The sequence below is a fragment of the Kosakonia sp. CCTCC M2018092 genome (genome assembly GCF_003864115.1).
Lineage (GTDB): Bacteria > Pseudomonadota > Gammaproteobacteria > Enterobacterales > Enterobacteriaceae > Kosakonia > Kosakonia cowanii.
On sequence record NZ_CP034225.1, the window covers coordinates 3320616 to 3435958 of the forward strand.

The window sequence follows — 115343 nt, forward strand, 5'->3', positions numbered from 1 at the left end:
CACCATATCCACCAGCCCGGCGCTGAAGCCGAAACCGGCAATCCAGTGCATGCTGGCTGCGATATAGACGGAGATACCGGTCAGAATGGCGTGAATGACATACAGCACTGGCGCCACGAACATGAAGGAGAATTCCAGCGGCTCGGTGATGCCGGTAAAGAAGGCGGCGAAAGCACCGGCCATCATAATACCGAGCACTTTGGCTTTGTTCTCAGGACGCGCGCATTGATAGATCGCCAGCGCCGCACCCGGCAAGCCGAACATCATGATCGGGAAGAAGCCCGCCTGATAACGCCCGGTGATCCCCACCGTCGCTTTACCGGCTTCGATAGACTGCGCGCCGCCGAGGAAGTTAGGGATATCGTTAATACCTGCCACGTCGAACCAGAAGACCGAGTTCAGGGCGTGATGCAGACCGACCGGGATCAGCAGACGGTTGAAGAAGGCGTAAACACCCGCGCCGATGGAGCCGAGTTTCTGAATATGTTCACCGAAGCTAACCAGGCCACTAAAGACCACCGGCCAGATAAACATCATGATAAAGGCCACAGCGATCATCACAAACGAGGTGATGATCGGCACCAGACGGCGGCCGCTAAAGAAGGAGAGCGCTTTCGGCAGTTCGACGGTGCTGAAGCGGTTGTAAAGCTCAGCGGCGATGATCCCGACCAGGATACCAACAAACTGGTTTTGAATTTTGCCGAAGGCCGCGGGAACCTGATCCAGCGGAATTTTTTGAATCATCGACACCGCGGCAGGCGAGCAGAGGGTCGTTAACACCAGGAAGCCGACGAAGCCGGCCAGCGCCGCAGCGCCATCTTTATCTTTCGACATGCCGTAGGCGACACCAATCGCGAACAGCACGCCCATATTCTCGATAATGGCGGAGCCAGATTTGATGAAAAACGCTGCCAGCGCGCTTTGACCGCCCCAACCAACTGGGTCAATCCAGTAGCCGACCCCCATTAAAATCGCTGCCGCGGGCAGCGTGGCGACCGGCACCATCAGCGCGCGGCCAACCTTCTGTAAATAGCCTAAAATACTCACTTTATTCCCCCTATGAGCTCAACGTGAGCCCACTGAAACAGTTGTTTTTTATTGTGCAACGAACCCTGAACTGATGCCTGTTTTTCCACTACCTAACGAAGTGTCTGCAAAATTAATTCGCCTCGCAAATTAAACACGCATTTTCTGTGATTAAAATCACTAACTATCGTTATCACCGATCCTCAATACTGGCAAACAACAAAAACTTATTTTAAGATCAAAAATATCAAAGCGGATCGCTCCCTTCTTATGACGAAACCAGGTTACGCTTAACGCTGAGCCAGAAGGCGCACCGCCAATGCTTTTCATTAAACTTTGAGGTGAACAATGAGACTGATTCCCCTGGCGACAGCTGAACAGGTCGGTAAATGGGCCGCCCGCCATATCGTCAACCGCATTAACGCATTCAACCCCACCGCCGATCGGCCCTTTGTGCTTGGCCTGCCAACCGGCGGCACACCGCTTACAGCCTACAAAGCATTAGTTGAAATGCACAAAGCGGGCCAGGTCAGCTTTAAACACGTCGTCACCTTTAACATGGACGAATATGTTGGCCTGGCGAAGGATCATCCGGAGAGTTACCACAGCTTTATGCACCGTAATTTCTTCGATCACGTTGATATTCCTGCTGAAAACATTAACCTGCTCGATGGAAACGCGCCCGATATTGACGCAGAATGCCGTCGTTACGAAGAAAAAATTCGCGCTTACGGCAAAATTCACCTCTTTATGGGCGGCGTGGGCAACGATGGTCATATCGCTTTTAACGAACCGGCATCGTCGCTGGCATCGCGTACCCGTATTAAAACGTTGACCCACGATACCCGCGTAGCGAACTCGCGCTTCTTCGACGGCGACGTCAATCAGGTGCCTAAATATGCCCTGACAGTTGGCGTCGGCACGCTGCTCGATGCCGAAGAGGTGATGATTCTGGTGCTGGGCAACGTCAAGGCGCAGGCGCTGCAGGCTGCCGTTGAGGGTAACGTCAACCATATGTGGACCATCAGCTGCCTGCAGCTGCATCCGAAAGCGGTTATCGTCTGCGACGAGCCGTCCACGATGGAGCTGAAAGTCAAAACGCTGAAATACTTCAACGAGTTAGAAGCGGAAAATATTAAAGGTCTGTAAGTCTGTATCCGCTTCGCAGGCAACTGCGGAGCGGCACTCATCGTTAACCGGGGGTTGTTATGTATGCTTTAACCCATTGCCGAATCTTCACCGGCCATGAAATTTTGGATGACCATGCGCTCGTTGTAGCAGATGGCCTGATTGAACGCCTTTGCCCACAGGCTGAGCTACCAGCGGATATTGAACAACGATCGCTGAATGGTGCCCTCCTCGCCCCTGGTTTTATTGATGTGCAGCTCAACGGCTGCGGCGGCGTGCAGTTTAACGATACCGCCGAGGCCGTCAGCGTTGAGACGCTGGAGATCATGCAGCGTGCTAACGAGAAGTCCGGCTGCACCAGCTACCTGCCGACGCTGATTACCACCAGCGATGACCTGATGAAGCAGGGCGTGCAGGTGATGCGCGACTACCTCGCAAAATACCCGAACCAGGCGCTGGGACTGCATCTGGAAGGGCCGTGGCTCAATATCATCAAGAAAGGGACCCACAATCCCGACTTCGTGCGTAAACCGGATGCTGCGCTGGTCGATTTCTTATGTCAAAACGCGGATGTGATCACAAAAATCACCTTAGCGCCGGAAGTGGCGGGATGCGACGTGATCCGCAAGCTTGCCGACGCGGGGATTGTGGTTTCCGCTGGTCACTCCAACGCCACGCTGAACGAGGCGAAAGCCGGTTTTCGCGCCGGTATCACCTTCGCTACCCATCTCTATAATGCCATGCCGTACATCACCGGACGCGAGCCGGGCCTGGCGGGCGCAGTGCTTGATGACACAGATGTTTACTGTGGCGTGATTGCCGATGGGTTGCATGTCGACTACGTTAATATTCGCAATGCGAAGCGGCTGAAGGGGGACAAGCTCTGTCTGGTTACCGATGCAACCGCACCCGCAGGTGCACAGATTGATCAGTTCATTTTTGCTGGCAAAACAATATACTACCGGAATGGATTGTGCGTAGATGAAAACGGAACGCTGAGCGGCTCGGCCCTGACGATGATCGAAGGGGTGCGTAACCTGGTCGAGCATGTCGGTATTGCGCTCGATGAAGCGCTGCGTATGGCCACGCTCTACCCGGCTCGCGCCATTGGCGTTGACAAAAAGCTGGGCACTCTCGCCGCAGGCAAGGTGGCGAACCTGACCGCATTTACGCGTGATTATGAAATTATCAAGACCATCGTTAATGGTAACGAGGTCGCCACTGCATAAAGAGACGGTATGACATCAGGCGGACAAGCTCAAATTGGTAACGTTGACCTCGTAAAACAGCTTAACAGTGCGGCGGTTTACCGCCTGATTGACCAACACGGCCCCATCTCACGCATACAGATTGCCGAGCAGAGCCAGCTTGCTCCCGCCAGCGTGACAAAAATCACGCGTCAGCTGATTGAACGCGGGCTGATCAAAGAAGTCGATCAGCAGGCCTCCACCGGGGGCCGCCGCGCTATCTCCATCATTACCGAAACCCGCCATTTCCAGGCTATCGGCGTGCGCCTCGGGCGCACCGACACCACCCTTACGCTCTACGATCTGAGCAGCAAAGTGCTGGCGGAAGAGCACTACCCGCTGCCGGAGCGCACGCAGGAGACGCTGGAGCACGCCCTGCTCAATACCATCAGCCAGTTTATCGATGCCAATCAGCGTAAAATCCGCGAGCTGATCGCCATTTCGGTGATCCTGCCGGGGCTGGTCGATCCAGAAAGCGGCGTGATCCGCTATATGCCGCATATTCAGGTGGAAAACTGGGCGCTGGTTGAGGCGCTGGAAAAACGCTTTAAATTGACCTGCTTCGTCGGTCACGATATCCGTAGCCTGGCGCTGGCCGAGCACTATTTTGGCGCAAGCCAGGATTGTGAAGACTCCATTCTGGTGCGCGTGCACCGCGGCACTGGTGCCGGGATCATCTCCAGCGGTCGTATCTTTATCGGTCGCAACGGTAATGTCGGCGAAATTGGTCACGTGCAGGTGGAACCTCTCGGCGAGCGCTGCCACTGCGGTAACTTTGGTTGCCTGGAGACGATTGCCGCCAATGCCGCTATTGAGCAGCGGGTCCGCCATCTGTTACAGCAGGGTTATCAGAGCCGCCTGAAAGAGGAGGATTGCTCAATCAAAGCCATCTGCAAAGCCGCCAACAAAGGCGATGCGCTGGCCTGCGAAGTGATTGAGTATGTCGGGCGTCACCTCGGCAAAACCATCGCTATCGCCATTAACCTCTTCAACCCACAAAAAGTGGTTATCGCCGGTGAGATCGTTGAAGCGGAAAAAATCCTGCTGCCCGCCATTGAAGCCTGTATCAATACGCAGTCACTGAAGGCGTTTCGCAAAAATCTGCCGGTTGTGCCCTCCACCCTCGATCACCGCTCTGCGATTGGCGCCTTCGCGCTGGTGAAACGGGCGATGCTGAACGGTCTGCTGCTACAGCGGTTGCTGGAAAACTGACAGGGTTTATAGTTAACACTTATTTTTTTATCCGGACACTCCATGACCATTCAGAATGTAATCTGCGATATTGATGGCGTGCTGATGCACGATAATGTTGCCGTTCCCGGCGCTGCCGAATTTGTTACCCGCATCCTTGAGAAAGAGATGCCGCTGGTATTGCTGACTAACTACCCTTCTCAGACCGGTCAGGATCTGGCTAACCGCTTTGCCTCGGCGGGAATCGATGTGCCCGCCAGCGTCTTTTACACCTCGGCGATGGCAACAGCGGACTTCCTCAAGCGCCAGGAGGGGAAAAAAGCCTATGTCGTCGGCGAAGGTGCACTGATTCATGAGCTTTATAAAGCTGGCTTTACCATTACCGACATTAACCCGGATTTTGTCATCGTCGGCGAAACCCGCTCCTATAACTGGGAGATGATGCACCGCGCGGCCTTCTTCGTCGCCAACGGCGCGCGCTTTATCGCGACCAACCCGGACACGCACGGCCGCGGCTTCTACCCTGCCTGCGGCGCGCTCTGCGCGGGTATTGAGAAGATCTCCGGCCGAAAGCCCTTTTACGTTGGCAAACCGAGCCCGTGGATCATTCGCGCCGCGCTGAACACCATGCAGGCGCACTCGGAGCAGACGGTGATTGTTGGCGATAACCTGCGCACCGATATTCTGGCCGGCTTCCAGGCCGGTCTGGAGACCATTCTGGTGCTCTCCGGCGTCTCGCGGCTCGACGATATCGACAGCATGCCGTTCCGGCCATCGTGGATTTACCCTTCGGTCGCCGAAATTGATGTGATCTGAACGTAACCACGCCTTTGGGCGTGGTTTTTTATTTTTGCCGCAACAAAAACCCGCTTCGTTTAATAAACAGCGCTTAATTTTGAATAATCATCAATAAACCAGCGCAATACATACGCAATTTTCAGCATTCCTCAATCACCGTTGCACTTTTTCATTTCCTGCGGCTAAAAGGCTTGCGCCCAGCCCGTCTTTTGCGGCATTTTGGCTATAAGCACACAACATTACAGCAATGCCCTCAAGGTTAACGGAGAAGTCTATGTGTTCAATTTTTGGCGTACTGGATATCAAAACCGACGCAGGCGAATTACGTAAAAAAGCGCTGGAATTATCCCGTCTGATGCGCCACCGCGGCCCGGACTGGTCCGGCGTTTTTGCCAGTGACAAAGCGATTCTCTCCCATGAGCGTCTGTCGATTGTCGACGTCAACGCCGGTGCGCAACCGCTCTATAACCAACAAAAAACACATGCGCTGGCCGTTAACGGTGAAATTTATAACCACCAGGCGCTGCGCGCAGAGTACGGCGACCGCTACGCCTTCCAGACTGGCTCCGACTGCGAAGTGATCCTCGCGCTCTACCAGGAAAAAGGGCCAGCCTTCCTCGACGAATTACAGGGCATGTTTGCCTTCGTACTTTACGACAGTGAACAGGATGCTTACCTGATTGGCCGCGACCATATCGGCATCATCCCGCTCTATATGGGTCATGACGAACACGGCAACCTTTATGTCGCCTCTGAAATGAAGGCGCTGGTGCCGGTTTGCCGCACCATTAAAGAGTTCCCGGCAGGCAGCTATCTGTGGAGCAAAGAGGGCGAAATCCGCTCCTACTATCAGCGCGACTGGTTCTCTTATGACGCCGTAAAAGATAACGTTACCGACAAAGAGGCGCTGCGCCAGGCGCTGGAAGATGCGGTGAAGAGCCACCTGATGTCCGACGTGCCCTACGGCGTGCTGCTCTCCGGCGGGCTGGACTCCTCGGTTATCTCTGCGATCACCAAAAAATTCGCTGCCCGCCGCGTGGAAGACCAGGAGAAATCAGAAGCCTGGTGGCCGCAGCTGCACTCTTTCGCCGTCGGCCTGAAAGGCGCGCCGGATCTGAAAGCGGCGCAGGAAGTGGCGAACCACCTTGGCACCGTGCACCATGAAATTCACTTCACCGTGCAGGAAGGTCTGGATGCGATCCGCGATGTGATCTATCACATTGAAACTTATGACGTGACTACCATTCGCGCCTCGACGCCGATGTATCTGATGTCGCGCAAAATCAAAGCGATGGGCATCAAAATGGTGCTCTCCGGTGAGGGTTCTGACGAAGTCTTCGGCGGCTACCTCTACTTCCATAAAGCGCCGGACGCTAAAGAGCTGCACGAAGAGACGGTGCGTAAACTGCAGGCGTTGCATATGTTTGACTGCGCCCGCGCCAACAAAGCGATGTCCGCCTGGGGCGTGGAAGCGCGCGTACCGTTCCTCGATAAGAACTTCCTCGATGTGGCGATGCGCATTAACCCGCAGGATAAGATGTGCGGCAGCAACGGTAAGATGGAAAAACATATCCTGCGCGAATGTTTTGAATCTTATCTGCCGGCAAGCGTGGCATGGCGTCAGAAAGAGCAGTTCTCCGACGGCGTGGGCTACAGCTGGATCGACACCCTGAAAGAGGTGGCGGCGCAGCAGGTGACGGATCAGCAACTGGCGACCGCCAGCTACCGCTTCCCGTACAACACACCTTCGTCGAAAGAGGCTTATCTGTACCGTGAAATCTTTGAAGAGCTCTTCCCGGTAGCCAGCGCCGCCGAGTGCGTGCCGGGCGGTCCGTCCGTGGCCTGCTCATCGGCTAAAGCGTTCGAATGGGACGAAGCGTTCAAAACCATGAACGATCCATCGGGCCGCGCAATCGGTGTGCACCAGTCAGCCTACTGATGAGCGATGGTTATGCATACAGGCCCTGCGGGGCCTGTTGTTTTTGTGTGGCTGATTTCACGCAGAAAATCGTTTTTTGTTGAATAAAGCAACATGCTGTTCGCAACCTAACCAAACAGTCACATTCCGGCAATTTTCGATGAAAAAGGTGTTGACGCTCTCAGGCTCAATACGCATAATGCGCCCCGCAACGCCGATAAGGTAACGCGAAAAAAAGATGGCTACGTAGCTCAGCTGGTTAGAGCACAGCACTCATAATGCTGGGGTCACAGGTTCGATTCCCGTCGTAGCCACCATCTTTTTTTGCGGGAGTGGCGAAATTGGTAGACGCACCAGATTTAGGTTCTGGCGCCGCAAGGTGTGCGAGTTCAAGTCTCGCCTCCCGCACCATTCCCAAAGAAGCGTTGCACGGATGGGGTATCGCCAAGCGGTAAGGCACCGGTTTTTGATACCGGCATTCCCTGGTTCGAATCCAGGTACCCCAGCCATCTCTTCTTCGACTCCTGCGTTTTAACGCGTTAGTCGTTGGGGTATCGCCAAGCGGTAAGGCACCGGTTTTTGATACCGGCATTCCCTGGTTCGAATCCAGGTACCCCAGCCAGTCGATGACTGGGTAAGCAGTAAAATTTGGCTACGTAGCTCAGCTGGTTAGAGCACAGCACTCATAATGCTGGGGTCACAGGTTCGATTCCCGTCGTAGCCACCATATTCAAGGCGTAATGCTCAGGCATTAAACCGAAAAAGATTTGTTGGGGTATCGCCAAGCGGTAAGGCAGTGGATTCTGATTCCACCATTCCGAGGTTCGAATCCTCGTACCCCAGCCAACTTCAAAGACGCTTGCTTAGGCAAACGCACTTTTGGGGTATCGCCAAGCGGTAAGGCAGTGGATTCTGATTCCACCATTCCGAGGTTCGAATCCTCGTACCCCAGCCAATCAAAACAAAAAAGCTCGCTTCGGCGGGCTTTTTTGTTTTCTGCCTCCTGACAATCAGTAGCTGTTAAACGCCTGAATGGCATGCTAATTTGAGCCATCTTCCTCCCGTCGGGTGCGCACCATGAATTATCAAACTACGGCTCTGTGGTTTTACTCCCCCTATCACCTGCTGCTGGTGTTCGCGGTTATTGCCGCAACATTCCTCGGCCTGACCGCGCCAATCCTCTATTTTCTGGTTATCGGGCTGCTGTTTCCGGTGCTGGTCTCGATGCGCCTGCATATCCTGAGCGAGAACGGCAAGGCGACACTGATGAAAGAGCGCGAGGAGTGGATGGTCTACGTGCAGGGGATCCCGGTGCATGAGAAGCGCGCCTCGCTGAAAAATCCCTGCTTTCCCACGCCTGAACGGCTGCGCCAGTTTTTTATGCGCGGTTTTATCGCCAGAGCGCTGATCCAACTCGCGGCCATCGCTATGCTGATCGACCAGGCTCGCGCCAATCCGCTGGTGAGTTATGAAGGCCTGGCGGCGGGCGCCATGCTGGTTCTGCTGCTGATACCGCTCTATCGCACAGCGCGCGCCATCAGTGACGTGCATGCAGGAAAATGGGCGTTGCAGGAGATTGACGCGACGACGGGCTATCAGGCCTATTTCGTTGACAACAAACAGGTGAAGACGGCACTCGACAGGATGCTCGCGGTGCCGTAACAGTGTGCGCGAGCGACCTGTCGCTCGCGCTTTCTTACAGGCCTAAGGCGTATTTCAGCGCCTGGCGTTTCAACCCTCCGGCGCGCTCTGCCGCCATCAGGCCAATATTGCGTAACACGCGCAGCGGGCCAAGATCGTTACTGAACCCGGCATAAAAGAGATCCATCCCGCTCTGCATAATGAAGTTATCCGCCCTGCGCCGCGTCTGGTAGCGTTGCAGCACCTCACGGCTGGACCAGGCTTCGCCGTGGCTGCGGGCGCGCGACAGCACATCCAGCAGCGCATCAACATCACGATAACCAAGATTGACACCCTGCCCTGCCAGCGGATGAATGGTGTGCGCCGCATCGCCCACCAGCGCCAGCCCCGACTGCACATATTGCAGCGCATGGCGACGCACCAGCGGGAACGACGCCGCAGAGACCGCTTTAACGCGCCCCAGCCGCGGCGGAAAGTTGCGGGCGATCTCCTGCTCCAGCTGCGTCATTGACAGGGTTTGCAACTGGCGGATGCGCGCAGGCTTGTCGTACCAAACCAGCGACGCCCAGCGATCATAAAGCGGTAAAAAGGCGTGCGGCCCGTTCGGCGTAAAGTGCTGCCAGGTCGACTCGCCCGCCTCCTGCTCACACTCGACGCTTATCAGCATGCAGGATTGATCATATTGCCAGGCGTGAATCCCGATCCCGGCCGACTGACGCACCCAGGAGTTGGCACCATCCGCACCAATCAGCAGCTGCGCCGTTAACGTATCGCCATTTTCAAAACGAATGGTTTGCCTCTCATCACTGGCTTCACGCCCGCTCAGCGTCCCGGTGCTCAGCGTCACCTGCGGATGCGCCTGCAACGCTTGCCATAGGGCGTACTGCAGAACGCTGTTTTCCACCATATACCCGAGCAGCGGCAGCTTCAGCTCGCGGGCGTCAAACAGCACATGCGCGTTTTCCCACTCCCACGTCTCCAGCTGTCGGTAGGGGTGGCAACGCATCGCTTCGATGCTCTCCCAGACGCCCAATCCGCGCAGCAGCTCGACCGAGGCGGCGCTGATCGCCGAGATGCGCACATCCGGTGGCGCGCTGGCATCAAAGGGGGCTGGGATCTGTTTATCGATCACCGTAACGGCAAAACCCTGTTGCGCCAGCCCTAATGCCAGCGCCCCGCCGACCATACCGCCGCCAACAATAGCGGCCTCTGTGGAGTGATTTGTCATGGCGAAGTGTCCTTTTAGATGAATGGCCTAAGTCTACCGGATTTTTGCGCTCTTGCCGCCCCGCCAACCGTCATACTGGTCAGGGCGCAACCAAAGCATTACAATACGCGGCCTGCAATCCTGGCTTATACCCGTCATACTCCGGGTATACGAACTTACGCAAGAGCAAGTCGATGACAAAAAAACTCCATATTAAAACCTGGGGCTGTCAGATGAACGAATATGATTCATCAAAGATGGCCGATCTGCTGGATGCCACCCACGGCTATCAACTGACCGAGGTTGCGGAAGAAGCGGATGTGCTGCTGCTCAATACCTGCTCAATCCGCGAAAAAGCCCAGGAGAAAGTTTTCCATCAGCTGGGTCGCTGGAAGCTGCTGAAAGAGAAAAACCCGGAGCTGATTATTGGCGTCGGCGGCTGCGTGGCCTCGCAGGAGGGCGATCACATTCGCCAGCGCGCCCACTATGTCGACATCATTTTCGGGCCGCAAACCCTGCACCGTCTGCCGGAGATGATCAACTCCGTGCGCGGCAATCGCAGCCCGGTCGTCGATATCAGCTTCCCGGAGATTGAAAAATTCGATCGTCTGCCGGAACCGCGCGCCGAAGGCCCGACCGCCTTTGTCTCGATCATGGAAGGGTGCAACAAATATTGCACCTACTGCGTGGTGCCTTACACCCGCGGCGAAGAGGTGAGCCGTCCTTCCGACGACATCCTGTTTGAGATCGCCCAACTGGCGGCGCAGGGCGTGCGTGAAGTGAACCTGCTTGGCCAGAACGTCAACGCCTGGCGCGGTGAAAACTATGATGGCACAACCGGCACCTTTGCCGATCTGCTGCGCCTGGTCGCCGCGATTGACGGCATCGACCGTATCCGCTTTACCACCAGCCACCCGATTGAGTTCACCGACGATATCGTTGATGTCTATCGCGATACGCCGGAGCTGGTGAGCTTCCTGCACCTGCCGGTGCAGAGCGGTTCCGACCGCGTGCTGAACCTGATGGGGCGCACCCACACCGCGCTGGAGTATAAAGCGATCATTCGTAAGCTGCGCGAGGCGCGTCCCGATATTCAGATCAGCTCTGACTTTATCGTCGGCTTCCCGGGCGAAACCACTGATGATTTTGAGAAGACCATGAAGCTGATTGCCGATGTCAATTTCGACATGAGCTATAGCTTTATCTTCTCTGCGCGTCCGGGCACCCCGGCTGCCGATATGGTTGACGACGTGCCGGATGAAGAGAAAAAACAGCGTCTCTATATCCTGCAAGACCGCATTAACCAGCAGGCGATGGCCTGGAGCCGCCGCATGCTGGGCACCACGCAGCGTATTCTGGTGGAAGGTACCTCGCGTAAGAGCATCATGGAGTTGTCCGGTCGTACCGAGAACAACCGCGTGGTGAACTTCGAAGGCACGCCGGAGATGATCGGCAAGTTTGTCGACGTCGAGATTGTGGATGTTTATACCAACTCCCTGCGCGGCGTACTGGTGCGCACCGAAGAGGAGATGGGACTGCGCGTTGCAGAATCCCCGGCCTCGGTCATCGCCCGTACCCGTAAAGAGAATGAGCTTGGCGTAGGCACGTATCAGCCGTAAAACCTCAGGCCTGCCATTTCTGGCAGGCCTTGCTTTTCCCCGCAATCACCCCAACATGCTGTCTGATGCTTGCGACTTCTGGCGTTGACGTAAATACTTGCCAGAGGGTCGCGACGGCGACACATATCAAAGAGGAACAGTTTGAACATAGATACGCGTGAAATCACCCTTGAGCCAGCGGACAACGCACGTCTGCTAAGTCTGTGCGGCCCGTTTGACGACAACATCAAACAACTGGAGCGGCGACTGGGCATCGAAATCAACCGCCGCGATAATCACTTCAAACTCACCGGACGCGAAATTTGCGTCAATGCGGCTGCCGATATTCTGCACACGCTGTATGTCGACACTGCGCCGATGCGCGGTCAGACCCAGGACATCGAGCCGAACCAGATCCATCTCGCGATCAAAGAAGCGCGCGTGCTGGAGCAGAGCGCCGAGAGCGTGCCGGAGTACGGTAAAGCGGTCAACATCAAGACCAAGCGCGGCGTTATCAAGCCACGCACGCCGAACCAGGCGCAGTACATCGCTAACGTGCTCGATCATGACATCACCTTCGGCGTTGGCCCGGCGGGTACGGGTAAAACCTACCTCGCGGTCGCAGCCGCCGTGGATGCGCTTGAGCGCCAGGAAGTACGTCGCATTCTGCTGACCCGCCCGGCGGTGGAAGCGGGTGAAAAGCTCGGCTTCCTGCCCGGCGATCTCAGCCAGAAGGTCGACCCTTACCTGCGCCCGCTCTATGACGCGCTGTTTGAGATGCTTGGCTTCGAGCGCGTTGAGAAGCTGATGGAGCGCAACGTCATTGAGGTTGCCCCCCTCGCCTATATGCGCGGTCGCACCCTGAATGATGCCTTTATCATTCTCGATGAGAGCCAGAACACCACCATCGAACAGATGAAGATGTTCCTGACGCGTATCGGCTTCAACTCAAAAGCGGTGATCACCGGCGACGTCACGCAGATTGACCTGCCGCGCAGCACCAAATCGGGTCTGCGCCATGCTATCGAAGTGCTGGGAAATGTCGATGAGATCAGCTTTAACTTCTTCCACAGCGAAGACGTGGTGCGCCACCCGGTGGTGGCACGCATTGTTATCGCTTATGAAGCCTGGGAAGAAGCGGAGCAGAAACGGAAAGCAGAACTGGCCGCCGAGCGTAAGCGCGAAGCCCAGGATCAGGAGCAGAAATGAGTCAGGTGATCCTCGATTTACAGCTGGCCTGCGAAGATAACACCGGCCTGCCGGATGAAGCGCAGTTTCAGGCGTGGCTGGATGCGGTGATCCCGCAGTTCCAACCGGAAGCGGAAGTGACTATTCGTCTGGTCGACAGCGCAGAGAGCCACGAGCTGAACCTGACCTATCGCGGGAAAGATAAGCCGACCAACGTGCTCTCTTTCCCGTTCGAAGCGCCGCCCGGCATCGAAATGCCGCTGCTGGGCGATCTGATCATCTGCCGCCAGGTGGTTGAGCAGGAAGCGCTCGAACAGGTTAAACCCCTCGAAGCCCACTGGGCGCATATGGTGATCCACGGCAGCTTACACCTGCTGGGGTATGACCATATCGAGGATGAGGAAGCGGAAGAGATGGAAGGGATCGAGACAGAGATAATGCTTGCTCTGGGCTATGAGGATCCGTACATTTCCGAGAAGGAGTAGTCTGTGCGCCAGTTCGCTGGCGCATTGGCACAAAATGCCGTCCGGCGCTGAGTTTACGCGTGACGAGCGACAATTCAACCAACATGAGAACCCACACGACGCCATGAGCGACGATAACTCACACAGTAGCGACAACACCACCAGCAAAAAGGGATTCTTCTCCCTTTTACTCAGCCAGCTCTTTCACGGCGAACCGAAAAACCGTGATGAATTACTGGCTCTGATCCGAGACTCCGGGCAGAACGAGCTTATCGATGAAGATACGCGCGACATGCTCGAAGGGGTGATGGATATTGCGGACCAGCGCGTACGCGACATCATGATCCCCCGTTCACAAATGATCACCCTGAAACGCAACCAGACGCTGGACGAGTGTCTCGATGTCATTATCGAGTCCGCCCACTCGCGTTTCCCGGTCATTAGCGAAGACAAAGATCACATCGAAGGGATTCTGATGGCTAAGGATCTGCTGCCGTTTATGCGCAGCGATGCCGAAGCATTCAGCATGGAAAAAGTGTTACGCCCGGCAGTGGTGGTACCGGAGAGCAAGCGCGTTGACCGCATGCTCAAAGAGTTCCGTTCCCAGCGCTACCACATGGCTATCGTTATTGATGAGTTTGGTGGTGTCTCCGGTCTGGTCACTATCGAAGATATTCTTGAGCTGATCGTCGGCGAAATCGAAGATGAGTATGACGAAGAAGAGGATATCGATTTCCGTCAGCTAAGCCGTCACACCTGGACGGTGCGCGCGCTGGCGCCGATTGAAGACTTTAACGACACCTTCGGTACCCACTTCAGCGATGAAGAGGTCGATACCATTGGCGGTCTGGTGATGCAGGCGTTTGGTCACCTTCCCGCGCGCGGCGAATCTATCGACATTGATGGTTACCAATTCAAAGTCGCTATGGCAGACAGTCGACGTATTATTCAGGTCCATGTCAGAATGCCGGATGATTCTCCGCAACCGAAACTGGATGAGTAATGTAAATGGTATTTGCCGCCTTGTTTGAGCGCCAGCGCGTCCGTATGCTGCTGGCGTTACTGTTCGGAGCCAGCGGAACGCTGGCTTTTTCACCTTATGACCTCTGGCCCGCCGCGCTTCTCTCCCTGATGGGTCTGCAGGGCTTAACCCTTAACCGCCGTCCGTTACAGGCTGCCTGGATTGGCTATGCCTGGGGGCTTGGCCTGTTTGGTAGCGGCGTGCACTGGGTCTATGTCAGCATCGCGCAGTTTGGCGGCATGCCTGGCCCCATCAACGTCTTTATCGTCGTGCTGTTGGCGGCTTATCTGTCGCTCTATACCGGCCTGTTTGCCGGCCTGCTCGCGCGCCTGTGGCCAAAAACCAGCTGGCTGCGCGTAGCGGTTGCCGCGCCGGTCGTGTGGCAGATCACCGAGTTTCTGCGCGGCTGGGTGCTGACCGGCTTCCCGTGGCTGCAGTTTGGCTACAGTCAGATTGATGGCCCGCTAAAAGGCCTGGCACCGGTGCTCGGCGTCGAGTCGATTAACATCCTGCTGATGGTAGTGAGCGGCCTGCTGGTGCTGGCGCTGGCAACCCGTCACTGGCGTCCGCTGGTGGCGGCGGTTGTGCTCTTCGCCCTCCCCTTCCCGCTGCGTTTTATTCAGTGGTATCAGCTGCTGCCGGATCGCACCACCCAGGTGACGATGGTGCAGGGCAATATTCCGCAGTCAATGAAGTGGGACGCGGGTGAGTTGCTCAATACGCTGAAGATTTACGCCGGAGCGACAGAGCAGGTGCTGGGCAAATCGCAGCTGATTATCTGGCCGGAGTCGGCGATTCCGGATCTGGAGATTAACCAGCAGGGTTTTCTCAACCAGATGGATAAAACCTTGCGGGCGAACAATGCCACGCTGATTACCGGTATTGTCGATGCGCGCCTCAATCAGCAGAATCGCTACGACACCTACAACACGGCGATTACGCTGGGAACCGGTAGTCCGTATAGCTATCGCTCAACGGATCGCTACAACAAAAACCACCTCGTGCCGTTTGGCGAGTTTGTGCCGCTGGAGTCGATTCTGCGACCACTCGCGCCCTTCTTCGATTTGCCAATGTCCTCCTTTAGCCGCGGGCCTTATGTGCAGGCACCGCTTTCGGCTCATGGGTTAAAGCTGACAGCGGCGATCTGCTACGAGATTATCCTCGGCGAGCAGGTGCGGGATAATTTCCGCCCGGACACCGACTTCCTGCTGACCATCTCCAACGATGCCTGGTTTGGGAAATCGATTGGGCCATGGCAGCACTTCCAGATGGCGCGTATGCGTTCGCTGGAGCTGGCGCGCCCGCTGCTGCGCAGCACCAATAATGGCATTACCGCCGTGATTGGACCGCAGGGGGAGATCCAGGCGATGCTGCCGCAGTTCACCCGCGAGGTGCTGACGGCGAAAGTAACGCCCACCAGCGGATTGACGCCGTATGCGCGAATGGGTAACTGGCCGGTGTGGATTATCACGGTTCTGCTGGGCTTTGCCGCGCTGGTGATGAGCCTGCGTCAGCGCCGCCGTTAATTTTTCGCCGCTGATTGCCGGATGGCGCTGCGCTTATCCGGCCTACAAAACTTCGTACTTCCCCGTAGGCCGAATAAGGCGCAAGCCGCCATCCGGCAGCGACCTCATACCTTTGCCGGATGGCGCTGTGCTTATCCGGCCTACAAAACTTCGCACTTCCCCGTAGGCCGGATAAGGCGTAAGCCGCCATCCGGCAATTTCTTCTGCATCCACCAAACTGGCATGCTGCTTGCTTATATCTACCCCGTGACGACCAAATCTGCCCGTGCGTAAACGGGTCGCACCGGCGGGGATCGGTCGCAGCACTATTCTGGTGCAATGTGAGATTTTTGCCTCTAAACGGTGCGGCGCGCCTCGCAAAAATAAACAATACCGCAGCAAATTCTTTACATTAAGCCAGACTAAATGTAACAAACACACACGACACTGCACGAATATGTAGCAGCACATAACAACAACACAACGGGTATCACTGTGCTTTACGCACTGACGATAAAGGAGTCTGGATATGCAATTACGTAAACTGGCCGCCGCCATGCTGGTGATGGGACTGTCCGCCGGTCTGGCACACGCCGAAGAGGCGAAGCCTGCCGACGCAGCGGCTCAGCAATCGACGCTGGATAAAATTGCCAAAAACGGCGTTATCGTCGTCGGTCACCGTGAATCTTCCGTACCGTTCTCCTATTACGACAACACACAGAAAGTTGTCGGTTATTCACAAGACTACTCCAACGCTATCGTTGAAGCGGTGAAGAAGAAGCTCAACAAGCCGGATCTGGCCGTTAAGCTGATCCCTGTCACCTCGCAGAACCGCATTCCGCTGCTGCAAAACGGCACCTTCGACTTTGAGTGTGGTTCCACCACCAACAACGTCGAGCGCCAGAAACAGGCGGCCTTCTCTGACACCATTTTCGTGGTCGGCACCCGACTGCTGACCAAAAAAGGCGGCCCGATCAAAGATTTCGCCGACCTGAAAGGCAAAGCCGTGGTTGTGACCTCCGGCACCACCTCCGAGATCCTGCTTAACAAGCTGAACGACGAGAAGAAGATGGATATGCGCATCATCAGTGCGAAAGATCACGGCGACTCCTTCCGTACGCTGGAGAGCGGCCGCGCGGTAGCCTTTATGATGGATGATGCCCTGCTGGCCGGTGAGCGCGCGAAGGCGAAGAAACCGGATAACTGGGAGATTGTCGGCACCCCGCAGTCGAAAGAAGCTTACGGCTGTATGCTGCGCAAAAACGACCCGGAATTTAAAAAGCTGATGGATGAGACCATCGCGCAGTACCAGACCTCCGGCGCGGCGGAAAAATCGTTCACCAAGTGGTTTAAAAACCCGATTCCACCGAAAAACATGAACCTGAACTTCGATCTTTCTGACGACATGAAAGCGCTGTTCAAAGAACCGAATGACAAAGCTCTGAACTAATTAAAACCATTAGGGGCGGGTTTACCTGCCCTCTCGATTGTCGAAGCTGCACGGACAGACTATGCGTTGAGTGGCCGTTCCCCACTCAGCGTGAACATTCGCACTTCACACAATCTTCGAGGGTAGCGCTGCTACCCTTTTTTTTCTGGAGTAGATTTATGTCCATAGACTGGAACTGGGGAATATTCCTGCAACAGGCCCCGTTCGGCAACACCACCTATCTTGGCTGGTTATGGAGCGGTTTTCAGGTCACCATCGCGTTGTCGGTGACGGCCTGGATCATCGCATTCCTGGTCGGCTCTCTGTTTGGCATCCTGCGCACCGTTCCCAACCGCTTCCTCTCCGGGATCGGCACCTTATATGTGGAACTGTTCCGTAACGTGCCGCTAATTGTGCAGTTCTTTACCTGGTATCTCGTGGTGCCGGAGCTGCTACCGGAAGATATCGGCATGTGGTTTAAGGCGGAGCTGGATCCCAATATCCAGTTCTTCCTCTCGTCGATGGTCTGCCTTGGTCTGTTTACTGCCGCTCGCGTCTGCGAGCAGGTGCGCGCCGCGATCCAGTCGCTGCCGCGCGGGCAGAAAAATGCCGGGCTGGCGATGGGCCTGACGCTGCCGCAAACCTACCGCTACGTGCTGCTGCCGAATGCGTACCGCGTGATCGTCCCGCCAATGACCTCGGAAATGATGAACCTGGTGAAAAACTCGGCCATCGCCTCGACCATTGGACTGGTCGATATGGCGGCGCAGGCGGGCAAGCTGCTCGATTACTCCGCCCACGCATGGGAATCTTTTACCGCCATTACCCTCGCTTACGTGGTAATTAACGCCGTGATTATGCTGGTGATGAACCTGGTTGAACGCAAAATCCGCCTGCCGGGCAATATGGGAGGCAAATAACGATGTATGAGTTTGACTGGAGTTCTATCGTCCCTTCCCTGCCTTATCTGTGGGCGGGATTGCTGGTGACACTGAAAATCACCGCCATCGCTATTGTGTTCGGTATCGTTTGGGGCACGCTGCTGGCGGTGATGCGTCTGTCGACCTTCGCGCCGCTGCGCTGGTTCGCCAAAAGCTACGTTAATGTCTTCCGCTCGATTCCGCTGGTGATGGTGCTGCTGTGGTTCTATCTGATCGTGCCAGGTTTCCTGCAAAACGTGCTGGGCCTGTCGCCGAAAACCGATATCCGGCTTATCTCCGCGATGGTCGCCTTCTCAATGTTTGAGGCGGCGTATTACTCGGAGATTATCCGCGCCGGGATCCAGAGTATCTCCCGCGGGCAGTCAAGCGCGGCGCTGGCGCTCGGCATGACGCACTGGCAGTCGATGAAGCTGATTATTCTGCCGCAGGCGTTTCGCGCCATGGTGCCGCTGCTGCTTACCCAGGGCATCGTCTTATTCCAGGACACCTCGTTAGTGTATGTCCTGAGCCTGGCGGATTTCTTCCGCACGGCCTCCACGATTGGCGAGCGTGACGGTACGCAGGTCGAGATGATCCTGTTTGCTGGCGCTGTCTATTTTGTTATCAGTTTGAGTGCTTCGCTGTTGGTCAGCTGGCTGAAGAAAAGGACCGTCTAATGATTTCCCTGAAAAATGTTTCGAAATGGTATGGCCACTTTCAGGTGTTGACCGACTGCTCCACCGAAGTGAAAAAGGGCGAGGTGGTGGTAGTTTGCGGCCCGTCGGGTTCCGGTAAATCGACGCTGATCAAAACCGTCAACGGCCTTGAGCCGGTGCAGAAAGGCGAGATCCTGGTCAACGGCACCAAAGTGAATGACAAGAAGACCAACCTCGCGGAGCTGCGCTCCCACGTCGGGATGGTGTTCCAGCACTTTGAACTCTTCCCGCACCTGTCGATTATCGAAAACCTGACGCTGGCGCAGGTGAAAGTACTGAAACGCGATAAAGCGGCGGCGCGTGACAAAGGGCTGAAGCTGCTGGAGCGCGTTGGTCTGACGGCGCACGCCAATAAGTTCCCGGCGCAGCTTTCAGGTGGTCAGCAGCAGCGCGTGGCGATTGCCCGTGCGCTCTGCATGGATCCGGTGGCAATGCTGTTTGATGAACCGACATCGGCACTCGATCCGGAGATGATCAACGAAGTGCTCGACGTGATGGTCGAACTGGCTAACGAAGGGATGACGATGATGGTGGTAACCCATGAAATGGGCTTCGCCCGTAAAGTGGCGAACCGCGTGATCTTTATGGATGAAGGGAAAATCGTCGAAGACTCAGAGAAGGACGCCTTCTTTAACGATCCGAAATCGGATCGCGCAAAAGACTTCCTCGCCAAGATCCTGCATTAATCCCCTTACGCCTGCCCGCGCGATGTGGGCAGGCGCTTGCTGTTAAGGTGCGAACGGACGGCGCTGGAACTGATCGTGGCCGCATTTCGGGCATAATGGCAGCACATCCGGCGTATAGACCGCGAGATGGAAATGGCACTTCTCGCAGACCAGGTTCCCCAGCCCGACCACTTCCCCACTGTGATAGACGCCGTGGTGGTTGAGATCCTGAAACACCTCGCGCCACTCCAACTGGGTTTTATCGGTAATATCTGCCAGTTCCTGCCAGATGCTCTCTTTGATTACCCGCATAAAGACGCCGTCGGTGACTTCACTCTGGCTTTCGTTATAGCTACGGGCAAACTCTTCCAAATCGCGACGAATGGCGCGCATTAACTCATCCGTCTCGGTTCGCGTTAACTCACCGGTCTGTGTGACCCTCAGGCGAGCCTGTTCAACCAATGCGTCAATATCGCGATCGCCATTACGCAGGCGCTCGGTCAGTGAAGCGACCAGTTCACGGTAAAATTGCGCAACCTTGCTCATCGTTTCGCCTCCGGTTAAGTGATTCATTTTAATGATAGACGTTAATTTCCCCTGCCTATGCCGAGCCGCCTGTTGCGTGATGAAAAAGTGATGTGGCGCAGAGAAGGGCTATTTCGACGGCGCTTTTCGGAAAGGCTGTTTTGAGGCTGGCGTTTGGGCTATGCTATGCCGACTAAAAACCACCTATTAACGCTACATTTGTAGCTGTAGCAAAAACAGGACTACTGGCTGCCATGCAAGAGCAATACCGCCCGGAAGAGATAGAATCCACCGTACAGCGTCACTGGGAAGAAAAGCGCACATTCGAGGTCACCGAAGACGAGAGCAAAGAGAAATACTATTGCCTGTCGATGCTTCCCTATCCTTCTGGCCGACTACACATGGGCCACGTCCGTAACTACACCATTGGCGATGTGATCGCCCGCTACCAGCGCATGCTGGGTAAAAACGTGCTGCAGCCGATTGGCTGGGATGCGTTTGGCCTGCCGGCTGAAGGCGCCGCGGTGAAAAACAAAACCGCCCCTGCGCCGTGGACCTACGACAATATCGCCTACATGAAAAACCAGCTGAAAATGCTGGGCTTCGGTTATGACTGGAGCCGTGAAGTGGCGACCTGCACCCCGGAATATTACCGCTGGGAACAGAAATTCTTCACCGAGCTCTATAAAAAAGGGCTGGTCTACAAAAAAACCTCTGCGGTGAACTGGTGCCCGAATGACCAGACGGTACTCGCCAACGAACAGGTTATCGACGGCTGCTGCTGGCGCTGCGATACCAAAGTTGAGCGTAAAGAGATCCCGCAGTGGTTTATCAAAATCACCGCCTATGCCGACGAGCTGCTGAACGATCTGGATAAACTGGATCACTGGCCGGATACCGTGAAAACGATGCAGCGTAACTGGATCGGCCGTTCTGAAGGGGTGGAGATCACCTTTGATGTGCAGAACAGCGACGAGAAGCTGACCGTTTACACCACCCGCCCGGATACCTTTATGGGCGTGACCTATCTGGCCGTTGCCGCCGGTCACCCGCTGGCGCAGCAGGCTGCCCAGAGCAACCCGGAGCTGGCGAGCTTCATCGACGAATGCCGCAACACCAAAGTCGCGGAAGCCGAAATGGCGACGATGGAGAAAAAAGGCGTCGATACCGGGCTGAAAGCGATTCATCCGCTGACCGGCGAAGCGATTCCGGTCTGGACGGCGAACTTTGTGCTGATGGAGTACGGCACTGGCGCGGTAATGGCCGTTCCGGGTCACGACCAGCGCGATTACGAGTTTGCCAGCAAATATCAGCTGAATATCAAACCGGTCATCCTGAATGCCGACGGCAGCGAGCCGGATCTCAGCGCCCAGGCGCTGACCGAGAAAGGCGTGCTGTTTAACTCCGGCGAGTTCGACGGTCTCGACTTCAACGCCGCTTTTAACGCCATTGCTGACAAGCTGGCAGAGAAAGGCGTTGGCGAGCGTAAAGTGAACTTCCGTCTGCGCGACTGGGGCGTTTCCCGCCAGCGTTACTGGGGCGCGCCAATCCCGATGGTGACCCTGGAAGATGGCACCGTGATGCCGACGCCGGAAGACCAACTGCCGGTGATCCTGCCGGAAGATGTGGTGATGGACGGCATTACCAGCCCAATCAAAGCCGACCCAGAATGGGCGAAAACCACCGTTAACGGCCAGCCTGCGCTGCGCGAAACGGATACCTTCGACACCTTTATGGAGTCCTCCTGGTACTATGCGCGCTACACCTGCCCGCAGTACAACGAAGGGATGCTGGATCCGAACGCGGCGAACTACTGGCTGCCGGTTGATATCTATATCGGCGGTATCGAACACGCCATCATGCACCTGCTCTACTTCCGCTTCTTCCACAAGCTGATGCGTGATGCGGGCATGGTTAACTCTGACGAACCGGCTAAACAGCTGCTGTGCCAAGGCATGGTGCTGGCAGATGCCTTCTACTACCTCGGCGAAAGCGGCGAGCGTAACTGGGTGTCACCGAAAGAAGCTATCGTCGAGCGTGACGAGAAAGGCCGTATCGTGAAAGCGACCGATGCCGCGGGTCATGAGCTGGTCTACACCGGTATGAGCAAGATGTCGAAGTCGAAAAACAACGGCATCGACCCGCAGGAGATGGTAGAGCGTTACGGCGCGGATACCGTGCGTCTGTTTATGATGTTCGCCTCCCCGGCAGATATGACGCTGGAGTGGCAGGAGTCCGGCGTTGAGGGGGCAAACCGCTTCCTGAAACGCGTCTGGAAACTGGTCTACGAACACACCGCCCAGGGTGCCGTTGCGCCGCTGGATCTGGCTGCGCTGAATGACGATCAGCAGGCGCTGCGCCGCGATGTGCATAAAACCATCGCCAAAGTTTCGGATGATATCGGCCGTCGTCAGACCTTCAACACCGCCATCGCGGCGATCATGGAGCTGATGAACAAGCTGGCGAAAGCGCCGCAGGAGAGCGAGCAGGATCGCGCTCTGATGCAGGAAGCGCTGCTGGCCGTGGTGCGTATGCTCAACCCATTCACCCCGCACGCCAGCTTCACGCTGTGGCAGGAGCTGGGCGGCGAAGGCGATATCGATAACGCGCCGTGGCCGGTTGCCGACGAGAAAGCGATGGTTGAGAACACTACGCTGGTCGTCGTGCAGGTTAACGGCAAAGTGCGCGGTAAAATTACCGTCGCTGTCGATGCGACAGAAGAGCAGGTTCGTGAACGCGCAGGCCAGGAGCACCTGGTGGCGAAATATCTTGAGGGCGTTACCGTACGTAAAGTGATTTATGTACCGGGCAAACTGCTCAATCTGGTCGTTGGTTAAGCGCGGGAGGAAGCGTGCGATATCTGGCAACACTGTTCGTAACCCTGGCGGTGCTCGTCACCGCCGGATGCGGCTGGCATCTGCGGAGCACAACCCAGGTGCCGCCGGAAATGAAAACCATGATCTTTAACTCCGGCGATCCCAATGGACCGCTGAGCCGCGCTATCCGTAGCCAGCTGCGCCTCAACGGCGTCACGCTGCTGGATGAGAGCACAACGCGACAGGATGTACCGTCGCTGCGTCTGGGTTCAGTGTTTATGGGGAATGACACCGCCTCCGTCTTCCAGAATGGCCAGACGGCGGAGTACCAGATGGTGCTGACCGTTAACGCATCGGTACTGATCCCGGGTCACGATATCTACCCGATCAGCACCAAAGTGTACCGGTCGTTCTTCGATAACCCGCAAAAGGCGCTGGCAAAAGCGGCCGAGCAGGAGATTATCGTCCAGGAGATGTATAGCAAAGCCGCAGAGCAGCTGATTCGCCAGCTGCCGAGCGTGCGCACGGCGGACGAAAAAAACACGCAAAATGAGATCTCTTCATCTTCACGCGTGAAGTCCGCCCCGGCAACGCCAGGTAGCTGATGCTCAGGCTTTATCCGGAACAACTCCGCGCGCAGCTCAATGAAGGGCTGCGCGCGGCCTATCTGCTGCTCGGTAACGATCCGTTACTGCTGCAAGAGAGCCAGGATGCGGTGCGGCAGTTTGCCGCTACGCAAGGCTTCACTGAACACCACACCTTCTCGCTCGATGCCAGCACCGACTGGGATGCCATCTTCTCCATTTGCCAGGCGCTGAGCCTTTTTGCCAGCCGACAAACCCTGCTGTTACAGCTGCCGGACAACGGCCCGAACGCCGCGATGAACGAACAGCTGGCAAAGCTGGTTGGCCTGCTGCATGAAGATCTGATCCTGATTGTGCGTGGCAATAAGCTTACCAAAGCGCAGGAGAACGCCGCCTGGCTTACCCAGCTTAATACGCACGTAGTGCAGGTCAGTTGCCAGACGCCCGAACAGGCGAACCTGCCGCGCTGGGTTGCCGCACGGGCAAAACAGAACAAGCTGGAGCTGGACGACGCCGCCAATCAACTCCTCTGCTACTGCTACGAAGGCAATTTGCTGGCGCTGGCGCAGGCGCTCGAGCGGCTGGCGCTGCTGTGGCCAGATGGCAAACTCACCCTGCCCCGCGTCGAGCAGGCGGTTAATGATGCCGCGCACTTCACGCCGTTTCACTGGGTCGATGCCCTGCTGGCCGGTAAGAGCAAGCGCGCGTTACATATTCTGACCCAGCTGCGGCTGGAGGCGTGCGAGCCGGTGATCCTGCTACGTACCGTTCAGCGCGAGCTGCTGCTGCTGGTCACGCTGAAACGCCAGATGACGCAGATGCCGCTGCGCGCGCTGTTTGATAAACATCGGGTTTGGCAAAACCGTCGCGGCGCGACCACTGAGGCGCTGAACCGGCTGAGTGCCGATCAGCTTCGCCAGGCGGTGCATCTGCTGAGCCGCATTGAGCTGATCGTCAAGCAGGATTACGGTCAGTCGGTGTGGGCGGAGCTGGAGGGGCTTTCTCTGCTACTCTGTCACAAAGCCCTCGCAGACATCTTTATTGATGGTTGATATGAAACAGTTACACGCGCTGTTTGGCGGCACCTTCGATCCTGTCCATTACGGTCACCTGAAACCGGTGGAAGCGCTGGCAAATCTTATTGGCCTGTCGAAAGTGACGATCATGCCCAATAATGTGCCGCCCCATCGCCCGCAGCCGGAGGCGAACAGCCAGCAGCGCAAAATTATGGTCGAGCTGGCAATCGCTGATAAACCGCTCTTCGCCCTTGATGAGCGCGAGCTGATGCGCGATGAGCCCTCCTACAGCGCGGATACGCTACAGGCGTGGCGACAGGAGCACGGCGAGCAGGTACCGCTGGCCTTTATTATTGGCCAGGACTCGCTGCTCACCTTCCCGAGCTGGCATCGCTACGACACCATTCTTAATAACTGCCACCTGATTGTCTGCCGCCGCCCGGGTTATGCCCTGACGATGAGCGAAGAGGCGCATCAGCGCTGGCTGGACGCGCATCTGACCACCCGCGTGGAGGATCTGCACACTCTGCCCGCCGGCAAAATCTATCTTGCCGAAACGCCGTGGTTTGATATCTCTGCCACGCAGATTCGCCAGCGGCTGGCTCATAATGAGCCGTGCGACGATCTGCTGCCTGCCGCCGTGCTCGATTACATCCATCAGCAGGGCCTCTACCGCTAACCGCGCGATCAACAGGAGAAGTGCATGCGACTCTGGTTAATACGCCACGGCGAAACCGAAGCGAATGTGGCCGGGCTCTACAGCGGACATGCCCCGACGCCCTTAACACCAAAAGGCGTCGCGCAGGCACAAACTCTTCACGACCTGCTCCACGCCGTGCCCTTCGATTATGTGCTTTGTAGCGAACTGGATCGCGCCCGGCAAACCGCAGAGCGCGTGCTGGCATCACGCGATATCGACATTCACGCCACGCCGCTGCTTAATGAGATGTTTTTTGGTGACTGGGAGATGCGCCATCACCGCGATTTAACGCACGAAGATCCCGAGCGCTACGCCGCCTGGTGTACCGACTGGCAGCATGCGGTTCCGACCAATGGCGAAGATTTTCAGGATTTCTCGGCGAGGATCGAGCGCGTGGTGACGCTATTGCAGGATCTGAAGCAGACGCAAAAAAATGTGCTCATCGCCAGCCACCAGGGGGTTATCAGCCTGCTGATTGCTCGTTTGCTGAGTATGCCCGCCGCGTCGCTGTGGCATTTCCATATTGACCAGGGCTGCTGGAGCCGGGTGGATATGCGCGACGATTTTGCCACGCTGCGGGTGCTAAACAGCCGCGCGGTCTGGCATCCTGACGAGAAGTAGCCGCTTTTTTATCCATCTCTTAAGCTGTAGTGATTCGGTGATTGACAGGACCCCGCAGGCTGCTATTCTCCGCGCGCAGAAATTGTTTTACAAAATTGGCGATGCAATCGCGCGGCCAGGATGGGATGATAGCCCACTTTTCATGTCGCGAAGCCTGGACTTTTGTCCCGACATCCGCCGTCTTTCAGGTATAATGTCAGGCTGTTTATGACCAGTACATTTTTTACTCACCCAGGGGGAACACTTGCAGGGTAAAGCACTCCAGGATTTTGTTATCGACAAAATTGACGACCTGAAAGGTCAGGACATCGTCGCCATTGACGTTCAGGGCAAATCGAGCATCACCGATTGCATGATCGTCTGTACCGGCACTTCAAGCCGTCATGTTGCCTCTATTGCGGATCACGTGGTTCAGGAGTCCCGCGCCGCGGGCATGCTGCCGCTGGGCGTAGAGGGTGAAAGCGCCGCCGATTGGGTGGTGGTTGATCTGGGCGACGTGATGGTCCATGTCATGCAGGAAGAGAGCCGTCGTCTGTACGAGCTGGAAAAACTCTGGGGTTGATGCGTGAAGCTGCAACTCGTCGCCGTCGGCACAAAAATGCCGGACTGGGTACAGACAGGTTTTACCGAGTATCTGCGCCGTTTTCCGAAAGATATGCCGTTTGAGCTGGTGGAAATTCCCGCCGGCAAGCGCGGCAAGAATGCGGATATCAAGCGGATCCTCGATAAAGAGGGTGAACTGATGCTGGCCGCCGCCGGCAAAAACCGCATCGTCACCCTTGATATCCCCGGTAAACCCTGGGATACGCCGCAGCTGGCACATGAGCTGGAGCGCTGGAAGCAGGACGGACGCGACGTCAGCCTGCTGATCGGCGGCCCGGAAGGGTTGTCTCCCGCCTGCAAAGCGGCAGCTGAACAAAGTTGGTCGCTCTCTGCGTTGACACTTCCTCACCCGCTGGTGCGTGTGCTGGTTGCCGAAAGCCTGTATCGCGCATGGAGTATCACGACCAACCATCCTTATCACCGTGAGTAACGAGTCTTAGGCGGATTTAGCAGCGGATGAAATTACAGAACTCTTTTCGCGACTATACGGCTGAGTCCGCGCTGTTTGTGCGCCGGGCAGTCGTCGCTTTTACGGGGATATTGCTGCTTTCCGGCGTGCTGATCGCCAACCTTTATAACCTGCAAATCGTCCGCTTTGCGGACTATCAAACCCGCTCCAACGAAAACCGCATCAAACTGGTGCCCATCGCCCCCAGTCGCGGCATTATTTACGATCGCAACGGCACGCCGCTGGCCCTTAACCGCACCATCTACCAGGTGGAGATGATGCCGGAGAAGGTCGATAACGTGCAGCAAACCCTCGACGCGCTGCGCGATGTGGTCGATCTGAACGATGATGATATCGCTAACTTCAAAAAGGAGCGTGCGCGCTCGCACCGCTTTACCTCGATTCCGGTGAAAACCAACCTCACCGAAGTGCAGGTAGCGCGCTTCGCCGTCAACCAGTACCGTTTTCCCGGCGTGGAAGTAAAAGGCTATAAGCGCCGCTACTACCCCTACGGCTCCGCGTTGACACACGTAATCGGCTATGTGTCGAAAATCAACGATAAAGACGTCGAGCGGCTGGATAAAGATGGCAAACTCGCCAACTATGCCGCAACTCACGATATCGGCAAACTCGGCATTGAGCGCTACTACGAAGATGTGCTGCACGGCCAGACCGGTTATGAAGAAGTGGAAGTGAACAACCGGGGCCGCGTGATCCGCCAGCTGAAAGAGGTGCCGCCGCAGGCGGGACACGATATCTATCTGACGCTCGATCTCAAGCTCCAGCAGTATATTGAAACCCTGCTCGCCGGTAGCCGTGCGGCGGTCGTGGTGACCGATCCGCGCACCGGCAGTATTCTGGCGCTGGTCTCAACGCCAAGCTACGATCCGAACCTGTTTGTTGACGGTATCTCCAGCAAGGATTACTCCGGCCTGCTCAATGATCCGAACACGCCGCTGATTAACCGCGCTACGCAGGGCGTCTACCCGCCAGCGTCAACGGTTAAGCCTTATGTTGCAGTCTCCGCGCTCAGCGCCGGAGTGATCACCCGCAATACCAGCCTGTTCGATCCCGGCTGGTGGCAGCTTCCGGGTTCCGAAAAACGGTATCGCGACTGGAAAAAATGGGGGCACGGGCATCTGAATGTCACCAAATCCCTGGAAGAGTCCGCCGATACCTTCTTCTACCAGGTCGCTTACGACATGGGCATCGACCGCCTTTCCGAGTGGATGAGCAAGTTTGGTTACGGTCACTATACCGGCATCGACCTTTCGGAAGAGCGCTCCGGCAACATGCCAACCCGCGAATGGAAACTGAAGCGCTTTAAGAAACCCTGGTATCAGGGCGACACCATCCCGGTCGGCATTGGCCAGGGGTACTGGACCGCTACGCCGATCCAGATGAACAAAGCGATGATGACGCTGATTAACGACGGCATCGTGAAAGTGCCGCACCTGTTAATGAGCACCGTTGAGAACGGCAAAAAAGTGCCGTGGAAGCAGCCCACGCAGCCGCCGGTGGGTGATATTCACTCCGGCTACTGGGAGATTGCCAAAGATGGCATGTATGGCGTGGCGAACCGCCCTAACGGTACCGGTCACAAATACTTTGCCAATGCGCCTTACAAGGCGGCGGCGAAATCGGGTACCGCGCAGGTCTTTGGCCTGAAGGCGAACGAAACCTATAACGCCCACCGTATTGCCGAGCGTCTGCGCGACCATAAATTGATGACCGCTTTCGCCCCGTACGACAACCCGCAGGTCGCCGTCGCCATGATTCTGGAAAACGGCGGCGCAGGTCCGGCCGTGGGTACCATCATGCGGCAGATCCTCGACCACATTATGCTTGGCGACAACAACACCGAATTGCCGGCGGAAAACCCCTCAACGGCCGCGGCAGAGGACCAATAATCATGACGGATAATCCGAACAAAAAATCGTTCTGGGATAAGATCCATCTCGACCCAGCGCTGCTGCTGATCATCCTCGCGCTGCTGTTTTACAGCGCGATCGTTATCTGGAGCGCCAGCGGCCAGGATATCGGCATGACCGAACGTAAAATCGGCCAGATCACCATGGGGCTGGTAGTCATGGTCGTGCTGGCGCAGGTGCCGCCACGCGTCTATGAAGGCTGGGCGCCTTATCTTTATGTCTTCTGCGTGATCCTGCTGATTGCCGTTGACGCCTTTGGCGCTATCTCCAAAGGCGCGCAGCGCTGGCTCGATCTCGGCGTGGTGCGTTTTCAGCCCTCGGAGATTGCCAAAATCGCCGTACCGCTGATGGTGGCGCGCTTTATCAACCGCGATGTCTGCCCGCCGTCGTTGAAAAATACCGGCATCGCGCTGGTGCTGATTTTCGTCCCTACCCTGCTGGTGGCGGCGCAGCCGGATCTCGGCACCTCGATTCTGGTGGTGCTCTCCGGGCTGTTTGTGCTGTTCCTCTCCGGCCTGAGCTGGCGGCTAATCGGCATTGCCGCGCTGCTTGTCGCCGCCTTTATTCCGATAATGTGGTTCTTCCTGATGCATGATTATCAGCGCCAGCGCGTGATGATGCTGCTCGATCCGGAAACCGATCCGCTCGGCGCGGGCTACCATATTATTCAGTCGAAAATCGCTATTGGTTCCGGCGGTCTCAGCGGCAAAGGCTGGCTGCACGGCACCCAGTCGCAGCTGGAGTTTCTGCCGGAGCGCCATACGGACTTTATCTTCGCCGTACTGGCGGAGGAACTTGGCCTGGTGGGGATTTTGATCCTGCTGGCGCTCTACCTGCTGCTGATTATGCGCGGGCTGTGGATCGCCGCGCGGGCGCAAACTACCTTTGGCCGGGTGATGGCTGGCGGCTTGATGCTGATTCTGTTCGTATATGTGTTCGTAAATATTGGTATGGTAAGCGGTATCTTGCCGGTGGTGGGCGTTCCGCTGCCGCTGATCAGTTACGGGGGTTCCGCCCTCATCGTACTCATGGCCGGGTTTGGTATCGTGATGTCGATCCATACCCACAGAAAAATGTTGTCCAAGAACGTTTAAGAGGTGCGCAATGCATAAGCTTTGGCCTGGGATCTGTATAGCAGCAGGGTTACTGGCGGCCTGTACGAGTAATGATAATCAGCAACAGACGATGGTTGCGCCACAGCCTGCGGTCTGTAACGGCCCGGTGGTGGAGATCAGCGGCGCGGAGCCGCGCTATGAAACACCAAACGCCACGGCGAATCAGGATTATGAGCGCGACGGTAAACGCTACACCATCGTGCAGGATCCCTCCCGCTTCAGCCAGGCGGGCTTTGCCGCCATTTATGACGCCGAGCCGGGCAGCAACCTGACTGCCTCCGGCGAAGCGTTCGATCCGATGCAGCTCACCGCCGCGCATCCGACGCTGCCGATCCCGAGCTACGCGCGCATTACCAACCTGGCGAACGGCCGCATGATTGTGGTGCGCATCAATGACCGTGGCCCGTACGGCAATGACCGCGTTATCTCGCTGTCGCGTGCCTCTGCCGATCGTCTGAACACTTCGAATAACACCAAAGTGCGCATCGACCCAATTATCGTTGCGCAGGATGGCTCGCTCTCCGGCCCGGGGATGGCCTGTACCAAAGTGGCGCAGCAGACCTATGCCCTGCCCGCGCGCCCGGATCTGAGCGGGGGCAGCATGAGTGCCGCGCCGCAGCCAAATGCCGCCCAGCCGATGCAGCCGATTGCCTCGCAGCCGAGCGACGCGCAGCCAGTGGAAACGCAGGCTAACGTGCAGCCGATCAGTAACGATACGCTGAAAAGCGATGATCCGACCGGTGCCCCGGTGCGCAGCGGCGGCTTCCTCGGCGCGCAAACGCCGCTCGCCTCTGGCGTGCTGGAGAGCAGCGAGGCCGCGCAGCCCGCAATGAACACCAGCACCCAGCCTGCTGCCGCTACGCCGGTAAACCAGACAGAGCCGGTTACGCAGACGGCTGCGCCTGCCACGCGTAACTCTCCGGTGACGGCGCCTGGTTCGGTGCAGGGCACCGTTCACAGCGCGGCACCTGCCGCCAGTGCGCCTGCCGCAGCAGCAGCCAGCGGAAGCTATGTGGTGCAGGTTGGCGCGGTAAGCGATCAGACCCGCGCGCAGCAGTATCAGCAGCGTCTGGCGCAGCAGTTCTCCGTGCCGGGCCGCGTGACGCAGAATGGCGCGGTGTGGCGAATCCAGTTAGGGCCGTTCAGCAATAAGTCTGAGGCCAGCGCGCTGCAGCAGCGTCTGCAGAGCGAAGCGCAGTTACAATCTTTTGTAACGCGCGCTCAGTAGTCGGGAAAGGTGTCTGATTTTGTCAATTTGTGTAAGTATGATTCACACTCTCACGCGCAAAGTCAGATGCCTGCCGGTATAGCTTTTGCTATAGTAAGGCACTTTTTTTAACTCCATCACGGATGTCGTTGTTCGACCATGAAGACCACTTTTTCCGCTCGTTTCGTGCAGCGCCTGGCGCTCACCACGGCGCTGACCGCAGCTGCCCTCTCCGCTGCGCATGCCGATGACCTGAACATTAAAACCATGATCCCAGGCGTTCCGCAGATCGATGCGGAGTCCTACATCCTGATCGATTACAACTCCGGCAAAGTGCTGGCGGAACAGAACGCCGATGCGCGTCGCGATCCGGCAAGCCTGACCAAAATGATGACCAGCTACGTTATCGGCCAGGCGATGAAAGCGGGCAAGTTCAAAGAGAGCGATGTGGTGACCATCGGTAATGACGCGTGGGCCACCGGCAACCCGGTGTTCCGCGGCTCCTCGCTGATGTTCCTGAAACCTGGCATGCAGGTGCCGGTTTCCCAGCTTATCCGTGGTATTAACCTGCAATCGGGCAATGACGCCTGCGTGGCGATGGCCGACTACGTCGCTGGCAGCCAGGATGCGTTTGTTGGCCTGATGAACAGCTACGTCAACGCGCTGGGCCTGAAAAACAGCCACTTCCAGACCGTGCACGGCCTGGATGCTGAAGGTCAGTACAGCTCCGCCCGTGATATGGCGCTGATTGGCCAGGCGCTGATCCGCGATGTGCCGAACGAATACTCCATCTACAAAGAGAAAGAGTTCACCTTCAACGGCATCCGCCAGACCAACCGTAACGGCCTGCTGTGGGATAACAGCCTGAACGTTGACGGCATTAAAACCGGTCACACCGATCGCGCCGGGTACAACCTGGTGGCCTCGGCAACCGAGGGCCAGATGCGTTTGATCTCCGCCGTGATGGGTGGTCGTACCTTTAAAGGGCGTGAAACCGAGAGTAAGAAACTGCTCACCTGGGGCTTCCGCTTCTTCGAAACCGTCAGCCCGCTGAAAGCGGGGAAAGAGTTCGCCTCTGAGCCAGCCTGGTTCGGTGACAGCGATCGCGCCTCGCTGGGCGTGGATAAAGATGTCTACCTGACCATTCCGCGCGGTCGTATGAAAGACCTGAAAGCGAGCTATGTGCTGAACAGCAGCGAGCTGCACGCGCCGCTGCAGAAAAACCAGGTGGTCGGCAGCATCAACTTCCAGCTGGATGGCAAAACCATCGAACAGCGTCCGCTGGTGGTGCTGCAGGAGATCCCGGAAGGTAACTTCTTCGGCAAAATCATTGATTACATTAAATTGATGTTCCACCACTGGTTTGGCTAAAGATTGCGCACTTGAAAGTGTGATCTTTGCCTCCATATACTGAATATCTCAAAAAACTCCTGCCCCTGTGGCAGGAGTTGTTATTTTTTACGCCGGAGCTGACATGAAAACCAATCTTAAAGAACTGCTTGAATTCCCGACACCTTTTACTTACAAAGTGATGGGTCTGGCGAAGCCTGAGCTGGTTGATCTGGTGGTTGAAGTGGTACAGCGCCATGCGCCAGGTGATTACTCTCCGCAGGTAAAACCGAGCAGCAAAGGCAACTACCACTCGGTCTCAATTACCATCAACGCGACGCATATTGAACAAGTTGAAACGCTGTACGAAGAGCTTGGCAATATCGAAATTGTTCGTATGGTGCTGTAAAAGTTAGTGACGTTACCCGGAGCGATTCGGGTAACGTTTTCGCTGTGATATACTCCCCGCACTCTTTTCTCCGCCGGAGATGCCGTTTTGTCTCAGGACACCATTCTTATCCGCAATCTTGGTTTACAGCCCTACGCGCCTGTTTCTCAGGAGATGCACGACTTCACCGATCGTCGCGATGATGATACGCCCGACGAGATCTGGCTGGTGGAACACCCGCCCGTTTTTACCCAGGGCCAGGCCGGTAAAGCCGAACACGTGCTCGCCGCGGGTGACATTCCGGTTATTCAGAGCGATCGCGGCGGCCAGGTGACCTACCACGGGCCGGGTCAGCAGGTTATGTACGTACTGATTAACCTCAAGCGCCGGAAAATTGGCGTGCGCGAACTGGTTACGCTGCTGGAAAATACGGTAATCAATACCCTGGCACAGCTCGATATTGTGGCGAATGCACGGCCGGATGCGCCGGGGGTCTATGTCGATGGTAAGAAGATCTGCTCGCTCGGTTTACGCATCCGCAAAGGCTGCTCATTCCATGGCCTGGCGCTGAATATTGATATGGACCTCGCGCCGTTTATGCGCATCAACCCGTGCGGTTATGCCGGAATGGAAATGACCCAGGTCAGCAAACTTGTTGAAAACGCCAGTGTGGATAAAATAAGGACAATTCTTATCCAGCACTTTTTAGCGTTACTAAACAATCCGCCTCATCAATATATGAGCGCTTAATGTATGATGTATCACGGCCCGCAATTCGTGCGGGTCGTTATATATTTGCCCTGTTAACGCTTTACAATAGAAGCCATATTCTCTATTTTCAACCTGCCTGCCCTCTCTGGCTAATATGCGTTACCATGCTTCGCCAGACTTCTTACATATGCTTCAGGCCAATTGTTTTCCGACTGCATTGCCCGGCATCGTGATGAAAAAATCTACGTAATGATGAGACGAGACAGGACGTTAACTCAGTTTGCTGATGAACAAAAAAAACAAATTCAACTATCATTCATATTGCGAATGAAAACGGAGCACAAGCGTGGATAATAAGAGCCTGCCGGAAAAGCGAATCACAGTGCGTCCCCAGGATGATAAGCCGCAAGTCTTCCGAACCCTGCGCAATATTGATCTCAATTTATTGACCATTTTTGAGGCGGTATATGTCCATAAAGGGATCGTTAACGCCGCAAAAGTGCTGAACCTGACGCCATCCGCTATTAGCCAGTCAATCCAAAAACTGCGTTCAATATTTCCCGATCCACTTTTCATTCGCAAAGGTCAGGGCGTCACACCGACCGCTTATGCCGCCCATCTGCATGAATATATCAGCCAGGGGCTGGAATCCATTCTCGGCGCGCTCGATTTAACCGGCAGCTACGATAAGCAGCGCACGATAACGGTGGGCACCACGCCCTCTATTGGCGCGCTGGTGATCCCGGTGGTCTTTCAGGCGATTAAAGAGAGCGCTCCGCATCTGATGATGCGTAACATCCCGATAAACGATGCTGAGAGCCAGCTCAGCCAGTTCCAGACCGATCTGATTATCGATACCCATATCGCCAGTTCGCGCACCATCAATCACCATGTGCTCTTCTCCGACCGTCTGATGCTGGTGTGCCGCAAAGATCACCCTTGCCTGAACGAACCGATTAATGAGCTGGCATTGCAGAAATATGAGCACACGCTGTTGATGCTTGAGGGGCAAAACCTGAGCGCGCTGCGCCAGCGGATGCAGGATCTCTTCCCCGAACGCCAGGTCTCGTTTAGCAGTTACAATATGTTCACAATCGCTGCACTGATTGGTAACAGCGATCTGCTTGGGTTGATGCCCTACCGTTTGTATGAACTCTTCAAAAACTGCTGGCCGCTGGTCGAGATCCCCTTCCCGCCGGTCAACAACGAGCGCCTGGATATTTCGCTTTACTACAACAAGTTAAGCCTGCGCGACCCGGTGCTGGAGAGCGTGGTAGATGTGATCAGACGGGCGTTTTAACGCCCGCTGGTACCAGCAAAAGTGATAAATGGCCTACGGGCCTTTAGCACAAAACAACAACTATTTCACAATTTGGCAGTCCGTCAGGCTGCTTTATCCCCGCCAGAGATGGTATACTGCGCCTACGTTAATTCAAAAATAGTTGATAAATACAACTTCTCCTTGAATTGAAATGCCTTCTTCGTCACCCGCAACTGGAACACGCACGCTATGAGTAAACCCATTGTGATGGAACGCGGTGTTAAGTATCGCGACGCCGATAAAATGGCGCTTATCCCGGTAAAAAACGTGGCAACAGAGCGTGAAGCCCTGTTAAGAAAACCGGAATGGATGAAAATCAAACTCCCGGCCGACTCCTCCCGTATCCAGGGTATCAAAGCTGCCATGCGCAAAAACGGGCTGCACTCTGTTTGCGAAGAGGCTTCCTGCCCGAACCTCGCTGAGTGTTTCAACCACGGTACCGCCACGTTTATGATCCTTGGCGCCATCTGTACGCGTCGCTGCCCGTTCTGCGATGTGGCGCATGGCCGTCCTGTTGCGCCGGATGCCAACGAACCGCTGAAGCTCGCGCAGACCATCGCCGATATGGCGCTGCGTTATGTGGTGATCACCTCCGTTGACCGTGACGATCTGCGTGACGGCGGCGCTCAGCACTTTGCTGACTGCATTACCGCGATTCGTGAGAAGAGCCCGACGATCAAAATCGAAACCCTGGTGCCGGATTTCCGCGGCCGTATGGATCGCGCGCTCGATATTCTCACCGCTACGCCGCCGGACGTTTTCAACCACAACCTGGAAAACGTACCGCGTATCTACCGCCAGGTGCGCCCAGGCGCGGATTACAACTGGTCGCTGAAACTGCTGGAGCGTTTTAAAGAGGCGCACCCGGAGATCCCGACGAAATCGGGCCTGATGGTTGGTTTAGGCGAAACCAATGCGGAAATCATTGAAGTGATGCGCGATCTGCGTCGCCATGGCGTGACCATGCTGACGCTGGGCCAGTATCTGCAACCGAGCCGTCACCACCTGCCGGTGCAGCGCTACGTCAGCCCGGATGAGTTTGAAGAGATGAAAGAGGAAGCGCTGGCGATGGGCTTTACCCATGCCGCTTGCGGTCCGTTTGTCCGCTCGTCATACCATGCGGATCTGCAGGCCAAAGGGATGGAAGTGAAGTAACACTTACTTACACTCAAAACAGAAAAACCGGCTGATAGCCGGTTTTTTTTCGCCTGTCGTGGCGCGATTACTCTTTGTGAGAGAGCTTCTCTGCTGTGACAACGTCTGCGTCTTTCTTCGCGGCGTCATCATCATTCATGGCTTTTTTGAAGCCCTTGATCGCTGCACCAAGATCGCCACCCAGTGTACGCAGTTTCTTGGTCCCAAACAGCAGAACCACTAACGCGGCCACGACCAGCAGTTTAGTAATACTAATCTCACCCATAGATACCTTCTTTCATAAAACAGGCTGTAAAAAGCACCGTTGAAAACCTGACACCATTAACGGTCATGCAGTGCGCGCACACAATAGCAATCTGTAACGAGATGAATCAAGCACTGATTAAAAAAACATCACAACAATTGAGGATGCGCAAAACGGCGATTGCGTAAAACGGGAAGTTTTTCCCGCGTTTGCGCCACGCGCTCAGCCGTCACCTCGGCAAAAATTAACTGTGCTTCCTCGGCTGCTGCCGCAAGCGTAACACCTTGCGGATCGACAATCCGGCTTTGACCAATATTCTTGTTGCCGCACTCGCCGGCCGCCACCAGATAACAGGTGGTGTCCAGCGCCCGAGCGGCAAGCAGCGTCGCCCAGTGCATCTCTTTTAGCGGCCCGCGCACCCACGCAGCGGGCAGCACCAGCAGTTCAGCACCCTGCAACGCCAGCGATAACGCCAGCTCCGGGAAACGCAGATCGTAACAGGTCATCAAACCCACCTGCATCCCCTCCACCTCAATCAGTGGCGGCAACGAGTTTCCGGCATCAACCCGCGCAGATTCCTGCATGCTGAACGCATCATAAAGATGCAGCTTGGCATACTGCGCGATGATCTCCCCGCCGCGCAATACCACCAGCGTATTAACCGCCCTGCCCGCCGTGGACGGAACGTGGATGGTCAGTACAGTGGTCATGGTATTACGTCGGCTCTCTTCGCAAAGCAGACTCAGAAACCCCTCATCAAGCCGCTGTGCGGATTTCACCGACATATGCGGGTCATTATCATCCCGCGCCAGTAATGCCTCTGGCAGCACCAGCAGCGAGGCCTGCTGACGCGCGGCCTGCGCCATTAAGGATACACACGTACGAGCGTTAGTTTGCCACACGGGTGTGACAGCAAATTGTCCGGCAGCAACAATCATCACGTTTCTCCTTACAGTATTGCCATAGCCAGTTTCCGGCCACGACGGTAAACTCGGCACATTCACTTATCAGATAGCAGGATAGCTCAGTGTTACAACTCCTTTTAGCGGTATTTATTGGCGGCGGCACGGGTAGCGTGGCGCGCTGGATGTTAAGTATGAAACTTAACCCGGTTCATCAGATCATTCCGCTTGGTACGCTGACGGCGAACTTAATTGGCGCATTTATTATTGGCGCCGGGCTGGCGTGGTTTAACCGTATGACGCATATCGATCCGGTGTGGAAAGTGCTGATAACCACCGGGTTTTGCGGCGGGTTAACGACCTTCTCCACCTTTTCGGCGGAAGTGGTGTTTTTACTGCAGGAGGGGCGTGCAGGCTGGGCGCTGCTGAATGTCGCCGTTAACCTGTTGGGATCGTTTGCCATGACCGCACTGGCGTTCTGGCTCCTCTCAACCGCTAACGCAAACTGAAGGCAATAAAAAACCCGCCTTTCGGCGGGTTTTGGAATTCTTGCTGTACGCGCTGATTAAACAGGCATTACGTTAGCAGCAGATGGGCCTTTGGCACCGTTAGTGATTTCAAACTCAACGCGCTGACCTTCGGCCAGGGTTTTGAAACCATTGCTCTGGATTGCAGAGAAGTGTACGAACACATCTTTGCTGCCATCTTCCGGAGTAATGAAACCGAATCCTTTGGATTCATTAAACCACTTAACGTTACCTTTAATCTTAGACATCAAAATTACCTTTACATGAAAAAACGACACAAATGCTGTGTCGGGTATCAGTACAACAATTGTCGCGAGTTTTGTCCAGTCGTTATTCGCGAAAAAGTGATAAATGTCGCGAACTTTTTTTCCAGCGCCGCATTATTCCGCGTTTTTTGCGTTGTTTACTCTTTGTTCACTATAACCACCGACGCGGCGATCAAAACTGGAACCGCATCCACGCGAAGTAAACGTTACCGTTGTTGTAAGTGCCAGGAATGTAGGTCATCTGGAAGGTCGCCGGTCCATAGCCAATGGAGGCCAGCGGCAGCAGCACCGGAATCGGGATGTACTTCCAGTTATCGCGCGCGGTGACACCCGCGGTATAACCAAGACCCAGATGGAAATTTTCATCCGCCAGTGGGCGCCAGGTCTTTTCCCAGCCGTAGCCGCCAATCGGCTCCCACTTGTTAAAGGAGTCTTTAAACGCCATCAGGTAGAGCCCGTGCCAGTTCCCCTTCTCATCCCAGCGATCCTGGCCAAAGCCTGCGCCCCACGGACGCTCGTTATAGCGATCGGTTTTGTCCTTGTCATAGGCAAAACGTGCATGCCAGGTGATGGCGGGCACATAGAGATCGTAGTTATCCGGCTGCTGCCACGTTTGCTTAACGTTGTCAGCGAAAACGGTGTACCAGGGTTTGTCTGCTGCGTGAAGTGTTGGAATCAGTAAAATCTGTAAACACAAAAAGACAGCGAAATATTTAAATTTTTTATAAACAGCCACAACAAATTTTCCATATAACAAATCAACTTCTATTTTCCGACACCTTACCTTAATAGTTCCTTAACGAAATTAGTGTTGTTCTTAAACCTGCCAGGAAGAGTCCCATTTTATGTCTAGTTACAAAACTTAATAAAGTATCAAGCGCCCCGTTGCCGGGGCGCATATTAAGGTCAGCGCTTTCGATGTAGCAGATAATAGAGCGCCGGAATCACCAGCATTGAGAGCAGCGGTGCGGTAACCATCCCGCCGATCATCGGTGCCGCGATACGGCTCATCACCTCAGCACCGCTGCCACCGCCCCACATGATCGGTAGCAGCCCGGCCATAATAGTCGCCACCGTCATCACTTTTGGGCGCACACGTAATACCGCCCCCTCATGTATTGCGAGAAGTAGTCGTTTATTAGGCTCATCGGATTCAGAGATGCGATATTTCTCAAGCGCATGATTGAGATAGAGCACCATAATAACCCCGAACTCCGCCGCCACACCGGCCAGCGCAATAAATCCTACGGCGCCAGCCACCGATAAGTTATATCCCAGCAGCCAGAGCAACCACACGCCGCCTATTAATGCAAAAGGCAATGTCCCCATTATTAATAAGACATCACTCACTCGTTTGAAGGTAATAAACAGCAGGAGAAAGATAATCATCAGCGTCACCGGCAGGACAATTTTCAACTTCGCCGTCGCGCGTTCGAGATACTCAAACTGCCCGGACCAGCTGAGCGTAACGCCCTGCGGCAGCGCCACCTGCTGCGCCACCCGCTGCTGCATCTCTTCTACCGCTGATTTCAAATCACGGCCGCGCAGATCGACGTAGATCCAGTTCGACAAGCGCGCATTTTCACTCTTCAGCATCGGCGGCCCCTCGGTAATCACCACTTCTGCCAGATCGCCGAGCGCAATCTGGCTGCCGCTGGCGGTGATCACCGGTAGTGCGCGCAGATCGTCGACGTTCGCCCGAAGATCCCGCGGGTAACGCACATTGATAGGAAACCGCTCGCGCCCCTGCAACACTTCGCCAATCTTTTCGCCGCCCACTAAGGTTGCAACCAGCGACTGCAACTCCTGCACCGAGACGCCATAGCGCGCGGCCTGCTGGCGGTTAATATTGATATCGACATAGCGCCCGCCCGCCAGCCGCTCCGCCAGCGCGGAAGTGACGCCCGGCACGGTTTTCACCACCTGCTCAATCTGCTGCGCCACGCGCTCAATATCGGCAATATTATTGCCGTTCACCTTAATCCCTACCGGGCTTTTAATGCCGGTCGCCAGCATGTCGAGGCGGTTGCGGATCGGCGGCACCCAGACATTGGCGATGCCCGGCACGCTGACGGTTTTATCCAGCTCATCGATCAGTTTTTCCGGCGTCATGCCGTGCCGCCACTGCGCGCGCGGCTTAAAGCGGATGGTGGTCTCCAGCATGGTCAACGGCGCAGGATCGGTCGCACTCTCCGCCCTGCCCGCCTTACCAAATACGCTCTCCACCTCCGGCACACTTTTAATCAAACGGTCCGTTTGTTGCAGCAAGCGCCCCGCTTCCCGGGCGGAAATGCCCGGCAGCGTCGAGGGCATATAGAGCAGATCGCCCTCATCCAGCGGCGGCATAAATTCACTGCCGAGGCGGCTGAGCGGCCAGGCGGTCGCCAGCAACAGCAGCAGGGCGATGGCGAGCGTCGCTTTCGGCCACGCCAGCACCCTATCGAGCAGCGGTTCATACAGGCGAATCAGCACGCGGTTAATCGGATTGGCCTTCTCATCAGGGATCTTGCCGCGAATAAACAGCGCCATCAGTACCGGCACCAGTGTGATGCCCAGCCCGGCGGCGACCGCCATCGCCCAGCTTTTAGTAAACGCCAGCGGCGAGAACATCCGCCCCTCCTGCGCCTCCAGCGAAAAGACCGGAATAAACGACAGTGTGATGATAAGCAGGCTGCAAAAGAGCGCCGGGCCGACCTCCACCGCCGCCTGCTCGGAGAAGCGCCAGTAATCACCCCGCTCCGGCAGGCGGCCAGGGTTATCGTGCCGCCACTGCTCCATCACTTTGTGCATATTCTCAATCATCACAATCGCCGCATCGACCATTGCACCGATGGCAATCGCGATGCCGCCAAGCGACATAATATTGGCGTTGATCCCCTGGTAGTGCATGACGATAAACGCGCCGAGAATGCCCAGCGGCAGTGAGACAATCGCCACCAGCGCCGAGCGAAAGTGGAACAGGAACAGCGTGCAGACCAGCGCAACAACGATAAACTCTTCAATCAGCTTATGGGTCAGCGTGCCGACGGCGCTCTCAATCAGCGTTGAGCGGTCGTAAACCGGCACAATCTCCACGCCAGCGGGCAGCGTTTTTTGTATCTCAGCAAGCTTCACTTTGACCGCATGAATGGTCTCCAGCGCATTCTTGCCATAGCGCATCACAATCACGCCGCCCGCCACTTCACCCTCGCCGTTATACTCCGCCACACCCCGGCGCAGCTCCGGCCCGAGGCGCACGGTCGCGATATCGGAAAGCATCACCGGCACACCGTCGCGGCTGGCGATCACCGTCTGGCGAAAATCCTCCGGCTGGCGCAAGTAGCCGCTGGTGCGCAGCATGAACTCTGCTTCGCCCATCTCCAGCAGCGCGCCGCCACTCTCCTGATTCGCCGCCTGCACCGCGCTTACCAGTTGCTGATGGGTGATATTGAGCGCGCGCATCTTTTGCGGGTCCGGCACAATCTGGTACTGGCGCACCATGCCACCGACGCTGGCAACCTCGGCGACATTGGGCACAGTTTTCAGCTCAAATTTAAGCGTCCAGTCCTGCAAGGCGCGCAGATCGGCGAGGTTATGCTTGCCGCTGCGATCCACCAGCGCATACTCATAGATCCAGCCAACGCCGGTGGCATCCGGCCCCAGACCCACCTCCACCCCGGCGGGGAGCGATGCCTGAATCTGGCTCAGGCTCTCCAGCACCCGCGAGCGCGCCCAGTAGAGATCGGTGTCATCGTCAAACAGCACATACACATAGGCGTCGCCAAACATCGAGTATCCACGCACGGTTTTCGCCCCCGGCACCGAGAGCATGGCGGTGGTCAGCGGATAGGTCACCTGATCCTCAATCAGCTGCGGCGCTTTGCCCGCATAGCTGGCGCGAATAATCACCTGCACATCTGAGAGATCGGGCAGCGCATCAAGCGGCGCGCGCTGTAACGACCAGATGCCCCAGCCGGTGAGAACAATCGCCGCCAGCAGAACCAGCAGGCGGTTGCGTAATGAGGCGCGAATTACGGCAGCAATCATTTCATCGCCTCCGGCATCAGATGGGTAATAACCGCGCCCGCTTCATCATCCAGCGTGAAGCTGAACATCACCTTATCGCCCACTTTCACCTGCGGATCGGGATCTATAAGCGCAAAATCCATCGTCATCGCCCCCCAGTTCAGTTCGGGGATCGGTTGATGGCTGAGGGTGATGGTCCCGCTATCAAGCGCCTGCACCACGCCAGTGCTTCGGTATTCCGGCTTTTTTTTGACGACGGGCGATGGCTCTGGCAAAGCACTGCGCAGGCTCGCTTCGGAGTCGATCAGGAACTGACCGGAAGTGACCACCTCATCGCCCTCCTGCAATCCGGAGAGGATCTCCCGCCAGCCCTGCGCCCGCCGTCCGGCCGTAACATTCACCGCGCGGAAATGCCCCTCACCGGTTGCCAGCAGCACGCGGCTGGCACGCCCGCTTTCGATTAATGCCTCTTCCGGGATTGCCAGCACCGCGGGCTGCTGTGCTCCTTCGGACTGGGTGACGGTAAGAAACATGCCGGGTTTCAGCTTCTGCTGCGGGTTCTTCAGCACGATGCGCGCTTGCAGCGTGCGCGTGCCGCTGGCGAGCTGCGGCAACAATTCACTGACGCGACCGTGGAAGCGCTCGCCCGGCCAGCTTTCGCTGGTCGCTGCCACCTCGCTGCCAACCGTCAGCGCCTGCGCCTGGCTTTGCGGATAATCGACCACCAGCCAGACCGGATCGAGGCTCGCCAGCTCAAACAGCGTTTGCGTGGCGGCGACCTGCGCCCCTTCCCGGGTGTCAAGTTTAGTGACATAGCCGTCGCGCGCGGCGCGAACGATCAGCCGGGTCTGCGCTTTGGCACTGCGCTCCACCGCGCGAATCACCTCTTGCGGCATAAACTGCAATGCCAGCCGTTCACGGGCGGCGCGCGTCAGTTCGCTGTCGCCAAGTTGCCGCACGGCCAGATACTCCTGCTGCGCGCTGGTCCACTGCGGGATCCAGAGCTGCGCCAGCGCCTCGCCCTTTTTCACCCACTGCTGCGGCGCGCGGACAAAGAGTTTCTCCACCACGCCCGCCGCCGGTGACGGCACGATCTGCATCGCACGCTCATCGGTAGTCACGGTGGCAAACGCAGAAAACGCACTGCCGAGCGGCCGTCTCTCCACTTTCGCGGTGGTCATGCCAAGGTTTTGCTGCTGTTGGGCGCTGACGCGCACGCCGCCGTCAGCGGGCGCATCATCGGCATATTTCGCCACCAGCGGCATATCCATAAAAGGCGATTTGCCCGGTTTATCGAAGCGCTGATCCGGCACCATCGGGTCGTACCAGTAGAGCACTTTACGCGCCTGTGGCGGCTGGCTGCTTTCAACGGGCACGCTCTGATGGCGACCCGCCAGGTAACCGGTACTGGCAGCCAGGCAGGCGGCAACCGCTACGGCTAACAGAGTTCGTTTCATCACATCACCTCCTGCGGGATAAGCCAGCGGATCGCCGCCCACTGCTGCGCCATCGTTTTTTCGGCCTGATTGAGCGCCAGTTCACCGTCGAGCACGCTGCGGCGCGCCTCAAGCAGCGCCGTGAGATCGGACTGCCCGGCGCGATACTGGGCCGCTAACAGCGCGGCACGACTGCGCAAAAGCGGCAGCACGTCATCCCGCTGGCGCTGCCAGAGGGTTTGCGCGGCGTTGTACTGGGCAATCAGAGTGTGAAGTTCGGCAAGATGCTCACGTTCGGCGAGTGCCAGTTGGTCATTGGCCTGCATGGTGCGGGAGACGTCAGCTGCGTGATCTTTATCCTGGCGGCGGGACTGAAACAGCGGCAGGTCGACGGTAAACATCACCCCGGCCATATCTTCATACCCCTCGGCACGCCGCCCATACCACACCTCCACCTCGACATCGGGGAGTGCGGCAATCGCCGACTCCGCCGAACGGGCTTTGGCGCTGTTGGCAACGCTTGCAGCAGTAAGGATGTCGGGATGCTGGCGAATGGCCTCCTCCAGCGTTTTCTCATCGGCGGGCAGACGCTGATAGCGGGGAAGCTCGCCGCTGATAGCGGTGATCGGCTGCCCGGTCAGTTGCATCAGCCGGGTTTGCGCCAGCTGAACATCCCGCTCGGCCAGGGTGACTTTATCGCGCATCGCGCTCAGGCCGATTTGAAAGGCGAGCATGCTGTCCGGCAGAGCGTTCCCCGCACCGACGCTGGCGCGTTGCGCGCCCTGCTGACGCGTGGTTTCTGCCACTAATTGCCGGGCGGTGTGCAGCGCCCGCTGCGAGAGCGCCAGCTCAAGCCACGCCTGGGCGGTATCGCGCTGGAGCGCCGCGCGCACGACGTGGGATTTGGCCTCGACGCTGCGCGCTTCGGCCAGCAAGGTGTCGGCCTTACGATCGCGTTTTTCCGCGCTGACATACTGCTGCATTACGCCAATGCGCTGCATGGTCATGCCTTCGCGGGTCAAACGGCGGTCGTTATTGCCCTGTACCGGCACATTCTCAATGCCGAATTTGAGTTTGGGATCGGGCAACTGGCGGGCGGAATCGGCCATCGCATCCAGCGCGTGAGCTTCGTTACGGTTGGCAGAAAGCTCAGCAGAGTAGCGCTCTGCGGCGGCGAGGGTTTGCGTCAGCGTTAGCGACTCCGCCTGCGCGGCGGAGCAGATAAGCGCAAGGCAAACCCCGCCGAGCCGCAGGCTCAGCGAGTATCGTTTCATGGTTACTCCCGCTTACGGTAACGGCGTTAAGGCAATAAGGGTGTAACCCCGATCGCTCTGGCTGAAGCTGAAACTGATCTTGTCACCCACCTTCACCTGCGCCAGCGGATGCTCCGGCGCAACCATAAACTGCATGGTCATCGGCGGCCAGTTCAGCGCAGGGATAGCCTGATGGGCGATAGAGATCGCCTGCGGGGTGATTTTTTTGATAGTGCCCTGGCTTTGATAAACCTGAGCGGGCATCGCGTGATGGTGCGCCATGTCGTGCGTTTGCGCGTAAGCGCTGAGATGCGGGAACAGCAGGATGCCTGAGAGCAGGCAGAGTAAATAGCTACGCATAGAAAATCTCCTGTTAAACATTAATGAAATTCAAATCAATGTGTTAACAAGTCTCTATTCGCGAAAACGGCAAAAGCGGATGGTGGCCGGAGGGCCAGCGGCAGGCGGGGTTAATACCCAGCTGCGCGAAGTGATAGCAGAACAAACGGGTTCGGCAATCGCCAGCGTCAGCGTGGCGGGCAGCGCCGCTAGCGAAGGGTAATGGCTCTCTTTTTGCACCTGATCGGGCACGCAGTGCTTCTCGCAGAGCGGCGCTTTCATCACGTAGGCTTTGGGCGCGTCATCACCCATTGCCAGATGGTGCAGATGCTGCTGCGCCATCGCTTCACTCGGTACCGGAAGCGTGCAGCCGTGAGAGGCAATCGCCATCTGGCTCTGAATCAGCAGCCAACCCAATGCGATAAGCAGCATTAATAAATGCCGCTTAATAAAGCGCAATCGGTAGAGCCAGGCTGCGTGCATAACATCGCCGTGGGTGAGTGAAGGTAACGGCGAGTATAAGCAGCCCGCTTTCTATTTTTAAAGGCTTTTTTAGTGAATTTTGCTGTCAAATCAAACTGAAACGAAAAACGCCAAAACAATTAACCAACCGTTATCACGAATAAAACATAACTGCCGAAATTCATTAGCCTGAATTATCGTTTCGCCAGTATTTATTTTTCTGATTTATAACAATTCACGTAATATTGCGCGCAATGCAGCGCTTTGTTGATTTTAATCAGCTATCACGCCGTCGTTATTCGGCACATTGCGGTGCAGTTTTGATTACTTTACTTTTTTTTGTCCAACCTCCGGGACCCAATATGATTTCAACCCTGATTGAGCTGTTGATCGGCGTCGTGGTAATTGTCGGCGTCGCCCGCTACATCATTAAAGGCTACTCCGCCACAGGCGTACTGTTTGTCGGCGGTCTGGCGTTATTGATCGTCAGCGCGCTGATGGGCCACTCAATATTACCCTCCAGCGCCACCAGCACCGGTTATCGCGCTACCGACATTGTCGAATATATAAAAATCCTGCTGATGAGCCGCGGCGGCGATCTCGGCATGATGATCATGATGCTGTGCGGTTTTGCAGCCTACATGACGCACATTGGCGCTAACGATATGGTGGTTAAGCTGGCGTCGCGCCCGCTGCGCTTTATCAACTCGCCCTATATCCTGATGATTGCCGCCTACTTTGTCGCCTGCCTGATGTCACTGGCGGTCTCTTCGGCAACCGGCCTCGGCGTGCTGTTGATGGCGACGCTCTTCCCGGTGATGGTCAATGTCGGCATCAGCCGCGGCGCGGCGGCGGCGATTTGCGCCTCCCCGGCAGCGATTATTCTCTCGCCGACCTCCGGCGATGTGGTGCTGGCAGCGAAAGCCGCAGAGATGCCGCTGGTTGATTTCGCCTTCAAAACTACCCTGCCGATCTCTATCGCCGCGATTATCGCCATGGCTATCGCTCACTTCTTCTGGCAGCGCTACCTTGATAAGAAAGAGAACATCGTCAGCGAAATGCTGGATGTGAAAGAGATCACCACCCGAGCGCCCGCTTTTTACGCCATCCTGCCCTTTACGCCAATCATCGGCGTGCTGATTTTTGACGGCAAATGGGGCCCGGAGCTGCACATCATTACCATCCTCGTGATCTGTATGCTGATTGCCGCAGTGCTGGAATTTTTGCGCGGCTTTAATACGCAGAATGTCTTCAGCGGGCTGGAAGTGGCCTGGCGCGGCATGGCCGATGCCTTTGCCGGTGTCGTGATGCTGCTGGTTGCTGCGGGCGTCTTCGCCCAGGGGCTGAGCACCATCGGCTTTATCCAGAGCCTGATCTCCATTGCTACCTCGTTCGGTTCCGCGAGCATTATTTTGATGCTGGTGCTGGTGATCCTCACCATGCTGGCAGCCATGACGACGGGTTCCGGCAACGCACCGTTTTACGCGTTTGTGGAGATGATCCCAAAACTGGCGCGCGAAGCGGGCATCAACCCGGCTTATCTGTCGATTCCAATGTTGCAGGCCTCCAACCTCGGTCGCACCATTTCTCCGGTCTCCGGCGTGGTGGTTGCCGTTGCCGGGATGGCAAATATTTCGCCTTTTGAAGTGGTAAAACGCACCTCCGTGCCGATTCTGGTTGGCCTGGTGGTGGTGATTGTCGCTACCGAAATCCTCGTGCCTGGCGCAGCGGTTCACTAACCCTGCCGGGTTTCAGAAGTTGAAAAAGCGCCTGCCCGGCGCTTTTTTTATGGTTTAATAACCTATGGCAATTATCTGGACCCATTAATCAGGAACTGAAATGTTTAAAAAGGGACTCTTCATCAGCACAGGCATTGCCGCGCTACTCTTTACTTCTGCCTATGCCGCACCGCTGCAACCGAAGCAGTATGGCGATTTTGATCGCTACGTGCTGGCGCTCTCCTGGCAGACCGGTTTTTGCCAGAGCATGCACGATAACGGGCGCGACGAGCCTGACGAGTGCCGCCTGCAAAAATCCCCCGACGACAAAGCCGATAATTTGACGGTGCACGGTTTATGGCCGGGCCTGCCGAAATCGATCGCCGCGCGCGGCGTCGATAACCGCCGCTGGATGCGCTTTGGCTGCGCCACGCGCCCGATCCCCAATATGCCGGAAGCGAAAACCAGCCAGAAATGCGCGGCGGCAGAGACCGGTTTATCGCTGGAGATGGCAGATAAACTCAACGCCGCCATGCCCGGCTCCGGCGGTAACTCCTGCCTTGAGCGTTATGAATATGCCAAGCACGGCGTCTGTTTCGGCTTCGATCCCGATGACTATTTTGGCGCGATGGTACGTCTGAATCATGAGATCAAAACCAGCCCGCTCGGGGTATTTCTTGCCAATAACTACGGCAAAGCGATCACCCGCGCCGCCTTTGATTCTGCCGTCGCCGAGGCTTACGGTAAGCAGAGCGTAAAAGCGGTGAAACTCACCTGCAACGGCAACCCGGCCTATTTGACCGAGATGCAGGTTGCCATCAAAGCCGAAGCGATTAACGCGCCGCTCTCTGGCCGCTCGCTGCTGCCACAGCCGCACCCCGGCAACTGTGGTGATCACTTTATCCTCGACAGCGCGGGTTACTGATCGCTGCGGAATAATCATAATTGAGGCAAATGTGCGCCTGGTCACTTCACAGCATGGGGCCGGGTTAGTATCATCAGCTTTAGACAAACCCTCGCTGCCCGTCGGCGAGGGTTTTTCTTTGGATCAATCACCTGACACGGAGTAAGAGATGTCCAGACCTGCCATTATCATTAATGAGCGAGACGCTGAGCGCCTTGACCGCTTGCTGGAGCAGCCTGCACATGCCAGCCTTGCGGTCGCGGATGCGCTGAATGAGGAGTTGGATCGCGCGAATATGTGCGCGCCAGAAGCGATGCCGCATGATGTGGTGACGATGAACAGCACGGTAAAATTCCGCGAGCTGAAAAGCGGTGAAATCCGCGTGCGTACGCTGGTCTACCCGGCGCAGATGACAGACAGCGCCACACAGCTGTCGGTACTGGCCCCGGTGGGCGCGGCGCTGTTAGGTTTACGTGTTGGTGATTCCATTCACTGGACGTTGCCGGGGGGAACCACCACCGACCTTGAAGTGCTGGAGCTGCTTTACCAGCCCGAAGCCGCTGGCGATTTCATGCTCTGATCCCCGCCCTGCTTTGTTTTGCAGAGGATGCGCCCGCATCCTCTTTCCGGCGCCCGCCATTGTTCAGATTTGCCACCCATGCAGCAAAATCCCCCCTCTCTTTGTGCTTCAATTCCCGGGACATAACCCACAGGGAGACGCGTTTATGTATCAGACAATCATTATGCCGGTCGATATTTTCGAAATGGAGTTAAGTGATAAAGCCGTTCGTCACGCCGAATTCCTCGCCCAGAGCGAAGGTGTTATTCACCTGCTGCATGTGTTACCCGCTTCCGCCAGCCTGAGCCTGCACCGCTTCGCCGCCGATTTACGCCGCTTTGAGGAGCATCTGCACCAGGAGGCGCAAACCCGCCTCGAGAGTATGCGAAGCCATTTCTCTATCGATCCTTCGCGCATTCATACCCACGTTCGCTTCGGTAGCGTGCGCGATATGGTCAATGAGCTTGGCGAAGAGCTGCATGCGGATATGGTGGTGATCGCCTCGCGCAACCCCTCCATCAGCACCCATTTGCTCGGCTCCAATGCCTCCAGCGTGGTGCGCCACGCGCATATTCCGGTGTTGGTCGTGCGGTAGATTGTGCTTATTGCCGGATGGCGCTGACGCTTATCCGGCCTACAAACGGCGGCGATCACCGTAGGCCGGATAAGCGGCAGCGCCATCCGGCAAAAAAGAGGCACAACCCCGTAGGCCGGATAAGCGCCAGCGCCATCCGGCAAAAAAGAGGCACAACCCCGTAGGCCGGATAAGCGCCAGCGCCATCCGGCAAAAAAGGGGCATCCAACCCCGTAGGCCGGATAAGCGCCAGCGCCATCCGGCAAAAAAGAGGCACAACCCCGCAGGCCGGATAAGTGCCAGCGCCATCCGGCAAAAAAGAGGCACCCAACCCCGTAGGCCGGATAAGCGTTAGCGCCATCCGGCAAAAAAGAGGCACCCAACTCCGTAGGCCGGATAAGCGCCAGCGCCATCCGGCAAAAAAGAGGCACCCAACCCCGTAGGCCGGATAAGCGGCAGCGCCATCCGGCAAGAAGGAGGCACCCAACCCGTAATCCGGCTTCATCCGGGCAAAAAAAAAAGCTGCCTTGCGGCAGCTTTTTATATGCAGGTGACTCTTACTCTCTTATTTTTGCTTACGCTTTGGTGCGGATCAGGTAATCAAACGCGCTCAGCGACGCTTTAGCACCCTCGCCGGTAGCGATAATGATCTGTTTGTACGGCACCGTGGTGCAATCACCCGCCGCAAATACGCCTTTAACGCTGGTTTCGCATTTGGCGTCGATAATGATTTCGCCCATGCGGTTGCGTTCAATCGCGCCTTCCAGCCAGGTGGTGTTCGGCAGCAGACCGATCTGAACGAAGATCCCCGCCAGCGCAACCTGATGCACATCGCCGCTCACGCGGTCGCGGTACTCAAGGCCGGTCACTTTGGTGCCGTCGCCTTTCACTTCGGTGGTCTGCGCATTCAGAACGATATCGACGTTCTTCAGGCTGCGAACTTTATCCTGCAACACCTGATCCGCTTTCATCTCCGGAGCAAACTCCAGCAGCGTCACGTGTTCAACAATCCCGGCCAGATCGATAGCCGCTTCCACGCCGGAGTTACCGCCGCCGATCACCGCCACGCGCTTGCCTTTAAACAGCGGGCCGTCGCAGTGCGGGCAGTAGGTCACACCTTTGGTGCGATACTGAGCTTCGCCCGGCACGTTCATGTTGCGCCATTTCGCACCGGTCGCAATGATGACAGTACGCGCTTTCAGCACCGCGCCAGATGCGGTTTCAATCTGATGCAGGCCGCCTTCAACCGACGCCGGAACCAGCTTGCTGGCGCTCTGGCTGTCGATCACGTCAACATCATAATCCGCAACGTGCGCTTTCAGGGCGCCCGCGAACTGCTGGCCTTCGGTTTTCGGCACGGAGATGTAGTTTTCAATATCAACGGTATCGAGCACCTGGCCGCCGAAGCGTTCGCCCATCAAACCGGTACGAATGCCTTTACGGGCAGAGTAGACGGAGGCCGCTGCGCCCGCCGGGCCGGAGCCGACAATCAGCACATCGTAAGCGTCGCGTTTGTTCAGCTCTTCCGCCGCACGTTTTTCCGCGCCGGTATCAATTTTCGCCACGATCTCTGTCAGCGTCATACGACCCTGACCAAACTCCTGACCGTTAACATAGACCGCCGGAACGCCCATCACGTTGCGATCGGTGATCTCGTTCTGGAAAGTGCCGCCGTCAATCGCCGTGTGCTTGATGCGCGGGTTCAGCACCGACATCAGGTTCAGCGCCTGCACCACGTCCGGGCAGTTGTGGCAGGAGAGCGAGTAGTAAGTCTCGAACTCAAAGTCGCCGTCGATATCGCGGATCTGCTCCAGCAGCGCCTGCGCCTCTTTCGACGGATGACCGCCGGTCCACAGCAGCGCCAGCACCAGCGAAGTAAATTCATGCCCCAGCGGAGAGCCAGCAAAGCGCGGGCCAGTGTGCGAGCCTGGGTTGGTGATCAGGAAAGAGGGCTTACGCACCGCCAGGGTGTTGTCCTCTTTAAAGGTCACTTTGTCAGAGAGCTCGGCGATTTCGCCCAGCAGCTCTTTAATTTCGGTAGATTTCGCGCTGTCATCCAGCGTCGCGATCAACTCAACAGACTTGGTCAGTTTCTCAAGATAAGCCTTGAGCTGGGTTTTCATTGTGGTGTCGAGCATGTCGGTATCCTTCTCTTAAAACATCATCATGCAAGCCGATTTTGCGACTGCACTAATGCAACTTGCATCATGGTGCTGAATAAAACGGGCGCCCAAAAAGCACCCGTATCATAGATAATTTCCTAAGAGTCTTGCGTCAGAGCGATGCCAGCAAAGCTATGGCGCGAAAGACGAAGGAAATTTAGATTTTGCCAACCAGGTCCAGGGAAGGAGCCAGGGTCGCTTCGCCTTCTTTCCACTTAGCCGGGCACACTTCGCCTGGGTGAGAAGCAACATACTGAGCCGCTTTGATTTTACGCAGCAGGTCAGATGCGTCACGGCCGATGCCTTCAGCGGTCACTTCGATAGCCTGGATGATGCCCTGCGGGTCAACGATGAAGGTACCGCGGTCTGCCAGACCTTCGTCTTCACGCATGATTTCGAAGTTACGGGTCAGGGCACCAGTCGGGTCGCCGATCATCGCGTATTTGATTTTCGCGATGGTGTCAGAGCTGCTGTGCCATGCTTTGTGCGTGAAGTGGGTGTCGGTGGAAACAGAGTAAACGTCAACGCCCAGTTTCTGCAGTTCTTCGTAGTGGTCAGCCACGTCGCCCAGTTCAGTCGGGCATACGAAGGTGAAGTCAGCCGGGTAGAAGAAGAAGACGCTCCAGCGGCCTTCGGTATCTTTCTCGGTTACTTCGATGAATTCACCGTTTTTGAACGCCTGGTTTTTGAAAGGTTTGATCTTGGTGTTAATTAAGGACATCTATACTTCCTCCGTGTTTTCGTTGGGGCATAAGTTAACGAACTTTGCTTACGACGGCTAATGCGTTTGCATTATCAAATCAATAAGCGTTAGCTAACAAACGCCAACGAACAACTCTGTGAACAGACATGAGCCAAAAGTAAAAAGGCCACCGGTACGGGTGGCCTCAATATCTGAAATACCCGCGGGTGACTTCAGTGCCAGCACGCTGGCTGTGCGATACGCCTGCCATCTGTCGACGGCAAACAGGGTTGATTACACCACTCCCCTGGGAGTTCGACAATCATTATTCCCTGTCTCTTGCCTATGGCTGTGATAGGTTTAGCCTTTCTTACCTTTACCCACTGAATTGATAAGGATTTTTATGCTCAAGCGCCTGTTAATGCTGACCCTGCTGCCGCTGACCCTGCACGCCGAAGATCTACCCGCGCCGGTTAAAGCCATTGAAAAGCAAGGCATTACCATCATTAAATCCTTTAATGCACCGGGTGGTATGAAAGGCTATCTGGGTAAATATCAGGAGATGGGCGTCACCATCTACGTCACGCCGGACGGCAAACACGCCATCTCGGGCTATATGTATGACGACGCGGGCACCAATCTCAGCGAAAAGCTGTTCAATCAGGAGCTCTATGGCCCGGCCGGGCGCGAACTCTGGCAGCGGATGGAGAAAGCAGACTGGATCCTCGATGGGCAAAAAACCGCACCGCGCGTGGTTTACGTCTTTGCCGACCCCTATTGCCCCTACTGCAAACAGTTCTGGCAGCAGGCGCGCCCGTGGGTGGAGTCCGGCAAGGTGCAGATCCGCACCTTAATGGTCGGCGTGATCAAACCGGAAAGCCCGGCGGCCGCGGCGGCAATCCTCAGCGCGAAAGATCCGGCCAAAAGCTGGCATGAGTATGAGCAGTCGAACGGCAAAATGACGCTGGCGCTGCCGAAAACCATCCCGCCAGCGATTATGCGCTCGCTCAATCTCAATCAGAAAATCATGGACGATCTCGGGGCCAACGCCACACCCGCTATCTACTATATGAATGAAGAGAATGTGCTCCAGCAGGCGGTCGGCCTGCCGGATGCGGAAAAGCTCAAAACGATTATGGGCGAGAAGTAAGCCGCTACAGCGTGCAGAGGCGCTCTGCCGCCGCCAGCAGCGTCGATTCCTGTTTCGCAAAGCAGAGGCGAATCAGCTTATGCGGGAAGGGATCGGCGCAGAACACCGACAGCGGAATAGCCGCCACACCCACCTCTTTGGTCAGCCACTGGCAAAACGCGACATCATCGAGATCGGAGATGGCGCTGTAATCCGCCAGCAAAAAGTAGGTTCCTTCGCAGGGCAAAATCTCCAGCTTGCTCTCTCGCAACGCATTGACCAGCACGTCACGACGCGCGCGGTAAAACGCCGGCAACTCGCGGTAGTGCTGCGGCTCGGCGCGCAGCATATCGGCCAGCGCCAGCTGCGCCGGGGTGTTCACCGAAAAGGTTAAGTACTGGTGCACTTTGCGCAGCTCAGCGCTGATGGCGGTGGGCGCAATGCAGTACCCCACTTTCCAGCCGGTCATATGATAGGTTTTGCCAAACGACGACACGGCAACGGCGCGCTCGCGCAGCTGCGGATGCTTCAGCACGCTGGCATGCCCGTCCTCGGCAAAGCAGATATGCTCGTAGACTTCATCGCTCAGCACATAGATCTCCTGCTCGGCAATCGCCTGCCACAGTGCGGCAAAATCGGCCTCCTGCCACACCGTCGCCGACGGGTTGTGCGGCGTATTAACAATCACCAGCCGGGTGCGATCGCTGAGCAGCGCGGCGAAAGCCTGCCAGTCAACGCGAAAGTGCGGCGGTTGCAGAGCGATGCGCTTCAGCACCCCGCCAGAGAGTTCAACCGCAGGCGCGTAGCTGTCGTAACTCGGATCGAAACAGATCACCTCATCGCCCTCGCGCACCAGGGCGGTGATCGCCGCATAGAGCGCTTCCGTCGCCCCGGCGGTGACGGTAATGTCGCTGTTCACGTCCGGCTGATGGCCATAAAGCGCCGCCGTTTTCTCGGCAATCGCTTCGCGCAATGCCTGCACGCCGGTCATCGGCGCATATTGATTCGCCCCCTGCGCAACGTGATACGCCAGCCGCTCCTGCAAATAGCGCGGGCCGTCAAAATCCGGGAAGCCTTGTGAAAGATTAATCGCCTGATGCTGCTGGGCGAGCGCACTCATTTGCGTGAAGATGGTGGTGCCTAAAGCGGGGAGTTTACTCTCAGGAATCAAAGGTTTATTGCGCATCTTTTCGTGCCTGCTGTCGAGACTCAAGTTGCCGCCACTATAACACGATGCTAGTATTTGGCAATCAAGACGCTTAGACGTCTATATCACAACGATATTCCTGATAAGGAAACGCGATGACCGACAACCTGCAACTCCAGCAACTTGTTTCTGCCTGCCACTGGATCGGCGCCAAAGGGTGGGCACCCGCGACGGGCGGTAATATGTCCCTGCGCCAGAGTGCCGAATGGTGCTGGCTGAGCGAGTCCGGCAAAGATAAAGGCAGCCTGACGCCGGAGGACTTTTTGCAGGTTTCCATCGCCGATAACCATGCGCCATCCGGGCGCAAACCCTCCGCCGAAACCGGTCTGCATACCCTGATTTACCGCCTCTACCCTGACGCTAACGCGGTGCTACATGTGCACACCGTCAACGCCACCGTGCTGTCGCGGGTGGAGAAAAGCGCCGCGCTGCAACTGAGCGGGTATGAGATGCAAAAATCCCTCAGCGGGCAGCAGACGCATCTCGATAGCGTGCCGATTGCGATTTTCGATAACGATCAGGATATCGACGCCCTCGCCGGGCGCATCGCCGCTTATGCCGAATCAAACCCGTTACGTTATGGTTTTCTGCTGCGCGGCCACGGGTTAACCTGCTGGGGGCGCGACGTCGCCGAAGCGCGCCGTCACCTCGAAGGGCTGGAGTTTTTATTTGAATGCGAATTGCAGCGCCGACTGCTGGAGAGATTATGATCCGCGCGATTGTCACCGATATAGAAGGCACCACCAGCGATATCCGCTTTGTGCATAACGTTCTCTTCCCCTACGCCCGCGAGCGGCTGGCGGGTTTTGTCACCGCGCAGCAGTACCAGGAGCCGGTCAGTACCATTCTCGATAATCTGCGGGAAGAGATTGCACAGCCGAACGCCACCAGCGCAGAGCTTATCGAAGTGCTGTTTTCATTTATGGATGAAGACCGTAAATCGACGGCGTTGAAAGCATTGCAGGGCATTATCTGGCGCGATGGCTACGTGAACGGCGATTTTACCGGCCACCTCTACCCGGATGTGCTGCCCGCGCTGGAGAACTGGAAAGCGCAGGGCATTGATCTCTATGTATATTCCTCTGGCTCCGTTACTGCGCAAAAACTGTTATTTGGCTACAGCGACGAAGGTGATATTACTCATCTCTTCAGCGGCTATTTCGACACGCTGGTCGGTGCGAAGCGCGAAGTGCAGTCCTATCGCAATATCGCCGCACAGCTTGCGCTCCCGCCCTCTTCTATTCTCTTCCTCTCCGACATTCATCAGGAGCTGGACGCTGCCGAAGAGGCTGGTTTTCGCACCACGCAACTGATTCGCGATGATGATGACGCAGCCAGCCATCATCACCAGGTTAACTCATTCAGCACCATCAAGCCGGAGCAGATCCCCTCATGAGCGCACTGACGATTTACACCGACACCGATGCCAGCACGCCGGTATGGCACAGCACCGACGCCACAGAGATTCAGCAGAAGTTGAATGCGAAAGCGGTGCGCTTTGAGCGCTGGCAGGCCGACCGCGATTTGGGCGCTAACCCAACACCGGAAACGGTGATCAACGCCTATCAGCACGCTATCGACAAGCTGGTGGAGGAGAAAGGTTATCAGAGCTGGGACGTGATCAGCCTGCGCGCCGACAACCCGCAAAAAGAGGCGCTGCGCAGCAAGTTCCTCAGCGAACATACTCATGGCGAAGATGAAGTGCGTTTCTTCGTTGAAGGCGCCGGGCTCTTCTGCCTGCATATCGGCAACGAGGTCTACCAGGTGCTGTGCGAGAAGAACGATCTCATCTCCGTTCCCGCCGGCACACCGCACTGGTTTGATATGGGTTCGGAACCCAACTTCACGGCGATCAGGATTTTTGATAATCCCGAGGGGTGGATCGCGCAGTTTACCGGTGATGCGATTGCGGATGGGTATCCGAGATTGGCGTAAATCCTTTCTAAAAAATATTAGTCACATATCACTTCTAATATCGCGCTTTCATAAAAATGATAGCGCGCCTCTTGAAAATCTATAATCCTTTATTTTTAGTTATGATTTGACACCACTATTAGACTAATTAGCTAATTTATTTAAGCTAGCTTATGCAGGATTCTTAAGACCCTACTTACATGCACACCTCTCTTTTTCAAAGCCATTAAAAAATAAAATAACTATAAAAATCAATACTTTAATTTGATGATTATTTTTTCTTGATTTACATCACTGGATCTTTCTTATCAAAACATCTATTGTTTTTGAGAATATTCTTAAAAAGGGAAGTCCATGAAAATAATAACTTTATATAATCATAAGGGTGGCGTTTCAAAAACAACGACTACGTTCAACTTATGTAGTTATTTAGCAGGTAAGGGAAAAAGAGTACTGATGGTTGATGCCGACCCTCAGTGTAACCTCACTGAAATATCAATGGCTAGACAAATAAAAGAGCTTGATGAGGAATCTGCGAAGTTAAAGGAAATAAAAGAACTCCCAGGCACAAATATCTTGGAAATATTAAACCAGCGTATTAAAGGGGATTCAGCATTCATAGACCTCGATAAAGTAACTGTGTGCAATATTAATAAAAACCTTGATTTAATTAGAGGATCTGTTGATCTTTCTTCAATAGAGGATGATCTTGCTGAGTCTCATGTACAAAGATTAAGTCAAAGAACTAATCTTATGAGAACATATATTGCTGTAGGTGATTTTTTAGTCCGTATTGCTGATAAACATAAATACGATTATGTTTTTGTTGATGTTGGCCCTAGTTCAGGGGCATTAACTCGTTCTTTCTTTTTAGCTTGTGATGCATTCTTCATTCCAGTAGCTCCTGACAGATTTAATGTTCAAGCAATTTCCACCCTAAGCCATATTATTGATCGTTGGATCAAAGAACATAGACAGGCTGTTCAAACTTACCTAGAGCTTGGGTTGCCTATCAGACATGGGAATCCCGCCTTTTTAGGCTGTATCGTCCAAGCCTTTAAAAAGTTTGCAGGTGTTGCTAAGCCAGGCTATCAAATGTGGATGGATAGGATACCGTTAGAGGTTGAAAAAAAAATAAAATTAGTGATTGATGAAGATAAGTATTTACCAGAGTTCGAACAAAAATCTCACTCTCAGTCAGTCGTTATAAAAATACCTGATTTCAACCAGTTAGCACCTCTCATGCAAGAAGTTGGGAAAGCAGTTTTCAATATTGATAAATCTGACACAGCGTTAATAACTAAGAGCGGCAAACCATGGATGGGTAATAACTGGACAAAAGCAAAAACAAGAATGGAGTTGTATGAAGAATTATTTAAAACTGCCGCAGATTGCATTTCAAAATATGAAGAAAAAGGCGTTTAAATGGAACTTAAAACATACTTCGTAGCATATATAGATATACTAGGTTTTAAAAGTATAGTTGAAAAAGAAAAAAACAGTGGCTTTGAAGGCAATCTCTTGAATAAGCTTCATGCTTGTCATTTAGAGTGCGAAAGAATTTTCAGGTTGTCTGGTATGGATCTTACTCAATTTTCTGATTCAATTGTTATTTCTCTGCCTTATAAGCCTGAAGATTTTGTTCATTTTGCTACCACTGTTTCAGTTTACCAAAAACATCTCATTAAAGAAGGTATACTTTGCAGAGGTGGGATTGCTATAAATAAACACTTCAGTCAGGCCTCATTTCTTTTTAGCCCTGCATTAATAGATGCATTTTATGTGGAAAGCGAGAGGGCAATATACCCAAGGATTGTGATATCAAACGACGTAATTGACTTGCTTTATCCACATGGGACGTATCCTGATATAATTTGCAAAGAGTATGACGGCTTGTTTTTTATCAATTTTCTAAATGGCGAAACCAGTGATTCCTTTAGTCAAACACTTTCTGAACTAGTCAACAACTGCTTAGGCAAGGCTGACCCTTCAATAATTCAAAAAGGTATTTGGCTTGCTAATTACTCAGACTGGGCATTGAGCACGTCTTTCTCCCCGCAACGCTTTGAAATTAGCAATTAAATGAGCCCCTGGGAATAAAGATCATCTGATCTATTCCCAGCTCTCTCACAATTTCATTTATATTTCACTCATATAGCTGATATCAGATTTTATTGAATCCTATCATTTCATTTTTTCCTCTCGCACTAGCAACTCTTTCCTAATAACTCGCTTAATCCAGGCAGAAAGCGTCGCATCGCCATCTTCCTTAAGCGCGCGCTGCATCGCTTCCTCCAGTTCCGGTTCTACACGAAGTGCGATCTGTTTATTGCCCTTTTTTTTAAATGATACGGTTGACATGTGTCAGACACCAATTTAGAGTTACGTAGTCGGCGAGTGTATGACACTTGTCGTACGAAAACAACGAAGCCCACAGGCGCTACCAACACCTGCGGGCCTCTAACCACACCATTACTGGAGGTAATGCTATGGCTGTTGCCAATCGTATCATGCACGGATATCTAAAGCCCAATCCCTTCTCCGCTAACCCTTTTACTTGCCTTTCTCTTCCCCATCACCTTGTTGTACCGGAGGTGCAAAATGCTGCCTGACACAAATATTTTGTCCTCGGAACTCCGCGATCTTTTTCTCAAACTCGATGCGTCGCATTTGAGCGAGGAAGAAGCGATGGAATTGTCATTTTGTTGTGAAGAGAGCATCGCAGGGCTTTGCCATGGACTGCATTTCTTAGGCAAAACCTTTGTCTCTTTTGCTGAGAACGACACATTGCAATTCTCGCCAGAGAGCCTGTGCCAAATCGGACATAGCATCCGTACGGCAGCGAGCTTGCTCCCGGCATTGATGGAGCTTAACCGCTCAGCAGAGCGGCAAATTCTGACTGCCGAATTACAAGCTTAAGCGTTGATACCGATTCCATCTTCCATTTACTTGGGAGGTGGAGTCTTTCTAATCATCGACATGACTTACTTCAATGGATTTAGTTTTAATTAAAAATAGTTTCCTATCGTAATTAAAACCATTTTATATTTATGCTACTGAAATAAAGTTCAGCCTTAGTTAAATATTAAAAAGAAACCGCACCTACGATGTAGGATATATCCAAAAAACACATACAATTACATCGATATATTATATAAAGCAATTTCATTCGATTTATCTTTGACCGCTATCCTTTGTATTTCATCACTATTCCCCCGCAATCCGTGCCCAGATCAAAAAAGGCTTAAAAGGTTCTTCTTTTTATAATGTTCTGGCTGAAGGTTTCACTTTAGTCGCCGATAAAAATAGCATCCGCGTTGGATATGGATTGCACCTGAGGCCGTTATGACTATTTTAAGAAAATTAATTATTGTTTTTGCTATTACCTTTATTGCGATGCTTGTGCTGGGCGGATTAAGCATCAGGGCATTAGATAATGCGCAAACGCGTTTTGACTATGTTGTGTCAAATAGTCTGCCGAGCATCAGTAAGCTGAGCGAAGCGGTGCAGCACCGCGAAGAGGCAAGACGCCAGATCCTGATGTCGCTGCTGGTGACCGATGAAGCGGTGTTTACTAAACATATGGCGCAGGCGAAAGATGAGTTAAATAAAACTCGCCAGATCTTTGATGATTACCAGGCCAATCTGGTCAGCGATCCCATCGACGGCCAACTACTGAAAAAGACGCGTGATATTTTTGATAATTATGTGCAAAAAACCGAGGCTATGTCTGATACCTACCATACTCAGGGCATTGAAGCGGCGCGTCTGATGGTCTCCGACGGCGGTGTTACTGCCAATGCATCCGTGGCATTAAGTGCCGGTTTAAAAGAGATGCTGACGCATAATTACAGTATTGCGAAAGAGTATGCCGAAAATAACCATACGCAATATATCAATACTTTCTGGCTGTTGATTGGCACGATTGTTTTTCTGGTTGCGCTTGTCGCGGTCTTTGCCACGGTTATTCTGCGCTACTTAAGTAAAGGCTTAAAAAGTTTGCAGGAGAGCATGGGATTAATCAGCCACTCCCTCGATTTAACCCATAAAGTGGCGCTGAATAATAACGATGAACTCGGCGCGACGGCGACCAGTTTTAACGCGCTGATGGATAAAATCCGCCACGTGCTAGCCAGCGTAAAAGATGCCAGTAACGAAGTGGATACCGCCGCCAGCGAGATTGCCAAAAGCAATGATGACCTCTCTTCGCGCACTGAGTCGCAGGCGTCGTCGCTGGAGCAGACCGCAGCCAGCATGAATGAGCTATCGGTAACGGTGAAACACAATATGGACAACGCCAAAGAGGCGAATACTTATATTGGCCGCGTGCAGACGATGGTCAACGAAAGCCACCGCGAACTGAGCTCGCTGCAAAAATCGATTGATGATATTTCGGCTTCTTCCGCGAAGATTTCGGAAATTACAGACATCATTGATGGCATTGCGTTCCAGACCAATATCCTGGCGCTGAACGCCGCCGTTGAAGCTGCCCGCGCGGGTGAGCAAGGCAAAGGCTTTGCGGTGGTCGCAGGCGAAGTGCGCTCACTGTCACAACGCTCATCCGTTGCGGCGCGCGATATTCGTGGTCTGATTGATGAAGCGATTAAGAATGTCGGCCAGGGGGTGAATTACGCCGCCAATGTCACCACGCGCATGAACGATGCCCTTGGCGCAGTGGATGAAACTACAGTGCTGATAAACCAGGTGAATAACTCATCTACTGAGCAGAGCTACGGCATTGAACAAGTCAACGTCGCCGTCAGCCAGATGGAAGGCAACCTGCAACAGAACGCCGCGATGGTGGAAGAGATGGCCACCGCCGCCAACTCCCTCAGCCACCAGGCCGGCAAGCTGTTGAACGATGTGAACGCCTTCAGGCTGTAACCGAAATGCCATTGCCGGATGGCGGCTGACGCCTTATCCGGCCTACGCTATTCCCCGCCGGATGATGCCCAGCATCACTCCGGCATATCCGTAGGCCCGATAAGCGCAGCGCCATCGGGCAATGCTCAAGTCTGGCAGTCCTGCCACTTTATCCCCACTAAGGGATATTCCCTTCAATATCCCTTAGTGGGGATAAACGCTTTTTACCCCGCGTGTTGCTGGCGTCGCAGCTGGCTGAGCTTGCGGTATTTCTGCGGCGGCATGCCGACATACTTCTGAAAGGTGCTGTAAAAGCGGCTGCTGGAGCCGAACCCGGCGGTGAGCGCGATATCAAGGATCGTTTTATCGGTATCGCTCAGCAGCGCACGAACGTGGTTGATGCGCATGGCGGTGATGTACTGCTTCATGGTCAGCTGCATCACGCGCTGAAAAATACCCATCGCATAGTTGGGATTGAGCTTCACATGCTCGGCGATAGCGTTAATCGTCAGCACCTGATCGTAATTGACGGCAATAAATTCCAGCATCTGGCTGACGTAAAACTGCGCATGGCGCGAGACGCTGTTTTTATGGGTGCGCGAGGTTTTATTGACGAGGATCGGCTGCCAGCCGGAGAGGCTAAAGCGCTTGAGCATCAGGGCGATCTCCTCAATCGCCAGCTGGCGCAACTGCTCGTTGTCGCTGTTGAGTTCATGCTGCCAGCGCTGCACTTCAAACGCGCTTAGCTGCTGGGCGGCGAGGGATTTAATCACCATGCCGTGGGTGACGTGGTTAATCAGTTCGCGATCCAGCGGCCAGGAGAGAAACAGGTGCATCGGCAGGTTAAAAATCGCCATCTGCGTACAGTCGCCGGGGCGCGTCAGCTGGTGCGGGGTACAGGCCCAGAACAGGGTGATATACCCCTGCTTAATGCGCACCACTTCGTTATTGATCAGGTACTCGACGTCGCCATCAAACGGCACGTTCACTTCCACCTGGCCGTGCCAGTGGCTGGCGGGCATCGCCAGCGGCGCGCGCAGCTCAATCTCCATGCGCTGGTATTCCGAGTAGAGCGACAGCGGGCCGCGGGTGGTTTTCTCATCCCCGCTGCACATGTCTGCTCTGATAAGTTCTTTTGCCATCGCTCCTTCCCGCATCATCACTTTCGCGCTTCACCGCGCCCTCACCTGCTTTAGTTTAGTGAAAGTCGTTGCCATTAACTCTGCTTAAGCGCCCATTTTCTCCCGGAAACTCAGATCGCGCGCGGCGCATTACGCGATCTGAGTTTTCGGGAATCTCCTGCCGGGAAGAAGGCAGATGGCGCAGGCCTGGCGTGCCACGCTCAGAACGTACAATCACATCAGGGAGAAAGGTTCATGTCTGCACCAAAAATCACCTTTATCGGCGCCGGTTCTACGGTGTTTGTTAAAAACATCCTCGGCGACGTGTTCCAGCGCCCGGCACTGAAAAACGCACAGGTAGCGCTGATGGATATTGATGCCACGCGCCTTGAAGAGTCGCATATCGTGGTACGCAAGCTGATGGATTCGGTCGGCGCTTACGGGAACATCAGCTGCCATACGGATCAAAAAACGGCGCTAAAAGGGGCCGACTTTGTGGTCGTCGCGTTCCAGATTGGCGGCTACGAACCCTGCACCGTCACCGATTTTGAAGTGTGTAAACGCCACGGTCTTGAGCAGACCATCGCCGACACCCTCGGCCCCGGCGGCATCATGCGCGCCCTGCGCACCATCCCTCACCTGTGGCAAATTTGTGAGGATATGACCGAGGTCTGCCCGAACGCCACGCTGTTGAACTACGTCAACCCGATGGCGATGAACACCTGGGCGATCTATGCCCGCTACCCGCATATCAGGCAGGTTGGTCTCTGCCACTCGGTGCAGGGCACCGCGGAGGAGCTGGCGCGCGATCTCGATCTCGACCCGGCGTTGTTACGCTACCGCTGCGCCGGGATCAACCATATGGCCTTTTACCTGTCGCTGGAGAAAAAGCAGCCGGACGGTAGCTATGTCAGCCTCTATCCCGAACTGTTACAGGCCTATGAAGACAAACGCGCGCCGAAGCCGAACATGCACGGCAACCCGCGCTGCCAGAACATTGTGCGTTATGAGATGTTCAAAAAGCTGGGCTACTTCGTTACCGAATCTTCTGAGCACTTTGCTGAATATACACCGTGGTTTATCAAGCCGGGGCGCGAGGATTTACTTGAACGCTACCAGGTGCCGCTGGATGAGTACCCGAAGCGCTGCGTGGAACAGCTGGAAACCTGGCAGAAGGAGCTGGCGGAGTACAAAACCGCCGATCGCATTGAGGTGAAAGCCTCGCGGGAGTATGCCAGCACCATTATGAACGCCATCTGGACCGGCGAGCCGAGCGTAATCTATGGCAACGTGCGCAACGATGGCCTGATCGACAACCTGCCGGAAGGGTGCTGCGTCGAAGTGCCGTGCCTGGTCGATGCCAACGGCATTCAGCCGACCAAAGCGGGTAAGTTGCCCGCGCATCTTGCGGCGATGATGCAGACCAACATCAATGTGCAGACGCTGCTTACCGAAGCGGTGCTGACCGAGAATCGGGATTATGTCTATTACGCCGCGCTGATGGATCCGCACACCGCGGCGGTGCTTGGTATCGATGAAATCTATGCGCTGGTGGATGACTTGATCGCAAGCCACGGCGAGTGGCTGCCCGCGTGGCTGCATCGCTAACGCATTCGCCGGGCCGCGCGCCCGGCGGTTTTGCAACCCTTCCGACACTGAAAGAGGCAATCGGTACCCTATGAGTATTTCAATCACAACAAAGCTCAGCTACGGATTTGGTGCATTTGGTAAGGATTTTGCGATCGGCATCGTCTACATGTACTTGATGTATTACTACACCGATATTGTCGGCCTGTCGGTCGGCATGGTCGGCACGCTCTTTCTGGTGGCGCGCATTCTCGACGCGCTGGCCGACCCGATCATGGGCTGGATCGTCGACTGCACCCGCACACGCTGGGGCAAATTCAAGCCGTGGATTTTAGTCGGCACGCTGACCAACTCGCTGGTGCTCTATATGCTCTTCAGCGCCCACCACTTTACCGGCACCACCCAGCTGGTGTGGGTGTGGGCGACCTATCTGCTGTGGGGTTTCACCTACACGATTATGGACGTGCCGTTCTGGTCGCTGGTGCCGACCATCACCCTGGATAAACGCGAGCGCGAACAGCTGGTGCCCTACCCGCGTTTTTTCGCCAGCCTCGCCGGGTTTGTCACCGCGGGGATTGCACTGCCGTTTGTGAACGCCGTCGGCGGAGCGGATCGCGGGTTTGGCTTCCAGATGCTGACGCTGGTGCTGATCGCCTTCTTTATCCTCTCGACCATCGTCACCCTGCGCAACGTGCATGAGGTCTACTCCTCTGATAAACAGGGCGGTGAACAGAGCGCGCCGATGAACCTGAAAGCGATGCTGCAACTGATTATTAAGAACGATCAGCTCGCCTGCCTGCTGGTGATGGCGCTGGCCTACAACACCGCCGCTAACGTCATCGAAGGCTTTGCGATCTACTACTTCACCTACGTGATTGGCGATGTCGACCTCTTCCCCTACTACATGTCTTATGCCGGAGTCGCGAACCTGCTGATCCTGATGCTCTTCCCGAAGCTGGTGAAACTCTTCTCACGCCGCGTACTGTGGGCGGGGGCGTCGGTGCTGCCGATTATCAGCGGCGGCGTGCTGCTGTGGATGGCGCTGCTCGGCCAGACTCACGCATGGGTGATTTTGCTGGCGGGCGTGCTGTTCAGCATCGGCAAGGCCTTCTTCTGGGTGCTCCAGGTAATTATGGTTGCCGACACCGTCGATTACGGCGAATACAAACTCAATGTGCGCTGCGAGAGCATCGCCTACTCGGTGCAGACGCTGGTGGTGAAAGCGGGCGCGGCCTTTGCAGCTTACTTTATCGCCGTGGTGCTCGGGGTGATTGGTTATGTGCCGAACGTGGCGCAGTCCGCCAGCACCTTAATGGGCATGCAGCTGATCATGCTGGCGCTCCCCGCCTGCTTCTTCGTCATCTCGCTGCTGGTCTACTTCCGTTTCTACAAACTCAATGGCGATATGCTGCGTCGCATCCAAATCCATCTGCTGGATAAGTATCGCCATGTCGGCAATGCCAATGCACCGCAAACGCCGCCGGTGGTGGGCGACCGGGTGCAGGCGTAAGTGCGCGTTGTTGCCGGATGGCGGCTAACGCCTTATCCGGCCTACGCACTTAACCGACATACAATACGCCTCCCGTAGGCCCGATAAGCGCAGCGCCATCGGGCAATGCACCGGGCCTTATCCGACCAACGCTCCCGTAGGCGCGATAAGCGCAGCGCCATCGGGCAATGCACCGGGCCTTATCCAACCAACGCTCTCGTAGGCCCGATAAGCGCAGCGCCATCGGGCAATGCATCGGACCTTATCCGACCAACGCTCCCGTAGGCCCGATAAGCGCAGCGCCATCGGGCAATGCACCGGGCCTTAGCCGGTCATCATTTCCCTGCGGGTTGTCACTTTTACGCAACAGGTTGTCAGCTGCGCGGGCGCGCGCATCCGCTGCGGTGTGGAAACTAAAACCACACCCTGTGGAGAGCCGAAAATGTTAACGACACCTGCTGAAAAATATCACCCCTATGCCCCGCTGCCGCTGCGCGATCGCCGCTGGCCGGATAACACGCTGACCCACGCGCCGCGCTGGCTGTCGACGGACTTACGCGACGGCAACCAGGCCCTCGCCGAGCCGATGGATGCAGCGCGTAAACTGAAATTCTGGGAGTTACTGCTGGAGTGCGGCTTTAAGGAGATTGAGGTCGCCTTCCCTTCCGCGTCGCAAACGGATTTTAACTTTGTGCGCCAGCTGATCGAGGAGCAGCGCATCCCTGAAGATGTCACCATTCAGGTGTTAACCCAGGCGCGCGAGGATCTGATTCGCCGCACCTTTGAATCCTTGCAGGGCGCGCGCCGCGCGACGGTGCACCTCTACAACGCCACCGCGCCGGTGTTTCGCGAGCAGGTTTTCCGCCAGAGCAAAGAGGAGATCGTCACGCTGGCGGTCAACGCGGCGCGGCAAATCCGCACACAGTGCGAAGCCGCACCCGAAACGCAGTGGGTGTTCCAGTATTCGCCCGAAACTTTCTGCTTTACCGAAGCGGAGTTCGCGCTGGCGATTTGCGAAGCGGTGGCGGATGTCTGGCAACCGGACGCCACGCGGCCGATGATCATCAACCTGCCGGCCACCGTTGAAGTGAGCATGCCCAATGTCTATGCCGACCAGATTGAGCACTTCTGCCGCCACTTCTCGCGCCGTGAGCAGGTGTGCATCAGCGTGCATACCCATAACGATCGCGGCACCGGCATTGCCAGCGCCGAACTGGCGCTGCTGGCAGGCGCAGAGCGGGTTGAAGGCTGCCTGTTTGGCAACGGCGAGCGCACTGGCAATGCCGATCTGGTGACGCTGGCGCTCAATCTCTACACCCAGGGCATTGCGCCGGGTCTTGAGTTTAGCCAGATGAAAAAGGTGGTGGAGGTGGTCGAGGAGTGTAACCAGTTGCCGGTTGCGCCACGCCACCCGTACGCCGGTGAACTGGTGTTTACCGCCTTTTCCGGCTCGCATCAGGACGCGATTAAAAAAGGGTTTGCCGCGCGGCAAAACAGCCCGGCGGACGTCTGGCAGGTGCCCTATCTGCCGCTCGATCCGGCGGATATCGGCTGTAGCTACGAAGCGGTTATCCGCGTCAACAGCCAGTCGGGCAAGAGCGGCGCGGCCTGGCTGCTGGAGCAGAACCACGGCCTGACGCTGCCGCGTAAGCTTCAGCAGGCGTTCAGCGGGCATGTGCAACAGGCGGCGGACAGCGCGGGCAAAGAGATGTCGCAAATGGCGATCTGGAATCTGTTTCGCCAGACCTACGGCCTGGTGGATCAGCCGCCGCTGGCGTTGATTGAGTATGTCTGCACCAATCAGCCGGGGCAGCGCACCACTCTGCACGCGGAGATCCGCTGGCATAACGAGACGCTGAAGCTGGATGCAACGGGCAACGGTTTTCTCTCGGCGGCATTAACCGCGCTCTGCCGCAGCCTGCACGTTGAGATCAATATTGAGAGCTATCACGAACACACCCTCGGCAAGCACAGCGACAGCCGCTCGGTGGCCTATGTCTGCTGCGCCAACGCGCGGGGCGAGCGCGCATGGGGCGTCAGTATCGACAGCGATATCACCCGCGCCTCACTGCAGGCGGTGCTTAACGCCGCGCAGCCCTTTATCACTGGGTAAAGTAGTCACCGGGCGGCACGCCCATCACCCGGCGAAACATGGCGCTAAAGGCGCTGGGGGTGGCATAGCCGCACTCCAGCGCCACCTGCGTCACCGGCTCGCCGTTCGCCAGCCGCGTCAGGGCGATCAGCAACCGCGCACGGCGCACCCACTCGCTAAACTGCAACCCGGTCTGCTGGTAGAAGTGGCGCGCAAGGGTGCGCCCGCTCATATTCACCTGCCGCGCGGCATGCTCCAGCGTCCACGCCTGCGTCGGTGTTTGCCGTATCGCGTCGCACAGCGGTTTTAAGCGCGCCGAGGTCGGCTCCGGCAGGCAAAACGGCAGCGTATTCATCAGCCGGATCTCATCCAGAATCAGCTCATAGATACGCTCCGCACGGCTGCCGGGCTGGTAACGCTCATCCAGCCGCAGCGCCTCGACCATCAGGGCGCGCAGCAGATCGTTGACGCGCACCACCTGGCACACCACCGGTAAATCGGCCCTCGCCAGCGGCTCGACAAATACCCCGCGCGCCTGCACATCGCCTTCAATAAAGAGCGTGTGCACCACCTGCGCCGGGATCCACACCCCGCGCCCTGGCGGCACGATCCAGATCCCCTGCTCCGTCTCCACGCGGATGACGCCGCTCAGGGTGTGGATCAGCTGGTCGCAGGGGTGCGAATGCCACGGCTCATGCTCCCCGTGCCGATAGTCATGAGCGTAAGGAATCAAAGCGCGGTGGGAGAAATCGAGTACAAATGTCTGTTTCACGGCGTGACCGTCGGCGATTTATCAGGAGGCTTTACCATAATCACCGATGCCCACGCTGTCACCTACTTAACCCGGCAGAGCGGGCAGTTGAGGCAATACTCCACCGGCGTTGAGGCTTTGTAGTAGAAACAGCAGGTGCGGCGAAAACGCACCGCCTCGCCTGCGCCATTGCGCTGCGCCGGGCGGCGAAAACGCTTAAGCGGGTTCCAGCCAAGACCGAACAGCGCCGGGTCGGCCTCAGCAATCAGCCAGGCGAAATCCGCCTGCTGACGCGCGGCCTGCGCTTCGTTCAGCCCCTCCATGCGCCCTTCATAGAGCGAGTAGACGCGAACCGCGCAGTTCTCCCAGAGGATTTGCGCAGGCAGGCCGCTCACCGCTGAAAGCGCGTGCCAGAGCGGAGCGATAAAATCGCGAAACAGCCCGCCAACCACCTTTTCGCGCCACGATTCCCGCTCGCCGGGTGCATAGCCGCTAACGGTAAGCGCTGCGGGGAGTGACGAGGTCCACAAACCGTTGTCATGGGCATACTCCAGGCGGCTGGCGTCGAGGGAGAGATGCAGCCCTTTATCAAACACGCTCATCCCATAGAGCACGTTTCCGGTCAGCAGAAAGGAGAGCCGTTTGGTCAGTAGCGACGCGGCGATGGCGCGATCCGGTGCGCCAATCAGCGGCATAATCGTATCGAGCACGTCAGCACAAATGTCGGCATTAAGCATCTCGCCGCTTATCACGCTGCGCGCATCGGCTTCGTCCAGCGCGCGCAGGCGAAACGCCTTACGCAGGTAGGCGAGTTCGTCAGGGTTCAGCATGGTGTTCACCCGGAAACGGAATGCACATCGGCGTATGGAAAAAGGGATCGTCAATAATGCGACAGCGCAGGTTAAAGACGTGGCTCACCAGCGCTTCAGTCATGATCTGCTGCGGCGCGCCCTCGGCAACAACCCGCCCTTCGCGGATAGCGACCAGGTTATCGGCGTAGCGGCAGGCGAGATTGAGATCGTGCAGCACCATAATGATGGTTTTCCCCTGCCGCCGGTTGAGATCGCGCAGCAGTTCGAGGATCTCCACCTGGTGCGCCAGATCGAGCCAGGTGGTGGGTTCATCGAGCAGCAGCGTGTCAGTAGCCTGCGCTAGTGTCATTGCAATCCACACCCGCTGGCGCTGGCCGCCGGAAAGGGCTTCAACCGGGCGGTGCTGCAACGCCGTGGTCGCGGTTAAGCGCAGCGCTTCATCGACATGATGATCGTCCTCGGTTGACCACTGCCGCAGCCAGTTTTGATAGGGGAAGCGCCCAAGGCTCACCAGTTGGCGCACGGTGATGCCTTCCGGTGCCACCGGGGTTTGCGGCAAAATCGCCAGCTTGCGCGCCACTTTTGCGCTGGCGCTGGCGTGAATATCCATTCCCTCGAGAGTGACCGCACCGGATTGCGGCGTGATTAGGCGCGCCATCGCTTTTAACAGCGTGCTTTTGCCGCAGCCGTTGCTGCCAATCAGCACCGACACCTTGCCCGTCGGCAGGGTTAAATCGAGCCCGTCGATCACCTGCCGCTGCGCGTAGCTGACGCGCAGTTTTTCCGTTATCAGAGACACAATTTCCCCATTGCTTACGAACGCTGCCTTATCAGCAGCCAAAGAAAGAGCGGCGCACCGGCCAGCGCGACAAAGATCCCGGCGGGCAGATCGGCGGGGCGAAACAGCGTGCGCGCCAGCAGATCGGCGGCTACCACCATACTGCCGCCGCTGCACGTCGCGACATACGCCTGGCTGAAGATCCCCTGCGCCACCACGAGGCGGGCAAGATGCGGTGCCACCAGCCCGACAAAGGCCATCGCCCCAACCTGCGCCACCGCGCTGCCAGAGAGCGCGACGCAGGCCAGCAACAGCAGGAGGCGAATGGCATTCACCCGCACGCCCAGCCCGGTTGCCAGCGCATCCTCAAGCTGTAGCGCCTTCAGGTAGCGCAGCAGAACGATTAACAGCGGGATCGCCCACAGGTAGAAGAGAAGCAAGTGCAGCACCTTCGGCCAGCTGGCGGCATAGACGCTGCCGCTCAGCCACACCCATGCGGAAAAGGTGGTGGTCAACGGGCTGAAGACGAGGATCAGTGTCACCACCGCGCCCGCCAGCGCCGAGACGCCAACCCCGGTCAAAATCATGCGCAGTGGCGTTAACCCGCGCCGCGCGCTTAACAGAAAGATCAGCCCGACGGCGCAGGCCGCGCCGCCCATCGCCGCATACGGCATGCCCGCGCTGCCGTAACGCAGGCTAAAAAAGGTGAGCCACAGCAGCGCACCGGCACTGGCACCCGCGGTGACGCCAAGGGTGTCCGGCGAGGCGAGCGGATTGCGCACAAGGGTTTGCAAAATCAACCCGGCAAGCCCCAGCCCGCCGCCCGCCAGCAGCGCCAGCGCCACGCGCGGCAGGCGCAGCTCATGCAAAATAAAATGCTCTGCGCTGTTATCGGCCAGCACCAGTAAGCGAAGGGTGTGCAGCAGCGGGATCGGCACATCGCCGACGCTCAGTGCAATAAGCACAATCAGCGCGGCGATCAGCGTGCAGCCCGCAAGGATCAGCAACTGGCGGCGCGAATAGAGCCGGGCAAACGCGCCGCAGCGAAAGAGTTGGCTATCCGGCATGCTGCCCCCGGCGCTGCGCCAGCAGGATAAAAAAGGGTGCGCCGAGCAGTGCGGTCATCACCCCGACCGGCACCTCTTGCGGCAGGATCACCACCCGCGCGGCAATATCCGCCGCCAGCAGCAGCAACGCCCCCAGCAGCGCGCAGGCGGGAAGCAAAGTGCGCACATCGCTGCCGAAAAGTTGCCGGGCGATGTGCGGCACAATCAGCCCGACAAAGCCGATATTGCCCGCCAGCGCCACCGCGCAGCCCGCCAGCCCGACCACCAGCACGCTCGCCAGCAGCCGCACGCGGGCGATGTTCTGCCCCAGCCCGCGGGCAATCTCTTCACCCGCGTTGAGTACTCCCATCTGCCCGCCGCAGAGCATGGCGACAATCAGCAGCAGCCCGCCCGGCAGCAGCATCGGGTAGAGATGCGCGAGATCGTTGTCCGCAAGGCTCCCTGCCAGCCAGAAGAGCATGGTGTCGAGGCTCTCCTGATCCATCACCAGAATCGCTTGGGTAAACGCGTTGCACAGGGCGGTGATCGCCACGCCTGCCAGCACCAGCCGCAGCGGGTTAAGCTGACCGCTGCTTCTCTGGCTGGCGAACCACACCAGCGACCCGGTGAGGCACGCGCCGGTAAAAGCGAGCAGCAGCGTGACCCACGCCTCGCCAATGCTGAACAGCGCACCCGCCAGCACAATCAGCAGCGCCGCGCCCGCATTGACGCCAAACAGCCCCGGCGAGGCGAGTGGATTACGTGTTAGTGCCTGCATTAACGCCCCCGCCACCGCGAGGAAGGCACCAACGGCCGCCGCCAGCAGCGTGCGCGGTAAGCGCGAGGTGTGAATAATCACATCACGCGCGAGGGTGGCATCCGGCTGCCACAGCGCACGCGCAATCTCGCCCGGCGTGTAAATTTGCGTACCAACCATTACGCTGAGTGCCGCCATCACCAGCAGCAACAGAAAGCAGAGCAGAAAGCGCCCCTTCATGCCCCCTCCCCGCGCAGCGCGGCGTCGACATCATCAAGCATGTGATTCGCGCCAAGGATGCCGCCGGACAAACTCCACGGCACGCTGTCCACCGTCCAGAGCCGCTGCGCCTTCACCGCCCGCAACTGCCGCCAGAGCGGATGCGCGGTCAGCGCCTGATAGTGGCGCATAATCGCCGCGCTCTCGGTACGCAGCAAAATGAAGAAGAGATCGGCATCGAGCAGCGGGATATTCTCGAAGCCGGAGAAGCGCAGCGAGGTGCTGCGTGCTTGTTGCGCGGCGCTGTTCCAGCCAAAACCCAGTTCGCTCATCACCGAGCCGGGAAAGCTGGCGGCGACGTAGCTGCGAATATGATCGGGGCGCACTTCGATAACCGACACCGTCGGCGGTGCGGCAAAGCGCTGTGCAATGTGCCCGCGCAGGGTTGCCACCCGGCGCTGCCACTGGTGCAACAGCGCGCTGGCGCTGTCGGCAAGACCGAGCCTGTCGCCAACCACGCTGAGTGTTTTTTTGAATTCAAAGACATCATCGAGCAGCGCCACCGGGGCGATTTTTGCCATCAGCGGCGCGACATCCTGGTGGCGAAAGCGCGAGGCGAAGATGATATCCGGCTTCAGCAGCACCATCTTTTCCAGCTGCGGCTGCGTCTCCAGCCCGAGCTGCGGCACGTTTGAGAAGCGCGGGCGCAGGTAGCGGTAGACCGGCTTTTCCGCCCAGGACTCCACCATGCCGCAGGGCGTCACGCCGAGGGCGGCCAGGCTGTCCGTTGCTCCCTGAAAGAGTGAGATGGCGCGCGGCAACGCGGGCGGCGCGGCAAACAGGCCGGGGGCAATGCCATAAAGCAGCATCGCTTGCAGGCCGCGCCGTCGGGAAAGTGAGATATTCAGGCTATTCATCCGTTACGTTGCCGCTCCCGCGAGGGGAGCGGCGACCATCAGAAGTTGAGGCTGTAACCGAGTGTGGCCGTGCGGCCCCGCCCGGCGAAGTAGCGATCCGGATCGACCGAGGCGCTTTGCGAGTAGTAGGTGACGTACTGCTTGTTGAGCAGGTTAGAGATGCCAAGGCTCAGCTGGCCGTAAGGCAGCTTGTAGCCCACCGCCGCATCGACAATCGCATAGCCGGAGAAGTCCTTCTCCTCGTCGTCGAATTTTTTACTCAGCGCCCAGTTAGCCTGCAAAAAGGTGCTCAGTTCAGCATTCCAGTTCGCCGACCAGCTGGCGATGATGCGATCCGGGGCGATATTAAGCCCGTCGAGTTTGGCATCAAGGCTGCCGTTATCATCGCTGTCGTAACGGCCGCGCATATGCGACCACGCCAGCGTCAGTTTGTGGTCAGCGTTCGGCGCGTAGCCCGCGCTCACTTCGACGCCATCGATCTCGGTCTTTTCACGTCGCGCGACAAAGGCGTCGTTTTGCAACTCGACGCGGCTGCCCAGTTTGGAGGTCGACTTGTAGTAGCTGGCCTCAAAATCGAACGGTGCCTGCTGGACGCGGAAGCCGACTTCGCTGTTTTTGGTAATGATCGGTTGCAGGCTGTTGTAATCACTCAGCTTCACCCCCGGCGTGTCGATGCCGCGCAGCACGCGGCCGACATCCGGCACGGTAAAGCCTTCGCTGTAGCTGGCAAACAGGCTCAGCGGTGTGACTGGCGTCCAGACAACCCCGGCGTTGTAGAGGGTTTCATCAAACGATGGCGTGCCCCCTTCGACCGTGACGCGATCGTTCGCCCACACCGTCTGGTAGCTGTCGATCTTCAGGCGCGCATATTCGTAGCGAATGCCGCCGCTCAGTTTGACCGACTCCACCGGGGCGTACTCCAGTTGCAGGAAAGGCGAGAGATCGGTGTAGTTGATCTCCGGCACATAGGTGCGCCCGGTGCTCCACAGATCCTGTTTCGAGTTATCAAACAGCGTGTCGAAGCCCACCGTCGCCTTAATGCGATCGTCCCAGATATCATCTTTCGTCAGGGCGATTTTGCTGCCGTACTTATCGGTGTAAGCGCGGCTCTGATCGTAGAGCGTGCCAATTGGCGCAATCAGCGGATCCTGGAAGGAGGAGGAGTTGGTGGCACCGAACAGCGCTTCGTAGCGCTGATAGTAGGCCAGCGCGGTCAGCTTCATGCCAGCGAGATTGTAGTTGTCGTAGGTGGTGCCGACGGTCCAGACATCGTTATGCGGCGCGGTGCCTTCCGGCGTGCCTTTGCGTGAGGTGGTCAACCTGCCCGCGTCGCGATCGCCGGTGACGCTGACATAGTTATCTTTATTTTTCAGCCGGTAGCGGTTAAGGCTTAACTGCACGCGCTGGTCGTTATCGAGCCAGTAACCCACTTTCGCCAGCAGATCCCACGCGCGGGAGTCCATCAAATCGCCCTGGGTGTTATCGACGCCAATGGCGTGATTATTCGCATCTTTGAACAACCCCTGATCCTCATAGCTGAGGGCGAAGAGGTAGTCGAGATACTCCTCGCTGCCATTGATGCTGTAGTTGGTTTTGTAGGCCAGCGTGTCGTGATTAAGTTCAGAGGTCGGCGTGGTGGTTTCGATGCTGAAGTGCTGGTTGGCGGTGCCCGGTTTCGCCCGTTTGGTGATGATGTTGATCACCCCACCGGTCGCGCCCACGCCGTTACTGGTGTTGGCCCCTTTGATCACCTCAATGCGCTCAATCATCGAGGCATCGACGGTGTGCATTTCACGCCCGGTTGGGCGCAGCGGGTTGGATTGCGGAATACCGTCAATCATCACCAGCGGCGTACGCCCGCGCAGCGTCTCGCCGCTGCCGGACATCTTCTGCCGCGACGGCGAAAACGACGGCAGCAGGTTGCTTAAGATCTGCGAAGTATCAGAGGTGAGCTGGCGCTGTTGGGCAATCTCCTTTTCAGTGATCACTTTGATCACCTGCGGGGAGTCATTGCGCGAGCCGTCGGTACGCGTGGCCGTTACAACCACATCTTCTTCACTGCTTGTCGCATCCTGCGCATAAAGCGGCGACGCGATGACCAGAGTAAGCGCGCCATATAAAGGGGAAAATCGCATGCAAACAACCCTCAATGTAATATCTCGCCGCACCGGCGAAGATCATCCGTAACAACATCAAATAAGAACAATAAGAAACAATTTGAGACCGATTATCATTATCAATAACTCAATGTAAAGTGAATATTCCCGTCTCGAAACTTATAACTATGCAGAATGCGTTATGGCGCACAACGCTGCTAACAAACCGCCGTTTCACATTATTTTGTCTACCCTTTATCAGGCACGTTCTGTGGCTTGAGTCGTGGTCACTTCCCGATCCCCCGTTCACTAAGGAAGACCAATGCAAACTACCTCCGGACCATCGCGGGTCGCCATTGCGCTCTATGAACTGTTAAACCCCCTGCCGCTCGGCTTTTTCACCGCCGCGTGGATCTTCGATATTCTCTACCTCAAATCTTTTCAAATCATGTGGACCGACGCGGCAAGCTGGCTTATCGCCATCGGGCTGGTGCTGGCGATTGTGCCGCGGCTAATAAACCTGGTGCAGGTGTGGTTCACCCAACGTCCGCTGGCGACGGCGGCGGTAAAAATCCACTTCTGGCTCTGGCTGGTTGCCATTGTGCTGGCGATTTTCAACGCCTTTGTCCACAGCCGCGACGCCTACGCTGTGGTGCCGCTGGGGGTGATCCTCTCCACCGCCGTGGTGGCGCTGCTGCTGATTGCTAACGTCCAGCTTGCCCTTCGTACCCGCAAAGGAGTGATCGCATGAGAATCCACCGCAAAACACTCCTCGCCTTTACGCTCACCGCCCTGCTGGCCGGCTGCGATCAGGGCGCCAGCCTCGATCCGGCTAAACAAGTGGGGCCAAACCCTGAACTGCCAAAAGCGCAAAACTTCCTGATGCCGCCGATGCAGGTGCCGGAAGGGGTGGCGTGGAAAGAGGGTGAGATGCCAAAAGTGGCGCAGGGGCTGAAGATTGAGAAAGTCGCCGATGGCCTGCAACACCCGCGTCAGGTCTATGTGCTGCCAAATAACGATGTGCTGGTGGCGGAAGCTAACGGCCCGGCGAAGCCGACCACGCGCCCGAAACAGCTGATTATGGGCGTGGTGCAGAAAGCCTCCGGCAAAGGCGGCCCGGGCGGCAATCGTATTACCCTGCTGCGTAATGTCGACGGCAAATGGCAGAAGCACACCTTTATTGAAAACCTGCACTCGCCGTTCGGTATCCAGCTGATTGGCAACACGCTGTGGGTGGCGAATGCCGACAGCCTGGTGAAATTCCCCTATCAGGAGGGGCAAACCACCATCACCGCGCCGGGTGAAGTGGTAACAGAACTGCCGGGCGGGCCGATTAACCATCACTGGACCAAATCTCTGCTCGCCAGCCCCGACGGCAGCAAGCTCTATGTCGGCGTTGGCTCCAACAGCAACATCACCGAGAACGGTATTGGTGCCGAATACCGCCGTGCGGCGGTGCTGGAGGTGGATGCCGCGACCGGGGCGAGCCGCATTTTTGCCAGCGGCCTGCGTAACCCGACAGGGTTGCAGTGGGAGCCAGAGAGCGGCGCGCTGTGGGCGATCGTCAACGAACGTGACGAGATTGGCTCCGATCTGGTGCCGGATTACATGACTTCGGTGCAGGATAAAGGCTTCTACGGCTGGCCTTACAGCTATTTCGGTCAGCATGTGGATGAGCGCGTCCAGCCACCGCGCCCGGATCTGGTTAAGCAGGCGATCAAACCTGACTACGCGCTCAGCTCCCACGTCGCCCCGCTCGGCCTGCTCTTCTACACCGGCGAGAATATGCCGCAATACCGCGGCGGCGCGTTTGTCAGCGAGCATGGCAGCTGGAACCGCAAGCCGCTCAACGGTTATCAGGTGGTGTGGGTGAAGTTTGAAAACGGCAAACCGGTCGGGCAACCGCAGCCGGTGGTGAGCGGTTTTCTTACCGACGATCAGAAGCAGGTGCGTGGCCTTCCTGTTGGCCTGGCGATGGATAAGCAGGGCGGCGTCCTGATTGCCGACGATGCGGGCAACACCATCTGGCGGGTCAGCGCGCGCTAACCTTGTGGCTGCCTGCCGCCTCGCTTATAACATAGCCTCAACATTTTTAAGGAGAGGCGAATGGAGAGCAGGTTGCAGGCAGCGATTGCGCTGCGAAAAGCGGGCGAGCATGAGCAGAGCCGCGCGGCGTTAAAGAGACTTGCCGATGAACCGGCCCTGCGCGCGCAGGCGCTGCTCAATATCGCCTGGTCGTTTGATAACCAGGGCCACGAGCGCGATGCCGAAGGGTATTACCTGGCGGCGATTGAGGCTGGCCTTAGTGATGAAGATGAGTTTGAAGCGCGCTTTGGCCTCGCCTCAACCTGGCGCTGTCTCGGGAAATACCCGCAGGCAAAAGCGCAGTTTGCGGAGATTATCGCCCGCTGGCCGCAGGCAACCGAAGTGCCGCCCTTCTATGCCCTCTGCCTGCATAATCTCGGCGAGCACGACGCCGCGCTTGCCGTACTGCAGGAGTCTATTGTGCGAAATCCCGATACCCGCACGGCACCCTACGCAGAGGTGCTGCGCAACTACGCGCAGAACCCGTATCAGCGCTGGTAACAAGTGCATGCTGGCAGCGTCTGGCTGTAAAAAAGGGCTGTGCGAACAGAAACCTGCCAAATTTGCAGACTTTCCATTTAAGACAGCTATGTGTAGATTACGCGCACTCTTATTTTTTCTGCTTCCGTTGCCTTCGAGGCAAGAGATCGTCTTGTGCTTTATACCTATACTGCTTATATCCTTGAATACTTAGTCTATTTCGGCATTCTCGTCGCAACGGTTACAGCTACATCTTCCCTTATCGGGATTAAGCCGCCCGAGCAAAAATACCTTGCCCTCGACGGCCTGCGCGGTATTTGCGCAGCGCTGGTGGCGATATTTCATCTCTTCTGGCGAAATGGCGGCGCAGCAGACGATTACTGGTCGCTCGACTATATCTCTTTCAGCCAGGTTAAAAGCGCGATTTTCATCACCGGGCAGCTCCCCGTCGGTATTTTCTTTATGCTTTCCGGCTTTCTTTTTTTTAAGAAAGCCCTCGCCCCCACCTTTAATTATCGCGGATTCGCACTGTCACGACTGGCAAGGATCTATCCGCCGGTTATCGCCACGCTGGCGCTTATCTATGCCGCGACGTTTATTATGCATCCAGGCAGCCATACGTCGCCGGACGAGTGGTTTATCTCGTCGCTGCCCTTCCTTTTTGAGCCGCCTGCCGCCGTCATCAATGGCACCACGCTGCAAATCGCTACCTCGGGCATCTTCTGGACGCTGGTGTGGGAGCTTCGCTTGTACCTTGCGATCCCTTTCTTATATCTGCTCATGCGCCACATTAAGCACGCGACGCTCTTTGTCATTTTCTTAATGGCGCTGGTAATGGGCGGAAAGTATCTGCTCGGCAGTGACGAACGGCTGGCGTATGTGATGTATTTTCTGGTGGGCTTTTTGGTTGCCACTATCAAGTCGGATAAACGCCCCTCGGATCTCATTTGTCTGGCGCTGCTTATTGCCGCAATCGCCTTTACCCGTCATGCCTATAATCCGACTACCGCGCTTTACATGCTGGTGGTCTTCTATACCGTGAAATGCGGATGCGACTATTTCGGCCTGCTGACCTCTCTTCCGCTACGAATGCTCGGCACCTGTAGCTTTTCGCTCTATCTGGTGCATGGCATTACGCAAACCGTCGCCAGGCACTATCTCTACAGCGCCGGTCATTATCTCTGGCAGGTTTGCGCATTGGTCGCGGCAGGCGTGATTGCCCCGGTGATGTATAAATGGGTTGAGAGCAAGTGCATGTGGAAATCTGCACCTGCTGCGCAACAGCATCTCTCAAACTAAGCCGTCAATAATCACCTGTTTCATGCCCTGCGAGCAGGGCTCAACCCGCCCACGCACGCCGTACACCTCAGCCAGCGTATGCGGGGTAATCACCTTCCCCGGATCGCCGTCGGCCACCAGTTGGCCCTTTTTCAGGATCAGCACATGGTCGCCGTGGCGCAGCGCGATATTGATATCGTGCACCACCACCACGGTGACGATATTGCGCCGCTGGGTTTCGCGCTTCACCAGATCCATTACGTGGAACTGATAATTAAGATCCAGCGCGCTGAGCGGCTCATCGAGCAGCAGCAAAGCGGGCTGGCGGATCAGCGACTGCGCCAGACCGACCAGCTGTTTCTGCCCGCCGGAGAGCTGATCAAGATAGTGCAGCGCGAGGTGCTCAATGCCCAGCTGACGCAAAAGTGTCATCACCTGCGCCTGCTGCTCTGCGCTGTGCAGGCCGCCGGACGCACGCTGCGCCACGATAATCGACTCCAGCACGTGCAGATGCACGCCCGCCGGCAGCGACTGCGGCAGATAAACCACCTGCTCGGCGCGTCTGGCGAAGGGCTGCGTCAGCAGATCCTCGCCATCGAGCCGCAATTCGCCCTGGGCTTTATTCAACCCGGCCATGGCGCGCAGCAGCGTCGATTTGCCGCTGCCGTTCGGCCCGAGCAGGATCGTCACTTTGCCGCGCGGCAGATGGTCAATCGCCAGATCCTGAATAATCGGCTGTTTGTGGTAACCCGCGCTGAAGCCGCGCAGGGATAAACCGGACTGCGGGCTCATACACTCCCCCGGTGTCGCACAATAATGGTGATAAAGAACGGCACGCCGACCAGCGAGGTGACGATGCCGACCGGGATGATGACGCCATCAATCAGGTTTTTGGAGACAATCGACGCCAGTGACAGCACCAGCGCGCCAATCAGCGCACTGCCTGGAAGATAGAAGCGGTGATCTTCGCCAAACAGCATGCGGGCAATGTGCGGGGCCACAAGGCCGATAAAGCCAATCGGCCCGACAAACGCCACCGACAACGCCGACAAAATACTGATGCGCAGCAGCGTTGTCAGCCGCAGGCGACGCACGTTGATGCCAAAGCTGATGGCGCGATCTTCGCCTAAACGCAGAGAAGTGAGCTTCCACGAACTGAGCATCGACAGCGGCATAATCACCGCCAGCGCCAGCAGCAGAATACCGAGCTTCTCCCACGAGGCGCGGGCAATGCTGCCCATCGTCCAGAAAACCAGCCCCTGCAAGGTGTCCTCATTGGCGATAAATTGCAGCATCGACACCAGCGCGTTAAAGGTAAAAACCAGCGCAATACCAAACAGCACCACGCCGGAGGTCGCCACCTGCGTCCAGCGGGTAATGCCATCCAGCAGCAGCGCCGCCAGCAGCGCGAAGATAAAGGCGTTCGCCGAGATAAACCACTGCGCGGGGATGCCGGGAATGCCGATGCCAAGCACAATCGCCAGCGCCGCGCCAAAGGCCGCCGCAGACGAAACGCCGAGGGTAAACGGGCTGGCGAGCGGGTTATTGAGGATGGTCTGCATCTCAGCCCCTGCCAGACCCAGCGTTAAGCCGACGACAATCGCCATCAGCGCATAGGGCATGCGGATATCCCAGACAATCACCCGTATTCCGGCGTCGACGCTCTGCGGATGCAGCAGCGTTTGCCCCAGCACATCCAGCGACAGGCCGGAGGGGCCGAGGGTAAAGTCGAGCAGCATTGAGGCGATAATCAACCCCACCAGCAGCGCCAGCAGACCAACGCGACGACGCATTATCGCGCGGTAGTTGTCCATCAACGCGCCCGCGTCAAGAGTGGTACTCATTCTGTTTATTTGCCCTGCTGCCAGCTGTAAACAAAGCCGTCATCCGGCAATTTGGTGAAGTTTTTGATGATGTGATGGTAAGTCGCATCCGGGTCGAGATCGGCAAACGCCTGCGGATAGATATCCTTCGCCAGGTACTCCATACCCACGATGTTATACGGGTGGTTATAGAAGTGGTGATAGACGCCGTAAACGTGCTTCTGCGCCACCGCCGGGATCTGGCTGATGCCGGTACGGCTCAGCAGCACCTGCGCCTGCTTGTTCACATCGTCTGCCGAGACATTAAGGCCAAGCGGCAGCACCTGGCTGTTACCGCGTTTGGAGCCGGTCATGATGTAGACATCCGGGCTGACGCTGATGATCTTCTCAAGAGAGATAAAGCCGGTTGCGCCTGGCAGCAGTTCTGAACCGAGGTTGGTTGCGCCCACCGCTTCCACCAGCCCGCCCCAGCCGCTGTGGCCGTGGGTAAAGCAGCAGCTTTCGGCATTCCCCGCCAGCGCTTCGACAAACACTTTCGGTTTTGGCGTAATGGCGGCGGTTTTCTGCGTAATCGCCTGCTGATGCTGGCGATAGTAAGTGGTATAAGCTTCGGCGTTGCTTTCACGGTTAAGGACTTTGCCCAGCAGATCGACGCTCGGCGCGGTATCTTTCGCCGGGTTCACTTCATAATCGACAAACACCACCGGGATCTTCAGCGCCGTCAGCTTGTCGAGCACGCCGCTGTCGGTGAGCGACGGTTTCGCGCGCAGCTGGGCAATCATCAGGTCCGGCTGCTTTGCCAGCACGCTTTCGAGATCGACATTGCCTTTGTCGCTAAAGCCCATATCAAGGATATTGGCGGATTCCGGCCAGCGGGTTTTCAGCATCTTCCAGCTTTCGACATCCTGCTTTTTCGCCAGGTTGTTCCACGCCACCAGGCGTTTAAACGGGTTATCGCGATCCAGCAGCGCGAGGGTCATGATGTCGCGGCCATCCTGCAAAATCACGCGCTGCGGCTCGTGATCCAGCGTTACTTTACGGCCGCTAAAATCGGTCACCGTAAGGGGGTATTGCGTGGCCTGAGCGAGAACGGGCAGCGTGAGAAGCGCGCCGAAAAGCAGCGTAGTGCGGATTTTTCCATGCATAGAAAGAGGAGCCCTGATGGTAATGAGAATATTATGGTTTTGATAATTATTATCATATTTAGCTCAACAAAACCTATACGGTTTCAACAAATCCAGTCGTTTCTTAACATCCTGATTCCCTTTCTCTTTTTCTGACATATTTTCTTACGGGTTTATACGCGGCAATGCTTTACCCTCATGCTTTGCTTTTGCCGGACCCGCTGCCATGAAATACACCCTCTTTCTGCTGATGATGTTTATTGCCACCGCCCGCGCCGACGATGCGGTGAGGCTGAACTGCCCGACACGCGGCGCGTTGACCATCTCCTTTTTTGATTACAGCCTGACGACCATGAAGTGGGGTGACCATTTTCAAATCGCTGCGGGCAAAGAGAAGGCGCATACCAAAGCGGGCGTGCCCTTCTGGAGCACCACTTTTCGCAACGGCGACAGCCTGGCCTTCTTCCCGGATTCGAACCAGTATTATCTCTTTTATGCGGGCGATGAAGACCCGGAGCAGTGCAGCGAAGTGGGCAGCTTTGTTTACCCGGCGATCACCCCACCGCGGTATGAAAAAGGGCAGGATGACGCCGCCACGCAGGTGCAGGCCAACAGAAGAGAGAGTGAAGTGGTTTTGCAGCATCCATTTGCGTGATGCAGCGGTTTGATATTGCCGGATGGCGGCTGCGCCTTATCCGGCCTACGGATGTGAGGCCGCTGAAACCCCATTGCCGGATGGCGGCTGCGCCTTATCCGGCCTACGGGTGAGGATGCACTGAAACGGCGTAGGCCGGATAAGCGTTTACGCGCCATCCGGCAACGTTTTATGCACTACACAAAAAGATCCGCGGCCTTCGTTACCACGCCGCTATCGAGCACCCAACCGCTGATAAGCGCGGCGGGCGTAACATCAAAAGCCGGGTTGTAGACCTGCGCATCTTCCGGCGCCCACTGCACCGCGCCAAAACTTCCCGCCACGCCGGTCACTTCTGTGGCGGCGCGCTGCTCAATCGGGATCGCCTCGCCGTTCGGGCAATGGGGATCGAGGGTGGTTTGCGGCGCGGCGACATAAAACGGCACGTTGTGGAACTTCGCCAGCACCGCCAGCGAATAGGTGCCTATCTTGTTCGCCACATCACCATTCGCCGCGATCCTGTCCGCGCCGACCCACACCGCATCCACCTCCCCTTTCGCCATCAGGCTGGCGGCCATCGAATCGGTAATCAGTTGATACGGCACGCCCAGCTCGCCCAGCTCCCAGGCGGTAAGCCGCCCACCCTGCAACAGCGGGCGCGTCTCGTCCACCCACACATTGCTGATATTGCCCTGTTGATGCGCCAGCGCAATCACGCCGAGCGCCGTGCCGACGCCCGCCGTCGCCAGCCCGCCGGTGTTGCAGTGGGTCAAAATACGGCTGCCGGGTTTAACCAGCGCGGCACCCGCTTGCGCAATGTTGTCGCAGAGCTGTTTATCCTCGTCCACCAGCCGCAGCGCTTCCGTCATCAGAGCGTTAGAGTAAGTCTCCTGCGCCAGCGCCCGCTTCATGCGGTCAAGATTGTTCATCAGATTCACCGCCGTCGGGCGCGCCGCGCGCAGGGTTTCCAGCGCCTGCGCCAGCTGTTCACGGCTCTCACCGCGCGCGGCCAGCAGCGCCAGCAGCAGGCTGGCAGAGAGGCCAATCAGCGGCGCACCGCGCACGCGCAGCGCGTGAATATGGCCGACAAGTTCATCTACCGAATCGGCGGCGAGCCAGCGTTTCTCCTGCGGTAACGCCTGTTGATCGAGAATAAATAAACGATTTTCGGCGATGCGCAGGCTGGTGGTCTGTAATGACGGCATATCGTTAAATCCCTGTTGCGTTAATGTGGCGTATTGTGTCAGGATGCAAAGCGGATGTATAGACGTCTAAATGGCTTAAATCGCAAAAAGAGGATCGAGGCAATGTCGCAATACCATACCTTTTCCGCCCGTGATGCCGTGGCATATGCACAACAATTTGGCGGCCTTCGCGATCCCTCCGAACTCGTTGACGCGCAGGAAGTGGGCGACGGTAACCTCAATCTGGTATTTAAAATTTTTGACCGCAACGGCACAAGCCGCGTCATCGTCAAACAGGCGCTGCCCTATGTGCGCTGCGTCGGTGAGTCCTGGCCGCTGACCCTCGATCGTGCGCGTCTCGAAGCACAAACGCTGGTCGAACACTACCAGCACTGCCCGCAGCACACCGTTAACATCCTCCATTTCAACCCGGAGCTGGCGGTGATGGTGATGGAAGATCTCTCCGATCACCACATCTGGCGCGGCGAACTGATTCGCAATGTCTATTATCCGCAGGCAGCCTCGCAGTTAGGTGAATACCTGGCGCAGACGCTGTTTCACACCAGTGATTTTTACCTCCACCCGCATGTGAAAAAAGCGCAGGTGGCGAAATTCATTAACCCGGCGATGTGCGAGATCACCGAAGATCTCTTCTTCAACGATCCCTACCAGATCCACGAGCGCAATAACTACCCGGCCGAGCTGGAAGCGGATGTCGCCGCCCTGCGCGATGACGCACAGCTGAAAGTCGCAGTCGCATCGCTTAAGCACCGCTTCTTCTCTCACGCTGAAGCCTTGCTGCATGGCGATATTCATAGCGGCTCAATCTTTGTCGCCGACGGCAGCCTGAAAGCGATTGACGCCGAGTTTGGCTACTTCGGCCCGATTGGTTTTGATATCGGTACCGCCATCGGCAACCTTCTGCTGAACTACTGCGGTCTGCCGGGCCATCTCGGTATTCGCGATGCGGCGGCGGCGCGCGAGCAGCGGCTGATCGATATTCAGACCCTGTGGGCGACCTTTGCCGAACGCTTCCAGGCGCTGGCAACCGAGAAGACGCAGGACGCGGCGCTGGCGCAGCCGGGCTATGCGTCGGCATTTCTGAAAAAAGTGTGGACCGATGCGATTGGCTTTTGCGGCACTGAGCTTATTCGCCGTAGCGTCGGCCTGTCGCACGTGGCGGATATCGACACCATCAAAGATGAGGAGATGCGCCACGCCTGCCTGCGCCATGCCATCTCCCTTGGCAAAGCGCTGATTGTGATTGCCGATCGCATTGATAGCGTCGATGAGTTAATTGCCCGCGTGCGGCAATACTCGTACGCCCGATAACAAAGCGCCTTCCGGCGCTTTACTCACCCCAGATACTCAATAATCGACAACCCGCCGTTGTAGTCGGTGCTGTAGATGATCCCCTGCGCATCAACAAACACATCGCAGGACTGGATCACGCGCGGGCGACCGGGGCGGGTATCCATCATTTTTTGCGGTGCGGCTGGCACCAGCGCACCGGTCTCAACCGGGCGATAGGGGTTGGAGATATCGTAGGCGCGCACACCGGCATTCTGGTAAGTGGCGAAAATCAGCGTTGAGCTGATAAAGCTGCCGGGGCGGTTCTCATGCAGGTTGTGCGGGCCGAAGTGCGCCCCTTTCGCCACATAATCGATCTCATCCGGCTGCGGGAAGGTGGCGATGCTGACCGGGTTAGCGGGCTCGCGAATATCGAACAGCCAGATCAGCTTCTCGCCATCCTCCTGATTGTCGAGCACCGCTTCATCCAGCACCACCAGCAGATCGCGATCCGGCAGCGGCAGCGCGGTATGAGTGCCGCCGCCAAACGGCGGGCTCCAGTTGCGGTGGCTGATAAGCTTCGGTTGGGTGCGATCTTTCACATCCAGCAGCGTCAGGCCGCCGTCGCGCCAGCTGCCGTAGGCGGTGTCTCCGGCAATAATCGCGTGGTGCAGCGCGTAGCGTTTGCCCTCCTCCCAGCCCGGCGTTTCACCTGCGGCCTGGTTCATGCCCGGCAGCCACCAGCGCCCGGCCACCTCAGGTTTGCGCGGGTCCTTGAGATCGATGGTCAGGAAGATGTAGTCGGTAAAGCCGTCGATCAGCGCCGAGACATAAGCCCAGCGCCCGCCGACGTACCAGATGCGGTGAATGCCGATACCCTCAAGCGAGAGAAAGCTGATTTCGCGCGGCTTGTCCGGCGTGGAGATATCGAAAATACGCAGCCCGGCGCTCCAGCCTTTATCCTGCACATCGCTTACGGTCTCGCCAACCGAGCGGGTGTAGTAAACCTTTTCATCGGCAAAGCGGGCGTCGGCAAAGAGATCGCGGGCGTTGATCACCAGCAGCAGATCGTCGTGAGCTTGCAGATGTACGTTCCAGGTGCCGGGTGGCGCGGCGATATAACCCGCGGGTTTCGGGTTCTTTGGGTCGCGGACGTCCACAATGGAGAAGCCCTGCGACACCATATGGCCGATATAGGCAAAGCCGCAGTGCACCATCAGCTGGACACCGTCAGGGCGACCGCCCTGGTCGCTGTGGCCAATCAGCCGCATATTGCGGCTGTAGTCCGGGCGTGGAAGTTCAGTTGCCATGATTTATCCTTGTTAAAGGCCGGTGCGATTGCTTATTGCGATACGCTTTTGTAGGCCGGATAAGCGAAGCGCCATCCGGCAAACGGGTTCACCGCGATTGCTTATTGCGATACGCCCTTGTAGGCCGGATAAGCGAAGCGCCATCCGGCAAACGGGTTCGGTGCGATAGTTTATTGCGATACGCCCTTGTAGGCCGGATAAGCGTCAGCGCCATCCGGCAAACGGGTTCGCCGCAATTGCTTGTTGCGATACGCCCTTGTAGGCCGGATAAGCGTCAGCGCCATCCGGCAATCAATGCCGCACCGGCCGACAAAACGGCTCGTGTTGCAAACTATTTATTCTTCGCTTCCAGCGTCGCAAACCACGGCGCGATAAAGTCCTGCGTCTGGCCCCAGCCGGGAATGATTTTGCCGAGCGACGCCACATTCACCGCGCCAGGCTGGCTGGCGAGCAGCGCCTGCGGAATGGCGGCGGCTTTAAAATCGTAGGTCGCAGGCGTCGGTTCACCGGCAATCTTATTGGCGATCAGGCGCACGTTGGTGGCCCCAATCAGCTTCGGATCTACCGCCACGCTCACCTTCCACGGGCTGCCCGCTTCGCGCATCAGTTGCAGATCCTGGTTCGAGACATCAATGCTGTAGAGCTTAATTTCGGTGCGGCCATTCTCTTTCAGCGCTTTATAGGCCCCCTGGCTGAAGGCATCCCAGGTGCCCCAGATGGCATCAATCTGCCCTTTCGGGTATTTCGCCAGCACCGCGCCCACTTTGTTGGCCGTGTCGCCCTGCACATCGGATGAAACAGCACCGATCGACTCCAGCTCTTTAATGCCCGGATTTGCTTTCAGCAGTTCCGTATAAGCCGCCTGGCGACGCTCCATCGGCGGGAAACCGGCGACCCATAGCTTGATAATGTTGGCTTTGCCGTTGAAATCTTTCACCAGCTCGCCGAAGGAGAGTTTGGTCAGCGAGGCATCATCCTGCTGCGTCACGGTAACGCCGGGAATTTCGCCCTTAACGGCGGTATCAAACACCGCCACTTTGATCCCGGCGGCGACCGCTTTTTTGATCAGATCCGTCGAGTAGGGATCGCGCCCCTGCGAAAGGATAATGCCGTCATACTTCTGGCTGATCGCCTGGTTAACGAAGTCCTGGAATTTGGCGTCATCACCGTTGCTCAAAAAGGTGCTGATCTTAAAGCCAAGTTTTTTACCCTGCTGCAAAGCACCGGCGACAAACTGGGTGGTGTTGTCATCAGAGCCGAGGTTGCGGATCAGCGCAATACGCACCGGGCCGTTATGGTTGGCGATGGCCTCCGGAACAGGCGCAGGTGTGGCGGCGTGTCCCGGCAGCGCGTTGAGTAATCCCAGCGCCAGCAGTGAAAGTGCAATTTTTTTCATCTCTGTTTCCCCTGAAAGTTAACGACGCTGGAAGTAAGTCAACGCAAGAGCACCGGCCAGCACCAGCCCCTTAATAATGTCCATCGCGTAATAGGGCACCGACAGCATCACCAGCCCGTTCGAGAGCACGCCGAGGATCACCGCCCCGACCAGCGTGCCGAGCGCGTTCGGTTTCCCCGAGCCCGCCAGCGAGAAGCCGATCCACGCCGCGGCAACCGCATCCATCAAATACCCGCCGCCCGCATTCACCTGCGAGGAGCCAATGCGCGAGGCGAGCAGAATCCCGCCAAGCCCCGCCAGCAGCGAGGCAATCACATACGCCGCCACTTTGTAGCGCGTAGTGCGAATGCCGGAGAGGCGCGCCGCTTCCGGATTACCGCCAATGGCGTACATCCGGCGGCCGTGGGTAGTCAGTGAGAGGCCCAGCTGCGCCACCACGGTGACCACCAGCATAATGATGACAATGGTCGGCACCTGACCGAGCAGCGAAAACGCCGCCGGAATGGTCCCTTCCGCCATATCACCGCTCGGCAGCACCATGTTTTCGGTAATCGATCCGCCGTAGCTGTAGGTCATCGCCACACCCTGAATAACAAACAGGCTGCCGAGCGTCGCCAGCATGTCGGGAATGCGCAGCACGACGATGAGAAAAGCGTTAAACAGGCCGACCAGCGTACAGAGCGCCAGCGTCACAAGGATCGCCTCCGTCGTGTCAAAGCCGTGCCAGACAAAGAGTGAGATCACCAGCGCGTTAGCCAATGAGGCGGTGGAACCGACGGAGAGATCAAACCCGCCAATGGTCAGCGAGATCGACACACCAACGGCAATCACCGTGACGATGGCGATCGAGCGCAGGATATTGATGATGTTATTGGGATCGAGGAAGTTGTCCGAGGCGATGCCAAAAATAGCCACCAGCGCCACCACGGTGAGCAACATGCCCCACTTATAAAGGAAATCGAAAAATTGCTGCCGCGGGGATGCCGCCGCACTGACTGAAAGGGCCTTACTCACGGGCCGTTCCTCCGGTGGAATAGTAAAGGAGTGTCTCTTCGCGGGCATCCTCGCCCTGCACTTCTGCCACAATGCGCCCATCCCACAGCACACAAATCCGGTCGCACAAACCCACCAGCTCGGCGAATTCACCCGACGCGTAAATCACGCCTTTGCCCTCGCGCGCCAGCCCGTCGATCAGCTGGAAGAGGTCGGTTTTCGCCTTCACATCAACGCCTTTGGTCGGCTCGTCAAAAATCACCACGTTCGCCTGGCCGCGCAGCCACTTGCCAATCGCCACCTTCTGCTGATTGCCGCCGGAGAGGCGGCGCAGCATCTGGCCTGGCCCACTGGCGCGCACGCCAACGCGGGCAATCACCTCTTGCGCCCAGCGCCAAGCCTGGTGATGGGCAAAGATCCCCCAGCGCGAAAAGGTGCGATCGGCGCTGACGGCGAGGTTCATGCTGACCGGTTCATCGATAAAGATCCCCTCTTTGCGCCGCTCTTCCGGCACCAGCGCCATGCCGCGCGTCACCGAATCAGCCGGATCGCGCGGACGCCATGGCTGATGGTTCAGTTCACCGCGCGTAACGCGGCTTTTGCTCGCGCCAAACAGGGCCTTGCTCAGCTCGGTTTTGCCCGCGCCCGCCAGGCCAGCGATGCCAAGAATTTCGCCTTTACGCAGCCGCAGCGAGATATCTTTCAGCAGCCCTTCGTCGTGCAGGCCATCAATGCTGAGCAGCAGTTCGTCGCTGTGCGGCGGGCGCGCGGGCGGGTAGATATCGCTCAGTTCATGGCCGAGCATCTTCTCCACAATCTCTTCGCCGCTGAGCGCCGTCATCGGCCCGGACTCGACCAGCCTGCCGTCACGCAGCACCGTCAGGGTGTCGCAAATCGCCTTCACCTCATGAATGCGATGGGAGATAAACACCACGCCGATCCCCTGCTGTTGCAGGCGTCTGACCACCGCAAACAGGCGCTCGCTCTCGTGCTGATCGAGCGGCGCGGTTGGCTCGTCGAGGATCAAAAAGCGGCAGTGGTGGGAGAGCGCCCGCGCCAGTAAGATGTGCTGTTTTTCCGCCAGCGTGCAGCTGTCGATGGCGCGGGTGACGTCAAACGCTACATCGAGCTGTGCCAGCGCGTCGCGCGCCTGGCGGCGGATCTCACCCCAGCGAAAGCGGTGCCCGCCCTCTGCCAGCTTATCCAGCATGATGTTCTCAGCGATGCTCAGCCCTGGCACCAGCGCAACGTCCACCTCCTGCTGCACGAGGTGAATGCCGAGCTGTTTCGCATCGCGCGGGGAGCGGATCGACACCACCTGATGGTTGATGGCGATCTCCCCTTCGTAATGGTCATAGGTGCCGCACAGCACCGCCATCAGGGTCGATTTGCCTGCGCCATTTGCGCCGGTTAAGGCATGGACTGAACCGCCCCGCAAGGTGAAGTCGACATTCGACAGTGCGTTGAAGCCGCCAAAGGCGAGGCGCATGCCACGCATTTCGAGGAGGTTGCTTCCCATAGCGCGTGAATACCTGCGATTAATAGATTGATTTAGCGAATTTTTCACAGCCTCGCTTGACTGGCAACGACAGAAAAGGCATAAGTTAAAGCGAAATAATATTAGCCATCCGGATGTCCAGACATAACATCGGGTTAGCGATTACACACAAGGACACCTCATATGAGCAGCACCGATATCCGCGTTGTACCCGGCCCCGCCAACTACTACTCCCATGCAGGCAGCCTTGCGCGGCTGGAGGATTTTTACTCCGCTGAGCAGCTTTCACGCGCGGTATGGATCTACGGCGAGCGCGCCTTTGCCGCTGCAAAACCGTTTCTGCCACAAGGGGTTAACGCGCCTGGCACCACGCATCTGCTGTTTAAAGGCCACTGCAGCGAGCGTGATGTAGCTGAGCTGGTTCAGCAGGCGGGTGCGGATCGCAGCGTGGTGATCGGCGTTGGCGGCGGCGCACTGCTGGATACAGCAAAAGCGGTGGCGCGCCGCCTCGGCTTGCCAGTGGTGGCGATCCCGACCATTGCCGCCACCTGTGCGGCGTGGACGCCGCTGTCGGTCTGGTATAACGACGCCGGTCAGGCGCTCCATTTTGAGATCTTCGATGACGCTAACTTTCTGGTGCTGGTCGAGCCGCAGATCATCCTTGATGCCCCGGTGGAGTATCTGCTGGCGGGCATCGGCGATACGCTGGCGAAGTGGTATGAAGCGGTGGTTCTGGCACCGCAGCCGGAAAACTTACCGCTGACGGTGCGCCTTGGTATTAACAACGCGCTGGCGATCCGCGATGTGTTGCTGGAGAGCAGTGAAGCGGCGCTGGCCGATCAACAGCGCGGGGAAGTAACGCAGGCGTTTCGCGATGTGGTGGATGCGATTATCGCCGGTGGCGGCATGGTAGGCGGGCTTGGCGAGCGCTATACCCGCGTGGCGGCGGCGCATGCGGTGCATAACGGGCTGACGGTGCTGCCGCAAACGGAGAAGTTCCTGCACGGCACGAAAGTCGCCTACGGCATTCTGGTGCAGAGCGCCCTGCTCGGCCAGGACGACGTGCTGGCGCAGCTTGTGGCTGCCTATCAGCGTTTCAACCTGCCGACTACGCTTGCGGAGCTGGAGGTGGATATCCATAACCGCGCCGAGCTGGATAAGGTGATCGCCCATACCCTGCGCCCGGTGGAGTCAATCCATGCTCTGCCGGTGGCTGTCACCGCCGACAAACTCTATGCGGCGTTTGAGAAGGTGGAGACCTTCACGCGGTAAATTATCCCGTAGGCCGGATAAGCGGTACGCGTCATCCGGCATTATCACCGATTGCCGGATGGCGGCGATGCCTTATCCGGCCTACAAAAACGGAACCCGCTGAAACGGCGTAGGCCGGATAAGCGCCAGCGCCATCCGGCATTATCACCACGGCACCGATTGCCGGATGGCGGCTTCGCCTTATCCGGCCTACAAAAGCGAGCCTACAGCGACACCAGCGTTGCTTTTTTTGCGATATGGCAGCGAGGGGGTTGTGTCCCCGCTGAAATCGGCGAACCGAAGCGTGAATGACAAGGTCTGGACGCCATGGATGGCGGACAGAGGCGAACCGAGACAGGGACAAAATTGCCGGGAGCAATTTTGAACAGCGCTTGCGCTGGCCCCGAAGGGGCGAGCCCCAGGGATGGGGCGAGTAAGTCGAGTCGAGCCGGCCGCAGTCAGGCACGCGGGAGGTGAGCGCAGTGCGCAGCACCGATTTCCTCGCGGGGCCGCGGGGATTGACAAGGGGAGCGCGGCCGCTTCCCTTGTCCCGTTCACCGCATAAAAGATTAATGAAACTCCCCAACGCATGGTGAACGGAACCCTTCCGCCAAAGCCATATGCCAGGCCCATTGCCGGATAAGCGTGTAACGCGCCATCCGGCAGGAGACAGCGTGAGAGAACTGACTCGCGGCAATTAGTTACTTAACTCCTGCAATAGCCGTGTATTGAGGTAGAGCTTTTCGCGACCCACGCTCATCTCCTCCAGCACGCCTATTTCTGCCAGTTGCTTAAGGTAGAGCGATGCAGTCTGGCGCTTAGCCACTTGCCCTTTTACGAGGTTATCTATCCGACAATAGGGCTGTGCAAAAAGTATTTGCATCAACTCATGGGTATAGATTTTTGGCAGTCGTTCACGCACAAATTGTGTTGTATCCACCATCAGTTGACGAATGATGGCGATTTTTTTCTTGGTCCAGCGCGCGGTGTTTTCTATCGCTTCCAGCATAAACAAGATCCACGCCTCCCACCGACCTTCGGCTGTCACGTCACGCAGGAGCGTGTAATAGTGATCGCGCCTTTCCAGGATAAACCGGGAGAGGTAAAGGATGGGCAGCGAGAGCAATTCACTCTGGATCAGGTACAAAATATTCAGGATTCGGCCTGTTCTGCCATTCCCGTCCGGAAAGGGGTGAATACACTCAAATTGGTAGTGTGAAATTGCCATTTTTATCAGCGGATCCAGGTCATCATCGGCATGGATGAAACGTTCCCAGTTCGCCAGCAGATCGCGAATAGCCGCTTCACCTACCGGCGGGGTATAAACCACTTCACTGTTCTGATCGCGCAATACCGTTCCCGGGGTTTTACGAATATCCGTTTGTACGCCGCGCAGCGTGGTGCAAATGGCGATCGCAGTGTTAGTACACAACGGGTAGCTGCTCAGGTAAGTAAAGCCATCGTGCAATGCAGTCCGGTAACGTAACGCCTCTTTTGTTGCGGGATCGGCGTTCTCGGCCTGATCGGCATACTGGAAGAGCTGATCGCTGGTGGTCACGATATTTTCGATGCGCGAGGAGTCCTTTGCCTCAAGTAGAGGAAGGAGGTTAATCAATAACCCTTGATCGGGAATTAACTCTCCTGCCGTATTCAACTCTGCCAGAGCGGCACGTGCAGTTATGCAGGCCTTAAGTATCTTGCGGGTTTCAATCTCCTCCACGTTGGGCGGCAGCATCGGTAAAGCGTTATAGGGTATGGTCGGATCCCAGCTCATACGTTTACAAAATCCATTTTTATCGACATATGCTGATAATATGTCGATGCGATCGACCTGTCACGATGACATGTTTAATAAATGTGGTTTTATCGACGTGTTTAACATTTTTGACGGCATATGTGCTTTCGCGCTATCCGGAAATGAAGCCGGGATCACATGCCGGATGGCATGTTGGATTAGTGGAATTATTCCGTTCACCAGGTGTTCTGGAGTTCCATTAATCTCATATGCGGTGAACGGCTGTAATACCGCATGTAAAAGCCAAAACGGTGTCGCTGGAACTGCGTTTTGGTAGGCCGGATAAGGCGAAGCCGCCATCCGGCAATCGGTGCCGCGGAATATGCCGGATGGCGGCTTCGCCTTATCCGGCCTACAAACCATCGGTATTTATTCCGTCGGCCATAGCCCCATCGCCATGCGGGCGATACCGAGCAGCGTTTCGCGGCTGGCGCCATCGCGCGCCTGGATCGACATCCCCTGCTGGATGCTGGTGTAAAGCCGGGTCAGGGCATCAATATCGGTATCGGCGGGCAGTTCGCCCTGCGCTTGTGCCTGCGCCAGACGCGCCTTCAGTAACGCCATCCCGCCGTTGCGCATAGCCTGCACGCGTTGACCGAGGCGATCGTTACCTTCGCTGGCGACCGCGGAGAGCGTCACCATGCAGCCGTGCGGCAGATCGCAGCGCGTCAGCATTTCGGCTGAGCGTTGAAGCCAGCTTGCGACAGCGCGTTTTGGCGACGGCTCCTGCTCCATATCGCCCCAAATCAGCGGCGCAACACACTGCTCGTAGTGCTGCAACACCTCATCGTAGAGATTCTCTTTACTGCCGAACGCCGCATAGAGGCTCGGCGACTTAATGCCCATCGCCTCATAGAGATCGCTCATCGAGGTGGCGGTATACCCCTTGCGCCAGAAGAGCAACATCGCCTTGTTCAGCGCTTCTGTTCGATCAAACTCGCGCGGTCTTCCCCGGCTCATCATCAGCTCCTCACATTTTGTGCTGATCGGTATATTAATAATATTGACGAATAGATGGAAGCCTGATTATTTTAATTATGTATCAATCGGCACATAACCCAGGAGTCATCATGTCATATTCACTGTCAGGTAAACGCGCGCTGGTCACTGGCGCAAGCCGGGGTCTCGGCAAAGCCATCGCTTTAACGCTGGCGCGCGCCGGGGCGGATGTCGCCATCACTTATGAAAAATCGGCACAGAAAGCCGAAGCGGTCGCCGAAGAGATCCGTGCGCTTGGGCGCAACGGCGTCGCTATTCAGGCCGACAGCGGCGATCCGCAGGCGGCGCAGGCCTCCGTTACACAGGCGGTTTCACAGCTGGGCGGGCTGGATATTCTGGTCAATAACGCTGGCATTGCGCGCGGCGGGCCGCTGGAGTCGATGTCGCAGGCGGATATCGACGCGCTGATTAACGTCAATATTCGCGGCGTGGTCTATACCACCCAGGCGGCGCTGGCACACCTGCCGGATGGCGCGCGCATCATTAACATCGGCAGTAACCTCTCCGACCAGGTGCCGTTTAAAGGCGTCACGATTTATTCCATGACCAAATCGGCGCTCAACTCCCTGACGCGCGGTCTGGCGCGGGATCTGGGCGCACGCGGCATCACGGTGAATATGGTGAAACCCGGCTCGACGGACAGCGATATGAACCCGGCAGATGGCGAGCAGGCAGACGAGCAGCGCAGTTTCACCGCGTTAGGCCACTACGGCGAGCCGCAGGATATTGCCGAAGCGGTGGCGTTTCTTGCCAGCCCGGCGGCGAAGCACATCACTGGTGCGGATATCGTGGTGGATGGCGGGACCAACGCCTGATAAGAGGTAAAAAAAAGCGGCACATTGTGCCGCCTTTTATTGTTAACAGCAGCGTGCGCCGCCTTTACCGCCGTAGCGCGCATCCTGGCGCTCACGGAAGAACTCCTCGTAGGTCATCGGCGTCTGGTCCGGATGAGTGACGCGCATATGCTCAACGTAGTTGTCATAATCCGGCACGCCAATCATCATCTTTGCCGCCTGGCCTAAGTATTTGCCCGCTTTTGAGAGCGTATCGAACATATCTGCTCCTTCGCTTAATGCGCGTTTTTGGCGCGCGCTACAACCTGATCAACGTTGTCCGGCATCGCTTCATACGGCGTCTCTTGCGCCGTCGGGTGATCCGCTTTCAGCGCCGCCAGCGCGGTCTTCAGCGAGTAGAAGGCGAGTACCACCACCACGACCATAAAGAAGAGCGTTAACCCGGCATCGAGACGGTTGTTAAACACCAGCTGCGCCAGTTGAGACTGGGTATACTGCGCCGGAATATTGCCGCTGTCGATCATCGCCTGGAACTTATTGGCAATCGCCAGGAAGCCCACTTTGTTATCCGGGCTGAAGGTTTTCTGCCAGCCAGCGGTCAGCGTACAGACCAGCAGCCAGGCCGTTGGCACTAACGCTACCCACGCATAGCGCTGGCGCTTCATCTTAAACAGCACCACCGCGCAGAGCATCAGCGCCATGCCTGCCAGCATCTGGTTGGCGATGCCAAACAGTGGCCACAACGTATTGATACCGCCCAGCGGATCGACCACACCCTGATGCAGGAAGTAGCCCCACGCCAGCACGCAGAGCGCGGTAGCAAGCAGGTTAGCGGGCAGCGATTCGGTGCGTTTCAGCGTCGGGGAGATAACCCCCAACAGATCCTGCAACATAAAGCGCGCCGCGCGGGTTCCGGCATCCACCGCCGTCAGAATAAACAGCGCCTCAAACAGAATCGCAAAGTGATACCAGAAGGAGACATCCATCAGGCCACCGAGCGCGCCGTGCAGAATATAGGCCATGCCGACCGCCAGCGTCGGTGCCCCGCCCGCCCGCGAGATGATCGACTGCTCGCCCACTTCATCGGCAATCTGCCGCAGCGCATCCGGCGTAATGGTAAAGCCCCAGTTGCTCACCACCTGCGCCGCAGACGCGACCACATCGGTGGTGCCCGCCGGGGCCAGCACCGCCATCGGGCTGTTCATCGCAAAGTAGACGCCCGGATCGATAATGCACGCCGAGACCAGCGCCATGATCGCCACAAATGACTCCATCAACATGCCGCCGTAGCCGATAAAGCAGGCCTGCCCTTCGCTGGCGAGCATCTTCGGTGTAGTGCCGGAGGAAATCAGCGCATGGAAGCCGGAGACCGCACCGCAGGCGATGGTGATAAAGAGGAACGGGAAGAGATTACCGGTCCATACCGGGCCGGTACCATCGACAAATTTAGTCAGCGCGGGCATCGTCAGCGTCGGGCGCATAATCAGAATGCCAATCGCCAGGCCAATAATGGTGCCGATTTTCAGGAAGGTGGAGAGGTAGTCGCGCGGGGCCAGCAGCAACCACACCGGCAGCACCGAGGCGACAAAACCGTAACCGACCAGCATCCAGGTGAGCTGCACGCCGGTGAAATCAAACCACGGTGCCCAGGTCGGGCTTTCCGCGACCCAGCCGCCGGAGATAATAGCGAATACCAGCAGCACCAGGCCAATCACTGACACCTCGCCAATGCGCCCCGGGCGCAGATAGCGAATATAGATGCCCATAAACACCGCCAGCGGGATGGTGAACGCCACGGTATAGGTGCCCCACGGGCTGTGGGTCAGCGCTTTAACGACAATCATCGCCAGCACCGCGAGGATAATCACCATGATCATAAAGGTCGCCACCAGCGCGATCACGCCGACGGTCGGCCCCATCTCTGCCTTCACCATCTCGCCAAGGGAGCGCCCGTCGCGGCGGGTGGAGATAAAGAGCACCATAAAATCCTGCACCGCACCGGCTAACACCACGCCTGCGAGGATCCAGATCATGCCGGGCAGATAACCCATCTGCGCCGCCAGCACCGGGCCAACCAGCGGGCCTGCGCCAGCAATCGCCGCAAAATGGTGACCGAACAGCACTTTTTTGTCTGTCGGCACATAGTCGAGGCCGTCGTTGTAGCGCACCGCCGGGGTCATGCGCGTCGGGTCAACCTGCAGCACATTTTTGGCGATATAGAGACCATAAAAACGGTAAGCAATGAGGTAAATACAGACGGCTGCGACCACGATCCAGAGTGCGTTGATCGGTTCGCCGCGATTCAGAGCGATATAGCCGAGGGCAAACGCGCCAACAAGCGAGAGCGCGCCCCAAACAAGGTATTTCCCTGGGTTGTTCATAGCGGTTATCCGTTTGAGAGACAGAGAGATGTTACATTTTGTTTCTATATCAACTCAAAGAACTTAACAACTTTGAAACACAGGAAAGGCGGCCTGCCGCACGGCATTTGGCTGATTGTGTTAACGGGATCGCAAGAATGCCCTCCTGAGCCGGAGGGCGAAGGGTTAGCCAAGCACTGCGGTGCTGAGGCGACAGGTTGCGCAGCGCCGCCCCTGCTCATCAAACACCACGATCTCCCAGCTCTGATTCTGGCGGCCAAGATGCAGCGGCTGGCAAACGCCGCGCACTTTACCGTGCGCCACCGCGCGGTGATGGGTGGCGTTCAGCTCGGTGCCGACCACACACTGCCCGTCGCTGGTCATCATAAAACCGGCCATCGAACCGAGCGTTTCCGCCAGCGCCGCCGATGCGCCGCCGTGCAGCAGGCCAAACGGCTGATGCGTGCGGCTATCAACCGGCATCTCCGCTTCGAGAAAATCATCCCCGATGCGGGTATAGGTAATCGCCAGATGTTCGATCAGGGTGTTATCGCTGGTGGCATTCAGCGCCTCCAGCGTTAAGTGACGTTTCCAGATCATCAGGCCCCCAGCGTCGAGCCGCCATCCACCACGATATCCTGCAATGTGATGTGGCTGGCGAGATCGGAGGCGAGGAACAAAATGGTGTTCGCCACCTCCTGCGGACGGGCGATTTTCCCCAGTGGAATACCGAGTTTAAACTGCTCGCCGAAGCCGCGAATGCGCTGCTGCTCCGCATCGTCGCTCACCCACAGTGTGCGCTGCATATCGGTATCCGTCGAACCGGGCGAGACGATATTGCAGCGCACATGGCTGGCGGCCAGTTCAAGACCGACGGTCAGAGCGAGGCTTTTCAGCGCCGCTTTCGAGGCGCCATAAGCGCTCATGCCGATACGCGGCGTGTGTGCGGCGTCAGAGCAGACGGTGACAATCGCCCCGCGCTGCTGGCGGCGAAAGTGCGCCATCGTCTGGCGAAAGAGGTTAAAGGCACCGCCGACGTTGACGGCGAACGTCTGCTGCCACTCCTTGTCAGAGAGTGCATCCGTTGCGCCCATATGCAGCACGCCTGCGGCATTGACCAGCACATCCAGCGGCGCGTTGTTTGAAAGCAGGCGCTCGCAGACGGCGGCGACCTGCGCGGCGTCGGCGATATCCAGCGTTTCGCAGGCAAACGGATAGTGCTCGCCGTTAAAGGCGAGATCGAAGCCGGTCACCTGCGCGCCCGCCTCGACGAAGGCGAGCGCAGTGGCATAGCCGATCCCCTTCCCTGCCCCGCTCACCCAGACACTGCGCCCGCTGAAATCGAGGCTCGCCATCACTGCACCCCGCGCGCGAGCAGCGCCCACCAGGCATCAATGGTCGGGTTTTTCGCCAGCATGACAAAATCAACATCGCCATGCACTTTGCGCCAGCGGGCGGCGAGCGCCATAATGCGCACCGAGTCGAGGCCGTAATCAATCAGGTTTTCGTCATCCAGCGGCTCGTCAGATTCATCCAGCAGCGGCAGGATGATTTCACGCAGCGCCGCTTTGCTTGCCGGTAGCGGCAGCAACTCTTGCGTCAGCACCACGCGACCGGAACGCCCGGCGACATAGTTGAGCGACATTAAGTGCTCTTCGCGGCTGAAATCCGCCAGCGCGTCGGCCACCATAAATGGCTTGATATCGCGCATAAAGGCGTCGGTGGCGGTGGTCATACAGCCGATATGGGAATAGACACCGGTGATCAGCAGCTGGTTGCGGCCGGTCTCTTTCAGCATCTGCTCCAGCGGCGAGCGGTGAAAGGCGCTGTAGCGCCACTTCACCAGCACGGTGTCGGCCTCGTCCGGTGCCAGTTCGCTGACGATCTGCTGCTGCTCCGGCGAGCGGGTTAAACCCGGCCCCCACATATCGTTCAGCAGCGCGCGATCTTCATCGCTCTGCTCTTTCGGCTGCGCGGTATAGTAGACCGGAATATTGTGCTGCTTGCAGAAGTGACGCAGCGCGGCGATGTTCGCCACCACCTGATGCATCATCGGACAGTTATCGCCCCAGAAATTAACAAAATAGTCCTGCATATCATGGATCAACAGCGCCGCACGGGCGGGCTCAAACGACCAGTTCACTTTGTTTTCCGGGATATCAGCCGCTGCGGGCAGCGCGTAGCCCTGTAGTTTTGGGATTGCCATCTTCTCTCCTTTACGCCGGGGTGCGTTGTGCTAACCACTGGCGTAACTGTTTCTTGTCAACTTTTCCTACCGGCGTCAGCGGCAGCACTTCAAGGCACTCGACGCGATCCGGCAACTTAAATTCCGCCACGCCCTGCTCGCGCAAGAAGCGGCGGATCGCCACCGCGCGCAGCGGGGTTTTCACCACCAGATACGCGCAGCTCTTCTCGCCGAGCAGGCTGTCCTCCATGCTCACAAGCGCAGCGTGGATCACTGCGTCATGGCGCAGCAGCAGATTTTCGATCTCCTCGGCGGCAATCTTCTCGCCGCCGCGGTTGATCTGATCTTTTTCCCGCCCCTGCACGGTGATGTAGCCCTGCTCATCAATGGCGATGAGATCGCCCGAGCAGTAAAAACCCTCAGCATCAAAAGCGCTGGCGTTGTGTTGCGGGCTGTTGAAGTAGCCGCGGAACGTATACGGCCCGCGCGTCATCAGGCGTCCGGTCTGGCCTGCGGGCAGCGGGTTGCCGTTCTCATCGGCGACCCACACTTCATCATCCGGCGACATCGGCCGCCCCTGGGTGTTGATGATGCGCTCCAGCGGATCGTCGAGCCGGGTGTAGTTCACCAGCCCTTCGGCCATGCCAAACACCTGCTGGAGCTGACAGCCGATCTCCGCCGGAATACGCGCCGCCAGCGTCGCTGAGAGCCGTGCACCGCCCACCTGAAGCAATTTCAACGACGCCAGCTGGGCATTGCTGCCCCACTCGGCAATCGCCTGCAACCAGAGGCTGACCGCCGGGGGCACCAGCGCGGTGACATTAATCTGATGTTTTTCAATCAGCGGGAAACAGAGCGTGGCGCTGGGATCGCTCGCCAGCACCACACACCCGCCAGCCAGGAAGACGCCGAGCGCGCCGGGCGAACTTAATGGGTAGTTGTGCGCCGCCGGTAAGGCGCAGAGGTAGCGGGTTTGCGCCGTGAAATGGCAAATCTCATTACTGCGCACAATGCTGTAGAGGTAGTCATTGTGCGTGCGCGGGATCAGCTTCGGCGTGCCGGTGCTGCCGCCGGAGAGCTGGAAGAAGGCCACTTCATCTGCCGGAGTTGGCACAGCGGTAAAGTTATCTGCCGGGCGGGCAATCGCCTGCTCCAGCGACTCGCCGCGCAGCAAAATAGCGCGCAGCGACGGCTGATCGTTTTTCAACGCGCTGAGGAAAGCGTCATCGGCAAACAGCCCGTGGGCGCGATCGGCAATCAGCAGCGCGGGTTTGATCTGCGCCGCATAAGCGTTGAGCTCGCTGCGCTGATGGCTGAAGAGCGCATTCACCGGCGCAACGCCAATTTTCAGCAGAGCGAAAAAGGTGATGTAAAACTCGGCGACATTGCCCAGTTGCACCAGCGCGGTATCGCCGCGCGTAATGCCCATCGACTGTAATGCGCAGGCGAGGTTGTCCGAGGCGACATGCAGCTGGCGGTAGCTTAACTCGCGATCGCCGTCGATCACCGCAACGGCTTCGCTGGCAGAATGGCGGGCCAGAATGTCGCTCAGCGGCAGATCCTGCCAGTAGCCCTTTTCACGGTAACGACGGGCAAACTCTTGCGGCCAGCGGCTAAAAGGAATGGTCACTGTGGCTCCTTAATGCAAACCAAAGGCGTTCAGCATGGTGGTCAGTTTGACGCCGGTTTCGCGCCATTCAGCGAGCGGCGACGAAGCGGGGACAATCCCGGCTCCGGCAAACAGGCGCACGTTGTTGTCGCGGATGCGCGCGCAGCGGATGGTAACCACCCACTCGCCGTTTCCTTCCGCATCGCACCAGCCGACAATGCCGCCGAAGAGTTCGCGGTTAAACGGCTCAAGCTCGGCGATAATTTTCTTCGCAATCTGGTGCGGGAAGCCGCTCAGCGCGGGCGTCGGATGGAGCAGGCAGGCTAGCGTCAGGGCGTTTTCACCCTCTTTTGCCGTGCCCTCAATCGGCGTTGCCAGGTGCCACAGCGTCGGCGTGTTCACCAGCTGCGGCGACGACGGCAGGGTCAACATGCGGCTGCGCGGTTGCAGCACTTTTTTCATCGCCTGGGTCACCAGTTCGTGTTCATGGCGATCTTTTTCAGAGGCCAGCAGTTTGTTGCCCGCTTCGCGATCGAGCATGTCATCAGGCTGGCGGCGGGCCGAACCGGCCAGCGGCAGCGAACTAAAGTGGTCGCCCTCTTTACGCAGCAGCAACTCCGGGCTTGCGCCCAGCAGCGCGCCGCCATCGGGCAGCGGAACGTGGAAGTTGAAGCTGGCGGGGTTCTGCGCAATTAAGCGCTCAAGCAGCACACCGCTGTCGACCGGGCGGTCTGTTGCGATCTCAATCAGACGTGAGAGCACCACTTTGTCCACTTCCGGCGTCGCGGTACGCGCGGAGGCATTCGCCACCATTGCCATAAACAGATCCTGCTCCGGCACCGCTGTCTGCGTCTTCACATTCGGCATCGCGCCGCTGTTGAAGTAGCGCGCAGCGCGCTGTTTTTCCGGGCGGGAGAAGCTCTGCCAGCGTTGAGGGATAAAGAGCGCCGAAGGCTGCGTGGTATCAAACGGGATAGCGCCGACCATAATCGGCCGGGCGATGCCCTGCCCTTTGGCATCGGCAAACGCCTGCGCCAGTTTTTGCTGGAAGGCGCTGTCTGGCGCATCGCCCCCCGCTGCCGGCTCTGAGAAACGCGCAACACACCCCGACGTGGTGAAACTGCGGTACGGCGACATAAAGAAAAATTGATCGGCGGCCAGTGTCGTTGCAGACAGCTGGATCTCTTCAGCCAATGACGTATCCATATCATCCTCCGGCAATGATAAATGTATTAAGAATGATTATCATTTTTGTTTGGTGCAGTAAGATAAAAAGTTATTGCCGGTGATGTCAACAGCAGAATCTCCTCTCGCACTGCCACAACTTGCATCCATGACGCGCAACGATGAAAATGAGAAGCATTAACTTCAACAGAAACAGGACTCACGTTGTGAATTTTCTTAGCTGGTGTCGTAAACACGCTCTTTTAGTGGGCGTTTTCGTTTTAGGACTTAACTCAGCCTGCGCCGCCGACTGGCCGCGCCAGGTGACCGATAGCCGCGGCGTGCATCAGCTTGCCAGCGCACCGCAGCGCATTGTTTCCACGAGCGTTACCCTCACCGGCTCGCTGCTGGCGATTGATGCGCCGGTGGTCGCCAGCGGCGCAACGACGCCAAATAACCGTTTTGCCGACGATCAGGGCTTTTTGCGCCAGTGGGGCGACATTGCCAAACAGCGCAACGTCGCGCGTCTCTACATCGGCGAAGCCAATGCCGAAGCGGTTGCCGCGCAGATGCCGGATCTGATTTTGATCAGCGCTACCGGCGGCGACTCCGCGCTGGCACTCTACGATCAGCTCTCGACCATCGCGCCGACGCTAATCATCAATTACGACGATAAGAGCTGGCAGGCGCTGCTTACCCAGCTTGGCGAGATCACCGGCCACGAGAAGCAGGCCGCCGCGCGCATCACTGAATTCAACCAGCAGTTGGCGGCGGCAAAAACGCGCATGAAACTGCCGCCGCAGCCGGTCAGCGCGCTGGTTTATACGCCTGCGGCGCACAGCGCAAACCTCTGGACCGGCGACTCCGCGCAGGGCCAGTTAATGCAGCAGCTCGGGTTTACTCTCGCGCCGCTGCCGGCGGGCATTCAGGCGAGCCAGAGCCAGGGTAAGCGCCATGACATCGTGCAACTCGGCGGTGAAAACCTGGCCGCCGGGCTGAATGGCGAAGCGCTGTTCCTCTTCGCAGGCGATCAAAAAGAGGCCGATGCTCTGAGCGCTAACCCGCTGCTGGCGCATCTTCCCGCGGTAAGTAATAAGCGGGTTTATGCGCTGGGTGCCGAGACCTTCCGGCTTGATTACTACAGCGCAACCCGCGTGTTGCAGCGCTTGTCTGCGCTGTTTGGTTGAAGGGTTGGCGCAAGCCTGATTGCCGGATGGCGCTGACGCTTATCCGGCCTACGAAATCCTCACCATTGCCGGATGGCGCTGACGCTTATCCGGCCAACAAAAATCCTCGGCATTGCCGGATAAGGGTCGTGACTTATCCGGCCTGTGAAGGCATCCCGTTTGCAGTCAAGGGGTGATCAGATCGCCGTAACGCTGAGGCTCCGGTGACGCTAACGCCACCGGAGAATTTTATGCGCCGGACTGAACCTGTCGGAAACGGCGCAGCTCGCCGAGTATAAGAACCAGTACTAAGCCAACAATCGCTAACGCCAGCCCGCTGAAGCTCGCCGAGGCAGCGGGCGTCAGCATCGATCCCATTGCGCCCAACAGCGCCGCGCCGATGGCGTCGCCGGTGACGTTTTGCGCCGTCCATAAGCCGTTAATGCGCCCGAGCATCGCTTCCGGGGTCTGGGTTTGCAGCAGGGTGTATTGCAGCAGCGAACTCACCGCCGTCAGCCAGCCACAGAGCGCCAGAAAGAGCACGCCGAGCGGCCAGACGGGCATCAGGCTAAAGAGCGCAATGGCAATAAACGCGCCGACGCTGGTCAGCAACATAATGATGCCGGGCCGCTCGCTGTGCGCCAGCCTGCCGCTGGTCAATGCGCCGATGGCCGCACCGAACGGCAGTGCGGCGTAAAGCACACCAATTTCCGCCGCCGACATCTGCCAGTTCATCGCCAGCGCCGGGTAGAGCACGCGCACGGCGCTGGCCATCGTCAGCAGGCCGCCGAGCAGCGCAATGCCGCCAACTAACGGGTTACGCAACAGAAAGTGAAGCGCGGTAGCAAGGGATTTAAGCGGATGTTCGCGCGGTTGCGGCGGCGGCGGAAGCGCGGGCAGCGTCAGCAGCGGCAACAGGGTGATAAAGGTGCCCGCCGCCGCCAGACCGTAGTTCCACGCCACGCCGCCGGAGGCCAGCAACAGGCCGCCAACCATCGGCGAAATCACCGAACCGATGCGCACGGTAAGCATGGTGATCGCCCCCGCCTGCATCAGGTTTTCCCGCCCAACCAGCGCAGGCGTTGCCGCCAACAAAGCAGTCACACCGAGCGCGCCGAAAAAGCCATCCCACACGCCAAGCAGATAGATCGCCGACAGCAGCGGCGCGGGTAACAGTGCATTGAGAAAGAGGCCGATAAAGCCGATACCGCAGGTGGATCGCGCCAGCAGAATCAGCTTTTTACGTTCAAAGCGATCCGCCAGCACACCGCCGAGCATCAGGCCGACAAACATCGCGCCGCCGGTCAGCGTGACCGCGAGCCCGACCTGCCAGCTGGAGTGGGTCATCGCCTGGATCTGCACCGGCACTGCCACGCCCAGCAAGCCCAGCGATAAGATTGAGATAAAACGCGCGAGGAAAACGGCGCGATAAGCCGGATGTGTACGCAGCAGGCTGAGATTCAGCAGCCAGGAGTGTTGCTTCATTACAAGACCTTGTATTCCATACTTTCTGTGTCCAATCTCAGGCTGCGCATGGTAACATAACAAAACGGGATCGATAACGATAATTACTATCATTATCAAAATTGGGATTTTTATGTCGTTTTCTGCTTCCCCGGCGCGCGTATTGGTTCTCGTCGGGCTATTGATACTGCTTATATTTGCTGCGGCACTGAGCCTGTTTATTGGCGCAAAACCGATGCCTGCCGCGGTCATCTCCGACGCCCTCTTTGGCGCTTGTCACAGCGCAGATTGCACCATCATTCGCGATGCGCGCCTGCCGCGCACGCTGGCAGGCTTACTCGCTGGCGGCGCGCTTGGCCTTGCCGGTGCGCTGATGCAAACCCTGACGCGCAACCCGCTGGCCGATCCGGGTCTTTTAGGCGTCAATGCGGGCGCCAGTTTCGCCATTGTGCTCGGCGCTGCGCTGCTGGGCGCGGCCACGCCAACGGAGCAGCTGCTGTTCGCCTTTTGCGGCGCATTCGCCGCCTCGCTGCTGGTGGCGTTTACCGGCAGCCAGGGCGGCGGCCAGCTTAGCCCGGTGCGCTTAACACTTGCGGGCGTGGCGCTCACCGCCGTGCTCGATGGTCTCTCCAGCGGTATTTCGCTGCTCAATGCTGATGTCTACGATCAGCTGCGTTTCTGGCAGGCTGGTTCCCTTGATATTCGCACGCTGGCAACCCTGCGCGTGGTGCTGATCCCGGTGCTGCTGGCAGCGGGCGTGGCGTTACTGCTGAGCCGCGCGCTTAACAGCCTGAGCCTCGGCAGCGACACGGCGACGGCGCTTGGCAGCAAAGTGGCACGCACCCAGCTGCTGGGTCTGCTGGCGATAACCGTGCTCTGCGGCAGCGCCACGGCGGTCGTCGGGCCAATTGCCTTTATCGGCCTGATGATGCCCCACCTCGCGCGCGGGCTGGTCGGAGCCGATCACCGCTGGTCGCTCCCCGTAACGCTAATTGCCACCCCTGCTCTGCTGCTGTTTGCCGATATCATTGGCCGCGTGATTGTGCCGGGCGAGCTGCGCGTCTCGGTGGTGAGCGCCTTTATCGGCGCGCCGATGCTGATCCTGCTGGTGCGCCGCGCGCGCGGAGGCGGCTTATGATCGCCCCCTCCCGCCGTTTAGTGGCCAGCTGCCTGCTGATGGTTGTCGCCGCCCTGCTGCTCGCAGCCTGGGGGTTGCGCAGCGGTACGGTGATGCTCACCTTTACACAGGTTTTCGACGCGCTAAGCGGTACTGCGCCGCGCGCAATGCAGCTGGTGGTGATGGAGTGGCGCTTGCCGCGAGTGTTAATGGCGATGGTGGTTGGCGCGGCGCTTGGCGTCAGCGGCGCGATTTTCCAGTCCCTGATGCGTAACCCGCTCGGCAGCCCGGATGTCATGGGCTTTAATACCGGTGCGTGGAGCGGCGTGCTGGTGGCGATGGTGCTGTTTGGTCAGCATCTGACGGCGATTGCGCTGGCGGCGATGGCGGGCGGCATCCTTACCTCGCTGGTGGTGTGGCTACTGGCCTGGCGCAACGGCATTGAAACCTTCCGCCTGATTATCGTCGGCATTGGCGTACGCGCGATGCTGGTAGCCTTTAACACCTGGCTGTTGCTGAAAGCGTCTCTTGAAACGGCGCTCTCCGCCGGGTTGTGGAACGCCGGATCGCTTAATGGCCTGACGTGGGCAAAAACGCTGCCGTCGGTACCGATTATGCTGGCGATGTTTGTCTGCGCTGCGTTACTGGCGCGGCGCATGCGGCTGCTGGAAATGGGCGACGACAGCGCCTGCGCGCTGGGCGTTAACGTTGAGCGCTCGCGTTTGCTGCTGATGCTGGTGGCAGTGGCGCTGACCGCAGCGGCCACGGCGCTTGCTGGCCCCATCTCCTTTATCGCGCTGGTGGCACCGCATATTGCCCGCCGCCTGAGCGGTACGGCGCGCTGGGGGTTAACCCAGTCCGCGCTCTGCGGCGCGCTGCTATTGCTACTGGCGGATATGATCGCCCAGCGCGGCTTTACGCCTTACCAGCTACCGGTTGGCGTGGTCACCGTCAGCCTCGGCGGTATTTACCTTATCGCCTTGTTAATTCAGGAGTCCCGCAAGAAATGAGCGCCTTATCACCCCGTTTGCGCGGCGAAGCGTTAACCCTTGGCTATGGCAAAAAAGTGATTGCCGAGCAGTTGAGCGTTGCCATTCCTGATGGTCATTTCACCGCCATCATCGGCCCGAATGGCTGCGGGAAGTCGACCCTTTTACGCACCCTTAGCCGCCTGATGACTCCCACCGAAGGGCATGTCTACCTTGATGGCGAGCAGATCCAGCGTTTTGCCAGCAAAGAGGTGGCGCGCCGCATTGGTCTGCTGGCGCAAAACGCCACCACGCCTGGCGATATTACGGTGCAGGAGCTGGTAGCGCGCGGGCGTTACCCCCATCAGCCGCTCTTTACCCGCTGGCGCAAAGAGGATGACGAGGCGGTGAAGCGGGCGATGAAAGCCACCGGTGTGGAGAGCCTGGCGCAGCAGAGTGTCGATACGCTCTCCGGCGGCCAGCGCCAGCGGGCGTGGATCGCCATGGTGCTGGCGCAGGAGACGGCGATTATGCTGCTTGATGAGCCAACCACCTGGCTTGATATCAGTTATCAAATCGATCTGCTGGAGCTGCTCAGCGAGCTGAACCGCGAGCAGGGGTATACGCTGGCGGCGGTGCTGCATGATTTGAATCAGGCATGCCGTTACGCCACCCATTTGATTGCATTGCGCGACGGGAAGATTGTGGCGCAGGGTGCGCCGAAAGAGATCGTCACCGCCGGGTTGATCGAGGAGGTGTATGGGCTGCGCTGCATGATCATTGACGATCCGGTGGCGCATACACCATTGGTAGTGCCGCTGGGGCGCAGCGGTTGAACGTTGTTGGCAAATCCCATTGCCGGATAAACGTTTACGCGCCATCCGGCATGATCCCCCCAGAAAACAGAGCCACTGAAACCGCGTAGGCCGGATAAGCGTCAGCGCCATCCGGCATTTTCCCCGCCACACCAATTGCCGGATGGCGGCTGCGCCTTATCCGGCCTACAAAAACGTGCTTTCAGCGACACCGGTGCGGTTTTTATCTGCGATATGGCAGCGAGGGGGTTGTGTCCCCGCTGAAATCGGCGAACCGAAGCGTGAATGACAAGGTCTGGACGCCATGGATGGCGGACAGAGGCGAACCGAGACAGGGACTCGTTCCAGAATGGAACGAGTAAGTCGAGTCGAGCCGGCCGCAGTCAGGCTCGCGGGAGGTGAGCGCAGTGCGCAGCACCGATTTCCTCGCGGGGCCGCGGGGATTGACAAGGGCTTCCCTTGTCCCGTTCACCGCATAAGAGATTAATGAAACTCCCCAATCTCTGGTGAACGGAACCATTCCACCGAGGTAATCCCATCGCCGGGTGGCGCGTTAAACGCTTATCCGGCCTACAACATTTTTACTTCTCTAATAACTCCCTCAAAACCGGCCCTATCTGCCCAAACGCCTGCGGGGAGATGATATCGACATGGGCGCAATCCTGGCGGTATACCGCCAGCTCACGCACCCAGGGTGCCCAGGCGCGTTGCGGGTCGGTGCCCGGCGGCAGGGTGCGCTCGGCGACAAACAGCGTGGCTTTACCATCAAACGGCACGCTGTGCGCAGTGGTCAGCAAGCGCACAGCATCGGCGTAGTTCCCCTCAATCTGCGAGAAAAGTTCACTGGAAGCCTGCCCCTGCTGCGCGGCGAGAAACGCCTGCCGCTCGCGCTCAATCTCCGCCAGCACGGCAGGATCGAGCCCGTTGGCTTCTTTTTCCGCCCAGTTTTGCGTCTCCGGCGGCCAGGTATCGAGCAGCCCGAGGAAGGCCACCTCTTCACCGCGCTGTCGTAGCCGCGCCGCGATGCCGTGCGCCAGCGTCCCGCCAAGGGAGTAACCGAACAGGTAGTAAGGCCCGTGCGGCTGCTGCGCCAGCAGCGTCGCTAACTGTCGTTCGCAGGCCTCATCCAGCGTTGCCGCCTGTTGCAACGGGCCATCCGGACGCGGAGACTGAATGCCAGTAATCGACCAGCGCGGCGCGAGATAGCGCGCCAGCACGCTGAACTGCCAGGCAAAACCGGAGGCCGGATGGAAGCAGAAAAGCGTCGGCCCCGCGCTTTCGCGCAGCGGCAGCACCGCTTCCAGCCCGAGCCGCCCGGCCTGCTCGTTTGAGAGCGGCTGTTCCAGCAACGCCGCAAGTTTCTCCACCGTCGGCGCGACCATAATCTGCCCCGGCGTCACCTGGCGGTCAAACTCGCGGCTCAGCTGTGCGGCAAGCCGCATCGCCAGCAGCGAGTGGCCGCCCAGGGCGAAGAAATCCGCCTGCGCATCATTCACTTCACATCCCAGCAGCGCGGCAAAAGCCTGCGCCACCTGCGTTTCCATCCCGGCATTGAGCGGGCGACCGCCCTGCTCTGCTTGTAACGCGGGCAGCGGCAGCGCTTTGCGATCGAGCTTACCGTTGGCGCTGAGCGGCAGCGTGCTCACCTGCATTAACAGCACCGGCACCATATGCGCCGGTAACTGCGCGCGCAGCTGCTCCAGCAGTGCAGCCATATCCAGTTGCTGACCAGAAGAAGAGACGAGGTAGCCAACCAGCTGGCGGGCATCGCCGCCGCTCGCCGCCGCCTGGTTAAAGACGCAGGCATGGGCCACCGCCTGAGCGATATCCGGCAGCGCCAGCATCGCCCGGTCAATCTCGCCAAGCTCAATGCGCTGACCGCGAATTTTTAGCTGATCGTCGCTGCGCCCCAGATACTCTACCGCGCCATTCTCCAGCCAGCGGGCAACATCCCCGGTGCGGTACATGCGCTCGCCCGGCGCAAAGGGATCGGCAATAAAGCGGCTGGCGGTCAGATCCGGGCGGCCAAGATAGCCCTGCGCCAGCTGAATGCCGGTGAGATAGAGATCGCCCGCCACGCCGAACGGCACCGGGCGCATCATCGCATCCAGAATGCGCAGCCCCGTGTTCCATACCGGGTAACCAATCGGCACGCTGTTGCCACGCACCTGCGCCAGCGTCTCGCCATAGGCAGGGTAGAAGCTGACATCCACCGCCGCTTCCGTCGGGCCATAGAGGTTATGCAGCGCCACGCCGGTTAAGGCTTCCCACTCGCGGCAGAGGTCGGCAGGCAGCGCTTCGCCACTACAGAAAACCTGCTTCAGCGTGCGGCAGCTCTGCTGCGCGCTTTCCGGCGTCAGCGAGGCAACAAAGGCCGCCAGCATCGACGGTACAAAGTGGGTCGTCGTCACACCCGCTTCAGCAAAGAAGGCTTGTAACGCCTGCGGATCGCGGTGCGCCTCCGGCTCGGCCATCACCAGGCTGGCTCCGGCAATAAACGGCCACCAGAACTCCCACACCGAGACATCAAAACTGCACGGCGTTTTTTGCGCCACCACATCGTCAGCGCTAAGCGGATAAGCCGCCTGCATCCACAACAGGCGGTTGACGATGGCGGTGTGCCCGACCATCACCCCTTTTGGTCGCCCGGTGGAGCCGGAGGTGAAGATGATATAAGCCGTCTGCTCCGGGCGGGCGAGATTAAGCGGCTCAGCGCCGCTGCTCTCCAGCGGCGCGTCGTAGCAGAAGTGCGCCAGCCCAGGAATATCGGCGAAGCGCGCATGCTGATCGTCGGTGGTGATCAACAGGCGCGGGCGGGCATCCTCCAGCATCATGCGCAGGCGATCGTCGGGGTAGCCGGTATCGAGCGGCAGCCAGGCGGCGCCCGCTTCAACAATGCCATGCAGCGCGAGCGTCAGGAAAACCGAGCGCGGCAGCGCGACCGCCACACTGTCGCCGGGCTGCACGCCCAGCGCGCGTAGCTGGTTCGCCAGCGCCACTACCTGCTCGCGCATCTCCCGGTAGCTGAAGCGCCAGCGGGCATCGGATAGCGCCGGGGCATCGGGCGTTTTCGCCGCCTGCTGTGCCACCAGTTCGCTCAGGGTTGCCCCCGGCAGCGACACGGCGGTGGCGTTGATCTGCGAAAGTTGTTCCGCCTCTTTCGCGGTTAAGAGTTCCGCATCGCCACAGCGCAGCGCCGCGTTGTCGGCAAACTGCTGCAACAGCTGGGCAAGGCGCGCAACGTGGGTGTTGAGCGTCGCCTCGTCATAGCGGCTGCGGTTCGCCAGCACCTCCAGCGACAGCCCGCCCGTTTCATCAGGGAAGATCGCGATCTCCAGATCGTTCACTGGCCCGGTGGCTAAGGTGTGGGTAATGCCCTGGATGCCGTCAAGATCGAGCTGGTAATCAAACAGTTTGACGTTCAGCACCGGGCCGAACAGCGGCTCACTCCCCGCCGCGCGCCCGGCGTCGCGAACAATCTGCTCTGCGTCGTAACGCTGGTGGCGGCGCATCGCTTTTAACGTTCGGGCAAGCGCGTTTGCCAGCTCCGGCAGCGTTTGCGTGCCATCAAGATGGATGCCCATCGGCAGGACGTTAAGCACCGGGCCGGTGGCGGTGAGCGCGGCCGATCCCATGCGGCGCATAAAGATAAAACCGGCGGCATAATCGGTGCGTCCGCACAGCCGACCCAGCCAGAGCGCGACTAACGCCAGCGCCAGATCGGCAGGCGTCGTGTCTGCCATCGCCTGGCTCAGGCGGCGAAAGGCTGCGCGCTCCATCGCCACATTGAGGCGCAGAATATCGGTGGTTGCCGCGCGCCCCGGCAGCGGCTCGCTGGAGAGCGACACCGGTGGCGGAAGCACGCGCCGCTGCTCTGCCCAGAAAGCGGCATCGCGCGTAAAGGCATCGCTACCCTGATAGCGTTGATACTCTTCTACGACCTCGGCAAAAGGGGTAAACGGCGAAGCGGGCGTCGGCTCGCCGCGTCGCCATGCGGTATAAATGGCGGCAATCTGGCGGGTAATAGCGGGGAAACTGAAGCCATCAACCAGCAAGTGGTGATAACGCTGATACCAGTACCAGCGCCGCTCGCCGACGCGCATCAACTGGTGGTGCACCAGCGGTTTGCCGCTCTCCACGCGCAGGTTTTGCGCCAGATCGGCCTGCATTAGCGCCAGCGCGGCGCTGTGTGCATCATCCTGCTGGCGCAGGTCGGCAATCGCGGGCGCGGGGAAGGTCATCATCTCATCGACTGACTGCCATACCTCGCCGTTATCTTCAGTAAAACCCATGCGCAGCGTGTCGGCCTGCATCAGGCCGGTGATAATCGCCTCGCTAAGCTGTGCGGCATCGATATCACCCTCAAGCTCAACATAGTGCGCCACGCTCCAGGCATTGGGCAGCGAGGAGAGTTTTTCTGCCATCCAGATCCCCGGCTGGGCGGCGACCAGCGGTAAACGTTCGCTCATCTTCCGCTCCTTATTGCGCGTTGGGGTGCGCATAGTGCGCCGGGGTTAAGCTCTGCCAGTGTGCTGACAGCCAGTTGTTACAGTCCGCCTGTGACTGCGGCTCACAGATGACGCGCCAGCCTGCGGGCAGCGCGCACTGCGCGGGCCATAAGCTGCACTGCTGCGCGCTGTTTTGCAGAATATAAAACCGCCCTTGCGGATGATCGAAGGGGTTGGTGAACTCCATAGCAAACTCCTGTCGTGGAAAAGCGCCCTGGCGTTACAGCGGCTGCCAGAGGGTGATTAACCCCGCCGTCAGCCCGCCGCGCCAACAAAGCGCATCATGTCCGCCGTCAACCTGACGCCAGAAAACCGGCTGCTGTATGTGTTGTAAGAGGGAAAAAAGGGTTCGATTGGTACGAAAAATCAGCGGCTCGCGCACCCCGGCTTCAAGCACGATGCGCAGCCCCTGCGGGCGTATTTCGCCCTGTTTGAGTTGTTCGATAAGCAGCCCCTCCCCTTCGCCGCCCCGATGGGGCCACCAGTAAGAGCCGGACTGGCTCAGCACGCAGCCAAAGCGCGTCGGCCAGTGCAGCGCGGCATAGAGCGCGGAGAGACCGCCGAAGCTCTGCCCCGCCACCACCGTGCGATCGGCGCGATCGCTGAAGGGGGCAATTTCGCGTACCTGCGGCAGGAGCTCCTCCTGCACTGCCAGCCAGAAATCGGCATTACAGGGCAGCTCCCGGCCGCGTTGAGCGTTATCTATCGCATCGATCAGCACATAGACCGCGGGCGGCAACTGGCGGGTGTTAGTCAGCGCCGCCAGCGCAGGCCACACCGGCATGCTTTCGGCCCAGAACTGACCGTCGAGGAGGATCGCCAGCGGCCGTTCGGTATCCTGCGCCTCGCCGGTGACATAGACCCAGACGCGGCGGCGGTTTTGCAGCCGCTGGCTCTGCCAGTGCAGCAGATGAGGGGGTGTGAAAGGGGTATTGGTTGCCAGCCAGCCAGGCTGAGGCGGGGCATCGGGCATCTCCAGCGCCGAAACCGGATGACCGCGTCCGCCGCGCCAGCTTTGCGCATTCAGCGGGTCGGAAACCGCACGCGGCAGCAGTTTGCGCCACCCTTCACGCAGCGCCGCGCGATCTGGCGGCACGCTGGCGAATACGGCGTCGGCAAAGTCGTTATCCTGCTCAGAGGGGATCAGGCAGTAGCTGCCGCGCCAGCCCGCTTCGAGGGTGGTTTTCCAGCACCAGACATCGCTTCCGGCGATGCGTGCCAGCGATTGCGGCTGCGCCTGTTGATGATGATCGGTCACGCCGGTGATGTAGATCCAGACCTGACGCAGGCGCGAAGTCTGCTCTGTACCGGCAGGATCGCGCCACCAGAAGGTCACTTCATAGCGCCCGTCAGCGGTTTTTACCCACTCCGGCCCCTGTTTTGACGCCCACCAGGCATCGCTTCCCGTCGTTGACGTCACGGTTTAACCCCAAATCGCTGCGGACTTATATTTATCGATCAAATTTATAGATAATATTATTGATAACTATTCTTATTTGCAATAGCGTATTGGCGCGCTGTGGGAAGCGCGTCTTTCACCTAACTCTGCCTGTCGCAGGCCTTTTTTCTCAGGGCTGAGAGAATCGCCGCGCGCGGGCTTCATCACTGCCGTCTCCTCTCCCCTGGGAATGGAGAGTTACGGGGATACGGCAAAGGAACGCAGGTAACATAATGAATAAGAAGATGAAATCCCTGACCTTGCTGGTCAACCTCGGGATCTACGGCGCGGCAATGCCCGTGATGGCGGCGGATGAGAAAAGCGGCGACGCCAGCAGCGCGGACACTATCGTCGTCACGGCGGCACAGCAGAACCTCCAGGCACCCGGCGTGTCGACCATCACCGCCGATCAGATCCGCAAAAATCCGCCTGCGCGCGATGTGTCGGAAATTATCCGCAAGATGCCTGGCGTTAACTTAACCGGCAACGCCACCAGCGGCCAGCGCGGTAATAACCGCCAGATCGACATTCGCGGTATGGGCCCGGAAAACACCTTAATCCTGGTGGATGGCAAACCGGTCACCAGCCGTAACTCGGTGCGCTTAGGCTGGCGCGGCGAGCGCGACAGCCGCGGTGACACCAGTTGGGTACCGGCAGAGATGATTGAGCGTATCGAAGTGATCCGCGGCCCGGCGGCCGTGCGCTACGGTAACGGCGCGGCGGGTGGTGTGGTAAATATCATCACCAAAAAAGATAGTGCCCAGGAGTGGCATGGATCATGGAACGCCTACGTCAACGCGCCGGAGCATAAAGCGGAAGGCGCCACCAAACGCACCGACTTTAGCCTCAGCGGCCCGCTGGGGGATGATGTCAGCTTCCGTCTCTATGGCAACCTGGCGAAAACCCAGGCCGATGCGTGGGATATCAACCGCGATCACCAGTCTGAACGCACCGGGATTTACGCCAATACTCTCGCCGCCGGGCGCGAAGGCTCGATCAATAAAGATATTAATGGCGTCGTGCGCTGGGATTTCGCGCCGATGCAGTCGCTGGAGTTCCAGGCGGGCTACAGCCGCCAGGGCAACCTCTACGCGGGCGATACGCAAAACACCAATAACGACAGCAGCAGCAATAACTATGTGCGCGAGAATTATGGCAAAGAGACCAACCGTCTCTATCGCCAGAACTACTCCGTCACCTGGAATGGCGGCTGGGATAACGGCATCACCACCAGCAACTGGATCCAGTACGAGCACACGCGTAACTCGCGCCTCGGCGAAGGGCTGGCCGGGGGGACGGAAGGGCTGTTTAACAGCAATAAATTCACCGATATCGACCTCTCCGATGTGATGCTGCACAACGAGGTTAACCTGCCGCTGGATCTGCTGGTTAACCAGACGCTGACGCTGGGCACCGAGTGGAACCAGCAGGGGATGAAAGATCTCGGCTCCAATACCCAGGCTTTCCAGGGCGGGGCGATTAGCGGGCTGAGCAGCACCAACCGCAGCCCCTACTCCAGCGCCGATATCTACTCCATTTTTGCCGAAGACAATATGGAGCTGACCGACAGCACCATGCTGACCCCGGCGCTGCGTTTCGATCACCACACCATTGTTGGCGATAACTGGAGCCCGTCACTGAACCTCTCGCAGGGATTAGGCGACGATTTCAC

The 115343-nt window shown here is 57.5% G+C and carries 104 protein-coding genes and 7 tRNA genes (2 of these 111 cut by a window edge); 66 read left to right on the top strand and 45 right to left on the bottom strand.

The window, feature by feature from the left end; all coding sequences use genetic code 11:
- Positions 1–1047, bottom strand: partial view of an N-acetylglucosamine-specific PTS transporter subunit IIBC gene (gene nagE, locus EH164_RS15835; RefSeq protein WP_124969135.1) — the 5' portion only. The gene continues 981 nt to the left of window position 1, outside the view; the window shows 1047 of its 2028 coding nt (coding positions 1–1047); it begins with the start codon at positions 1045–1047; the stop codon falls past the left edge of the window.
- Positions 1048–1374: 327 nt separating this feature from the next.
- Here nagE and nagB point away from each other — a divergent pair, with 327 nt between their 5' ends.
- The 13 genes from nagB to EH164_RS15900 all read left to right on the top strand — a co-directional run bounded on the left by nagB (position 1375) and on the right by EH164_RS15900 (position 8970).
- Positions 1375–2175: a glucosamine-6-phosphate deaminase gene (gene nagB, locus EH164_RS15840; RefSeq protein WP_023479948.1), complete on the top strand. Its 801-nt coding sequence runs from the start codon at positions 1375–1377 to the stop codon at positions 2173–2175.
- A 59-nt stretch (positions 2176–2234) separates the two neighbouring features.
- Complete coding sequence (gene nagA, locus EH164_RS15845; RefSeq protein WP_023479974.1) at positions 2235–3383, top strand: N-acetylglucosamine-6-phosphate deacetylase; 1149 nt, start codon at positions 2235–2237, stop codon at positions 3381–3383.
- 9 nt (positions 3384–3392) lie between these two features.
- Positions 3393–4613 (top strand): N-acetylglucosamine repressor, encoded by a 1221-nt coding sequence (locus EH164_RS15850; RefSeq protein WP_023479921.1) that lies wholly within the window; start codon positions 3393–3395, stop codon positions 4611–4613.
- Between the two features lie 42 nt (positions 4614–4655).
- On the top strand, positions 4656–5408 hold the full coding sequence (locus tag EH164_RS15855; protein ID WP_023479994.1) for an HAD-IIA family hydrolase: 753 nt from the start codon (positions 4656–4658) through the stop codon (positions 5406–5408).
- A 256-nt stretch (positions 5409–5664) separates the two neighbouring features.
- Positions 5665–7329 carry an asparagine synthase B gene (gene asnB / locus EH164_RS15860; RefSeq protein ID WP_124969137.1) on the top strand — a complete coding sequence of 555 codons (1665 nt, stop codon included), beginning with the start codon at positions 5665–5667 and terminating at the stop codon, positions 7327–7329.
- Positions 7330–7548: 219 nt separating this feature from the next.
- Positions 7549–7625: transfer RNA gene (locus EH164_RS15865), tRNA-Met, on the top strand.
- A gap of 9 nt (positions 7626–7634) precedes the next feature.
- Positions 7635–7719: transfer RNA gene (locus tag EH164_RS15870), tRNA-Leu, on the top strand.
- 23 nt (positions 7720–7742) lie between these two features.
- Positions 7743–7817: transfer RNA gene (locus tag EH164_RS15875), tRNA-Gln, on the top strand.
- 38 nt (positions 7818–7855) lie between these two features.
- Positions 7856–7930 (top strand) — tRNA-Gln (locus EH164_RS15880).
- Between the two features lie 28 nt (positions 7931–7958).
- Positions 7959–8035, top strand: a tRNA-Met gene (locus EH164_RS15885).
- Between the two features lie 44 nt (positions 8036–8079).
- A tRNA-Gln gene (locus tag EH164_RS15890) sits at positions 8080–8154 on the top strand.
- A gap of 34 nt (positions 8155–8188) precedes the next feature.
- Positions 8189–8263: transfer RNA gene (locus EH164_RS15895), tRNA-Gln, on the top strand.
- A 122-nt stretch (positions 8264–8385) separates the two neighbouring features.
- Positions 8386–8970 carry a hypothetical protein gene (locus EH164_RS15900; protein ID WP_124969139.1) on the top strand — a complete coding sequence of 195 codons (585 nt, stop codon included), beginning with the start codon at positions 8386–8388 and terminating at the stop codon, positions 8968–8970.
- 34 nt (positions 8971–9004) lie between these two features.
- On the opposite strand, the gene ubiF is transcribed toward EH164_RS15900, so the two are convergent.
- Positions 9005–10177 carry a 3-demethoxyubiquinol 3-hydroxylase gene (gene ubiF, locus EH164_RS15905; protein ID WP_124969141.1) on the bottom strand — a complete coding sequence of 391 codons (1173 nt, stop codon included), beginning with the start codon at positions 10175–10177 and terminating at the stop codon, positions 9005–9007.
- Positions 10178–10350: 173 nt separating this feature from the next.
- Between ubiF and miaB the strand changes: the two genes are divergently transcribed.
- The 9 genes from miaB to EH164_RS15955 all read left to right on the top strand — a co-directional run bounded on the left by miaB (position 10351) and on the right by EH164_RS15955 (position 19683).
- Positions 10351–11775, top strand: coding sequence for a tRNA (N6-isopentenyl adenosine(37)-C2)-methylthiotransferase MiaB (gene miaB / locus EH164_RS15910; RefSeq protein ID WP_023480007.1), 1425 nt, complete (start codon positions 10351–10353; stop codon positions 11773–11775).
- 141 nt (positions 11776–11916) lie between these two features.
- Positions 11917–12963, top strand: a complete 1047-nt coding sequence (locus tag EH164_RS15915; protein WP_206430679.1) for a PhoH family protein — start codon at positions 11917–11919, stop codon at positions 12961–12963.
- Positions 12960–13427 carry an rRNA maturation RNase YbeY gene (gene ybeY / locus EH164_RS15920; protein WP_023479990.1) on the top strand — a complete coding sequence of 156 codons (468 nt, stop codon included), beginning with the start codon at positions 12960–12962 and terminating at the stop codon, positions 13425–13427. The genes EH164_RS15915 and ybeY overlap by 4 nt, the downstream gene beginning before the upstream one ends.
- 103 nt (positions 13428–13530) lie before the next feature.
- Positions 13531–14409 (top strand): CNNM family magnesium/cobalt transport protein CorC, encoded by an 879-nt coding sequence (gene corC / locus EH164_RS15925; protein WP_124971495.1) that lies wholly within the window; start codon positions 13531–13533, stop codon positions 14407–14409.
- Between the two features lie 5 nt (positions 14410–14414).
- Positions 14415–15953: an apolipoprotein N-acyltransferase gene (gene lnt / locus EH164_RS15930; RefSeq protein WP_124969145.1), complete on the top strand. Its 1539-nt coding sequence runs from the start codon at positions 14415–14417 to the stop codon at positions 15951–15953.
- A gap of 508 nt (positions 15954–16461) precedes the next feature.
- On the top strand, positions 16462–17382 hold the full coding sequence (locus tag EH164_RS15940; RefSeq protein WP_124969149.1) for an amino acid ABC transporter substrate-binding protein: 921 nt from the start codon (positions 16462–16464) through the stop codon (positions 17380–17382).
- Positions 17383–17540: 158 nt separating this feature from the next.
- Entirely contained in the window at positions 17541–18281 is a 741-nt protein-coding gene (gene gltJ / locus EH164_RS15945; RefSeq protein WP_023480005.1) for a glutamate/aspartate ABC transporter permease GltJ, read from the top strand.
- A gap of 2 nt (positions 18282–18283) precedes the next feature.
- Complete coding sequence (gltK, locus tag EH164_RS15950) at positions 18284–18958, top strand: glutamate/aspartate ABC transporter permease GltK (RefSeq protein ID WP_023479932.1); 675 nt, start codon at positions 18284–18286, stop codon at positions 18956–18958.
- Positions 18958–19683, top strand: a complete 726-nt coding sequence (locus EH164_RS15955) for an amino acid ABC transporter ATP-binding protein (protein WP_023479949.1) — start codon at positions 18958–18960, stop codon at positions 19681–19683. Before gltK ends, EH164_RS15955 begins: the two co-directional genes overlap by 1 nt.
- A 42-nt stretch (positions 19684–19725) precedes the next feature.
- Here the strand turns inward: EH164_RS15955 and EH164_RS15960 are convergent, their stop codons facing one another.
- Positions 19726–20208, bottom strand: coding sequence for a zinc ribbon-containing protein (locus EH164_RS15960; RefSeq protein ID WP_124969151.1), 483 nt, complete (start codon positions 20206–20208; stop codon positions 19726–19728).
- A gap of 233 nt (positions 20209–20441) precedes the next feature.
- Between EH164_RS15960 and leuS the strand changes: the two genes are divergently transcribed.
- The 15 genes from leuS to lipA all read left to right on the top strand — a co-directional run bounded on the left by leuS (position 20442) and on the right by lipA (position 36132).
- Positions 20442–23024, top strand: coding sequence for a leucine--tRNA ligase (leuS, locus tag EH164_RS15965; RefSeq protein ID WP_164483619.1), 2583 nt, complete (start codon positions 20442–20444; stop codon positions 23022–23024).
- Between the two features lie 14 nt (positions 23025–23038).
- Positions 23039–23608 (top strand): LPS assembly lipoprotein LptE, encoded by a 570-nt coding sequence (gene lptE, locus EH164_RS15970; protein WP_124969155.1) that lies wholly within the window; start codon positions 23039–23041, stop codon positions 23606–23608.
- The gene (holA, locus tag EH164_RS15975) at positions 23608–24639 is read left to right on the top strand and encodes a DNA polymerase III subunit delta (protein WP_124969157.1); all 1032 of its coding nucleotides are present in this window, start codon (positions 23608–23610) and stop codon (positions 24637–24639) included. Before lptE ends, holA begins: the two co-directional genes overlap by 1 nt.
- Positions 24632–25282, top strand: coding sequence for a nicotinate-nucleotide adenylyltransferase (nadD, locus tag EH164_RS15980; RefSeq protein ID WP_164483620.1), 651 nt, complete (start codon positions 24632–24634; stop codon positions 25280–25282). Before holA ends, nadD begins: the two co-directional genes overlap by 8 nt.
- Positions 25283–25306: 24 nt before the next feature.
- Complete coding sequence (locus EH164_RS15985) at positions 25307–25924, top strand: adenosylcobalamin/alpha-ribazole phosphatase (RefSeq protein ID WP_124969161.1); 618 nt, start codon at positions 25307–25309, stop codon at positions 25922–25924.
- A gap of 244 nt (positions 25925–26168) precedes the next feature.
- Positions 26169–26486 carry a ribosome silencing factor gene (rsfS, locus tag EH164_RS15990; protein WP_023479923.1) on the top strand — a complete coding sequence of 106 codons (318 nt, stop codon included), beginning with the start codon at positions 26169–26171 and terminating at the stop codon, positions 26484–26486.
- Positions 26487–26489: 3 nt separating this feature from the next.
- Positions 26490–26957, top strand: a complete 468-nt coding sequence (gene rlmH, locus EH164_RS15995) for a 23S rRNA (pseudouridine(1915)-N(3))-methyltransferase RlmH (RefSeq protein ID WP_003858701.1) — start codon at positions 26490–26492, stop codon at positions 26955–26957.
- Positions 26958–26983: 26 nt separating this feature from the next.
- On the top strand, positions 26984–28885 hold the full coding sequence (mrdA, locus tag EH164_RS16000) for a peptidoglycan DD-transpeptidase MrdA (protein WP_023479930.1): 1902 nt from the start codon (positions 26984–26986) through the stop codon (positions 28883–28885).
- Between the two features lie 2 nt (positions 28886–28887).
- A complete protein-coding gene (mrdB, locus tag EH164_RS16005) occupies positions 28888–30000 on the top strand; it encodes a peptidoglycan glycosyltransferase MrdB (RefSeq protein WP_124969163.1) in 1113 nt (370 codons plus the stop codon).
- Positions 30001–30010: 10 nt separating this feature from the next.
- Positions 30011–31249 (top strand): endolytic peptidoglycan transglycosylase RlpA, encoded by a 1239-nt coding sequence (gene rlpA, locus EH164_RS16010; protein ID WP_124969165.1) that lies wholly within the window; start codon positions 30011–30013, stop codon positions 31247–31249.
- Positions 31250–31387: 138 nt separating this feature from the next.
- Positions 31388–32599, top strand: a complete 1212-nt coding sequence (dacA, locus tag EH164_RS16020; protein ID WP_023479926.1) for a D-alanyl-D-alanine carboxypeptidase DacA — start codon at positions 31388–31390, stop codon at positions 32597–32599.
- 103 nt (positions 32600–32702) lie between these two features.
- Positions 32703–32966, top strand: a complete 264-nt coding sequence (ybeD, locus tag EH164_RS16025) for a DUF493 family protein YbeD (protein WP_017455881.1) — start codon at positions 32703–32705, stop codon at positions 32964–32966.
- 87 nt (positions 32967–33053) lie between these two features.
- Positions 33054–33695: a lipoyl(octanoyl) transferase LipB gene (lipB, locus tag EH164_RS16030; RefSeq protein WP_124969167.1), complete on the top strand. Its 642-nt coding sequence runs from the start codon at positions 33054–33056 to the stop codon at positions 33693–33695.
- A gap of 307 nt (positions 33696–34002) precedes the next feature.
- Positions 34003–34956 carry a YbeF family transcriptional regulator gene (locus EH164_RS16035; protein WP_124969169.1) on the top strand — a complete coding sequence of 318 codons (954 nt, stop codon included), beginning with the start codon at positions 34003–34005 and terminating at the stop codon, positions 34954–34956.
- A gap of 210 nt (positions 34957–35166) precedes the next feature.
- Positions 35167–36132, top strand: coding sequence for a lipoyl synthase (gene lipA / locus EH164_RS16040; RefSeq protein ID WP_034813118.1), 966 nt, complete (start codon positions 35167–35169; stop codon positions 36130–36132).
- A 67-nt stretch (positions 36133–36199) separates the two neighbouring features.
- Here lipA and tatE read toward each other — a convergent pair whose 3' ends face one another.
- Both tatE and EH164_RS16050 read right to left on the bottom strand, forming a co-directional pair.
- Positions 36200–36397 (bottom strand): twin-arginine translocase subunit TatE, encoded by a 198-nt coding sequence (gene tatE, locus EH164_RS16045; protein WP_023479962.1) that lies wholly within the window; start codon positions 36395–36397, stop codon positions 36200–36202.
- A 128-nt stretch (positions 36398–36525) separates the two neighbouring features.
- On the bottom strand, positions 36526–37314 hold the full coding sequence (locus EH164_RS16050) for a deaminated glutathione amidase (RefSeq protein WP_124971498.1): 789 nt from the start codon (positions 37312–37314) through the stop codon (positions 36526–36528).
- 89 nt (positions 37315–37403) lie between these two features.
- Here EH164_RS16050 and crcB point away from each other — a divergent pair, with 89 nt between their 5' ends.
- The gene (crcB, locus tag EH164_RS16055; protein ID WP_054804124.1) at positions 37404–37787 is read left to right on the top strand and encodes a fluoride efflux transporter CrcB; all 384 of its coding nucleotides are present in this window, start codon (positions 37404–37406) and stop codon (positions 37785–37787) included.
- 56 nt (positions 37788–37843) lie between these two features.
- On the opposite strand, the gene cspE is transcribed toward crcB, so the two are convergent.
- The 7 genes from cspE to EH164_RS16090 all read right to left on the bottom strand — a co-directional run bounded on the left by cspE (position 37844) and on the right by EH164_RS16090 (position 45587).
- Positions 37844–38053 (bottom strand): transcription antiterminator/RNA stability regulator CspE, encoded by a 210-nt coding sequence (cspE, locus tag EH164_RS16060; protein WP_007373839.1) that lies wholly within the window; start codon positions 38051–38053, stop codon positions 37844–37846.
- A 190-nt stretch (positions 38054–38243) separates the two neighbouring features.
- A complete protein-coding gene (pagP, locus tag EH164_RS16065; RefSeq protein WP_076769543.1) occupies positions 38244–38807 on the bottom strand; it encodes a lipid IV(A) palmitoyltransferase PagP in 564 nt (187 codons plus the stop codon).
- Between the two features lie 170 nt (positions 38808–38977).
- Positions 38978–42097, bottom strand: coding sequence for an efflux RND transporter permease subunit (locus EH164_RS16070; RefSeq protein ID WP_124969171.1), 3120 nt, complete (start codon positions 42095–42097; stop codon positions 38978–38980).
- On the bottom strand, positions 42094–43533 hold the full coding sequence (locus tag EH164_RS16075) for an efflux RND transporter periplasmic adaptor subunit (RefSeq protein ID WP_124971501.1): 1440 nt from the start codon (positions 43531–43533) through the stop codon (positions 42094–42096). Before EH164_RS16075 ends, EH164_RS16070 begins: the two co-directional genes overlap by 4 nt.
- Entirely contained in the window at positions 43533–44786 is a 1254-nt protein-coding gene (locus EH164_RS16080; RefSeq protein WP_124969173.1) for a TolC family protein, read from the bottom strand. The genes EH164_RS16075 and EH164_RS16080 overlap by 1 nt, the downstream gene beginning before the upstream one ends.
- A 12-nt stretch (positions 44787–44798) precedes the next feature.
- Positions 44799–45125: a copper-binding protein gene (locus tag EH164_RS16085; protein WP_241174969.1), complete on the bottom strand. Its 327-nt coding sequence runs from the start codon at positions 45123–45125 to the stop codon at positions 44799–44801.
- A gap of 54 nt (positions 45126–45179) precedes the next feature.
- Positions 45180–45587, bottom strand: a complete 408-nt coding sequence (locus EH164_RS16090) for a DUF2946 domain-containing protein (RefSeq protein ID WP_124969175.1) — start codon at positions 45585–45587, stop codon at positions 45180–45182.
- Positions 45588–45931: 344 nt separating this feature from the next.
- Here EH164_RS16090 and dcuC point away from each other — a divergent pair, with 344 nt between their 5' ends.
- The 4 genes from dcuC (at position 45932) to uspG (ending at position 49342) form a co-directional block, all read left to right on the top strand.
- Positions 45932–47305, top strand: a complete 1374-nt coding sequence (gene dcuC, locus EH164_RS16095; RefSeq protein ID WP_094193105.1) for an anaerobic C4-dicarboxylate transporter DcuC — start codon at positions 45932–45934, stop codon at positions 47303–47305.
- A gap of 100 nt (positions 47306–47405) precedes the next feature.
- Positions 47406–48209: a ribonuclease I gene (rna, locus tag EH164_RS16100; protein WP_023479946.1), complete on the top strand. Its 804-nt coding sequence runs from the start codon at positions 47406–47408 to the stop codon at positions 48207–48209.
- Between the two features lie 148 nt (positions 48210–48357).
- A complete protein-coding gene (gene rnk / locus EH164_RS16105) occupies positions 48358–48768 on the top strand; it encodes a nucleoside diphosphate kinase regulator (RefSeq protein ID WP_042715712.1) in 411 nt (136 codons plus the stop codon).
- Between the two features lie 145 nt (positions 48769–48913).
- Positions 48914–49342, top strand: coding sequence for a universal stress protein UspG (gene uspG, locus EH164_RS16110; protein ID WP_023479942.1), 429 nt, complete (start codon positions 48914–48916; stop codon positions 49340–49342).
- A 554-nt stretch (positions 49343–49896) separates the two neighbouring features.
- Here the strand turns inward: uspG and ahpF are convergent.
- Positions 49897–51459, bottom strand: a complete 1563-nt coding sequence (ahpF, locus tag EH164_RS16115; protein WP_124969177.1) for an alkyl hydroperoxide reductase subunit F — start codon at positions 51457–51459, stop codon at positions 49897–49899.
- A 181-nt stretch (positions 51460–51640) separates the two neighbouring features.
- Positions 51641–52204 (bottom strand): alkyl hydroperoxide reductase subunit C, encoded by a 564-nt coding sequence (ahpC, locus tag EH164_RS16120; protein ID WP_023479935.1) that lies wholly within the window; start codon positions 52202–52204, stop codon positions 51641–51643.
- Between the two features lie 364 nt (positions 52205–52568).
- Between ahpC and dsbG the strand changes: the two genes are divergently transcribed.
- Positions 52569–53315, top strand: coding sequence for a thiol:disulfide interchange protein DsbG (gene dsbG, locus EH164_RS16125; protein WP_124969179.1), 747 nt, complete (start codon positions 52569–52571; stop codon positions 53313–53315).
- 4 nt (positions 53316–53319) lie between these two features.
- Here dsbG and EH164_RS16130 read toward each other — a convergent pair whose 3' ends face one another.
- Positions 53320–54480 (bottom strand): pyridoxal phosphate-dependent aminotransferase, encoded by a 1161-nt coding sequence (locus tag EH164_RS16130; RefSeq protein ID WP_124969181.1) that lies wholly within the window; start codon positions 54478–54480, stop codon positions 53320–53322.
- Positions 54481–54596: 116 nt separating this feature from the next.
- Between EH164_RS16130 and EH164_RS16135 the strand changes: the two genes are divergently transcribed.
- The 5 genes from EH164_RS16135 to EH164_RS16155 all read left to right on the top strand — a co-directional run bounded on the left by EH164_RS16135 (position 54597) and on the right by EH164_RS16155 (position 58497).
- Positions 54597–55211: a methylthioribulose 1-phosphate dehydratase gene (locus tag EH164_RS16135; protein WP_023479934.1), complete on the top strand. Its 615-nt coding sequence runs from the start codon at positions 54597–54599 to the stop codon at positions 55209–55211.
- Complete coding sequence (gene mtnC, locus EH164_RS16140) at positions 55208–55897, top strand: acireductone synthase (RefSeq protein ID WP_124969183.1); 690 nt, start codon at positions 55208–55210, stop codon at positions 55895–55897. The genes EH164_RS16135 and mtnC overlap by 4 nt, the downstream gene beginning before the upstream one ends.
- Complete coding sequence (locus EH164_RS16145; RefSeq protein WP_124969185.1) at positions 55894–56436, top strand: acireductone dioxygenase; 543 nt, start codon at positions 55894–55896, stop codon at positions 56434–56436. Before mtnC ends, EH164_RS16145 begins: the two co-directional genes overlap by 4 nt.
- Before the next feature lie 333 nt (positions 56437–56769).
- Positions 56770–57840: a ParA family protein gene (locus EH164_RS16150; RefSeq protein WP_124969187.1), complete on the top strand. Its 1071-nt coding sequence runs from the start codon at positions 56770–56772 to the stop codon at positions 57838–57840.
- On the top strand, positions 57841–58497 hold the full coding sequence (locus EH164_RS16155; RefSeq protein ID WP_124969188.1) for a hypothetical protein: 657 nt from the start codon (positions 57841–57843) through the stop codon (positions 58495–58497). It abuts the gene before it with no gap.
- A 102-nt stretch (positions 58498–58599) separates the two neighbouring features.
- Here EH164_RS16155 and EH164_RS22600 read toward each other — a convergent pair whose 3' ends face one another.
- The gene (locus tag EH164_RS22600; RefSeq protein WP_164483621.1) at positions 58600–58776 is read right to left on the bottom strand and encodes a hypothetical protein; all 177 of its coding nucleotides are present in this window, start codon (positions 58774–58776) and stop codon (positions 58600–58602) included.
- Positions 58777–59016: 240 nt separating this feature from the next.
- On the opposite strand from EH164_RS22600, the gene EH164_RS16160 reads away from it, so the two are divergent.
- A complete protein-coding gene (locus tag EH164_RS16160) occupies positions 59017–59334 on the top strand; it encodes a hypothetical protein (protein WP_124969190.1) in 318 nt (105 codons plus the stop codon).
- 426 nt (positions 59335–59760) lie between these two features.
- A complete protein-coding gene (locus EH164_RS16165) occupies positions 59761–61299 on the top strand; it encodes a methyl-accepting chemotaxis protein (RefSeq protein WP_124969192.1) in 1539 nt (512 codons plus the stop codon).
- 203 nt (positions 61300–61502) lie between these two features.
- Here the strand turns inward: EH164_RS16165 and melR are convergent, their stop codons facing one another.
- Positions 61503–62420 carry a transcriptional regulator MelR gene (melR, locus tag EH164_RS16170; RefSeq protein WP_042715696.1) on the bottom strand — a complete coding sequence of 306 codons (918 nt, stop codon included), beginning with the start codon at positions 62418–62420 and terminating at the stop codon, positions 61503–61505.
- A 234-nt stretch (positions 62421–62654) separates the two neighbouring features.
- Here melR and EH164_RS16175 point away from each other — a divergent pair, with 234 nt between their 5' ends.
- From EH164_RS16175 to leuA, 3 genes are all read left to right on the top strand, one after another.
- Positions 62655–64007 (top strand): alpha-glucosidase/alpha-galactosidase, encoded by a 1353-nt coding sequence (locus EH164_RS16175; protein WP_124969194.1) that lies wholly within the window; start codon positions 62655–62657, stop codon positions 64005–64007.
- Between the two features lie 70 nt (positions 64008–64077).
- Positions 64078–65496: a melibiose:sodium transporter MelB gene (gene melB, locus EH164_RS16180; protein ID WP_076769537.1), complete on the top strand. Its 1419-nt coding sequence runs from the start codon at positions 64078–64080 to the stop codon at positions 65494–65496.
- A 421-nt stretch (positions 65497–65917) separates the two neighbouring features.
- Positions 65918–67588 carry a 2-isopropylmalate synthase gene (gene leuA / locus EH164_RS16185; RefSeq protein WP_124969196.1) on the top strand — a complete coding sequence of 557 codons (1671 nt, stop codon included), beginning with the start codon at positions 65918–65920 and terminating at the stop codon, positions 67586–67588.
- Here leuA and EH164_RS16190 read toward each other — a convergent pair.
- The 7 genes from EH164_RS16190 to EH164_RS16220 all read right to left on the bottom strand — a co-directional run bounded on the left by EH164_RS16190 (position 67578) and on the right by EH164_RS16220 (position 74982).
- Positions 67578–68339, bottom strand: coding sequence for a helix-turn-helix domain-containing protein (locus tag EH164_RS16190; protein WP_124969198.1), 762 nt, complete (start codon positions 68337–68339; stop codon positions 67578–67580). The genes leuA and EH164_RS16190 overlap by 11 nt on opposite strands.
- A gap of 62 nt (positions 68340–68401) precedes the next feature.
- A complete protein-coding gene (locus EH164_RS16195) occupies positions 68402–69148 on the bottom strand; it encodes an IucA/IucC family C-terminal-domain containing protein (protein WP_124969200.1) in 747 nt (248 codons plus the stop codon).
- Entirely contained in the window at positions 69135–69932 is a 798-nt protein-coding gene (locus tag EH164_RS16200) for an ABC transporter ATP-binding protein (RefSeq protein ID WP_124971512.1), read from the bottom strand. The genes EH164_RS16195 and EH164_RS16200 overlap by 14 nt, the downstream gene beginning before the upstream one ends.
- A gap of 11 nt (positions 69933–69943) precedes the next feature.
- Entirely contained in the window at positions 69944–70975 is a 1032-nt protein-coding gene (locus tag EH164_RS16205) for an iron ABC transporter permease (protein WP_124969202.1), read from the bottom strand.
- A complete protein-coding gene (locus EH164_RS16210; protein ID WP_124969204.1) occupies positions 70965–71951 on the bottom strand; it encodes an iron ABC transporter permease in 987 nt (328 codons plus the stop codon). The genes EH164_RS16205 and EH164_RS16210 overlap by 11 nt, the downstream gene beginning before the upstream one ends.
- Positions 71948–72847 carry an iron-siderophore ABC transporter substrate-binding protein gene (locus EH164_RS16215; RefSeq protein WP_124969206.1) on the bottom strand — a complete coding sequence of 300 codons (900 nt, stop codon included), beginning with the start codon at positions 72845–72847 and terminating at the stop codon, positions 71948–71950. The genes EH164_RS16210 and EH164_RS16215 overlap by 4 nt, the downstream gene beginning before the upstream one ends.
- 38 nt (positions 72848–72885) lie before the next feature.
- Entirely contained in the window at positions 72886–74982 is a 2097-nt protein-coding gene (locus EH164_RS16220) for a TonB-dependent receptor (RefSeq protein WP_124969207.1), read from the bottom strand.
- Positions 74983–75265: 283 nt separating this feature from the next.
- Here EH164_RS16220 and EH164_RS16225 point away from each other — a divergent pair, with 283 nt between their 5' ends.
- The 4 genes from EH164_RS16225 (at position 75266) to EH164_RS16240 (ending at position 78807) form a co-directional block, all read left to right on the top strand.
- Positions 75266–75694, top strand: a complete 429-nt coding sequence (locus EH164_RS16225) for a DUF2231 domain-containing protein (RefSeq protein ID WP_042713347.1) — start codon at positions 75266–75268, stop codon at positions 75692–75694.
- The gene (locus EH164_RS16230; RefSeq protein WP_124969209.1) at positions 75691–76989 is read left to right on the top strand and encodes a sorbosone dehydrogenase family protein; all 1299 of its coding nucleotides are present in this window, start codon (positions 75691–75693) and stop codon (positions 76987–76989) included. The genes EH164_RS16225 and EH164_RS16230 overlap by 4 nt, the downstream gene beginning before the upstream one ends.
- Positions 76990–77049: 60 nt before the next feature.
- Entirely contained in the window at positions 77050–77529 is a 480-nt protein-coding gene (locus EH164_RS16235) for a M48 family metallopeptidase (RefSeq protein ID WP_124969211.1), read from the top strand.
- Between the two features lie 153 nt (positions 77530–77682).
- A complete protein-coding gene (locus tag EH164_RS16240; RefSeq protein WP_164483622.1) occupies positions 77683–78807 on the top strand; it encodes an acyltransferase in 1125 nt (374 codons plus the stop codon).
- On the opposite strand, the gene EH164_RS16245 is transcribed toward EH164_RS16240, so the two are convergent.
- Genes EH164_RS16245 through EH164_RS16255 form a run of 3 tightly spaced genes read right to left on the bottom strand, consistent with a single transcriptional unit; the run spans position 78799 to position 81754 of the window.
- Positions 78799–79578 (bottom strand): ABC transporter ATP-binding protein, encoded by a 780-nt coding sequence (locus EH164_RS16245; protein WP_124969215.1) that lies wholly within the window; start codon positions 79576–79578, stop codon positions 78799–78801. The genes EH164_RS16240 and EH164_RS16245 overlap by 9 nt on opposite strands.
- On the bottom strand, positions 79575–80603 hold the full coding sequence (locus EH164_RS16250; protein WP_164483650.1) for an iron ABC transporter permease: 1029 nt from the start codon (positions 80601–80603) through the stop codon (positions 79575–79577). The genes EH164_RS16245 and EH164_RS16250 overlap by 4 nt, the downstream gene beginning before the upstream one ends.
- A gap of 32 nt (positions 80604–80635) precedes the next feature.
- Entirely contained in the window at positions 80636–81754 is a 1119-nt protein-coding gene (locus tag EH164_RS16255; protein ID WP_124969219.1) for an ABC transporter substrate-binding protein, read from the bottom strand.
- Between the two features lie 205 nt (positions 81755–81959).
- Here EH164_RS16255 and EH164_RS16260 point away from each other — a divergent pair, with 205 nt between their 5' ends.
- A complete protein-coding gene (locus EH164_RS16260; protein ID WP_124969221.1) occupies positions 81960–82388 on the top strand; it encodes a hypothetical protein in 429 nt (142 codons plus the stop codon).
- Positions 82389–82564: 176 nt separating this feature from the next.
- On the opposite strand, the gene mtnA is transcribed toward EH164_RS16260, so the two are convergent.
- Complete coding sequence (gene mtnA, locus EH164_RS16265) at positions 82565–83572, bottom strand: S-methyl-5-thioribose-1-phosphate isomerase (RefSeq protein WP_124969223.1); 1008 nt, start codon at positions 83570–83572, stop codon at positions 82565–82567.
- A 102-nt stretch (positions 83573–83674) separates the two neighbouring features.
- Between mtnA and mtnK the strand changes: the two genes are divergently transcribed.
- Complete coding sequence (gene mtnK, locus EH164_RS16270) at positions 83675–84883, top strand: S-methyl-5-thioribose kinase (RefSeq protein ID WP_124969225.1); 1209 nt, start codon at positions 83675–83677, stop codon at positions 84881–84883.
- Positions 84884–84906: 23 nt separating this feature from the next.
- Here the strand turns inward: mtnK and EH164_RS16275 are convergent, their stop codons facing one another.
- The 4 genes from EH164_RS16275 to EH164_RS16290 form a co-directional block, all read right to left on the bottom strand.
- Positions 84907–86151 carry an LVIVD repeat-containing protein gene (locus EH164_RS16275; RefSeq protein WP_124969228.1) on the bottom strand — a complete coding sequence of 415 codons (1245 nt, stop codon included), beginning with the start codon at positions 86149–86151 and terminating at the stop codon, positions 84907–84909.
- A gap of 331 nt (positions 86152–86482) precedes the next feature.
- Positions 86483–87547: a sugar ABC transporter substrate-binding protein gene (locus EH164_RS16280; protein ID WP_124969230.1), complete on the bottom strand. Its 1065-nt coding sequence runs from the start codon at positions 87545–87547 to the stop codon at positions 86483–86485.
- A gap of 18 nt (positions 87548–87565) precedes the next feature.
- Entirely contained in the window at positions 87566–88561 is a 996-nt protein-coding gene (locus EH164_RS16285) for an ABC transporter permease (RefSeq protein WP_023479978.1), read from the bottom strand.
- The gene (locus EH164_RS16290; protein WP_124969232.1) at positions 88554–90059 is read right to left on the bottom strand and encodes a sugar ABC transporter ATP-binding protein; all 1506 of its coding nucleotides are present in this window, start codon (positions 90057–90059) and stop codon (positions 88554–88556) included. Before EH164_RS16290 ends, EH164_RS16285 begins: the two co-directional genes overlap by 8 nt.
- A 162-nt stretch (positions 90060–90221) precedes the next feature.
- Between EH164_RS16290 and EH164_RS16295 the strand changes: the two genes are divergently transcribed.
- Positions 90222–91310 carry an oxidoreductase gene (locus EH164_RS16295; protein WP_124969234.1) on the top strand — a complete coding sequence of 363 codons (1089 nt, stop codon included), beginning with the start codon at positions 90222–90224 and terminating at the stop codon, positions 91308–91310.
- A gap of 676 nt (positions 91311–91986) precedes the next feature.
- Here EH164_RS16295 and fic read toward each other — a convergent pair.
- Positions 91987–93063 (bottom strand): protein adenylyltransferase Fic, encoded by a 1077-nt coding sequence (gene fic, locus EH164_RS16300; protein ID WP_124969236.1) that lies wholly within the window; start codon positions 93061–93063, stop codon positions 91987–91989.
- A gap of 390 nt (positions 93064–93453) precedes the next feature.
- Positions 93454–94047, bottom strand: a complete 594-nt coding sequence (locus tag EH164_RS16305; RefSeq protein ID WP_241174970.1) for a TetR/AcrR family transcriptional regulator — start codon at positions 94045–94047, stop codon at positions 93454–93456.
- 107 nt (positions 94048–94154) lie between these two features.
- Between EH164_RS16305 and EH164_RS16310 the strand changes: the two genes are divergently transcribed.
- Entirely contained in the window at positions 94155–94898 is a 744-nt protein-coding gene (locus EH164_RS16310) for an SDR family NAD(P)-dependent oxidoreductase (RefSeq protein WP_124969238.1), read from the top strand.
- A 42-nt stretch (positions 94899–94940) separates the two neighbouring features.
- Here EH164_RS16310 and EH164_RS16315 read toward each other — a convergent pair whose 3' ends face one another.
- From EH164_RS16315 to entC, 7 genes are all read right to left on the bottom strand, one after another.
- The gene (locus tag EH164_RS16315; RefSeq protein WP_000460621.1) at positions 94941–95138 is read right to left on the bottom strand and encodes a YbdD/YjiX family protein; all 198 of its coding nucleotides are present in this window, start codon (positions 95136–95138) and stop codon (positions 94941–94943) included.
- 14 nt (positions 95139–95152) lie between these two features.
- Entirely contained in the window at positions 95153–97258 is a 2106-nt protein-coding gene (cstA, locus tag EH164_RS16320) for a pyruvate/proton symporter CstA (protein ID WP_023479259.1), read from the bottom strand.
- A gap of 165 nt (positions 97259–97423) precedes the next feature.
- Positions 97424–97837, bottom strand: a complete 414-nt coding sequence (entH, locus tag EH164_RS16325; RefSeq protein ID WP_124969240.1) for a proofreading thioesterase EntH — start codon at positions 97835–97837, stop codon at positions 97424–97426.
- Positions 97837–98592, bottom strand: a complete 756-nt coding sequence (gene entA / locus EH164_RS16330; protein ID WP_124969242.1) for a 2,3-dihydro-2,3-dihydroxybenzoate dehydrogenase EntA — start codon at positions 98590–98592, stop codon at positions 97837–97839. Before entA ends, entH begins: the two co-directional genes overlap by 1 nt.
- Positions 98592–99443, bottom strand: coding sequence for an isochorismatase (locus EH164_RS16335; protein WP_124969244.1), 852 nt, complete (start codon positions 99441–99443; stop codon positions 98592–98594). Before EH164_RS16335 ends, entA begins: the two co-directional genes overlap by 1 nt.
- Before the next feature lie 10 nt (positions 99444–99453).
- On the bottom strand, positions 99454–101052 hold the full coding sequence (entE, locus tag EH164_RS16340; RefSeq protein ID WP_124969246.1) for a (2,3-dihydroxybenzoyl)adenylate synthase EntE: 1599 nt from the start codon (positions 101050–101052) through the stop codon (positions 99454–99456).
- Positions 101053–101061: 9 nt separating this feature from the next.
- A complete protein-coding gene (gene entC, locus EH164_RS16345; RefSeq protein ID WP_124969248.1) occupies positions 101062–102237 on the bottom strand; it encodes an isochorismate synthase EntC in 1176 nt (391 codons plus the stop codon).
- Positions 102238–102461: 224 nt separating this feature from the next.
- Between entC and fepB the strand changes: the two genes are divergently transcribed.
- Positions 102462–103382, top strand: coding sequence for a Fe2+-enterobactin ABC transporter substrate-binding protein (gene fepB / locus EH164_RS16350; protein WP_370277285.1), 921 nt, complete (start codon positions 102462–102464; stop codon positions 103380–103382).
- A gap of 228 nt (positions 103383–103610) precedes the next feature.
- Here fepB and entS read toward each other — a convergent pair whose 3' ends face one another.
- Complete coding sequence (entS, locus tag EH164_RS16355) at positions 103611–104846, bottom strand: enterobactin transporter EntS (RefSeq protein WP_124969252.1); 1236 nt, start codon at positions 104844–104846, stop codon at positions 103611–103613.
- A 112-nt stretch (positions 104847–104958) separates the two neighbouring features.
- Here entS and fepD point away from each other — a divergent pair, with 112 nt between their 5' ends.
- Genes fepD through fepC form a run of 3 tightly spaced genes read left to right on the top strand, consistent with a single transcriptional unit; the run spans position 104959 to position 107746 of the window.
- Positions 104959–105963: a Fe(3+)-siderophore ABC transporter permease gene (fepD, locus tag EH164_RS16360; RefSeq protein ID WP_124969254.1), complete on the top strand. Its 1005-nt coding sequence runs from the start codon at positions 104959–104961 to the stop codon at positions 105961–105963.
- On the top strand, positions 105960–106952 hold the full coding sequence (fepG, locus tag EH164_RS16365; protein ID WP_124969256.1) for an iron-enterobactin ABC transporter permease: 993 nt from the start codon (positions 105960–105962) through the stop codon (positions 106950–106952). Before fepD ends, fepG begins: the two co-directional genes overlap by 4 nt.
- Positions 106949–107746 (top strand): iron-enterobactin ABC transporter ATP-binding protein, encoded by a 798-nt coding sequence (fepC, locus tag EH164_RS16370; RefSeq protein WP_124969258.1) that lies wholly within the window; start codon positions 106949–106951, stop codon positions 107744–107746. The genes fepG and fepC overlap by 4 nt, the downstream gene beginning before the upstream one ends.
- 560 nt (positions 107747–108306) lie before the next feature.
- Here fepC and entF read toward each other — a convergent pair.
- The 3 genes from entF to fes are packed head-to-tail and all read right to left on the bottom strand — an operon-like array spanning position 108307 to position 113653.
- The gene (entF, locus tag EH164_RS16375) at positions 108307–112194 is read right to left on the bottom strand and encodes an enterobactin non-ribosomal peptide synthetase EntF (protein WP_124969260.1); all 3888 of its coding nucleotides are present in this window, start codon (positions 112192–112194) and stop codon (positions 108307–108309) included.
- 10 nt (positions 112195–112204) lie between these two features.
- A complete protein-coding gene (locus EH164_RS16380; RefSeq protein WP_124969262.1) occupies positions 112205–112420 on the bottom strand; it encodes an MbtH family NRPS accessory protein in 216 nt (71 codons plus the stop codon).
- Positions 112421–112453: 33 nt separating this feature from the next.
- The gene (fes, locus tag EH164_RS16385; RefSeq protein ID WP_124969264.1) at positions 112454–113653 is read right to left on the bottom strand and encodes an enterochelin esterase; all 1200 of its coding nucleotides are present in this window, start codon (positions 113651–113653) and stop codon (positions 112454–112456) included.
- A gap of 251 nt (positions 113654–113904) precedes the next feature.
- Between fes and EH164_RS16390 the strand changes: the two genes are divergently transcribed.
- Positions 113905–115343: the 5' portion of a TonB-dependent siderophore receptor gene (locus tag EH164_RS16390; protein ID WP_124969266.1), read on the top strand. The gene runs 814 nt beyond the window's last position; the window shows 1439 of its 2253 coding nt (coding positions 1–1439); the start codon lies at positions 113905–113907; its stop codon lies off the right edge, out of view.

Coding starts and splice junctions, on each gene's coding strand:
- ubiF (WP_124969141.1), bottom strand. CDS start 10,177: ATGACAAATCACTCCACAGAGGCCGCTATTGTTGGCGGCGGTATGGTC.
- leuS (WP_164483619.1), top strand. CDS start 20,442: ATGCAAGAGCAATACCGCCCGGAAGAGATAGAATCCACCGTACAGCGT.
- asnB (WP_124969137.1), top strand. CDS start 5,665: ATGTGTTCAATTTTTGGCGTACTGGATATCAAAACCGACGCAGGCGAA.
- ahpF (WP_124969177.1), bottom strand. CDS start 51,459: ATGCTCGACACCACAATGAAAACCCAGCTCAAGGCTTATCTTGAGAAA.
- EH164_RS15985 (WP_124969161.1), top strand. CDS start 25,307: ATGCGACTCTGGTTAATACGCCACGGCGAAACCGAAGCGAATGTGGCC.
- nagB (WP_023479948.1), top strand. CDS start 1,375: ATGAGACTGATTCCCCTGGCGACAGCTGAACAGGTCGGTAAATGGGCC.
- entC (WP_124969248.1), bottom strand. CDS start 102,237: ATGGATACGTCATTGGCTGAAGAGATCCAGCTGTCTGCAACGACACTG.
- rna (WP_023479946.1), top strand. CDS start 47,406: ATGTTTAAAAAGGGACTCTTCATCAGCACAGGCATTGCCGCGCTACTC.
- EH164_RS16155 (WP_124969188.1), top strand. CDS start 57,841: ATGGAACTTAAAACATACTTCGTAGCATATATAGATATACTAGGTTTT.
- ybeY (WP_023479990.1), top strand. CDS start 12,960: ATGAGTCAGGTGATCCTCGATTTACAGCTGGCCTGCGAAGATAACACC.
- EH164_RS16205 (WP_124969202.1), bottom strand. CDS start 70,975: ATGCCGGATAGCCAACTCTTTCGCTGCGGCGCGTTTGCCCGGCTCTAT.
- lipA (WP_034813118.1), top strand. CDS start 35,167: ATGAGTAAACCCATTGTGATGGAACGCGGTGTTAAGTATCGCGACGCC.
- EH164_RS16245 (WP_124969215.1), bottom strand. CDS start 79,578: ATGAGCCCGCAGTCCGGTTTATCCCTGCGCGGCTTCAGCGCGGGTTAC.
- EH164_RS16290 (WP_124969232.1), bottom strand. CDS start 90,059: ATGGGAAGCAACCTCCTCGAAATGCGTGGCATGCGCCTCGCCTTTGGC.
- melR (WP_042715696.1), bottom strand. CDS start 62,420: ATGGCAAAAGAACTTATCAGAGCAGACATGTGCAGCGGGGATGAGAAA.
- mrdB (WP_124969163.1), top strand. CDS start 28,888: ATGACGGATAATCCGAACAAAAAATCGTTCTGGGATAAGATCCATCTC.
- corC (WP_124971495.1), top strand. CDS start 13,531: ATGAGCGACGATAACTCACACAGTAGCGACAACACCACCAGCAAAAAG.
- EH164_RS15900 (WP_124969139.1), top strand. CDS start 8,386: ATGAATTATCAAACTACGGCTCTGTGGTTTTACTCCCCCTATCACCTG.
- cstA (WP_023479259.1), bottom strand. CDS start 97,258: ATGAACAACCCAGGGAAATACCTTGTTTGGGGCGCGCTCTCGCTTGTT.
- EH164_RS16210 (WP_124969204.1), bottom strand. CDS start 71,951: ATGAAGGGGCGCTTTCTGCTCTGCTTTCTGTTGCTGCTGGTGATGGCG.
- holA (WP_124969157.1), top strand. CDS start 23,608: ATGCTCAGGCTTTATCCGGAACAACTCCGCGCGCAGCTCAATGAAGGG.
- EH164_RS16090 (WP_124969175.1), bottom strand. CDS start 45,587: ATGCACGCAGCCTGGCTCTACCGATTGCGCTTTATTAAGCGGCATTTA.
- EH164_RS16165 (WP_124969192.1), top strand. CDS start 59,761: ATGACTATTTTAAGAAAATTAATTATTGTTTTTGCTATTACCTTTATT.
- rnk (WP_042715712.1), top strand. CDS start 48,358: ATGTCCAGACCTGCCATTATCATTAATGAGCGAGACGCTGAGCGCCTT.
- EH164_RS16215 (WP_124969206.1), bottom strand. CDS start 72,847: ATGAATAGCCTGAATATCTCACTTTCCCGACGGCGCGGCCTGCAAGCG.
- EH164_RS16050 (WP_124971498.1), bottom strand. CDS start 37,314: ATGATTGTTGCTGCCGGACAATTTGCTGTCACACCCGTGTGGCAAACT.
- dsbG (WP_124969179.1), top strand. CDS start 52,569: ATGCTCAAGCGCCTGTTAATGCTGACCCTGCTGCCGCTGACCCTGCAC.
- EH164_RS16225 (WP_042713347.1), top strand. CDS start 75,266: ATGCAAACTACCTCCGGACCATCGCGGGTCGCCATTGCGCTCTATGAA.
- EH164_RS16255 (WP_124969219.1), bottom strand. CDS start 81,754: ATGCATGGAAAAATCCGCACTACGCTGCTTTTCGGCGCGCTTCTCACG.
- EH164_RS16310 (WP_124969238.1), top strand. CDS start 94,155: ATGTCATATTCACTGTCAGGTAAACGCGCGCTGGTCACTGGCGCAAGC.
- cspE (WP_007373839.1), bottom strand. CDS start 38,053: ATGTCTAAGATTAAAGGTAACGTTAAGTGGTTTAATGAATCCAAAGGA.
- EH164_RS16135 (WP_023479934.1), top strand. CDS start 54,597: ATGACCGACAACCTGCAACTCCAGCAACTTGTTTCTGCCTGCCACTGG.
- mtnK (WP_124969225.1), top strand. CDS start 83,675: ATGTCGCAATACCATACCTTTTCCGCCCGTGATGCCGTGGCATATGCA.
- nagA (WP_023479974.1), top strand. CDS start 2,235: ATGTATGCTTTAACCCATTGCCGAATCTTCACCGGCCATGAAATTTTG.
- EH164_RS16145 (WP_124969185.1), top strand. CDS start 55,894: ATGAGCGCACTGACGATTTACACCGACACCGATGCCAGCACGCCGGTA.
- EH164_RS16230 (WP_124969209.1), top strand. CDS start 75,691: ATGAGAATCCACCGCAAAACACTCCTCGCCTTTACGCTCACCGCCCTG.
- EH164_RS15940 (WP_124969149.1), top strand. CDS start 16,462: ATGCAATTACGTAAACTGGCCGCCGCCATGCTGGTGATGGGACTGTCC.
- mtnC (WP_124969183.1), top strand. CDS start 55,208: ATGATCCGCGCGATTGTCACCGATATAGAAGGCACCACCAGCGATATC.
- EH164_RS15955 (WP_023479949.1), top strand. CDS start 18,958: ATGATTTCCCTGAAAAATGTTTCGAAATGGTATGGCCACTTTCAGGTG.
- leuA (WP_124969196.1), top strand. CDS start 65,918: ATGTTAACGACACCTGCTGAAAAATATCACCCCTATGCCCCGCTGCCG.
- EH164_RS16080 (WP_124969173.1), bottom strand. CDS start 44,786: ATGAAACGATACTCGCTGAGCCTGCGGCTCGGCGGGGTTTGCCTTGCG.
- EH164_RS16280 (WP_124969230.1), bottom strand. CDS start 87,547: ATGAAAAAAATTGCACTTTCACTGCTGGCGCTGGGATTACTCAACGCG.
- fepD (WP_124969254.1), top strand. CDS start 104,959: ATGTCGTTTTCTGCTTCCCCGGCGCGCGTATTGGTTCTCGTCGGGCTA.
- dacA (WP_023479926.1), top strand. CDS start 31,388: ATGAAGACCACTTTTTCCGCTCGTTTCGTGCAGCGCCTGGCGCTCACC.
- rlpA (WP_124969165.1), top strand. CDS start 30,011: ATGCATAAGCTTTGGCCTGGGATCTGTATAGCAGCAGGGTTACTGGCG.
- EH164_RS16195 (WP_124969200.1), bottom strand. CDS start 69,148: ATGCTGAACCCTGACGAACTCGCCTACCTGCGTAAGGCGTTTCGCCTG.
- fepG (WP_124969256.1), top strand. CDS start 105,960: ATGATCGCCCCCTCCCGCCGTTTAGTGGCCAGCTGCCTGCTGATGGTT.
- EH164_RS16335 (WP_124969244.1), bottom strand. CDS start 99,443: ATGGCAATCCCAAAACTACAGGGCTACGCGCTGCCCGCAGCGGCTGAT.
- entH (WP_124969240.1), bottom strand. CDS start 97,837: ATGATCTGGAAACGTCACTTAACGCTGGAGGCGCTGAATGCCACCAGC.
- EH164_RS16305 (WP_241174970.1), bottom strand. CDS start 94,047: ATGATGAGCCGGGGAAGACCGCGCGAGTTTGATCGAACAGAAGCGCTG.
- EH164_RS16260 (WP_124969221.1), top strand. CDS start 81,960: ATGAAATACACCCTCTTTCTGCTGATGATGTTTATTGCCACCGCCCGC.
- EH164_RS16130 (WP_124969181.1), bottom strand. CDS start 54,480: ATGCGCAATAAACCTTTGATTCCTGAGAGTAAACTCCCCGCTTTAGGC.
- fic (WP_124969236.1), bottom strand. CDS start 93,063: ATGAGCTGGGATCCGACCATACCCTATAACGCTTTACCGATGCTGCCG.
- EH164_RS16380 (WP_124969262.1), bottom strand. CDS start 112,420: ATGGAGTTCACCAACCCCTTCGATCATCCGCAAGGGCGGTTTTATATT.
- miaB (WP_023480007.1), top strand. CDS start 10,351: ATGACAAAAAAACTCCATATTAAAACCTGGGGCTGTCAGATGAACGAA.
- EH164_RS16070 (WP_124969171.1), bottom strand. CDS start 42,097: ATGATTGCTGCCGTAATTCGCGCCTCATTACGCAACCGCCTGCTGGTT.
- EH164_RS22600 (WP_164483621.1), bottom strand. CDS start 58,776: ATGTCAACCGTATCATTTAAAAAAAAGGGCAATAAACAGATCGCACTT.
- entA (WP_124969242.1), bottom strand. CDS start 98,592: ATGGCGAGCCTCGATTTCAGCGGGCGCAGTGTCTGGGTGAGCGGGGCA.
- gltK (WP_023479932.1), top strand. CDS start 18,284: ATGTATGAGTTTGACTGGAGTTCTATCGTCCCTTCCCTGCCTTATCTG.
- EH164_RS16085 (WP_241174969.1), bottom strand. CDS start 45,125: ATGCGTAGCTATTTACTCTGCCTGCTCTCAGGCATCCTGCTGTTCCCG.
- EH164_RS16075 (WP_124971501.1), bottom strand. CDS start 43,533: ATGAAACGAACTCTGTTAGCCGTAGCGGTTGCCGCCTGCCTGGCTGCC.
- mrdA (WP_023479930.1), top strand. CDS start 26,984: ATGAAATTACAGAACTCTTTTCGCGACTATACGGCTGAGTCCGCGCTG.
- EH164_RS16175 (WP_124969194.1), top strand. CDS start 62,655: ATGTCTGCACCAAAAATCACCTTTATCGGCGCCGGTTCTACGGTGTTT.
- mtnA (WP_124969223.1), bottom strand. CDS start 83,572: ATGCCGTCATTACAGACCACCAGCCTGCGCATCGCCGAAAATCGTTTA.
- EH164_RS16160 (WP_124969190.1), top strand. CDS start 59,017: ATGCTGCCTGACACAAATATTTTGTCCTCGGAACTCCGCGATCTTTTT.
- EH164_RS15850 (WP_023479921.1), top strand. CDS start 3,393: ATGACATCAGGCGGACAAGCTCAAATTGGTAACGTTGACCTCGTAAAA.
- EH164_RS16275 (WP_124969228.1), bottom strand. CDS start 86,151: ATGGCAACTGAACTTCCACGCCCGGACTACAGCCGCAATATGCGGCTG.
- tatE (WP_023479962.1), bottom strand. CDS start 36,397: ATGGGTGAGATTAGTATTACTAAACTGCTGGTCGTGGCCGCGTTAGTG.
- gltJ (WP_023480005.1), top strand. CDS start 17,541: ATGTCCATAGACTGGAACTGGGGAATATTCCTGCAACAGGCCCCGTTC.
- EH164_RS16235 (WP_124969211.1), top strand. CDS start 77,050: ATGGAGAGCAGGTTGCAGGCAGCGATTGCGCTGCGAAAAGCGGGCGAG.
- fepC (WP_124969258.1), top strand. CDS start 106,949: ATGAGCGCCTTATCACCCCGTTTGCGCGGCGAAGCGTTAACCCTTGGC.
- entF (WP_124969260.1), bottom strand. CDS start 112,194: ATGAGCGAACGTTTACCGCTGGTCGCCGCCCAGCCGGGGATCTGGATG.
- melB (WP_076769537.1), top strand. CDS start 64,078: ATGAGTATTTCAATCACAACAAAGCTCAGCTACGGATTTGGTGCATTT.
- EH164_RS15855 (WP_023479994.1), top strand. CDS start 4,656: ATGACCATTCAGAATGTAATCTGCGATATTGATGGCGTGCTGATGCAC.
- EH164_RS16295 (WP_124969234.1), top strand. CDS start 90,222: ATGAGCAGCACCGATATCCGCGTTGTACCCGGCCCCGCCAACTACTAC.
- EH164_RS16315 (WP_000460621.1), bottom strand. CDS start 95,138: ATGTTCGATACGCTCTCAAAAGCGGGCAAATACTTAGGCCAGGCGGCA.
- ahpC (WP_023479935.1), bottom strand. CDS start 52,204: ATGTCCTTAATTAACACCAAGATCAAACCTTTCAAAAACCAGGCGTTC.
- entS (WP_124969252.1), bottom strand. CDS start 104,846: ATGAAGCAACACTCCTGGCTGCTGAATCTCAGCCTGCTGCGTACACAT.
- EH164_RS16150 (WP_124969187.1), top strand. CDS start 56,770: ATGAAAATAATAACTTTATATAATCATAAGGGTGGCGTTTCAAAAACA.
- ybeD (WP_017455881.1), top strand. CDS start 32,703: ATGAAAACCAATCTTAAAGAACTGCTTGAATTCCCGACACCTTTTACT.
- EH164_RS16220 (WP_124969207.1), bottom strand. CDS start 74,982: ATGCGATTTTCCCCTTTATATGGCGCGCTTACTCTGGTCATCGCGTCG.
- uspG (WP_023479942.1), top strand. CDS start 48,914: ATGTATCAGACAATCATTATGCCGGTCGATATTTTCGAAATGGAGTTA.
- EH164_RS15960 (WP_124969151.1), bottom strand. CDS start 20,208: ATGAGCAAGGTTGCGCAATTTTACCGTGAACTGGTCGCTTCACTGACC.
- nadD (WP_164483620.1), top strand. CDS start 24,632: ATGGTTGATATGAAACAGTTACACGCGCTGTTTGGCGGCACCTTCGAT.
- lnt (WP_124969145.1), top strand. CDS start 14,415: ATGGTATTTGCCGCCTTGTTTGAGCGCCAGCGCGTCCGTATGCTGCTG.